The sequence below is a fragment of the Pseudomonas sp. KCJK9000 genome, assembly GCF_046230725.1.
Lineage (GTDB): Bacteria > Pseudomonadota > Gammaproteobacteria > Pseudomonadales > Pseudomonadaceae > Aquipseudomonas > Aquipseudomonas promysalinigenes.
On sequence record NZ_JBJJLN010000005.1, the window covers coordinates 1 to 115,343 of the forward strand.

Consider the following 115,343-nt stretch of genomic DNA (forward strand, 5'->3'; position numbering starts at 1 on the left):
CAGACATGTTCTCACCATTTCCGCCAGTACATAGCCGCGTATGTCGTATCGCTCATCCATGGCGCAAAGGATGGTTCGATAGCATAAGTGATAGTTCGGTTTCTGGCCGGTCTGTAGGTAGGCGTCGTTACTCATCCTTGGCTCCCGGCCTGCCAGGAGGCCAGAAATTGCAGCACCTGCTCAGCTTGGCCCTGACTGACCAGTTGTTCCGCAGTTCGCCCTTCGAAAGTTAACAATTGATCTTGGCGGAACCAGCCAATGGCTTGCTCGACAGTAACTCCGGTCTCAGTCACCGTCAGAACCACCCGTAGGACATCTGTTATGAAGCGTAGCGCTGCTTCGGAGTCAGGCATGGTTGCACCATCTGACTGGCTTTGGCGATAAGTAGTGAGGTAAACGTCAAACTCAGCTGGGTTGAGGCCAAAGACCCTGGCGTAACGCTCCCCTGGAGAGGTTGTCCCTTTCGTGTTGCATAGGTAATCAGCCAGTTCTGCAGCCGACAGCGCGGTTAACTGAAATGCCTCTTGGTTCATGACTTGTTCCCCTCGCGACCTTTCGTTAACAGCATGCCCCCAAATCAACAGTAAGCAAAGCCATAGCTTTGTGGTTTTTATGGTCGACGTGGCAAGGGCGGTCGTTCAGCGGAATCGTATGTACGTCACGGATGTGGAGCTTTCAAGCAACGGTTTGGAATCCCCCAATGACACAGTAGACACAGAAAGGGCCAGGTTGAACGACTAAGGCCGCGTGATGGCGGTGGGCGGCCTGGAACTAATGTTTAGGGAATGTGCGGCAGGGTCGATTTGGGGGATTGACTTACCGCTTTTTGGTCTTTTCAGTTCTGATCACTCGAAGACGGCGACGAAGAGGTCTTTTCAGCGTTCGCCGAAAAGAGTACAAATGTGCTCCATGGACAATCTCACCCCAAAACGCCGTGCAATCCTCGAATACATCCGCGAGCGCATTGCCGACCACAGTCAACCACCAAGCCTGGCCGATATCGCCAGCCGCTTCGGTTTCGCTTCGCGCAGCGTGGCCCGCAAGCACATCACTGCGCTGTGCCAGGCCGGCTACATCGATGTCACGCCCAACCAGGCACGGGGCATTCGCCTGGCTGAGCCGCTTCGCCGGCCTGAACTCCTTGAGCTTCCAGTACTGGGTCAGGTGGCCGCTGGTGCGCCCATCGGCCCGGACCTGGGCATCCATGAGCAATTGCTTCTCGACCCCAGCCTGTTTCGTCGCACCCCAGACTACCTGCTCAAGGTGCGCGGCGATTCGATGATCGGCGATGGCATTTTCGATGGCGATTTGGTCGGCATCCTTCAGCAGAGCGAAGCACGTGATGGCCAGATCGTGGTCGCCCGCCTGGACGGCGAGGTCACCATCAAGCGGCTGCAGCGCCAACCCGGTGGTTATCGGCTGTTACCGCGCAACCCGGCGTACGCGCCGATCGAAGTAGGCCCAGAGCGCGAATTCTTCATCGAAGGCGTGTTCTGTGGCCTGTTGAGGCGCGACTGATGGGCGCGGTGGTCGATCTTGATCGGCTGCTCGATCAACGCCAGATCTGGCGGGGGCGCCAGGGCCAGGTACGCCCGGCAGGGCTGCAGCCTACCGGGCACGCAGCGCTCGACCAGCACTTGCCAGATGGCGGCTGGCCTGCGGCGGCCCTCAGTGAGCTGCTGCTGGCCAGCCCAGGGTGTGGCGAGTTGCAGCTGCTTTGGCCATCGCTGGCCCGTCTGACCGCACAAGGCGGCCGAGTAGTGCTGATAGCTCCGCCATTCATCCCCTATGCCCCCGCTTGGCAGGCCGCAGGTGTGGACCTGCGCTGGTTGATCCAGGTCCAAGCCCCCCAGGCCGATGTGCTTTGGGCAGCTGAACAATGCTTGCGCTCGGCCAGCTGCGCCGCTGTGCTGTGCTGGCCGGAGCGTGCCGATGACCGTGCCTTGCGGCGTTTGCAGGTGGCCGCCGAAACCGGGCAGGCGCTGGCCTTCGCCTGTCGCCCACAACAGGCCGCGAACAACCCGTCACCGGCGGCGCTGCGTATAGCCGTGGATACGCGGCCGGCGCAATGGCGCGTACTCAAGTGCCGTGGCGGTATGCCGCCGGCCCTGCCAATCGCCTGTCCTGGGCGAGGCTGATGTTGCATGCTCTGGGCCTGTATCCTCTTGCCCCAGCTGGCGCTGGACTCGATCCTGCGCGAGCGTGACGATCCCGATAGCCCACTGGTGCTAATCGGCGGCCCTGCCCAGCGTCGCGTGTTGCAAGCTGTGAACCCAGCAGCGGCGGCGCTTGGCTTGCGCGCGGGGCTGACACTGACGGCAGCACGGGCCTTGGCTGATGGTTTTCACTGCGTCGAGGCCGACCCGGCGCGTATCGATCAGCTGCAACAGTTGCTGGCAGCCTGGGCTTACCGGTTCAGTGCCCAGGTCAGTCTTCACTATCCGCGCGCCTTGTTGCTTGAGGTCGGCTCCAGCCTGCAGTTGTTCGGCCCCTGGCCTGAATTCCAGGCCCGCCTGCGTGAAGAGCTCGCTGAATTGGGTTTGCGCCAGCGCATCGTCCTGGCGACCAACCCGGTCGCCGCACGCATGCTCGCCAACGGCCATGACGGCCTGGCCCTGACCTGCGCTGAGCAGACCCGAACGGCGCTTGCGCGAATGCCTGTCGAGCGGGTCGGGTTACCAGCAGACGCTGCCCAAGCCTTTGTTCGCATGGGCCTGCGCCAGTTGGGGCAGGTTCTGGAATTGCCCCGTGATGCGTTGGCCCGGCGTTTTTCTTCCCAGGTCCAGCTGCATCTTGACCAACTGCTTGGCCTGCGTACCTTCGGGCTGGATTTCTACCAGCCACCAGATCGCTTCGAGTCACGTCTTGAGCTCAACTTCGATGTCGAATCGCACCAGGCCTTGCTGTTCCCGTTGCGGCGCATGTTGAATGACCTGGGGGTTTTTCTTGCTGGGCGCGATTGCGGTGTCCAGCGGTTCTATCTGTATCTGGAGCATGCCCAAGGCGCGGATACACAACTGCACGTGGGCTTGCTGGCCGCAGAGCGTGACCCTGCCATGCTCTTGGAACTGGCGCGCGGTCGTTTGGAAGCGCTGCGCATTCGCGCACCTGTACGCAACCTGCGCCTGGTCGCAGATGATCTGCCGGCCTTCGTGCCCCAGCACCAGGCGCTGTTCGACCCACGAGCCCAGCAGGCCCAGCCTTGGGAGCAACTGCGCGAACGCTTGCGTGCGCGGTTAGGGGACGACGCCGTCAAGGGGTTGCGTGCAGGGGCCGACCATCGCCCCGAATGTGCCTGGCAGCTGGCCGAACAGGGTGCTCAGGGAGGCCTGCCAGCCTTGCCCGGAAGCCGCCCCGGCTGGTTACTGCCCATACCCCAGGCGTTGGATGCGACACAGCACACCGTGCTCGGGCAAGCAGAGCGCATCGAGTCGGGCTGGTGGGATGGTGGTGATGTACGCCGCGACTATTACCGCATCGAAACCCGTGATGGCCTGCGTGGTTGGGCCTATCAAGACCTCGTTCAACCTGGCCCGCTGTGGCTGCAGGGCTGGTTCGCATGAACACGTGCGGTTACGCTGAGCTGCATTGCCTGTCCAATTTCAGCTTTCAGCGCGGGGCATCCAGTGCCGAGGAGTTATTCGTCCGCGCCCGCGAACAAGGCTACCAAGCCCTGGCGATCACTGACGAATGCACCTTGGCAGGTATCGTGCGTGCCTGGCAGGCTGCCAAGGCGCAGCAGCTGCGCTTGATCGTCGGTAGCGAAATGCGTTTGCAGGACGGCCCCAAACTGGTTTTGCTGGTGCAGGACCTGGCCGGCTATCAAAACCTCTGCGCCCTGATCACGCGCGCTCGGCGCCGGGCCGAGAAGGGTGATTATCAAGTGTTCGCCGATGACCTTCGGCAACATCACACAGGCTTGCTGGCGCTGTGGGTAGCCGACGATCCTGATGACCAGGCGACTGGCCAATGGCTACACGAGCTGTTTGCCGAGCGCCTGTGGCTGGCCGTTCACCTGCATCGCGCCAGTGATGACGAACTGCGCCTGGCCCGTTTGCGAGTTCTGGCAGCGCAGCTTGGCATTCGGGCGGTGGCCTGCGGTGACGTGCATATGCATGTGCGCGGCCGGCGTGCGCTTCAAGATTGCATGACCGCCATCGGCCAGCACTGCACGGTGGCCGAGGCGGGCCGCCATCTGTTCGCCAATGGTGAGCGCCACCTGCGGCCAATAGCGCAACTGGCAGCGCTTTACCCAGCCGATTTGCTGGCCGAGACCCTGCTCATTGCCGAGCGTTGCCAGTTCGACCTGGCGCAATTGCGCTATCAGTACCCGCGCGAACTGGTACCCGAGGGGCACACACCTGCCAGTTGGCTGCGCCAGCTGTGCGAGCGTGGCTTGCCACAGCGTTGGCCAACCGGGCCAAGCAGCAAGGTACGGGCGGTGCTGGACAAAGAGTTGGCGCTGATCCAGGAACTGGGCTACGAGAGCTATTTTCTCACCGTGCACGACATCGTCGCCTTTGCCCGCAGCCAGCACATCCTATGCCAAGGCCGGGGCTCTGCGGCCAATTCGGTGGTGTGTTTCGTGCTGGGCATCACTGAGCTGGACCCGATGGAGCATCGCTTGCTGTTCGAGCGCTTCCTGTCACGCGAGCGCAATGAACCGCCCGATATCGACGTGGACTTCGAGCACGACCGGCGCGAAGAGGTGATCCAATATGTGTTTCGCCGCTATGGCCGCCATCGCGCTGCACTCACCGCAGTGGTCAACACCTACCACGCAGCCGGTGCCGTGCGCGATGTCGCCAGGGTGTTGGGCCTGCCGGCCGATCAGGTCGATGCCTTGGCCAAATGCTGCGGTCGCTGGAGCGACCGTATTCCTGACTCGCAGCGTCTGGCCGAGGCCGGTTTCGAACCGGGCAGCCCTTCGCTGCGGCGCATTCTGGTTCTGGCCGGTGAGCTGATCGGTTTCCCTCGTCATTTGTCTCAGCACCCCGGGGGGTTCGTCATCTCCGAGCAGCCGCTGGACCACTTGGTGCCGGTAGAAAACGCCGCCATGGCCGAGCGTACGGTGATCCAGTGGGATAAAGACGACCTGGACATGGTCGGCCTGCTGAAGGTCGATGTGTTGGCCCTGGGCATGCTTAGCGCTTTGCGCCGCTGCTTTGACCTGGTGCAACGCCATCGTGGTCGGCAACTGACCCTGGCGACGATCCCCAGCGAAGACCCCGCAACCTACGCGATGATCAGCCGTGCCGAAACCATGGGTGTGTTCCAGATCGAATCACGGGCACAGATGGCCATGTTGCCCAGGCTCAAACCCAGCACGTTCTATGACCTGGTGATCGAAGTCGCCATCGTGCGCCCCGGGCCGATCCAGGGTGATATGGTTCACCCTTACTTGCGCCGGCGTTTGAAGCAGGAGCCGGTGACATACCCCTCGCAGAAGCTCAAGGAAGTATTCGCCCGTACACTCGGCGTGCCGCTGTTTCAGGAGCAGGTCATGGAGCTGGCCATGGTCGCCGCCGACTATACCCCGGGTGAGGCCGACCAGCTGCGCCGCAGCATGGCCGCCTGGAAGCGCCATGGTGGGCTGGAGCCCCACCGTCAGCGGCTGGTCGAAGGCATGCTGCGCAACGGTTACGACGTGGCATTCGCCGAACGTATATTCGAGCAGATCAAGGGGTTTGGCAGCTACGGTTTCCCCGAGTCTCACGCCGCCAGCTTTGCCTTGTTGTGCTACGCCAGCAGTTGGCTCAAATGCCATGAACCGGCGATCTTCACCTGCGCACTGATCAACAGCTGGCCCATGGGCTTCTACAGCCCGGACCAGTTGCTGCAGGAGGCTCGGCGGCAGGGTATCGAGGTGCGTCCAGTGGATGTGTTCCATAGCCAATGGGACTGCACCCTGGAGCCTGATGGCCAAGGCATCTTGGCCCTGCGCCTGGGCCTGCGCCAGGTGCGTGGCTTCAATGAAGTGGATGCTCGCCGCTTGGAGCAGGCGAGGGCGCAGCGCCCCTGGCGTGATATCGAAGACCTGTGCCTGCGTGCAGGGCTGGACAGCCGTGCACGTGCCCGGCTTGCCGATGCCGGGGCTCTGCGTGCACTGGCGCGGGACCGGCACCAGGCGCGCTGGCAAGTCGCGGCAGTGCAGCCACAGTTGCCGCTGTTCGCCGAGGTTCAGGCGTTGCCGGAGGCCGAGGTGATGTTGCCAGCGCCTACTGTGGGTGAAGACCTGGTTGCCGACTACGACACCGTGGGCACAACCCTTGGCCCGCACCCGCTCAGGCTATTGCGTCCACGCTTGCGGGCGCTGGGCTGCCGCAGCTCTGCTGAACTCGCCGGGCTGGAACATGGCGATGCGATAGCCGTCACCGGCCTGGTTGTAGGGCGCCAACGGCCCCAGACTGCCAGTGGTGTGACCTTCGTGACACTCGAAGATGAGTTCGGCATGGTCAATGTGGTGGTGTGGCGGGACCTGGCCGAACGGCAGCGGCGGGCGTTGGTGGGGGCCCAGTTGCTTAAGGTCAGCGGGCGCCTCGAGCAGGAAAATGGCGTGCGCCATCTGATTGCCCGGCGCCTTGAAGACATCAGCCCTTTGCTAAAAGGGCTGGATGTGAAAAGCCGAGATTTTCACTGACTTCCCGAGCCTGTCAAACCATCGCCAAATGTTGCTTGCGCTGCGGCGCAGGGAATGCCCGGTCGATTGCCCGCAAGTCCTCTTGGGTGAGGGTCAACGCCCCGGCAGCCGCATTCAACCGCACATGCTCCGCTGACACCGCTTTAGGGATGCCAATCACATCATGTTTGCGGGTAACCCAGGCCAGGCTGACCTGGGCAGGGGTCGCGCCGTGGCGCTCACCGATTTCTCTCAACACTGGATGATCGAGCAACTGCCCAGCTTGTGCCAGCGGGCAGTAGGCCATGGTCGGCAAGCCTCGCTGGCGGCTCCACGGCAACAAGTCGAACTCGATGCCACGCTGCGCAGGGTTGTACAGCACTTGATTGGTCGCGCATCGAGGGTCGTGCAGCTCGCGCAGGTCGTCCACATCGAAGTTCGATACGCCCCAATGGCCGATTTTTCCCTGTTCGCGCAAGCGCTCGAAGGCCTCAACCGTCTCTTGCAGGGGATACTGACCACGCCAATGCAGCAGGTACAGGTCGATCATTTCGGTGCCCAGGCGCTTGAGGCTTCGCTCACAGGCCTGAGCAACGCCTTGGCGGCTGGCATTATGCGGGTACACCTTACTGACGAGAAACACCTTGTCGCGGCGCCCGGCAATGGCTTGGCCGACCACGGCTTCGGCACCGCCTTCGGCATACATCTCGGCACTGTCGATCAGGGTCATGCCCTGTTCGATCCCTTGTTGCAGGGCCGCCACTTCAGCGGCCTTGCGAGCAGGATCCTCGCCCATGTACCAGGTGCCCTGGCCAATGGCCGGCACCTTGCAACCTGCCAGTTCTACGTAACGCATGTCACCTCCGGAGTGTGGGTGTGGGAAAGCACCACTTCGAGCAGCGCTTGGGCTGCCGTTGACAGTTTGTGGTCGGCCAGCGCGATCACGCCAATTCGCCGCTCAACGGCAGGCTCTATCAAGGTCACGCATCGCGCACCGAGTTCCTGCATCTGGTTGATACATAGCGCCGGCACTGCGCTGACGCCAAGGCCGCTGGCGACCATGCGGCCAATGGTGGACAACTGATGGCTTTCGAACGCCACCGCCAGCCTGCCATGCTGGACAGCGATGTTCTGTTCAAGCAACAGCCGCACCGCCGATGGCCGTTGCAGGGCAATGAAGTCCTGGGCCAGCAGCTGTGCCCAAGTCACCTGGGTGTGCAGCGCCAGCGGTGAATCGGCCGGCACCACGGCAACGAAACGGTCAAGGTACAGCGGGTGAAAGTGCAGGCCATCGGTGTTTTCCGGCTCGAAACCGATGCCCAGTTCGACGCGGCGGTGGCGCACCAGTTCCAGCACTTGTTCGTTGATCACGTCATGCACCGTAACGTTGACCTTGGGGTAGCGCTGGCGGAACACTTTAAGCGAATGCGGCAGCAGGTTGCCGGCAAAGGCGGGCATGGCAGCCACCGAGACGCGGCCCAATTGCAGCGTGAAACGCTGGCGCAGCATTTCTTCGGTGTCGTCCCAGTCGGCCAACAGGCGTCGGGCCAGCGGCAGCAACACCTCACCTTCGGCTGTGAGGCTGACGCTGCGGGTCGTGCGGGTGAGCAGTGCGCCGCCCAGGTTTTCCTCCAAGGCCTTGATGGTCAGGCTCAAGGCAGGTTGCGACACATGCAGGTGTTCGCCGGCCTGGGCGAAGCTCTGGTATTTGGCTACGGCGGCGAAGGCACGTAGCTGCTTGACGTTCATGGTGGCCTCAGCGTTGTTTTGCAAAAGTTATCAATCAATGATGAAAACAAAATTAACAAATCAGTCGCCAGCGGTGAAGATGTCGTTACACGCTCACCGACAGCCTCGTCGGTTCAACAACTACAAAGGCGGATCAACATGGCCGGACTGGACAAGCGCGTTGCAACCTATGAAGAGGCCCTGGCAGGCCTGACCGACAACATGACGGTACTGGCCGGTGGGTTCGGCCTGTGTGGTATCCCTGAAAACCTCATCGCCGAGATCAAGCGCCGGGGCGTGAAGGGGCTGACCGTGGTTTCCAACAACTGCGGCGTCGATGGTTTCGGCCTGGGCGTGCTGCTTGAAGACCGGCAGATCCGAAAGATGATCGCCTCCTATGTGGGCGAGAACGCTGAATTCGAACGGCAGTTGCTCAGTGGTGAGCTGGACGTCGAGTTGACCCCGCAAGGTACGCTGGCCGAGAAAATGCGTGCCGGGGGCGCTGGTATTCCGGCGTTCTACACCGCCACCGGCTATGGCACCCCGGTTGCCGAGGGCAAGGAGGTGCGTGAGTTCAAAGGCCGCAAGTACATCCTCGAAGAAGCCATTACCGGTGACTTCGCCATCGTCAAGGGCTGGAAGGCCGACCACTACGGCAACGTGGTTTATCGCCACACCGCGCAGAACTTCAACCCGCTGGCCGCCACCGCCGGCAAGATCACCGTGGTCGAAGTGGAGGAGATCGTCGAGCCTGGGGTGCTGTTGCCCAGCGAGATCCACACCCCTGGTATCTATGTCGACAGAGTGATCCTCGGTACCTTCGAAAAACGTATCGAAAAGCGCACCGTCAAGGCCTGAGCGCCGCCCATCAGAACAACAAAGAGATCCTGACCATGGCACTGACCCGCGAACAGATGGCACAACGCGTCGCCCGTGAATTGAAGGACGGCTACTACGTCAACCTTGGCATCGGCATCCCGACCTTGGTGGCCAATTATGTCCCGGCGGACATGGACGTCATGCTGCAGTCCGAGAACGGCCTGCTCGGCATGGGCGAATTCCCTACCGAAGCCAGCATCGATGCCGACATGATCAACGCCGGCAAACAGACCGTGACCGCCCGGCGCGGCGCATCGATCTTCGACTCGGCGCAATCGTTCGCCATGATCCGTGGCGGTCATGTCGACCTCACCGTGCTGGGAGCGTTCGAGGTTGACGTGGAGGGCAACATCGCTTCGTGGATGATCCCCGGCAAGCTGGTCAAAGGCATGGGCGGCGCGATGGATTTGGTGGCCGGTGCAGATAACATCATCGTCACCATGACCCACGCTTCGAAGGATGGCGAGTCCAAGTTGCTGCCGCGCTGCAGCTTGCCGCTGACCGGCGCGGGTTGCATCCGCAAGGTGCTGACGGACCTGGCCTACCTTGAGATCGAGGACGGCGCGTTCATCCTGCGCGAAACCGCGCCCGGTGTAAGCATCGACGAGATCGTCGAGAAAACCGCCGGCAAGTTGATCGTGCCGGACGATGTGAAAGAAATGACCTTCTGACGCTTCGTATTGCACCTGTGGCAGTGGGTTCACCCGCCAAGGCTTCGGTTACTGCACCGTTGCTCTTGCAGGTGAACCCGCTGCCACAGGTTTTGTCGTTTTGCGTGAAAAACTTCATAAAATCAATAAAAGGAAGTAACCGTGGCCGCTGAAATTCAAGACAGCCGCTCCGCCCGCTTTGCCCTGCGCTGTTCCAATTGGGCCGAACGCTGGTTCCCTGACTCCTGGGTGTTCGCTGCCCTTGCTGTGCTGCTGGTGTGCATTGCAGCCCTGGCCATGGGCGCCAAGCCGACCGAGACCGCCAAGGCCTTTGGCGATGGCTTCTGGAGCCTGATCCCTTTCACCATGCAAATGGCCTTTGTGGTCATCGGTGGTTATGTCGTGGCCAGCTCGCCCCCGGCCGCCCGCTTGATCGACCGTCTTGCGCGCATTCCCAGCAATGGCCGCTCTGCAGTGTGTTGGGTAGCATTGATCTCGATGCTGGCTTCGCTGCTCAACTGGGGCCTGTCGCTGGTGTTCGGCGGCTTGCTGGTACGTGCCCTGGCTCGGCGCACTGAGCTTAAAATGGACTATCGCGCCGCCGGTGCCGCCGCCTATCTGGGCCTGGGCGCGGTGTGGGCGCTGGGCTTGTCATCCTCGGCCGCGCAGTTGCAAGCCAACCCGGCCAGCCTGCCGCCTTCGATTCTGTCGATCACCGGTGTGATCCCGTTCACCGAGACCATCTTCCTCTGGCAGTCGGGGGTCATGTTGGCGGCCCTGGTCATCGTCTCGCTGCTGATCGCCTATGCCACCGCACCCGGTCCAAACAGTGCGCGCAGCGCCGAAGATTGCGGCGTCGACCCCAGCTTCACCGCCCCGCCGGCGGCCAAGCGCACACGCCCAGGCGAGTGGTTGGAACATAGCCCGATTCTGATCATCATGCTGGTGGCCCTGGCTGGCGGCTGGCTGTATCAGGAGTTCGCCAGCAAACCTGCAATCACTGCCATTTCCGGGCTCAACACCTACAACTTGCTGTTCATCATGCTCGGTGCCTTGTTGCACTGGCGGCCGCGCAGTTTCCTCGACGCGGTTGCGCGGGCCGTGCCGACCACCACCGGTGTACTGATCCAGTTCCCCCTGTATGGCTCGATCGCCGCGATTCTCACCCAGGTCAAAGGCGTGGATGAACAGACGCTGGCTCACCACATTTCGTTGTTCTTCACCCAGATCGCCACCCATGATACTTATGCACTGCTGATGGGGGTGTACTCGGCGGTGCTGGGCTTCTTCATCCCATCCGGCGGCGGCAAGTGGATCATCGAAGCGCCCTACGTGATGCTGGTGGCCAACGACCTGCAGTACCATCTGGGTTGGGCGGTGCAGATCTACAACGCTGCCGAGGCGCTGCCGAACCTGATCAACCCGTTCTACATGTTGCCGCTGCTCGGTGTGTTGGGGCTCAAGGCGCGCGACTTGATCGGTTTCTCGTTCGTGCAGTTATTGGTGCATGTGCCCTTGGTGCTGTTGCTGCTATGGGCGCTGGGCACTACGTTGCAATACATGCCGCCCGTTATGCCTTGAGGGCAGTCCGGATGCAGCAAGGGGCAGGGTGATGATCGAGGTTTCACGGTTCTGGCGCGATCCTGCATTGCCCTTCGTCGAAGCCAGGCGCGTGGGGGATGGGTGCAAGGTCTGCTATGCGCCCCATTCCCATGAAAGCTTCTCCATCGGTGTGATCACTGGAGGGCGCAGCACTTATCACAGCGGTGCGAGCCAGATAGAAGTTCAGGCAGGTACCACCGTGCTGATGAACCCTGGCGTGGTGCACAGCTGCAACCCGATCGCCGGGCAGCCTTGGTCTTACCTGATGCTATTTGTCGACATGCCGTGGTTGCAGCAGCATGGGTTTGTTCTGCCTGCGCAAACCTTCAGCACATCAGCGCGCCTTTACAGCCGGCTCCTGCAGCTGTTCGCCGATCTGTTCGATGCCCAAACTACCGACCGCCAAGCTCGGCTAGCCATTTTTTTCAAGGAGCTGCCCACTTACCTGCACAGCCCGGTGCAAACGCTGCGCGCCGACCACCCACAACTGGATGCGGCGGCGGCTTTCATGCGCGCCCACCGCAGTGATCCTTTGACCCTGGCGGACGTATGCGCTGCTTGCGGCCTGTCGCGCTCTTACCTGATCCGTGCATTCGAGCAGCGCTTTGGCCTGACACCTCATGGCTACCTGCTTGACCTGCGGATACAGCAGGCACGTGCGCAGTTGCGCCAGGGCCGAGCGATCGCCGAGGTGGCGGTGGAGGCTGGGTTTGCCGATCAGTCGCATTTGCAGCGTGCTTTCAAGCGACATCTGGCGGCTACGCCCGGGCATTACCGCGATGCGCCGCCTCTACCCGCATCAGTGGCTTCTCTGGGTTGCGAAGAGGCCGGCACTGGCAGCTTCAAACCAGCAGGTACACAGCGCTGCCCACCAATAGCACTGCCAGGCCGCGATTGAATAATTGCAGGTAACGGGGTTGGCGCAGGTACTGGCCGATCACACTCCCTGCCCAGGCCCAGCAGGCTACCGAGACGAAACAGATCGGCCCATAGATCCAGGTGAACAGCCACAACAATTGATGTTCGCCGCCGGTGTAGGCGCCCACTCCCGCGACTGCCGCCAGCCAGGCTTTGGGGTTGAGCCATTGCATCGCCGCACCCTGCCAGGCCGTTGGGGCGTCGTGCTGATCGGGGCTGCCCAGTTGCCCATCGTCGCTGGCCAACTTCCATGCCATGTAAAGCAAGAACCCCACGCCCCCCAGGTGCAGCGCCTGGCCTAGTAGCGGCCAGCGCAACAGCAGTTCGTGCAATCCGAGGCCAACCAGCAGCAACAACAGGCAAAAGCCCAGTGTTGCGCCGGTCACATGCCTGAGGCTGGCGCGCAGCCCATGGCGGGCACCGCTGCCGAGCGCGACGATGTTGACCGGCCCGGGCGAGATCGATGCTGCAAGGGCGAATGCGGCCATTGAAATGGACAGGGTCATGGGGTGGCTCCGATTGATGGACAATGCCGCAATCCTGCGCCCCTTCAATGGCCAGGTATTGAAGAATAATCCCCTGTGAAAGCCGTTAAGGTTTTGAAATAGTTTCGCGCTATGCGAAAAAGCTACCTCACTTGTAGGATCGTGTTCCCTCTTCTGTTTTCAGGTCTATATGAGCACCTTCGCGGAGCCCCCCAGTTTTCGGCCTTCCTGGCCATCCTCCCCCCGTCCATGTGACGCCTTCAACGTGAGCACCCGCTAATGGAATGGCTAGCCGATCCAACGGCCTGGCTAGGCCTGTTGACGCTTATCGTCCTCGAGCTGGTGCTAGGTATCGACAACCTGGTGTTCATCGCCATCCTTGCCGACAAACTGCCGCCGCATCAGCGTGACCGTGCGCGAGTGATCGGCCTGAGCCTGGCGCTGATCATGCGTCTGGGCCTGCTGGCCAGCATCTCGTGGATGGTCACCCTTACCGCGCCGTTGTTCGAAGTCATGGGCAAGAGTTTCTCCGGCCGTGACCTGATCATGTTGTTCGGCGGTGTGTTCCTGCTGTTCAAAGCCACTATGGAACTGCATGAGAGGCTGGAAGGGCATGTGACACAGGCCAGTGGCGTGCTGCGCCATGCTGCGTTCTGGCCGATCGTGGCGCAGATCGTCGTGCTCGATGCGGTGTTTTCGCTGGACGCGGTAATTACCGCGGTGGGTATGGTCGAACACCTTTCGGTGATGATGATCGCGGTCATCTTCTCGATCGGTATCATGATCGTGGCCAGTAAGCCGCTGACCCGCTTCGTCAATGCTCACCCGACGGTGATCATGCTGTGTCTGGGCTTCTTGATGATGATCGGATTCAGCCTCACCGCCGAAGGCCTTGGGTTCCACATTCCCAAGGGCTACCTTTATGCGGCCATTGGTTTCTCGATCCTTATCGAGCTGTTCAATCAGTTGGCTCGCGCCCGTCGCAAACGCAGCCTGCAACAGCATCGTCCGCTGCGTGAGCGCACGGCTCACGCCGTTTTGCGCCTGCTGGGCGGGCGCCGGGTGGAAGCGGACGAGGTCGGTGAAGAAATTGCCGACCTGGTCGAAGGTGGCGGTGAGCAGGTGTTGTTCGACCGCCGTGAACGCGTGATGATCAGTGGTGTGTTGAACCTGGCTGAGCGACCGATCCGCACGGTGATGACCCCGCGGGCGCAGGTCGATGTCATTGACCTTGCGCAACCTGCGCAGGCCATCAGCCAAGCGCTGGTCAACTCGCCCTATTCGCGTCTGCCGTTGATTCGAAATGGCCATATCGAAGAGCCGTTGGGCTTCGTACACAAGAAGGAATTGCTCAAGGAAATGCTCGGCGGCAGCCAGCCCAACCTCGAAGGCATGGCCCGAGCCCCGCTGAACCTGCTGGAGAGCTTCAGTATCCTTAATGCCTTGGAGCAGATGCGCAGCCAGTCGACCCACATCGCTTTCGTGATCAATGAGTTTGGTGATTTCACCGGGCTGTTGACCATGACCGACATCCTCGAGTCGATCGCTGGCGAATTGCCTGATGCCAGCGAGGTCGAGGGCCCAGCGATCGTCGAGGAGGGTGATGGCTTCATCGTCAATGGCGCCATGAACCTCAGCCAGGTCCAGGCCCGCACAGGCTTCAGCGCCCGTGCCACTGAGGACTACCAGACCCTTGCAGGCCTGGTCATGAGCCTGCTGGACCGTCTGCCAGTGGTAGGTGACCGGTTAGCCTACGGTGGCTGGAGCATGACGGTGGTGGCGGTCGAGGAGCGGCGGGTACGCCAGGTGCGCCTCACACAGAGCGCCGACGCTGACGCAGCAGGTGCTTGAAGCCTTCAAGCACCAGCACCAGTACAGCGGCCCAGATCGGTAGGTAAGTCAGCCACTGATCCGGGCCGATCGTCTCCCCCAGCAGCAGGGCGACGCCGACCAGCAAGACGGGTTCGACATAGCTCAGCAGGCCGAACAGGCTAAAGGGCAACAGGCGGCTTGCCAGCACATACGCGATCAGTGCGCAGGCGCTGATCGCCCCCAGCAGCGGGATCAAGCCATAGAGGCCAGGGTGTTGCTGCATGTCTGTCGCCGACAGTGCACCTTGGGTGACGAAGTACAACGCCCAGGGCAGCAATAGGCACATGTCGCACCACAGGCCGCCTAGGTGATCGGTGCGACAGCGTCGCCTCAGCACGAAGTAGATCGGGTAGCCGATCATCACCACCAGGGTTTCCCAGGCGAAGCTGCCATGCTGGTAAAGCTCGTGCCCCACCCCCACAGCTGCGCAACAAACCGCCACAGCCTGCAGGCGTGACAGCCGCTCGCCATAGACCAGCCGCCCGGTGAGCACCATCGCCAGCGGCAGCAGGAAGTACCCCATCGACACCTCCAGGCTGCGCCCGTGCAGGGGAGCCCAAAGAAATAGCCACAACTGCACACCCATCAGCCAGGAAGTACCCACCATACCCAGCAGCAGCGCCGGCGTCTGCCGAACCCGAGCGAGCAGCTCGCCGACGCGCTTCCAGTCTTTGCTAGCCAGCATGAACAGCGTCAGGCAAGGTAAGGTCAGCAATGTGCGCCAGCCAAAGATCTCCTCGCCATCGAGCGGCGAAAGCAGGGAGGAATAGAAATACATCACGGCGAACAGACAGGACGCCATGACCGATGAAATAATGCCTTTTGACACGAATGCCTCGGATAGGAGAGTGGACCGGTGGATCAGCCGGGCATGATCTCAGGGGGCGCGTCCTGCGGCAACCTTGGGCCGCCAGGTCGCGCCGCGAGTGCCCGAAGAAAATCGGCTGCTGGCATTGGCCGAGCGAACAGGTAACCCTGCTGGAAGTCCACGCCGCTGCGCGCCAGGTAGTCCCGCTGAACCTCGGTTTCCACCCCTTCGGCAACGATGCCCAAGCTCAATTTGGCGCAAAGCTCGATGATGCTGTCCAGGATATGTTGCGACAACGCATCGCCCCCGATCATGGCCACGAAGCTCTGGTCGATCTTCAGGTAATCGACCTTGAACTGGCGCAGGTAGTTGAGGCTTGATTGGCCGGTGCCAAAATCATCGAGGGCGATCATCACCCCCATCTCATGCAGTTTGGCGAACAATTCCAATGCGACCGGCGTGGCCTCGAGCAGTTTGCGCTCGGTCAGCTCCAGTGTCAGCCGTATCCGTCCTTCGGGAAAATGCTCAAGGAAGGTTCGGCAGTCGTCGAGCAGGCTCAAGTCTCTACAGTGATCGGCAGTGATATTGATGCCGATATGAAAGCCGTCTTCCAACAACGCCGCGTAAGGGGCGAGGTTCTGCGCAGTGTGCAGCATCAGCGCCCGGGTCATCTCGACGATCTGGCCGCTGTGTTCGGCGTAGGGGATGAACAGGTCCGGGCGGACCAGGCCTTCGCGGGGATGGTTCCAGCGCATCAGCACTTCGGCCCCCGCCCAGCGGTAGTCCCCTCTGCGCACAACCGGTTGGAAGTAGGGTACGAACTCATCGGCTTGCAACGCCCGCTGCAGTTCCGCACGGGGGGAGCTGGCGCGGCGCAGTTGCCAGTGGCAGACACTGCCGGCGGCCACCCCGAGTACCAACAACAGGCTGAGCAGGGCAGGGTAGTGACTGCGCAGCATCTGGGCAGGTTTGTCGGCCCCGTAGCCACCGTGCACGCTGAAAGGGTAGCGAGCCGAGCCTAGGGTTACATCGGCGGTGGCGGCAACCGGTGGAACGCCGCTATGCACCACGCCGTCCTTGCCCATCCAGGCGTTGCCGACACGGATCTGTAGTGCCTCCTGCGAGCCGATCAAACGCAAAGCCGAGAGCAGATGGTCGCCGTCCAGCGTGGTAATCGCCCCGCGATCGCCATCGATGGCGCGATACACCAGCAGGGGGTGGCCAGGCGTTACCGAGTTGCCATTCATCAGCCAGAGCTGCCCGTCAGTGTAATCACTCGCGTGAACGGGCTCGTGGTAATCGCCAAACAGTGAGGTGCAATACAGGTTGTTCTGGCGAAACAGGTTGGTTGACCTGACAAAAGCATTGCGCGTGACCTGAGTGCGCAGCGCCAGCTCCACCTCGCTGCACGGGCTTCCTGCCAGCGGCAGCAGCGCCTGCGCGGCCTTGGCCAGATTGTCTAGAATGTGATCGACATGCTCGACCACCTGCTGTGTAGTCGCCTGGCTGCTGGCACGCAATTCGCGCTCGATTTGCCAGTTCATCACCGCCAGGCCGCAGGCCAGCGGCAGCACGCCGACCGCCCACGGCAGCAGAGAGCGCCAACTGCACCGAGCGGGGCGTTTGGAGGTGAGAGGCATGCGCTGTCGATCTTCCTGAATGCTGACAAGCTGAGGATAGCCTTTTGCTGGGTAGCGTGACTAACTAATGCGCGACAAAGCCATTTACGCCATGTAGAATTCATTTACGAATACAACAATAAGGTCCTTCCAGCGTGAAGGGTCAACCCCGCCGAGAATGGGTCCATATGACATACCATGGGTTCAAGCTGATCATTGGTGACTTCCTCGCGCGTAGCGTGCGCGGTATCCCGTGCTCTCCGCCACTGTCGTTCCACATCCTACGCATTCTTTAATTTTCGCTGCAGATGAGGGTACGAACATGGCTGATATCTTTGACAATCCAATGGGCCTGATGGGCTTCGAATTCATTGAGCTCGCCTCGCCGACGCCAGGGGTGCTGGAGCCGGTATTCCAGACACTGGGCTTCACCAAGGTGGCCACCCACCGTTCCAAGGATGTGCACCTGTATCGCCAGGGCGGTATCAACCTTATTTTGAACAACGAACCCAAGAGCATTGCCTCGTATTTCGCTGCCGAGCATGGGCCGTCCGTGTGCGGCATGGCGTTCCGCGTGCGCAACGCGCATGAAGCCTATGCCCGGGCTCTGGAGCTGGGGGCTCAGCCGGTCGAGATAGAAACTGGCCCGATGGAGTTGCGCCTGCCCGCTATCAAAGGCATTGGTGGTGCTCCGCTCTATTTGATCGACCGTTTCGAAGAAGGCAGTTCGATCTATGACATCGACTTCAATTTCATCGAGGGTGTCGATCGCAACCCGGTTGGCGCGGGCCTGAAGATCATCGACCACCTGACCCACAACGTTTACCGCGGGCGCATGGCTTATTGGGCCGGGTTCTACGAAAAGCTGTTCAACTTCCGTGAAATCCGTTACTTCGACATCAAAGGCGAATATACCGGCCTCACGTCCAAGGCCATGACCGCACCTGACGGCATGATCCGCATTCCGCTCAACGAAGAGTCGTCCAAGGGGGCGGGGCAGATCGAAGAGTTCCTCATGCAGTTCAACGGTGAAGGCATCCAGCATGTGGCCTTCTTGACCGATGACCTGCTCAAGACCTGGGATGCCCTCAAGGGCCTTGGCATGCGCTTCATGACCGCGCCGCCGCAAACTTACTACGAAATGCTCGAGGAACGCCTGCCTGGCCACGGCGAGCCAGTGGGCCAACTGCAAGCGCGCGGCATCCTGCTCGATGGCGCTTCCGAGTCAGGCGACAAACGCCTTCTGCTGCAGATTTTCTCGGAAACGCTACTTGGCCCGGTCTTCTTCGAGTTCATCCAGCGTAAAGGGGATGACGGGTTCGGTGAAGGCAATTTCAAGGCATTGTTCGAGTCCATCGAGCGCGATCAAGTGCGCCGTGGCGTGCTCAGTGCCGACTGAATGCATACCGCGTTGCGCCGTCAGCCCTGGCTGACGGCGCCCCTCACGCGGCGGCTACGCTGCCGGAACAAGCCCCAGTAGGCAATTGCGCCGGTGATGATGCCCACCAGCGCCAGGGATGGGAATAGTTGTTTCATGGTCTGGCGAGTTTCCCGGGCCGAGTAGCCTGACGGGTACCCCGCTTTGACGGTGTACCCGTACTTTTTCGAAACACCCTCTTGGAAAAACTCGGCTTGTGAGGGCCTGGACGCGTCGCGACTGTCGCCGTCGCTCCAGATATACAGGTCTTCGAACTCCAGCAACAATGTCAGGCCAGTTTGAAAAGCGCGCAGTTCATTTTGAAGCAGGATGCCATAAGACGTGGCGATGACTCCTCTGTTCTCTTGCGTGGTCTGATAGACCAAGAGCATGTCGTGAGGTGTTACAGGAGGGTCCAGCATCAAACGAAACTGCGAGCTGACATCGGCGAAGCTTTGATCCGGTGCAGACGGCGCCTTCATGCTGTTGCAGTAGGGTCGCCCGTTGGAAGTCAAAGCTAGCGAGCGTAGGTGAGGTGCTTGGGTTACCAGGTCGATCAATTGTGGCTCGGCGTTCTCGCAGTGGGTTCCTGCCAGTGTCATTGCAGCAGTGGCCGATGCCTTGATGCGATCCAGTGCCAAGTCCACCGAATAGATGGCTTCGCCAACCGAGATTCTTGCCGTCTCCTCGAGCTTCTTGTCTTGTTGATAGAACATGATCATCAGCCCAGTGCCCACCGGCAGCAAACTTATCGCCAATGTCAGTAAAAGTTCGATCAAACTCTGCCCTGTAGTTTTGATTCTTGACATGAATGTCCAGCCCCATTTCCCAGCAGCTCGAGATGAGCCGCCCAACGGCAAGCCTAAGAATCAATCGATGCGTGGGATGTAGTCCAACGCCTTTGCCGCTTCGTGAACTACGCCGCTCGCCTGTAGGACTCACTGCGCCTGCAGTGCAGTAATCACCTTTTGCGCCAGCAGCGCCGTTGAGGCAGGGTTCTGCCCGGTGAGTAACCTCCCGTCGCCAACCACGAACGGTTGCCAGGGGTCATCGCCTTTGTGATAGAGGCCGCCGCGTGCGATCAACTCATTTTCAGTGAGAAAAGGCACGACCGTGTCCAACGCTGCCAATTTCTCTTCTGTATTGGAAAAACCGGTTACCTGCCGGTCCTTGAGCAGCAGGCTGTTGTCGCTGAGCTTGATGTTCAGTAAGCCGACCACGCCGTGACAAACTGCGGCAATGATGCCATTGCTTTCATAGACCTTGCGCGCCACGCCTTGAAGCGGTTGATTGTTGGGGAAATCGAACATCACCCCGTGACCACCGGTGTAATACATGGCGCAATAATCCTCAGCCTTGAGCTGGTCCGGGCTTGAGGTTGAGCCTAGAAGATTCAAGAACGACTTGTCTTCTAACCATTGCCAGTCCAGGTCCGGCGCCATCTGCAAGCTATGGGGGTCGATAGGCACATAACCCCCGCCAGGGCTCACGTAATCAACTTGGTATCCAGCCTTGAGTACGGCATCGACAAAATGCACGGCCTCACCCAACCACAGGCCAGTAGCTCGTTTGATGGCGGGATATTTAGGCGTATTGGTCAGTACCACGAGAATTTTCTTGCTCATCGCCACGCTCTCTGATCATTCTTTCGAGGCTATGCGTTGCTTGGCGCGGGTAAACCTTTTGAGCATAGCTTGCGTTGTACCAAGCGCCATTGCGCAACGGCTTCTATGCTCAAGGCAGCACCTGCTGCATGCGCCACTCGCGCGCAGTGAATGCGCTGACGGATTTTCCAGCAGATGCGTAAAACGGACTTTCAACCAGCAGTGGTGGAATCACAGCGATGTTCGCAAAAGACAGGCCGCACAATGCGTCGGGGCAGGGCAGGGGGCAGGCCACTGGGGGGCAATCGCCATCGGGCATGGCTGCACAGATTGCCCAATTCGACTGGCATAACACTCCACTTGGGGCGCTGCCGCACTGGCAGGCACCTTTGCGCACAGCCGTAGATATGATGCTGCTCTCGCCGTTTCCCAGCGCGGTGGTCTGGGGCGCCGAGATGACAGTGGTGCATAACGACCCTTACCTGGCATTGATCGAGGGTGATGGCCATGGGCTGGGCCAAGCCTTTGACACGCTCTGGGCCACAGCCTGGGAGAACATCGGGCCTTGGGTGTTCGAGGCATTCAATGGGGGGGCGAACTTTGTCGAGAATCAACCTGTGCGGCTCGTTCGCAAGCGCATGGGCGGTCATGCCTGTTTCGTTTTTAGCTACACCCCGCTACGCGACGAAGACCATGAGGTGACAGGTTTCATGCACACGGTGATCGATACCAGCGCCGGTGTCGATGCACATGATAAATGGCGTGAACAAGCGCTGGCGTTCGAGCGCCAGATCGAGCGCGTTCTGGCCGACCGCGATCAGATCTGGCAGCTTTCCCGGGACGCCATGATCGTGGTGACCCGCGACTTGCTGTTGCAAGCGGTCAATCCAACTTGGCAGCGTGTGCTTGGCTGGACCGAGGATGAAGTGCGGGGTACGGCGATATTGGAGTTGGTCCATCCTGCCGACAGGGCCGAGGTTGAGGTGGCGGTGATGGAATTCGTTCATCACCGCGGGCTCGAGCAACTGGAAACACGCTTGCGCCATAAGGACGGGCACTACCATACGTTCCGCTGGACCGCTACTTTCGACGGCACCTTGCTGACTGCCGTGGGCCGCGACGTGTCACAGGATCAAGACGATGCCTTGCGTCAACTCGACAACCTGGTCAGGGCCAGTCAGCGTCTGGATGCCGTCAGCCACGTAGCTGGGGGCATGGCCCACGAGCTTAATAACCTGCTTTCGGGCATCAGTGGCACCCTGGAATTGATGCAGCGACGGATGGAACAAGGCCGTCTCGAGCAGATCGATCGTTACGTGTCGATGGCCAACGATTCGGTGAGCAAGGCTATGTCGCTCACCCACCATTTGCTGGCATTTTCCCGCCATCAGCCGTTGTCACCCAAACCCTTGGACATCAATCGCGAACTCAATGCGATGGAGCCGCTGCTACGCCAGGTGCTGGGCGCTGAAATGCGAGTGAACTGGGAACTGGATGTCTTACCATGGACCGTCTGCCTGGATGTCGCGCAGCTGGAGAATGCTCTGCTGAACCTCCTAGCCAATGCGCGCGAAGCTTGCCTGGGGCGAGGCCTGGTCACGTTACGCACGATCAACACGCGCGTGCAGGCATCTTCTTCCGATAAGCGTGGCGTTGCCCCAGGTGACTATGTCGCACTCTACGTGTGCGACGATGGCCACGGTATGCCTGAGATTGACCTGGCGCGCGCGTTTGAACCCTTCTTCACCACCAAGCCAATGGGCCATGGCGCCGGATTGGGGCTGGCGATGGTCTATGGGTTCGTCGGCCAGTCAGGTGGCCATGTCTGGCTTGAGGCCGAGCCTGATCAGGGTATGAAAGTCTGTATGTTGTTCCCACGTTGCCTCGAACACATTCCCCAGCCCCCTCAGCAGCCTGTACCTAGCGTTTCAAGGGCCAATGGGCAGCGCGTGTTGCTGGTGGACGATGAAGAAAACCTGCGCCTGGTGATGAAGGAGTACCTTCAGGAGCGTGGCTTTGATGTCTGCGATGCGGACGATGCCAGGTCTGCGCTCGAGCGCTTCCGCCACCACGGCCCATTCGATCTGGTGATCACCGATATCGGCTTGCCCGGCGGTTTCAGCGGGCGGCAGGTGGCCCGGGCGATGCGCATGGCTAGGCCTGAGCAAAAGATCCTGTTGATTACCGGCTTCAATGACCAACCACTGGAACCGCAATTGGCCAACGCACCGGGTACCGCTTTACTGCTCAAGCCGTTCGCGTTGTCCAGCCTGATGAACCAAGCGCTGCTTATGTTGGGCGAATGAACGCGCTCAGGGTTTGCCCAATATATTTGCCACTCGAGCCTGCAACTGCTTGAGTTCGAAAGGTTTGCTCACCAATTGCATGCCGGGGGCGAGAAACCCTTCACGTGCCATGGCCGTCTCGGCATAGCCGGTGATGAACAGTATTGGCAGATGCGGGCGCAGGGTTCGCGCGATCTCTGCAAGTTGTCGCCCACTCATGCCGGGTAACCCGACGTCGCTTAGCAGCAGGTCGACCGCCAGCCCTGAACGCAGCAGCTGCAGGGCTTCGGTGGCGTTGCCCACACTCTGGCAAGGGAAGCCCTCATCTTCAAGCGCCTGGCACAGCAGTTGGCGTACATGGGGGTCATCTTCGACCACCAGCACATATCGACCTTCACGGGGCTGTGGTGAAGGTTCAGGTGTAGTGCAAGGTTGTTGCTGGTCGAGGTAGCGAGGTAGATAAAGATCGACCCGAGTACCATGGCCGATCTCACTCCACAGTTTGACTTGGCCATGGGACTGCTTGCTGAAGCCGTAGACCATCGACAGGCCAAGGCCTATACCTCGGCCCACGGGCTTGGTACTGAAGAAAGGCTCGAAGGCGTGTTCCAATGTGCTTTGCGACATGCCGTGACCATCATCAATGATGCTCAGCCGAGTAAATTCGCCGGGTTCCAGGGCGATGATGGCAGCGCCATGGGAATCCATACGCTGGTTGCTGGCCTGGATCCTAACCGTGCCACCATTGGGCATGGCTTCGCAGGCATTGATCAGAAGATTGGTGATTGCCTCCAGCAGTTGCTCACTATCGGCCTGAACCGGCCACAGATCTTGCGGCAATTCTACCTGCAGGCTTACGCCAGGATCGATACAGGCCTGAAGCCGCTGTGGTTCGAGCAGGGCATGCAAATCTATGTGCTGGCTTTGCAGCGACTGCCTGGACGAAAACGCCAACAACCGATGGGTGAGTGCTGCTGCGCGGGACACGGCTTCCTGGCCCATCTGCAGGATTGTTTGCAAGCCATCGCTGCGATGTTGCTTCAAGCGCCGTTCGATCAGCTCGAAACTACCCCCGATGCTGGTCAGTAGGTTATTGAAATCGTGCGCAACACCCCCAGCTAACTGGCCTATGGCTTCCATTTTACGGGTCTGTTGCCGGGCCTGTTCGGCCGCCCGCTGCTCGTCGCGGCGCGCGTCAAGACACTGCTGTAGCTCATTGATATGGTCCCGGGCCAGGTACTGCCGGCTTCGGTTTCGCAAGGCTGTGCGGATCAGGTGAAGCAGGTGTTGTTCATCGTACGGCACGGCCAGCAGTATGAGGTTGCCAAGTGCTAGCACCGAGCTTGAGCGAGTTACCTCCGGCGTAGGGGTCAAAAGCACGATGGTCAGGTCCGACCAGAGCGGCTGCTGGTCGACAAAGCTTTTGAGGAGCAACGCTGCTTCGCTGTCCAGCGCCTGTTCGGCAATGATTGCCACGCCTGCACCCTCGAACAGGCAGCTGTGCAATTTGGCGACATCCTTTGCACACAAACATTGCACCCCAGCAGCGGCCAGCAATTTCGAAGCATTACTGGCAAGCCGCCGCGGAGCCAGGATCAGAGCACGTTCGTCCATCGACAGCGGACTGGCCAATGCGATTCTCCTGATGATGTCGACAAGGTCGATTGGGGACCTCGTCACCTTCAATGATCCGATAATCACTCGACCATGGGTATTCTCTGAGGGTTCAACGCAATCTAGAGGCCTTTTTGCAGGAAGGGGTCGTCAGGGTTCTGGCGCTCCAGCTCAGCCAGTAAGACTTGAACGTTCTGTAACTGGCCGGTCTCCTTCCAGTACTGGATCAGCAGCACCCGTGCTCGGCGATTGGCCGGTTGGCGGCTGAGCACGGTTTCCAGCTGCTTTTGCGCGGCGTCTGGTTGTTCCAGGTCGTGCAGGGTGACCGCCAGGGTGTAGCGGTAGTCGGTGTTTTCAGGCTCCAGTTCCACTGCCCGCGACAGCGCGAGCAGGGCGTACTCCCGCTGATTATGGCGAATCAGCCACAGCCCGAGTTCATACTGCAGAAATGCTGAGTTCGGGCGCAGGGCCAAGGCTTTGGCAAGCACCTGGCGGGATTGGTCATGCAGGCCCTGGCGTTCGAGCAAACGTACCTGTGTGGCGAGGGCGTCGAGGTTCTCGGGGTCAACGGCAAGGCTGCGCTGCACGGCCGCGGCAGCCTGGTCGTAATCATTTTCGTGCAGATAAAGGCGTGCCAGGTGCACCTGGGCTTGCGCATCGTCGGGCTGGGTTTCCAGCACCTGCTGGTACTGCTCCAGTGCGCTCTGCAACGGCCCGAAATAAAGGCCAATGGCGTCCGGGTCGAGGCCGAGCAAGGCGTCAACCGCCGCAAAGCGCACGCTCTGATCATCATCGTCCAGCAAAGGGCCTAGTACCAAGCTGCGTTGGGAAGGCTGCAAGAGCCTTCGAACACTGGCGATGGCAGCTCGGCGCACCAAGGGTTCATCGTTCTCCAAGCCAAGGCGGGCCAGCTGCAGGGCCTGGGGCGAGGGATAATTGGGCAACTCGGCGTAAAGCGCCGCGCGGCGGATCGGCGTCAGATCATCGCGTCGCAGCTGTTGATACAGCACTCGGGCTGCACCTGGCAGGCCATCATGTGCCTGGCGCAGCGCCTTGCTGTAGCTGTAGGGCGGTTGCGCTGGCGCAGAGGGCTCATCGCCCCGGCGCAGTAAAACGATGGCGATGGACACCAGAATCAGCAGCAGGATGGCGATCAGGTAGCTGTGGCGTCTGGGCATCGGGCACTGCGGTCCATGGCCGTGAAAACGCAAAGCTTGGGGCAGAATGCCTTGAGCTGCAAGTTGCAGGGTGGCTGGGCGAGACAAAAAAAGCCCCGCTGACCTAAGCCGGCGGGGCAAACGGTTGGGAAAACCAACCAAAGGAGTCGTTGAAGCTGCAGGGGTCAGCGCACGCTGGCAACCGTCTCTGGTTGCCAGCCGCCACCCAGGGCCTTGTAGATCGCGACGATGCCGCGGTACAGCTCTACTTCGCCCTGGGCCTGAGCATCTTCGGCGCTCAGGCGCTCGCGCTCGGCATCGAGCAATACCAGGTAGTCCACGGTGCCCTCGCGGTAACGCACCGACGCAAGGTCTGCGGCCTTGCGGCTAGCTTCGCTCTGGCGCATCAGCGACATCAGCCGCTGCTGGGTCTTGTCGTAGTCGCTGAAGGCGTTGGCCGACTCTTCCAAGGCCAGCAGTACCTGTTGCTCATAATTGGCCAGGGCGCCCTCGGCATCTGCCTTGGCGCCACGCAGACGGGCCCTTACACTGCCCAGATCGAACGCCGCCCAGGTGATGCTTGGCCCTAATGCCCATGCATTGGCGGCCGAAGCGCCGATCTGCGAGCCACGGGCAGCGGTAAAGCCCAGGAAGCCGCTGAGGCTCACCCGAGGGAACAGGTCGGCGGTGGCTACACCCACGTTGGCGGTGGCCGCAGCCAGCTGGCGCTCGGCGCTGCGCACATCCGGACGGCGGCGCAGCAGCTCGCCGGGGTCACCCACCGGCAGGGCCTTGGCGATAGCCGGCAAGGCTTTGGGCGACAGGTCAACGCTCAGCGCCTCGGGGCGCTGGCCCAGCAGGGTGGCGATACGGTGACGCGCCCTGGCCTGTTCGGCCTGCAACTGCGGTATCGTGGCTTGCACACCTGCCAGGCGCGCATCGGCACGCACCACGTCAAGCTCGTTGCCAACCCCCGCGTCGCGCAGGGTCACGGTGATGGTGCGCGATTGCTGTTGAGTCTTGAGGTTGGCCTGGGCGATGCTTTCGCGCAGTTGCGCGCCCCGCAGTTGGCCGTAGGCATCGACCAGCTCGGCGATCAGGCTGACCTGCAGCTGTTGCAAGTCGGCCTGGGCCGCCGCCGCCTGGGCTTCGCTGGCTTCGATTTGGCGCTGGATGCGGCCGAACAAATCAAGCTCCCAGGCCATGTCTAGGCCTAGGTCGTAGCGCTCGCTATTGACCCGTTGATCGGTCTGGCCAGGAATCTGGCCTTTGCCGATTTCGCTGCTGGCGCGGCTTGTGACGACCGGAAGCTGATCGTTGGCAGCGTCATCGCGGATCGCTCGGGCCGACTTGAACCGCGCGAACGCCACACGCAGGTCGCGGTTGCCCTGCAGCGATGCCTGCACCAACTGGTTCAGCACAGGGTCGTCGAACTGCTTCCACCACAGGCTTTCGAAGCGGCTGCGATCCAGGGCCGTGGCTTGCATGTTGCTGTTGTCCAAGCGCGCAGGCTCGGTGTCGGGGGTCTTGTAGTCCGGCCCGACCGCGCAGGCGGCCAGGGCCAGCGCCAGCAGGCTGGGCGTCAGGGGTTTGAGCAGGTTCATGCGTGGTTCTCCAGCACGTGCGCGTGCTCGGCCTTGCGGGCCTGGCGACGCTCGACGAAGCGGCGGATCAGGAAGAAGAACACCGGTGTCAGGAACAGGCCGAATACGGTCACACCGATCATCCCCGAGAACACCGCCACACCCATGGCATGGCGCATCTCTGAGCCTGCACCGGAGCTGAACACCAACGGCACCACGCCCATGATGAAGGCGATCGAGGTCATCAGGATCGGCCGCAGGCGCAGGCGGCAGGCTTCCAGCACCGCAGCGAGGGGATCGAGGCCCTTGGCTTGTTCATCCTTGGCGAACTCGACGATCAGGATGGCGTTCTTGCACGCAAGCCCCACCAGCACGATCAGGCCGATCTGGGTGAAGATGTTGTTGTCCCCACCCGATACGATCACCCCGGTGATAGCCGACAGCAAGGTCATCGGCACGATCAGGATCACCGCCAGCGGCAGGCTCCAGCTTTCGTATTGGGCGGCCAGCACCAGGAAGGCCAGCAGCACGCACAGTGGGAATACGAACAGCGCCGTATTGCCCGAGAGAATCTGCTGGTAGGTCAGGTCGGTCCACTCGAAGGTCATGCCGTTGGGCAGCTCTTGTTTGAGCAGCTTTTCCATCGCCGCTTCGGCTTGGCCTGAGCTATAGCCTGGTGCTGCAGCACCGTTGATCTCGGCGGTGATGAAGCCGTTATAGTGCATCACCCGGTCTGGGCCGGAGGTGTCACTGACCTTGAGGAAGGTCGCCAAGGGGATCATCTCGCCCAGGTTGTTGCGCACCTTGAGCTGGCCGATCTGCTCAGCGTCGAGGCGGAACTGCTGTTCGGCCTGGACGTTGACTTGGTAGGTGCGGCCGAACCGGTTGAAGTCGTTGGTGTACAGCGAGCCCAGATAGACCTGCAGGGTGTCGAAGATATCGGTGATCGCCACGCCGTGGGTCTTGGCCTTTTCCCGGTCGATGGCGGCATCGACTTGGGGCACGTTGACCTGGTAGCTGGTGAACAGGCCCGCCAGTTCCGGCACCTCATGGCTCTTGGCGATGATGTTCTGGGTTTCTTTGTACAGCGCTTCGTAGCCCAGGTTGCCGCGGTCCTCGATCTGCAGGCGGAAGCCGCCGATGGTGCCCAGCCCTTGTACCGGTGGTGGCGGGAAAATCGCGATGTAGGCGTCCTGGATATCTGCGAACTTGGCGTTCAGTGCAGCGGCGATCGCAGCAGCCGATTGGCTCGGGTCTTTACGCTCGTCGAAGGGTTTGAGCGGAGTGAACACGATGCCGCTGTTGGGGCTGTTGGTGAAACCGTTGATCGAAAGGCCAGGGAAGGCGACCGAATCGGCCACGCCCGGTTGCTCAAGGGCAATTTCGCTCATGCGCTTGATGACCGCTTCGGTGCGGTCGAGGCTGGCGGCGTCAGGCAACTGAGCGAAGGCCACCAGGTACTGTTTGTCCTGGGCCGGCACAAAACCGGTTGGCGTGCTGGAGAACCCCAGGTAGGTCAGGCCCATGAGCCCTGCATATACGAACAATGCGATGCCGCTGGAACGGATGACCCGGCGTACGCCGCCCACGTAGCGGTGGCTGGCGCGGTCGAAGAAGCGGTTGAACGGGGCGAACAGCCAGCTACCCAGCAGCCGCTCGAGCAAGCGCGAGAAACGGTCCTTGGGCGCGTGATGGTCCTTGAGCAGCACCGCGGCCAGCGCAGGCGACAGGGTCAGCGAGTTGAACGCCGAGATCACGGTGGAAATCGCGATAGTCAGGGCAAACTGCTTGTAGAACTGCCCGGTAAGGCCGGAAATGAACGCCGCAGGCACGAACACAGCGCACAGTACCAGGGCGGTGGCGATGATCGGCCCGGTGACTTCACTCATGGCCTTTTGCGTGGCTTCGAGGGGTTTGAGGCCCAGCCCGATGTTGCGCTCGACGTTCTCTACCACCACGATGGCGTCGTCCACCACGATGCCGATGGCCAACACTAGGCCGAACAACGACAAGGCGTTGAGTGAGAAGCCGAACAGGTGCATGACCGCGAAGGTGCCGATCAGCGAAACCGGTACTGCCATCAACGGGATGATCGAGGCGCGCCAGGTCTGCAGGAACAGAATCACGACCAGCACCACCAGCACCAAGGCTTCGAACAGTGTGTGCACCACCGCTTCGATGGAGCCACGCACGAACACGGTGGGGTCATAGACGATGCTGTAGTCCATCCCCTCGGGGAAGTCCTTTTTCAGTTCGGCCATCTTCGCCCGCACTTCGTCGGAGATATCAATGGCGTTGGAGCCGGGGCGCTGGAAGATTGGAATGGCCACAGCCGGCTGATTGTTCAGCAGCGAGCGCAAGGCGTACTGGCTGGAGCCCAACTCGACCCGGGCGATATCCTTCAGGCGAGTGATTTCGCCATCGGCGCCAGCGCGAACGATGATGTTTTCGAACTCTTCCTCGTTGACCAGGCGGCCTTGGGTGTTGATCGACAGCTGAAAGCTGGTAGAGCCAGGGGCGGGCGGGGCACCAAGCTGGCCGGCAGCGACCTGACGGTTCTGCTCGCGGATGGCGGCGACCACATCGCTGGCGGTGAGGTTGCGCGAAGCGGTCTTGTTAGGGTCCAGCCATACGCGTAGCGAGTAGTCGCCCATACCGAACAGTTGCACGTCGCCGACCCCACCAAGGCGTGCCAGTTCGTCCTTGATGTTGAGAATGGCGTAGTTGGACAGGTACAGCATGTCGTAGCGGTTGTCCGGCGAGGTCAGGTGCACGACCATGGTCAGGTCGGGGGACGCCTTGTCCACGGTGATACCGATCCGTGTCACTTCCTCTGGCAGCTTGGGCTGGGTCCGGGTGACGCGGTTCTGCACCTGCACCTGGGCATTGTCCAGGTCAGTGCCAAGGGCGAAGGTAATGGTCAGGGTCAGCTTGCCGTCGGCAGTGGACTGCGAAGACATGTACAGCATGTTCTCGACGCCGGTTATGGCTTGCTCCAGTGGCGCGGCAACGGTCTCACCGATCACCTTGGGGTTGGCGCCGGGGAAGTTGGCGCGCACGACCACCGTTGGCGGCACCACTTCAGGGTATTCACTGATCGGCAACTGGAACAACGAGATCGAGCCTGCGATCAACAGCACCAGCGATAGCACCGCGGCGAAGATAGGCCGGGTAATGAAGAATTTCGAAAAGTTCATCGGTGTGGTCCTTTAACCGCGTGGCGCCTGGGCGCTGGCGACTTTATCGGTTGAGCCCGCTACCTTCTGCACCGGGTTACTGGCTTGCAGGGCCTGGCGCTGCTGGGCCAGAGCAGCCAGGGTCTGCTCACTGGCCATAGGCGTTTCTTCCGGGGTCACCGGCGAGCCAGGGCGCACCCGCTGCAGGCCCTTGACCACGATGCGGTCGTCCTTGGCCAGGCCGCTGCGCACGATGCGTAAACCCTCAAGCTTTGGCCCCAGCTCAACGGCGCGGTAGGCGGCCTTGTTGTCTTTGTCCATGACCAGCACGAACTTCTTGCCAAGGTCGGTGCCCACAGCTTCGTCGTTGATCAGCACGGCGTCATATTGGGCACTGCCCACCAGCTTCAGGCGGGCATACAAGCCGGGGGTGAACTGGCCGTCGCGGTTGTCGAACACAGCGCGACCACGGATGGTGCCTGTGCGCGGGTTGACTTGGTTGTCGACGAAGTTCATGTGGCCCAGGTGCGGGTTGCCGTTTTCGTTGGTCAGGCCCAAGTACACCGGGGTGCTCTGACCACGTTGGCCTTCACGCGCCAGCTGGGTGTACTTGAGGTACACGCGCTCGTCGGCGTCGAAGTAGGCGTACACCTTGTCGGTGGAAACCACGCTGGTCAGCGGCGTCACATCGGCGGTGACGATGTTGCCGGCAGTGAATTCAGCACGGCTGACCCGGCCGCTGATCGGCGCAGTGACACGGGTGAAACTGAGGTTAAGGCGTGCCAGGTCGAGCTGCGCCTGGATCGCATCGACCCCAGCGCGTGCTTCGGCAGCGGCGCTGCTGCGCGATTCGGCCAGCTCGGCGGAAATGGCATTGCTGTCACGCAGGCGTTCGCCACGGCGGGCTTCGTTGGCGCTGCGGATGGCGGTCGCCTTGGCCTGTTGCAATTGCGCTTCGAGGCGGCGGACTTCGGCCTGGAACGGACGAGGGTCGATCTGGAACAACAGATCGCCTTTCTTCACCTGGGCACCTTCGGTGAAACCCACGGAGTCGATCTGGCCCGATACGCGTGGCCGCACTTCGACGGTTTCCGGGGCCTCCAGGCGGCCGGTGAATTCGTCCCACTCGTTGATCGGCTGCTCGATGACCTTGGCAACGCTGACCTTGGGCGCGGCGGGAGCCTGCACGGCGTCAGGGGTGCGGCCACAAGCGCTGATCACCACCACTGCCAGGGCAGCGAGGGGAAAGCGCAAGGGTTTGATTGAGTGATCCATGGAGAACTCCGCCAATGTATTAGTAGTGGGCGGAGTGTGAGTGTCTTGCGCGCAACGCACGAATCGAACGCAGCGAAGGTCATTATCACGGGCAATGATATCTACACGACTACTATCGATGCCAGGCATGCGACCGTGCTTGCAGTTAAGCTCTGCAATGATATTGCCGCCGCACAGACCTTCGCACCCTCATTTGACATAGGCTTACCTTGCAGACTCATTCGCGCTTACCCGGCCCCTTTGGCATCGTTCTGCTCGGCATGCTGCAGATTCTGGTCTGGGGCGGCTCGTTCTTTCTCATGGCCGTGATGGCCGACCCGATCAGCCGCGATACTGGCTGGCCCAGCCAATGGGTCTACGGTGCGCTGTCCCTGAGCCTGATGGTTTCAGCGCTGGTCGCCCCTTGGTCCAGCCGGCTGATCGCCCGCTACGGCGGGCGCCCACAAATGGCGGCCAGCGGCGCGGTGGTGGCGTTGGGATTGTTGATCATGGGCGCCAGTCACGCCTTGGCGTGGTTCATGATGGCCTGGGCCGTAATAGGCATTGGCATGGCCATGGGTTTGTACGAAGCACTGTTCGCCACCCTCGGTGGGCTGTATGGCGAAGGCGCGGGCAAGGCCATCACTGGCATCACGCTGATTGCCGGCTTCGCTTCGACGCTGTCGTGGCCAGCGGTGGCATTGGGCATCGAGCACATCGGCTGGCGAGCGACGTGCGTCTGCTATGCACTGCTGCTGCTCGTCGTGGTCGCGCCGCTGTATTGGCGGGTGCTACCAGAGGGAGGGCGGGTCGAACTGCCGGCCAGATCGCAAGCCCAGGCGAGCACAATGGGGGTGGAGCGCAGCCTGTACCTGATGCTGACAAGTATGTTCGCCATCGGCGCGATCATCATGACCGCTATCGCTGTACAACTGGTGGCGGTATTGCAGGGGTTGGGGCACTCGTTGCCGATGGCCATCGGCCTGGCGGCCATGCTCGGCCCCAGCCAGGTGGCATCGCGGGTATTGCAGATCCTGGCGGGCAAACGTCACCCGATATGGACCGCGCTGGCCTGGGTCAGCCTGGTGCTGGCCGGGCTGCTGATGGTGGCGTTCGTGCCTGCAGCCACGGCCGTGGGTTTGCTGATATTTGGCTGTGGCAATGGCCTGCGAGCGATCGTGCGGGGGCTGCTACCGCTGGCGTTGATGCCGCCAGACCAGTACGTGCTGCTGATGGGGCGGATGTCTCGGCCGGCGTTGATCGGGCAGGCCGTGACACCAGTGGTAGGAGGCTTTCTGTTCGAGCATTACGGCGCCATCGGCGTGCTGTTGGCTCTCATCCTGCTGGCGCTTGCCAATGTGCTGTTGGTGGTGATGGTGATGCGCCGTGTGAGACACCAGGCCAACGGAGTGTGAAGGTCACCCTTGTGCAAATGCCAACAGTTTGTCGCCGGCGAGCCGGTAGCGTACCCACTCGGCCTGGGGCTCGGCCCCCAGAGATTGATAGAACTCGAGCGCCGGGGTGTTCCAGTCCAGCACGCTCCACTCGAAACGCCCGCATCCTTTGGCCACCGCTTCTCGGGCAATGTGCCGCAATACCTCACGACCAGCACCACCACCCCGTTGCTGGGGAGTGATGTAAAGGTCTTCCAGGTAGATGCCATTACGACCTTGCCAGGTCGAATAGCTGTAAAAGTACACGGCAAAACCGATGGCTTGACCGTCACGCTCACAAATAAGGCTGTGTACGTTGCTCCCCTCGTCGAACAGGGTTCTCTCGATGTCGGCCACAGTGGCGACCACCTCGTGACGCGCGCGTTCGTACTCGGCCAATTCGGTGATATACGCAAGGATCTGCGCGGCATCGTTACGAACGGCGGGGCGAATGCTCAAGCTCATGAAAGGCTTCCTTGGCTCCGAATGGGTACAGTGAGGTGTGTCTATATAATTTAAGTTAACTGTATCGGTCGCCGATCAGGCGACTGCACTAGTGTGACAGCACCCGCCATCATTCTGGAATATCTGCAATGTTTGCGTCTTTGGATCTACTCGGCGCCTTTATGCTGTTCGCCTTCGTCTCTTCCATCACTCCTGGGCCCAATAACACCATGTTGTTGGCATCGGGGGTGAATTTCGGAGTGCGGCGTTCGATCCCCCATGCCATGGGGATCAGCGTGGGTTTCATGGTGATGGTACTGGCGGTTGGGCTAGGGCTGGGCGAGGTATTCAAGGCCTGGCCGCCGCTATACAGCGTATTGCGCTATACCGGGGCGGCGTACCTGCTGTATTTGGCCTGGAAAATCGCAACCTCAGGTCCGCTCGCAACCGACTCGCCCAGTGCCCGTAAACCCTTGAGCTTCTGGGGCGCGGCGGCGTTTCAGTGGGTCAACCCAAAGGCCTGGGTCATGGCGGTAGGGGCGATCACAACCTATACGCCGGCTCAGGGCTACGTCACGAACGTGCTGGTGATTGCTGCGCTGTTCGCCTTGGTCAACCTACCCAGCGTAGGCGTTTGGGTGATGTTCGGCAGCGCGCTGCGCACTCTGCTGCACAACCCTCGCTGGCTGATGCTGTTCAATGTCCTGATGGCCGTGCTGCTGGTGATTTCGCTTTATCCCCTGCTATTTGTAGAATCGGCCTTTTCATGAACCATCGGGTGCAGTAAACCATGCAGTTGATCCCCTGGTCCTTCGAGGCCCGTGAAGGCTTTACCTTGCGTGGATGGCGTTCACCCGCCAGCGGCAAGCCGCTGCTGCACTTTCTGCACGGTAATGGCTTTTGTTGCCTGGCCTATCAGCCTTTGCTCATGACCCTGAGCGACCACTTCGATTTGTGGCTCAGTGATGTCCAGGGCCATGGTGACAGTGACCATGGTGGCGATTTTCTAGGCTGGAACCGCAGCGCAGCGTTGGCTATCGAGGCGTTCGAGGCTGGCCGCAGGGAGTATGGCGAAGTTGCTCGTTACGCCGTGGGGCATAGCTTTGGCGGGGTGTTGACCGGTTTGATGCTGGCCAGTGAACCGGGTCTGTTCGCGCGCGCGGTATTGCTCGACCCAGTGTTGTTCAGCCGGCGCATGCTGGGCGTGATGGGGGCGGCAGCGTGGGTTGGCCTGCACCGGCATCACGCCTTGGCTCGCAAAGCGGGCAGCCGACGCAGCCATTGGCCGAACCGGGAGTCGGCACGCGTATCGCTACAGGGGCGGGGCATTTTCAAGGGGTGGAGCGACGCCGCACTTGAGGCCTATGTCGAGCATGCCATCGGCGATTGTGGCGAGGGCGTGGTACTGAAGTGTCGACCCAGCCGGGAGGTGGAAATCTTCAGCTCGTTCCCTTCACGCATGTGGGCGCAAATGGGTTCGATCCAAGTGCCTACGCGGGTGCTCTATGGCGGGCAAACCTATCCGTTCGTGCCCCGCTCGGTGCAGCGCTTGTCAAGCCTCAACCCGCTGGTGAGCGCTCTTCAAGTTCCTGGCGGGCACTGCTTCATGCAAGAAGACCCAGCTATGGCCGGGCGCAAGGTGCTTGAGCATTTACTTGATTAAAGGATTGTTCTACTGGTGGAACAATCAATGCCAATATGCCTGGCTACCGGTCGATTAGTAGCGTTGCTAAGGTCTACCCAGTTTGAAGAGGAGGTTTCTCGTGAAAAAAATTCTGGGTATACACCGCAGCCCCCACGCTCATTGGGTGGGCGATGGTTTCCCGGTGCGCAGCCTGTTCACCTACGACGACCTGGCGAGCAAGATCAGCCCATTCCTGTTGCTCGATTATGCTGGCCCTCATGACTTCACCTCCACTAATGACCGGCGAGGTGTAGGCCAACACCCGCATCGAGGTTTCGAAACCGTCACCATCGTCTATCAGGGTGAACTGGAGCACCGCGATTCCACAGGAGCCGGTGGTTTGATCGGCCCCGGTGACGTGCAGTGGATGACGGCAGCCAACGGCATCATCCATGAGGAGTTTCACTCCCCGGCGTTCGCCCGCAGCGGCGGTACGCTGGAAATGGTCCAACTGTGGGTCAATCTGCCAGCACGGGACAAGCGCGCAGCCGCTGGCTACCAGACGCTGTTGTCAGCCGATATTCCAGTGCTGCAACTGCCAGGCAATGTTGGGAGCTTGCGTGTGATCGCTGGCGCTTATCAAGGCCTTAGCGGCCCTGCGAAGACCTTCACTGCGATGGACGTTTGGGACATGCAGTTGAATGCCGGCAGCACGCTGCAATTACCCATTGCGGCTGGGCGTAACGCCGCGTTGGTGGTGCTGCGGGGCACTGTGCGCGTCAACGGTGAGCGTGACGCAGGCCCGGCTAGCCTTGTGCTACTTGAGCGCGAGGGCGAGGACGTGGCCATTGAGGCGCTTGAGGGGGCCAGCTTGTTGTTGCTCAGTGGCGAACCCATCGATGAGCCGATTGTGGGGTATGGCCCCTTCGTGATGAACACCCAAGCAGAGATCGCGGAGTCTTTCGACGACTTTCACGCCGGACGCTTCGGGCATATGGCAGGGAATGCCGCTGATACTTCCCGTTGATCGATGCCCTTGGGCGACGCCGCGCCAATAAGCTTTTGTCCCAAGTGCCCGCCCACGCTTACCGCCTGTCGCGAAGTGCCAGCATTCGATCGAACAGTCGAAGGCGCCGGGCGTTCTTCCACTAAGGTGCTTAAGGATTCTTAGGCATCACCATTGCCAAAGACCATGGAAGGCCGCTTTGGCATGCTCATTCTCAATTGGCATCCTGCCCCTATGAGGCGTAATCACACAACAGGCCATCCACTCAAGAGAGGGTCGGACAATGTCGTTAATTGGCGTTTCAATGCTGGAAATGCGGCAAATCATCGAACAGGCCTGCCTGCCTGACCGTTGCGAAATCAGCTGCCCTGATGGTACTACTTTGACTATTCGGTTGGGGCAGGGCCAGAGCCTGGAGCAAGCCGTGACCCTGTCGGGTATCTCATTACAGAGCCTGAACAACTGCCGCGACCTGGTAAACCTCGTCGGTCAACTTCACACGCTGCGCGGCAAGCAGCCTAAGGTGATCAAGGCCATTGCCTGATGGCGAGTGTGGGCCGGTCAGTCAGTTGGCCGGCCCTGGTGTAGGGGCGGCGATCGCTAGTTCGAATACTACGCTGGCTATCTACCGCTCATTGCAGCTCAAGCAGCAAATTCAAGCCGCCGTCACCGCATTTTCCGTGGTGACGCACAAGCCCGTGATAACTGCGGCCATCCCAGATGAAAGCCACGCTATGAGCCCGCTCGACTTTGTGCGGCAAAGGTGGACATATGTGCAGCCGCAGCGCAGGGCGACCTTGCAGCGTCAGTGCTGCCATCTGACACTGGCATTCCACGGTTTGAGCGACTGGCCCGAACAGCGTGTCACGGACGTAGTCCAGGTGCAGGTTGGAGTTGGGTGCGCGGCCTGGCATTTTCATAGCTGCAGGCTGCCTTGAGCAGGGTAATTGAACGTGCAAAGAGTAGGCATTCGCAGCTGGCTCCTGGCTAAACGATGGCATATATCGTCTTTTTGAAGCTTAGCGGTGACGGATGTTCAATTAGTTTCAGGTTTTTTGCCAAGTGGCAGTCTTCAGGGAGTGTCGGTGGCTTGCAACTGCCACGTAGCTCATGGGTTACCTAGCCCCAATCAACCGGCTTTGCGCAGGGTGAGGTTGATCCGCCGCTCGCCCATTCGCGAATGCAGCCCTGGCTTGATCGGTAGCACACCATGGAAGCGCAGCCTGTCTTCGCCGCCCCACACCAGCACATCACCGTGACTCAGCGGTACCCGCACAGTGCGATCCGAGCGCTGCAACCCACCGAGCAGGAAAACCGCAGGCAGCCCCAGCGAAATTGACACGATCGGTTGCCCGAAGTCCCGTTCGTTGCGGTCCTGATGCAAGCTCAGCCGAGTGCCTGGCAGGTATTGATTGATCAGGCAGGCGTCCGGCACGAACCCTTCAAAGCCTGCTGCCAATGCTGCGCGGCCTGCCAGTTCAAGCAGCACCTGGGGTAGGGCAGGCCAGGCTTGGCCGCTGATTGGATCACTGGTTGTGTAGCGATAGCCCTTGGCATCACTGACCCAGCCCAGTGCCCCGCAGTTGGTCAATGCCACGGCCATGTTCAGCCCACCGGGTGTTTGCATATGCCGCAACGGCGCGGCCCGCAGCACCGGGCGTAGTGCATCGAGCAGTGGCTCAAGCACGCTCAGGGCGAAACCTGGCAATAGCACGGTCTGGCTGGCCAGGTGTTGCGGCTCAGGGCCGAACAAGTCGAGGTCGGACTGGATCACGGAGCGTATGCCTGGTTTGGGTTTAATACAGGAACGGCCTCTGGTTCACCCCTATGCAGACGAAGTCAGTGAACTCGGCGGGCAGGCTGGACGTTCATACAGGCATACTATGCGGGATATGGGGCGGCACGTGAAGACATCTGCTCAGCGGTCAGGGGAGCAAGACTCAGCTGAGTGCCCGTGCCACAACCGGCGGCGCTCAGCGTCATCCCAGTAGCCAATCAGGGCTGTTGAAATTACTCAATCGCCGATCGTCATCCGCGCATTCCAGAGCTTGTAGCCGCTCGCGCAGCAAGGCCTTCTGCAAACTGCGCTCACCCCCTGCCCAAGCCTGTTCAAGTACCACCAGTACCCTGCGTGGCAGGACACAAAACATCGGCTGCCAGTACCCACCCTGGCGCACCATTGCGGCACCATCGCCTGCTGCCGCGATCTGCCGCAGGTCATCGAGCAGCGGCCGGTCAACCAATGGCGCATCACAGGCCAGCAGCACCACCCAGTTATGCCTGGCTATCTTCAGCCCAGCTATCACCCCGGCCAGCGGCCCGGGAAAATCCGGGTCGCTATCGCTGACCAATTGGTCGGCATAAAGCCCGTATGCGTGCTGGTTGCGGTTGCAGGAAACCACCAGGTCATCGGTCAGTGGCCGAACGGTACGATGCAGATGCGCGATCAAAGGCTCGCCGCGCCAGTCCAGCAAGCCTTTGTCACGCCCGCCCATGCGGTGACCGCGGCCACCAGCGAGGATCAGTACGGAGCAGGGGGGCAGTGCAGCAGCCATGAAAAAAGGTCCCGGGCAGTCGATCCCCGGAACCCTCTCATTCAACGCCCGGCTTGTCCAGTCAGCCTTCGTCGGTCTGTACGCGTTCGGTTCTGGCACGGGCGCGACCGGCCAACCTCATCACCACCACGAAGAACACCGGCACGAATACCACCGCCAGCGTAGCGCTGAGCATCCCACCAATCACCCCGGTGCCAATGGCCTGTTGGCTCGCGGAGCTCGCGCCGGTAGCGATAGCCAGCGGTACCACACCGAGGATGAACGCCAGGGAGGTCATCACGATCGGCCGCAGCCGCAACCGTGCAGCCTGTACCGCTGCTTGAGTAGCGTCCATGCCTTGATCGACCAGGTGCTTGGCGAACTCGATGATCAAGATCGCGTTTTTGGCCGATAGCCCGATCAAGGTAATCAGGCCGACCTTGAAGAACACATCGTTGGGCATGCCGCGCAAGGTTACGGCCACTACCGCACCGAGCACCCCAAGCGGTACCACCAACAGTACCGCGGTAGGGATGGACCAGCTTTCATACAGGGCGGCGAGGCACAGAAACACCACCAACAGCGACAACCCCATCAGCAAAGGGGCCTGGCTGCCGGACAGCCGCTCCTGCAGCGAAAGGCCAGTCCATTCCAGGCCCGTACCGGCCGGCAACTGCGCCACCAGCCGCTCGATTTCAGCCATGGCCTCACCCGAGCTGTAACCGGCTGCCGGCTCACCGGAAATCGCCACCGCGGGGTAACCGTTGTAACGGGTCAACTGAACTGGCCCGCTGACCCACTTGGCCTGAACGAAGGCACTGAGCGGCACCATCTTGCCACTGCTATTGCGTACATGGATGCGCAACAGATCCTCGACTTGGCTACGTTGATCACCCTCGGCCTGGACCACCACTCGCTGCATGCGGCCTTGGTTGGGGAAGTCGTTCACATAACTGGAACCCACCGCCACATCCAGCACCGAGCCGATATCGTCGAACGAGACCCCCAGGGCGTTGGCCTGGCGACGATCGATTTCCAGTTGTACCTGCGGGCTCTCGGCCAGCGCGGCCTCGCGAACATTGGCCAGAACCTTGCTTTTGTTTGCATTGGCCAGCAGCTCGTCGCGAGCGGCCATCAGCGCCTCATGGCCCATACCGCCGCGATCTTGCAGGCGCAGCTCGAAGCCGGTCGACTCACCCAGCCCGTCGATGGGCGGTGGCAGCACGGAGTAGGCAATGGCGTCCTTGAGCTGGGTGAAAGCCTGCGTAGCTCGGTCGGCGATCGCCTGGGCACTGTCACCGGCGCCGCGTTCGGACCAGTCTTTCAGGGTAGTGAAGGCCAGGGCTGCATTCTGGCCGCTGCCTGAGAAGCTGAAGCCCAGAATCATGGTGGTGTTGCCCACGCCCGGCTCTTGGGCATTGTGCGCTTCGATCTGGGCCGCCACCTGCTCGGTACGCATGCGACTGGCGCCGGGCGGCAGCTGGATGTCCGTGATGGTATAACCCTGGTCTTCGGTGGGCAGGAACGCCGTGGGCAACTGGCTGAAGCCGTAACCGAGCACCGCCAGCAGCACGCCGTACAGCAACAGATAACGGCCGCTGCGTTTGATCGCCTGGATGACCCAGCCCTGGTAGCCGTCGCTGAGCTTTTCGAAGCGGCGGTTGAACCAGCCGAAGAAGCCTTTGCGTGCATGGTGCTCACCCTTGGCCAGCGGCTTGAGCAGGGTGGCGCACAGTGCCGGTGTCAGGCTCAGGGCAAGGAACGCCGAAAACAGGATCGACACGGCCATGGATACCGAGAACTGCTGGTAGATCACCCCCACCGAGCCTTTCATGAAGGCCATGGGCAGGAACACGGCGACCAGCACCAGGGTGATGCCGACGATGGCACCGCTGATCTGGCCCATGGCCTTGCGCGTGGCCTGTTTGGGCGTCAAGCCTTCTTCGGCCATGATCCGTTCAACGTTCTCCACCACCACAATGGCGTCGTCCACCAGAATGCCGATGGCTAAGACCATGCCGAACAAGGTCAGCACGTTGACCGAAAAGCCCAGCGCCAGCATCACGGTGAAGGTGCCCATCAGCGCCACCGGAACCACCAGCGTCGGGATCAGGGTGTAGCGCAGGTTCTGCAGGAACAGGAACATCACCGCGAACACCAGCAGCATGGCCTCGAACAGGGTAGTGATGACCTGCTGGATCGACACTTTGACGAACGGCGAAGTGTCGTAGGGGATGTCGTACTTCACCCCTTCAGGGAAATAGCGTGCAAGCTCCTGCATTTTCGCCCGGACCAAGGTGGCGGTTTCCATGGCGTTCGCCCCAGGCGCCAGCTGCACGCTGAAAGCGGTAGCGGGTTTACCGTTCAGGCGAGTGCCGTACTGGTAATCCTGGGCGCCGATCTGAACCCGTGCGACATCGCCAATGGTCACGCTGGAGCCGTCGGGCTTTGCCCGCAGGACGATGGCGGCGAATTCTTCTGGGCTGCTCAGTTGGCCTTTAACCACCACGTTGGCCGTGATTTCCTGAGTAGGGCGGGCTGGAAGATCGCCGATGCTGCCAGGGGCGACCTGAGCATTCTGCGCGGCGATGGCTTGCACCACATCATTGGGCGTGAGATCGAAACCGATCAGCTTACGGGGGTCGATCCAGATACGCATGGCGCGTTCGGAGCCATACAGCTGCGCCTTACCGACACCCTTGAGGCGGCGGATTTCGTTCATCACGTTGCGCGCCAGTAGGTCGGAAAGCGCAGTTTCATCCAGGCTGCCGTCCTCTGAGGTGAGGGTGCCGAGCAGCAGAAAACCGGTGGACACCTTCTCCACCTGCAGGCCTTGCTGGGTCACCTGACGCGGCAGGCGCGACTCGACCACCTTGAGGCGGTTCTGCACATCGACCTGGGCCAGGTCCGGGTGCGTGCCCGGCTCGAAGGTTGCAGTGATGGTGGCGCTGCCCAGGCTGCTTTGTGATGAGAAATACAGCAGGTTGTCGGCACCGTTGAGTTCCTGTTCGATCAAGCTCACTACGCTTTCATCCAGGGTCGCCGCCGAGGCGCCTGGGTAAACGGCATAAATCTCCACTTGCGGCGGTGCTACGTTGGGGTACTGCGCCACCGGCAATTGAGGGATGGCCAGTGCGCCAGCGAGCAGGATGAACAGTGCGATTACCCAGGCGAAAATCGGGCGGTCGATGAAGAACTGCGGCATGGATCAGGCCCTCACTGGCCGTTGTGCTGGACGATGGGTTGCGCGCTGGGGGCAAGCTGAACTTGATCGCCCGCCTTGATGTGCTGCAAGCCTTCGACCACCACCTGTTCACCGGGCGCCAGGCCCTCGCTGACTTGCCAGCGGTCGCCCTGAGCGCTGCCCAGTACCACCTGGCGTTCGCTCACCCGGGCCTGGGCGTCCACCACCAGCACCTTCGGCACCCCGGCACTGTCGCGCACGACAGCCCGCTGCGGCACACTCAAGCCTTCGGGCTGGACGGCCTGCTCCAGGCGCACGCGCACATAGCTGCCCGGCAGCAGGTCAAGGTTAGGGTTGGGGAATTCACTGCGCAGTGTGATCTGATTGGTGCTGGGATCAACGCTGATGTCGGAGAACAGCAGCTTGCCGGCGAACGGGTAGGCACTGCCATCGTCCTGAATCAAGGTGGCACTGGCCTGGCCATCGCTGGCCTGCTGCAATTGACCGTCGCGCAGTGCACGGCGCAGCGCATTGAGTTCGCGGGTCGACTGCGTGACATCGGCATGAATCGGATCAAGCTGCTCGATGGTGGCAAGTGGTGTGGTTTCGTTCTGGCCGACCAGGGCACCTTCGGTCACCAGGGCACGGCCGATGCGCCCGGCGATCGGTGCAGTGACGGTGGCATACCCGAGGTTCAGCTTGGCGCGCTCCAGCGCTGCCTTGGCTTCGGCAACGGCGGCATCAGCCTGCAGAAACGCCGCCCGGGCATTGTCGTACTCCTGGCGGCTGACGGCGTTTTCATCGACCAGTTGACGGTAGCGTTGCTCTTGCAGGCGCGCCTGATACAGCGTGGCCTGGGCTCTGGCCAAGGCTGCGCGGGCGCTATCATGGTCGGCCTTCAAGGGCGCCGGGTCGATGAGAAACAGCACATCGCCTTGTTTGACGTCGCTGCCTTCGCGGTACACCCGCTTGAGCACCACGCCAGCGACGCGTGCGCGCACCTGTGCCGTGCGCGGTGCGAGGATGCGCCCGCTAAGCTCGGTGGTAATTGCCTGCGGCTGCAATTGCAGGGTCTCGACGCGAACCTGGGCAAGGGGCTGTTGTTCGTCAGGCTGGGTTGCGTCGTCGCAACCGGCCAGCATCAGCGTGAGCAGGGCCACCAGCGCCAACGGGCGCGGGAGGGGTGGGTAAGTGATAGGCATGCGGGTCTTCCAATGATGAGCTCGCCTATCCTAAGGCAACCGCTGCTGGGGTAGCTGTTAACAGCTGTAGAGGCTGTGTGAAAAAGTGTTAAGAACAGCCCTGCCTGTGACCAGGTTTCTATATTCTTCACGGACCTGCCCCGGCCTTGTTGCCGATCAACCCGTTCCCACAAGCTAACTTTCATGCCCAACATTCTTCTGGTCGAAGACGACAGCGCGTTGTCCGAGCTGATCGCAAGCTACCTGCAACGCAACGATTTCCACGTCCGGGTGATTGCCCGTGGCGACCATGTGCTGGAGGCTTTTCGGGAGGACAAGCCGGACCTGGTGATCCTCGACCTCATGCTGCCAGGCATCGATGGCTTGCAGTTGTGTCGCCTGTTGCGTCAGGAGTCGCTGAGCCTGCCGATCCTGATGCTGACCGCTCGCGACGACAGCCATGATCAGGTGCTCGGCCTGGAGATGGGCGCCGACGATTATGTGACCAAGCCCTGCGAGCCACGGGTATTGCTGGCTCGCGTGCGCACCTTGCTGCGTCGCAGCAGCGTCAATGAACCACGGCTGGACAACCATCAGATCGTCATCGGCGGCTTGGTCATCGACCTGGCCGAGCGCTTGGTCAGCTGGCGTGGCGAGGAAGTCGAGCTGTCCAGCGGCGAATACAACCTGTTGGTGGTGCTGGCGCGCAACGCCGGTGTGGTGCTCAGCCGCGACCGCATCCTTCAGCAACTGCGCGGTATCGAATTCAACGGCACCGACCGCTCAGTGGACGTGGCCATTTCTAAGCTGCGCCGCAAGTTCGACGACAGTGCCGGCGAAGCGCGCAAGATCAAGACCGTGTGGGGCAAAGGATATTTGTTCAGCCGCGTCGAGTGGGAGTGTTGAGCGAGCATGCTGAAGATTCTGGTGCGCCTTTATCTGTTGGTCATCGTGGCTTACGCCGGCGCACTGCTGTTGATACCGGACGCCATCGTCGGCCTGTTTCACGATCGCTTCATGGCCTACAACCTGGATCAGGCCAAAGGTGTGCAGTCGCTGATTGTCCGCCAGTTCCGTCAGGTGCCGCAGCAGCAATGGCCGGCGGTGGAGCAAGACCTTGCCAAAGTGTTCGCGCCCTTGCAGGTCCAGCTGTTGCGCCGTGATCAGGCCGAGCTCAGCGCTGCCGAGCAAGCGCGTCTTGAGCATGGCCTGTATGCCGTGCGCATTGGTGACTGGGGCTACTACGAGACCGTGTTGGCGCCCTTGGACGGGACTTGGCTGGTGAGCCTGCATTCACCCCCCGACCCGCTGGATATCAACGTCCTGTCCTGGGGTGTGACGGTGCTGATTGGTGCGGCGATGCTCGGCTGCCTGCTGCTTTGGGTATGGCCGCACTGGCGCGACCTTGAGCGCATGAAGGAAACCGCACGGCGCCTGGGCCAGGGGCAGATGTCCGAGCGCACGCATATTTCGCCGCACTCCAACATCGGCGAACTGGCCAGTGTTTTCGATACCATGGCCAGCGACCTCGAACGCCACGTCAACCAGCAGCGCGAGCTGCTCAATGCCGTCAGCCACGAGCTGCGAACCCCGCTGACCCGGCTGGATTTTGGCCTGGTGCTGCTGTTTGACGAAGTCCCTGCTGCCAGCCGCAAACGCCTGCTGGAATTGGTCGGGCATGTGCGTGAGCTGGATGAACTGGTGCTCGAACTGCTGTCTTACAGTCGCCTGTACAACGCCGATCAGGCTCGCGAGCGGGTCGAGGTATCGTTGCTGGAGCTGGTCGACAGTGTACTGGGCGGGTTTGCCGAAGAGCTCGATGCCCGGGGTATTCAATGGGAAGTGCAGGCCGAAGCCAGTCTGCCACGCTTTGTGCTCGACCCGCGCCTGACCGCCCGAGCGGTGCAGAACCTGGTGCGCAATGCCATGCGCTACTGCGACACGAGCATTTTGTTGCGCTTGCGCCTGGAACAAGACGGCGCCTGCCTGCTGACCGTGGAGGACGACGGCATAGGCATTCCGGTGCAGGAGCGTGAGCGGATATTCCAGCCCTTCTACCGGCTTGACCGCAGTCGTGACCGCAACACGGGCGGGTTTGGCCTGGGGTTGGCAATCAGTCGACGGGCGATCGAAGGGCAGGGTGGTCAGCTGAGCGTGACGCAATCGGCGTTGGGAGGGGCACAATTCACCATTCGCTTACCCGCAGGTTAGCCCCTGTGCTTTTGATCGCTCAGGCCTTGCGCGCAGTTGCACGGTGCGTTGGTTGAGGGCGCGGTCGAGCTTGCGCAGGCTTCAAACTGGGGCTTTCTATTGGCCCTTTCATCTTGTAGCTTGGTACGCCGATTCTTCAAGGAAGCTGAACATGCAAGGCAAGGCGCGCAAGATCGTCCAGGCCATTCTTTACGAAGCCATCGCCGTAGCCTGTGTGGCACCGGCGCTGGAGCTGGCGTTCGGTGCCGGTATGGCCCAGTCGGCGGTACTGTCGGTACTGATGTCGGGCATCGCCATGAGCTGGAACATGGCCTATAACTGGGCGTTCGAGCAGTGGGAGGCGCGACAGCAGCAACGCGATCGCACGTTCCTGCGGCGCCTGTTGCATGCGCTGGGCTTCGAGGGCGGACTGGTACTGATCCTGTTGCCGCTGGTAGCGTTCTGGTTGCAAGTAAGTCTGTGGGCTGCGCTGCTGACCAACCTTGCACTGTTCGTGTTCTTCTTCGTTTACGCCTTCGTCTTCCAATGGGGCTTTGACAAGGTCTTCGACGTACCGCTGTCGGCTCAGCAAGGCAAATGTTGACTTCGCGGGGGCCGGCAGGCTAACGTCCTTTGCCATGAACACCTTCCAGCACGTGAACGCCATTATTATTACCGCCATCATCAGTTTGGCGGGCTAGCGCTTACGTGCACCGAACCCGCCCTGGAGGCGGGTTTTTTCTCTCTGACTCCTGGGCACCGAACAAGCCAAGGAGTTGCCCTCGATGACCAGCCTCAACCTAAACCCTCGTACGTCCTCTTCAGCGCAGCATTTGCTGTCGGAGCAGGTACGCCGCATCCTGTCTGCGCCGGTATACGACCTGGCAGTCGAGACGCCTCTGCAAGCGGCGCCAGCGCTGTCCGAGCGCCTTGGCAATCACGTGCTGCTCAAGCGTGAAGACTTGCAGCCAACCTTCTCGTTCAAGATCCGCGGCGCCTACACCCGGCTGTCGCGCCTGACCCAGGCCCAGCGCGAACGTGGCGTCATCACGGCTTCTGCAGGTAACCATGCCCAGGGCGTTGCCCTGGCGGCGGCGCACCTTGGCATGAAAGCCACCATCGTCATGCCGACCACCACGCCCTCACTCAAAGTCGAAGGGGTACGCTCGCGCGGCGGCCATGTGGTGCTGCATGGCGAGAGCTTTCCCCATGCGCTGGCTCACGCTTTGAAACTGGCCGACAGTGAACAAGCGACCTTCGTACCACCGTTCGACGACCCAGATGTGATCGCCGGCCAAGGCACCGTGGGCATGGAGATCCTGCGCCAGCAGCCCGGCGCCCTGGACGCGATCTTCGTGCCGGTTGGCGGCGGCGGCCTGATTGCCGGCATCGCCGCCTACGTCAAATACCTGCGGCCTGAGGTCAAGGTCATTGGCGTCGAACCCGAAGACTCCAACTGCCTGCAGGCGGCCATGACGGCCGGCGAGCGAGTGATCCTGCCGCAGGTCGGTACCTTCGCCGACGGCGTGGCGGTGGCGCAGGTGGGCGCTCACTGCTTCGAACTGTGTCGGCATTTCGTCGATGAAGTGATCACGGTCAGCAGCGATGAGTTATGCGCGGCCATCAAGGACATCTACGACGATACTCGCTCGATCACCGAGCCTTCCGGCGCCCTGGCGGTAGCCGGGATCAAGCGCTACGTGGCCCGTGACGGTGTGCACGGCCAGACCCTGGTGGCCATCGATTCTGGTGCCAATGTCAACTTCGACCGCCTGCGGCACGTCGCTGAGCGGGCCGAGCTTGGCGAGCAGCGCGAAGCGATCATCGCCGTTACCATCCCTGAGCAGCCCGGCAGCTTCAGGGCCTTCTGCCAAGCGCTGGGCAAGCGGCAGATCACCGAGTTCAACTATCGCTTCTACCCCGGCAAGGAGGCTCGACTGTTCGTTGGCGTGCAGACCCACCCGCAACATGATCCGCGTGATCAACTGCTGGCCAGCCTGCAAGGGCAGGGGTACAGCGTGCTTGACCTGACCGATAACGAATTGGCCAAGTTACATGTGCGCCACACCGTGGGTGGGCATGCAGCACCCGGGGCAGATGAGCGGGTGCTGCGGTTCGAATTCCCCGAGCGACCGGGAGCGCTGCTGGGGTTCCTGGAGCGGCTGGGCAAGCGTTGGAACATCAGCTTGTTTCACTACCGTAACCACGGCGCAGCCGAGGCTCGGGTATTCGCGGCGCTTGAAATACCCGCCCAAGAGCAAGCAGGCTTGCCCCAGGCGCTGGATGAGATGGGCTACCGCTACTGGGACGAAACCGCCAATCCGGCCTATCGGCTGTTCCTTGGCTAACGTTGTCCTGGATCAACACCGTGTTTAGTGATCAGGCGGATCCTCCTGGGCAGACAGACCAGCCAGGAGGACCCGGTCATGAGCAGCACCTTTTTCATTCCGCCCGTCAACATCATGGGCATCGATTGCCTTGAAGAGGCCATGGTCGCGATCGCAGGCTACGGCCTGCGCAAGGCGCTGATCGTTACCGACCAGGGCTTGGCCAAGGCAGGCGTCGCCGCTCGCATCGGCCGTATGCTGGCCTTGCAGGACATCGATTCGGTGGTATTCGACGGCGCCAAGCCCAACCCCAGCATTGCCAATGTCGAGGCCGGCCTTGCCCTGTTGCAGCGCGAGCGCTGCGACTGCGTAGTATCGCTGGGCGGTGGCTCGCCCCACGACTGCGCCAAAGGGATTGCCCTGTGCGCCACCAACGGTGGGCATATCAGCGACTATGAGGGTGTCGACCGCTCCAGCAAGCCTCAGCTGCCGCTGATTGCCATCAACACCACGGCGGGCACGGCCAGCGAAATGACCCGCTTCTGCATCATCACCGACGAGCAGCGCCATGTGAAAATGGCTATCGTCGACCGAAATGTGACGCCCATTCTTTCGGTCAACGACCCCGCACTGATGGTGGCCATGCCAAAAGGGCTGACCGCTGCCACTGGCATGGATGCCTTGACCCATGCCATCGAGGCCTACGTTTCCACCGCTGCCACGCCAATCACCGATGCCTGCGCGCTCAAGGCAATCAGCCTGATCAGCCAGAATTTGCGCCAGGCCGTGCACGATGGCAGCGATCTGGTGGCGCGGGAGAATATGGCCTACGCGCAGTTTTTGGCCGGCATGGCGTTCAACAATGCATCGCTGGGCTACGTGCATGCCATGGCACACCAATTGGGTGGCTATTACGATCTACCGCACGGGGTGTGCAATGCCGTTCTGTTGCCGCATGTGCAGCGCTTCAACGCCACGGTCTGCGCCGCCCGCTTGCGCGATGTGGCCAAGGCCATGGACGTCAAAGTCTGTGCGCTGGATGAGGCGCAGGGCGCAGGCGCAGCGATTTCGGCCATCGAGCACTTGGCCGCCGCGGTAGGTATCCCGGCAGGCTTGGCTGAATTGGGCGCCAAGTTCGAAGATGTGGGCATTCTGGCGCACAACGCCCTGAAGGATGCCTGTGGGCTGACCAACCCGCGCCCAGCTAGCCAGGATGAGATCGAGGGAATCTTCCGAGCGGCGTTCTGACAGAGACACAGATGTGGCGGAGCCGGCCTCTTCGCGGCTGAAGCCGCGCCTACGCTAATTGCGCCAGCTTCAAGATCGGCGCGTCGCTGTTGGCGCGGCGGTCGTGACGAAGCTGGCGGCTTGGGCTCAGCGCTCGCGCATGAAGAACCCGGCCACGTACTTGCGAAATGTATCGAGGCTCTTGAAGTCGGCGTAGCGCTTGAAGTTTTCCGCATCGGGCTCTGGCCCGATCGGTTGCTCCAGCAACGACACCGACAACACCCGGTCCTGATCCGAGGTCAGCACCAGTTCATCCATCACCTGCCCGCCGATCACCGGCCGACGCATCTGGACTTTGACGCCTTTGCTGGCCATCCAGTCGATCAGCGACACCAGTGCCTTGAGCGGCTCTCGCTCCTCATCGCGGTAAACCGGAAACAGCTGGGCGCGCGAGAGCACGGGTACGCTGGCCACGTGAATCAGCTCGTAGAACTGGCTGCCCGCTGTGGCCGGCGAGTACAGTGCCAGGGCCAACAATGGGCCTGACGCCCGGCTGCCACCCCAGTACAGATGGTGCCCCTGAAAATCGAAGCCGTCCTCGCTACGGTTATTGAACAGCTTGCGCCCCCTGATCTGCTCCACACAGTCCAGCAACAGGCCATGGCGCCGGTGGCTGCCGAAGACCGTGGCTTCGCGCAGCCGCGCCTTGAGCATCATCATGTGCTTCATGTCCAGGCGGGTTTCCAGGTAGTTACTGGCCGGCACCCGCTCGAGCAGCGGGTACCGACTGGCGACACTGCGCAGTTCGGCAAATTGCCCGGTCAGGTCCTTTTTCAGGTGCGTAGCGTAAAGGTTAAGGCCGCTGGTCTCTATCCACGTCAGCAGCAACGACAAGAGGCGCTGCTGCTCTCGCCGCCCTGCGCCCTCAGCGGTGGATGCAGTAGGCTCGTTGTCCATGCGGTAATCACCGATCAGCCGTAGCGGTGTATCCGGTGCCAGCCAGGCGGCAGGGGCTAGGGGTTCATCCCCTCGGTCGTCGGCTTCGCGTTCGTCCTTGGTGAAGGGGCAGCCCGGCGCATGTTCGGCGGTGCCGGGGTTGTTCTTCAAGAACAGCGTGCCGGTGCTGCCGTTGAGGGTGACATTGAGCACCGGCAGGGCGTCCTTGCGGCAATCGCAGGCCAGCCACTGATTGGCGCTACGCACCTTCATCAGCAACTGATTGGCTTGCAACAGGCGTGGCCCGACGAGGTGGCCGGTGGCGAAAGCGACCAGCAGTTCCTCTTCAGCCGGGGTCAGGCTGCGCACCTGCGCGGCGGTTTTGTCGATGATTCGCATGAAGCAGCTCCAAGCTACGAGCCTCAAGCTTCAGGCAAACTCGCCGCGCTTTCAACTGATGGCTTAGTTATCGGCAAACATCTTTGCCGCGCGCGCACGGATCTCATCGGGGCTGAGGTCTTCCTTATGGGTGGCGACGAACCACTGGTGGCCGAACGGGTCTTTCAGTGAGCCGCTGCGATCCCCGTAGAACTGGTCCTGAACCGGATGCAGGGCAGTAGCACCAGCGGCAATGGCCTGGGCAAAGACACGGTCGCAGTCTTCGACATACAAGTGCAGGCCTACCCCAGCGCCGGCTAGTTTCTGGCTGGCAGTCAGGCCGCCTTCCATGTCGCAGGGGTCGGCCAGCATCAGCGAGGAGTCGCCGATGCGCAGTTCGGCGTGGCCGACACGGCCTTCAGGGCCTTCCAGGCGGAACATTTCGATGGCGCCAAAAGCTTGCTTGTAAAACTCGATAGCCTTGGCCGCGCCGTGGATGCAAAGGTAGGGGGTGAGGCTATGCTGGCCATCTGGGATGGGTTTGGCGGGCATGGTGGACGCTCCTTGACGAAGGGGCGCCGGGCGGCGCCCTGATGCTTAGAGTCGTCTGGAATGAGGGAAAATCGACCCTGACGCTAGATCGATTTTCCATAAGCGCAGCCGTTAGAAGATGTAATCGGTGGTCAGGAAGCTTGACTGGCGGTTGCGAATGATCTCGCTGATCAGTTCTTTATTGGCCGCTTGGAAGCGCGTTGCGACCAACGTCCGAATGGAGAAAACCCGCAAGGCATCGTCCACCGACAACGTACCTTCGGCGCTGTTTTTGCGACCGTTGAACGGGTAAGTGTCAGGGCCCCGCTGGCACTGCGCATTGAGATTGATACGGCCAACCTGGTTGGCGAATATATCGACCAGGTTGCCGATGGTGGCCGGGTCATTGCCGAACAGGCTGAGCTGTTGGCCGTAGTCGGAGTCCAGCACGTAGTCGATCACCGTCTGCAGGTCACGATACGGGACTACGGGTACCACCGGGCCGAACTGCTCTTCGTGGTACACGCGCATGTCGCTATTAACCGGGTAGAGCAGGGCGGGGTAGAAGAACGAACCGCGGCTCTGCCCGCCAGCTTCGTTGAGCACCTGGGCGCCTTTGGCCTTGGCATCGGCCACCAATTGATCGAGGTAATCGACTTTGCCTTGCTCCGGCAGCGGTGTCAGCGCCACGCCAGGCTCCCAGGGCATGCCGGGCTTTAGTGCGGCAAGCTTGCGCTTGAACTTGTCGAGGAACGGTTCGACCACATCTTCGTGCACGAACAGTATCTTCAGCGCCGTGCAACGTTGGCCATTGAATGAAAGCGCACCGGTCACGGCCTCTTCAACGGCATTGTCCAGGTCGACCTGGGGCAGGATGATGCCGGGGTTCTTCGCATCCAGGCCCAGGGCGGCCCGCAGACGGTGGGGCCGTGGGTGAAGTTTTTTCAGGTCGCTGGCAGCCTTGTGGGTGCCGATGAAGGCGAACACATCGACCTTGCCACTGGCCATCAGGGCACTGACCGTTTCCCGGCCACGGCCGTAAATCACATTGATCACCCCTGGCGGGAAACTGTCGCGGAACGCCTCCAGCAGAGGGCGGATCAGCAAAACGCCGAATTTCGCCGGTTTGAACACCACCGTGTTGCCCATTATCAGTGCAGGGATCAGCGTGGTGAAGGTTTCGTTGAGCGGGTAGTTGTAAGGGCCCATGCACAGCGCCACGCCCAGCGGTGCGCGACGGATCTGGCCCAACGTGCCTTGCTCAAGCTCGAAACGGCTGGAGCGCCGGTCGAGGTCCTTGAGCGCATTGATGGTATCGACGATGTAGTCACAGGTGCGGTCGAACTCCTTCTCGGAGTCCTTGAGGTTCTTGCCGATCTCCCACATCAACAATTTGACCACTGCAGTGCGTTGCTCGCGCATGCGCGCCAGAAAGGTCTCGACGTGTGCAATACGCTCGGCAACCCGCATGTTCGGCCAGGCACCACGGCCCTTGTCGTAGGCGTTCACGGCGGCGTCCAGGGCAGTGAGGGCGGTGTCGGCATCGAGCAATGGCGCACTGCCGAGCACCACTTGGCGCTCGCCGTCGGCATGCTTGAGCCACACTGGGCTGCGCACGGTGGCCAAAGGCCCGCTCCAATGGCGCAACTCGCCATTGACCAGATAGTCGCGTTGCTCCAACGGCCCTTCCAGGCGCCAGTTTTCAGGGATGTCGCCGGCGGCAGGAAATAGCGAATCGAGCAGATGATCCATGGTACTGCACCTCACATGTCCGGTTAGGTGAAACGCTTCAGCTTCGAGCATGCACCTTGCTCAAGAAAAACTCCAGTGTGGCTCAATAACGCGACAGTGGCGCCGATACAGGGGCAATCGCTTACACCAACAGGCCTATGACCTCGCACAATCGCTCAATCAAACACGAACGAACATCTGCCGCCGCCCGGTTGCGTCATGTGCTCAGTCCACTGACGCCAATCGGCCTATTGCTGACCGGTATCGGTGTGTCCATGGTACTTGGCCATGCAGATATCCAGCGCCAGAGCAGCCCCCAGGCTACTAGTCTGTTCCACTCACCGCTCTTCTGGTTCGCCATGATCTGCAGTGGCCTGCTCAGCCTGTTCGTTGCCCGGATCAACCGCAAGCAGCGCCAGCTCCACCGGCGTAATTGCCGACTGCAGCGCTCCCAGGCCCAGCTCGAACGCCTGGCGCACTACGACACCATCACCGGCTTGCCCAACCGGGTGCTGTTCCAGCGGCAATTGGCCCAGGCTACCGCTCAAGGCCATGGCCTGGCCGTGCTGCTGCTGGATATAGACGGTTTCAAACAGGTCAACGACAGCTTGGGGCATGCCATGGGCGATTTGCTCTTGCAGCAGGCCACCGCGCGTTTTGTGCAAGAGCTGGGCGGCGGCGACCGGGTTTGCCGTTTGGGTGGTGACGAATTCGTGTTCATGCTTCAAGGCACCCAGATACAGGTCAGCCAACAGCTACGCCAGCTGCTGCGGTGCCTGCAACGGCCATTTGACCTCAACGGCAATACCGCCCTGGTGACCGGCAGCATCGGCATAGCATGGTGCCCGCAGCATGGCGAAGATGTAGACAGCCTGCTGCGCCATGCCGACACCGCCATGTATGCCGCCAAGGAGGGCGGGCGCAACGCCTGGCGTGCTTACCACCCTGACATGACAGCGCGGCTGCACCAGCGCCTGGAACTGGAACGCAACTTGCGCCGGGCGTTGCAGGAGAATGAGTTCGAATTGTGGTACCAGCCCAAGATCGACCTTTTCAGTGGCCAGCTCGAAGGCGTCGAGGCCCTGCTGCGTTGGCGGGACCCAGAGCATGGGTTGATCCCGCCTGGGGAGTTCATTCCGCTGGCCGAGCGCAGTGGCCTGATCATCCCGCTGGGCGAGCGCGTCCTGGACCTGGCCTGTGCGCAGTTGGCCCAGTGGTGTGCCGCCGACTGCCTGCCCGGGCCCTTGGCGGTCAACGTGGCAGCGCTGCAGATCGAGCGAAGCGACTATGTTTCGAGCCTCGCCATGGCGCTTGAGCGTTATGGCCTGGCGCCACATCTGCTGGAAGTGGAGATCACCGAGAGCCTATTGATGGAAAGCCAACAGCAGGCCTGTGAGGCGTTGGCCCAGTTGCAAGCGATGGGCGTGGCCACGGCGGTGGACGACTTCGGTACAGGCTATTCGTCGTTGGCCTACCTGCGTGCCTTGCCTATCGATCACCTGAAGATAGACCGGGCATTCATCAAGGATTTGCCAGATGACGATGATGCAGTGGCCATAGCACGGGCTATCATCGATCTCGGCCATGCATTGGGGTACCGCATCACCGCCGAAGGTATCGAGACTCAGCAGCAGTATGACTTTCTGCGCAATGCCGGATGTGATCAAGGCCAGGGCTATTTGCTGGGTCGGCCGATGCCGGCCGCGCAGTTGCAGAGGTGGATGGCAGACAATCCTCGAACGGCGCGTGCGCCAAGTTGAGCGGGCCTGTGGGGGGTGGCCGCTCATATAGCAAAGTCGATGTCGGATAATCGAATGAGTGGGCTTTTTTGACGCCAAGAAATACCTTCAGATACTGTCAAAATGCCGCTTGCCAATACCTGATGGCGCACCTTAAATTGTTACTGGATGTAAGCTGACTAACCTTCATATAACACCTGTATATCAATGTTTTATATGAATATCAGCAAGTTTTCATGCTCTGTCCCGCTCAGTTTCATTGGCATCAGCGAAGGACGTTGAAAAAGACATGAATGCAAAACTCAAAGCTATGGCACGAAGCTTCATCTCGCCATCGATGCGTTATGAGCTGCGCACTGTCTCAGACAAATTACGCGAAACGCTGGCCCGCGCCTGTTTCTGGAAGTGGGAAATCGCACGGTTCAGCCTACGCCAGCAGAGCCCCTACGACATCCTCTATGTAGGCCGCAAACATCAACGGGAGATGGCTGCGCTGCTGATAGGAGGCAAGGACCCGTCGCCGGTAGAACGCATGGCCCGGGACGCAAAGCGCCCAGTGGTAGTGGTGAGTGAGTTGCCCACCGCAGGGGCATTGTCGGTTCCGCACTTTGTCAGTGCGGTGGTGCCCTTGGGGCGCCCGTTGGATGAGATCATCGCCCGCTACGACAGCGAACTGCGCCGCACTATCCGCAAGAACCGCCCGCTGTATCAGATGCGCCCGGTGGCGTCGGACGAGGAAATCGCCATGGCCGACCGCGATCTGTTGCGCCCGTACGCCACTGCACGCCAAGGCAGCAGGGCGGCGCAGTTTCCCACCGAGGAGGTGTTCCGCCTGGCCAAGGAGTACGGGCGTCTGGATCTGATTACCCTGAACGGCGAAGTGGTAGCCTGCCACCTTGGCTGTGAGGTCATCCGCGGTGGCAAACGCTATTGGAGCACGTTGCGCTTCGGCTACTGCGAAAGCGTCTTCAGCGATGCCAAAAAACTGCGAGAAGTCAATTCCATGACCACGTTCATGACGCTGGAATGGGCACTGGCCAACGGTTTCGATTACCACGATATCGGCTTATGCGTTGCGCGCCCGGACGACGGCTTGCTCAAGTGGAAGCGCAGGCGTGGCGGCGATGTGGACACGCTGAACAATCACGCCTGCCTTTTCGTGCGCTTGCCCGCTACCGGTAAGGCGGATTTTCTGTGGGAAACCCCGCTGTTTGCCATGGAAGGCAACAAAGTCACCTTACACTTGGGCCTGCCAGCTGAGGCCAGTGAGGAGGAAATTGCCAGCCGTTACCAGGAAATGGTGTTTGGCGGCTTGCATAAGATCTACCTCTACAGCGCCCCCCAGGCAGGGGAGGCTTTTCTGCAGACCCTGCGCAACCGTTATGCTGGCTTCCCCAGCCCTCCGATTCTTCAGCAGGTGGCCTGTCGCTGACCGGCGGCCTTACCTTCGCAAGTACTGACCTGGCCTTCAAAGGAGGGCGCGAATGGGTACTGATATTTCCAGGTTCGCTTCATCGAGCGCTCTGCGCCGGGATCGGTGGACGCTGGCGGCATACCGCGAGGTGCTGCGCAAGCGGCTGGGTCAGCAACCGGGCCTTGAACTCAAGAGCCTGGCCGAAAGAAGCTGGGATATCGCCCCTGGTGGCAGCACGGTTTCGCCTGCGGCCGTGTTCCTGCCCGGCCAGATGGAGCGTGTAACAGGCTGGCAGGAAAAAGAGTTCTTCCCCTATGTACACCCAGGGCCGACCATGCAAGGCGGGCTCACAGTCACCCATGGCCCTACACGCGGCTACTTGCTCAAGGATGTGTGGTTGATCGACGGGGCGCTTTACAAGGGCAAAGCCAGCCAGTGGTTGTCATTGCGCCAGGTCAGCGTCCCATCGGTCAGGGTCGAGCACGAGGTCGAGCGCGCGGCCATTTATTGCACCCACAACGGCAACAGTTGGTTCGGCACCTGGCTGATGGAGGACTGCCCGACCTATGCCTTGGCTTGCAATGAAGGTGTGCCGGTCACCATTGCACCGTCAGCGCGCTATCCGCTGTTCACCCAGGCCCCTGCCTATGAGGCTTGGCTAGGGATGCAACCGCTGCGGCTGCGTACGGCGTTTTTTCGTGAGCTGGTGGTGTTTGACGACATGAGCAACAACTTCAGCCGCTACCAGCGCTTTCGCGACATGGGCCACAAACTGCTGGCTCACGTGGCCCATGTGCCCCACCCAGGGGTCTTCATTCTGCGTGGGGGCGACGGCGAGCGACGCATGTTGCGCAACGAACTGGAAGTGGCTGAGCATCTGCGTAAGCTTCACGGTTTCAAGGTCGTGGACCCGCTTAAGATGCAGGTGCCGGACATCGTCGCAGCCTGTGCCGGCGCCCGCGTGGTGATGGGGGTAGAAGGTAGCCAGTTGGTGCATGGCGTCAATGTCCTGCAGCCAGGTGGCGTGGTGTTCACCTTGCAGCCGCCTAACCGTTTTGTCAGCTATTACAAATTCTTGACTGACCGTGATGGCCAACATTTCGCTTTCGTGGTCGGCAGCCCGGAAGGTGAGGGGTTCACCATCAGTATCGATGAAGTGGAGCGAACGCTCGACATGCTACCGGGTTGAACACAGGCCGAGCCCGACTTATGCAGCGGGTGATCTAACGCTTGCGTTATTCACGTTTGAACTCAATGTTATTGACGGATTAGTGGCGCTGTCGTTGTGACGGCGTCTCGCACATTTGTAGTGGGTCAGTCACTGCGCTGTAAATACATGAAATAGAGCCAACTTTTCGGATAATAAATAGCCAGAGAGGGCCTGCAATATCCGACGACGGCTTTCTGACGCAATGGCGGCATGGTGATTAATTTATATTATGGTGTCGGATCGTTGACGTAGTGTCACTCTGCCCATAAGCTCAAAACAGCTACCCACCACTGCCTCTGCCAACCTAAATAATAACTATCTTTCCTCTTCGCAGGAGGGGATTATGCGCTCGACTCTGTTCATCAAATCGATTTTTCTCTTGGTGTTAATGAGTGGTGCAGCGCGAGCCGCAGACTCATATATGAGCCAAACCAATATCGTACCGCTTGCCACAGCAGCCTGGCTATTCGGGGTCGCCATCGTCGGTTTCGTGGCTGTGGCAAACCGACGGAAAGTCTAGATTAGAGCCCATAATCTTAATGCCAATGTATTGACGCTTTAAATGTCGACATTTGAGTTTTCCAGCGTGCCGATGCTTGTGAATTTTACAGCCGTTGCTATATTCCACTAGTCAGTGCCGGTAACCTGGCAAAGCGGCAGAGTGAAATATCAAGATATTGGCGCCGGGCCTCCAGGAAGGCAGGCCAGCGCGGTGGCTCACGCCACCGCGAAGAGGAGCGAGAGGTTTGCTGTTGTTCTCATTCAGTGCTCTTAACCTGGGCCGTCAGGCCGGAGGGATCCCTCATGGTACGTTTGCTGATGTCTGTTCTCTGCGCCTTGGCGGTCTGTTCTGCAACCGCCGCCGATACTTCCTCTTCTGCCTACCTATTGAGCCCGGGCGATAAAGTCATGATCTCGGTCTGGCAGGAAGATACCCTGCGCCAGGAAACAGTTGTGCTGCCCGATGGCAGTATCACCTTCCCACTGGCCGGGCGCGTCGATGTCGCCGGCCTTGAAGCCACTGCAGTGGCAAGAAAGATCGAAACCGCATTGAAACCGTACCTGGCTCAGCCCAATGTCAGCGTGGTTGTCACAAGCACTGCTGGCAACCTTGTCTACGTTCAAGGCAAAGTAATCAAACCTGGCCCAGTGCCCATGGCAGGCCCTACGGCGGTGCTTCAGGCATTGAGCATGTCCGGTGGTATGGACAAATTCGCTGACGAAAGTGCCATTAAGGTCATCCGTGGCCAAAAGGTCATGCCGGTACGCTACAAGGACCTGGTTTCTGGGCGTGACATGTCCACCAACTTCCAACTTCAGGCTGGCGATACGCTGGTCGTACCCTGACTTTTCACATTATTAAGAACGTCTTGTGCCTATCAATAAAACGACGAGTGTTGTAACGGCAATCATGATGATGCCGTTTTCTGGAATGGTTGATGCCGCCAGCTGGCAATCTGCAGTCGAGCTTCCAACGACTGTGGAACATGACAGCAACCCATTGCTCCTGACGTCCAAGGAGAAAGGTGTGACGCGTACCATCATTGCGCCTGATTACACGTTGGTGGGTCAGTTCGATCGGGATCAGTTGCGTATGGGCCTAGGCATGCACGTGCTGCGCTCTTCCGACCGCTCGGTCATCAAGGACCGCGAAGACCCTAAGCTGAGCCTGGGCTGGCAGCGCGAGACCGAAAGCGGCGGGTTCGGCCTGCTGGCAAGTTACGAAGAAAGCTCGACGCTTTCTGGCGCGGTGCAGGATACCGGGGTCGTCACCACCATCGACGGTACCCAGAAGATGTCCATCGTCTCGGGCAACTGGAGCAGTGCGGTCACCGAGCGCAGCACCCTGGCTAACGAGCTTCGCTACGCACACGCCACCTATGACGTCAATTCACTGACCGGTTACGACGAGTACACCAACGATTTCACCTGGACCTACGCCTGGAGCGAGCGCACCGATATCATTACCGGCTTCCAAGCGCGGCGCTATGAGCCAGACAGCACCAGCATAGCGGTCGCCACCAACAGCTATGTGCCCAGCATCGGCATCAAGTATCAGATTTCCGACAGCCTGGTCGGCGCCATGCACGTCGGCGTCAACCAGACCAACGGCGACGGCACGCAGCGCCGGGGCGAAGGCGGTGCGTCGTTGACCTATCGTGGTTTACGCACCGAAGCGAGCATCAGTGCCGAGCGCAGCACGATGGCCAACGCCCAGGGCGGCGCGGCCGAGATGGACATGGTTCGTGCCAGCTGGAGCTATTTGCTCACCGAAACTACCCGGGTCGGCGCCGATGCCTGGTGGCAGGACAGCAAGGGGCTGAACCCCAACACCCTACAAACCTACAGCATCTGGGCCAGCCGGGCATTTTCGCCGGCCTGGGATTTGCGTGTTTCGTTGTTGTACAAGGAACGTCAACAGAATGGCCTGCCTGATGCCGACGCTACCATCGCTGGTTTGACGCTGACCTACAGATACCCCGACATCTGAATTTCGGATTGGTGGCCACTATGAAATCTGAGTACGAGCTTTCCATCAAAGATTACATTGCCATCATCAAGGATCGCGCCTTGCTGTTGGGGATCGTCATAGTGGTCGTGTTGGCGGCAACCGTGGGGGTTGCTATCAGCGTGCCGCCAATCTATCAGTCGACCGGGACCATTCTGGTGGAGTCGCAGCAGATTTCCCCAGACTTGGTCTCCGGTGGCAACAACACGTTCGCCGATGAGCGCATCGAGGTGATTCGCCAGCGGGTGATGACCCGCGAAAACCTTCTGAAGATCATCGACAAGTACAACCTGTTCGCCGACCGCGGCAGCCGTTTCAGCGAGACCGACAAGATCGAGCAGATGCGCAGCGCGATCGCGGTGGCGACGTTGAGCACCTTCGTCAAAGGGCGCGGTGAGGCCACCGTGGCCTTTACCGTGTCTTATGAAGACAAACGGGCGGATGTGGCCAAAGAAGTTGCCGATGAGCTGGTGTCGCTGTTTCTCAACGAAAACGTCAAGCAGCGCACCGAGCGCGCCACCGAAACTACCGAATTCCTGACCCAGGAAGCCAACAAGCTTGGCGCCGAGCTGGCCGATTTGGAAAACCAGCTGGCAGACTTCAAGCAGGCCCATTCCAATGCCTTGCCCGAGAACCAGCAGCTGCGAATGAGTATGTTGTCCCGCGCTGAGCTGGAATACCGGGAAGTCGACCGCGACTACAAGGCTGCCCAGGAAGAAGTGCGCTATCTGGAGCTTGAATTGGCTGCTGCCAACTCAGGCGTCTCTACCCAAACCGCCAACGGCAGGGCGGTTGCACCTGACCCGCAAGATCTGCCGAGCCTCAAGGCCGAATACGCAAGGCTGTTGAGCAAGTACACCGAGGCGCACCCGGATGTGGTCGCCATCAAGCACAAGATCGACCTGCTCAAGGCCTCGGGCGATAAAGGCATCGCAGCCGCCGGCGCGATGAACCTGGATGCCGCCAGAGTACGCACCAAAATGGCTGCTGCGCAGTCGCGCATCGCCTCGCTGGCCGAACAGAAGCGCCAGCTGACCAGCAAGATGGAGGCCTACGAGGCCGATATCCTGGAAGCGCCGCAAGTGGAGCGTGGCTTGGTGACGCTGATGCGCGATCACGATAACGCTCGCAAGAAGTACGAAGAAATCCGCAACAAGGAAATGGGTGCCAAGATCACCGAAAGCCTGGAGCAGGAAAACAAGGCAGAGCGTTTCGTGCTGCTTGAGCCGCCCTTGATGCCGGAAAAACCGATCAAGCCCAACCGCAAGAAAATTGTCGCCCTTGGCTTGGTGCTGGCGCCGGCCGCAGGGGGTGGGCTGGTGATGTTGCTGGAGATGCTCAACCAGCGCGTGCGCGGTGTCGGCGCCCTTGAAAGCGTGCTGGGCCGGCGCGTGCTGGTAGCGGTACCTTACATCTCCACCAAGGCAGACAAGGCCAGGCGCAAGAAACTGATCACGATGATGGTCGTTGCCGGGGTGCTGCTGGTGGCTATCCTGTTGGTGGTCGTGCACATGTTCTACATGCCGTTGGACCTCCTGCTTTTCAAAGCTATGGGTCGGTTTGAATAGGGAGCGCAGCGATGGACAGAAGTACGCCGGCTGTTGGCAAGAACATTCATCAGGTCTCGCCTGGCACCTGCGACACGGCACAAGTGCCCTCGGTCAGGGAAAGGCCGGGTGAACTTGGCCAGTTCGACTATGTGCAAACCAAGGTGGTGCCGCTGGATGCGCAGCATCTGGAGCGCAATCGCATCGTCTCGTTCAACAAGAATTCGAACATGAGCGGTGCCATCGACCTGCTGCGCACCCAAGTGCTGCAGGCCATGGAAGACAATGGTTGGAGGACGCTGGCCATCACTTCGCCCACTCCTGAGGCGGGCAAGACTGTGCTGGCGGTCAACCTGGCCATGAGTATCGCCCATCACACCAACAAGACCGCGTTGCTGGCCGACTTCGACCTGCGCCGCCCGCGGGTAGGCAGCAGCTTGGGGTTGCCGATGGAAAAAGCACTCAACGACGTGCTCGAAGGCAAGGCCTGGCTTGAAGAGGCATTGGTCAATCCGACATTGCCACGCTTTGTAGTTCTGCCTACACGCGAGCCGGTACCGATGTCGACCGAGGTGCTGTCATCGGCGAAGGTCGATACGCTGATCAGTGAGCTGCGCGATCGCTACGACTCTCGCATTTGCATTTTCGACTTGCCGCCTTTACTGAGTTCGGATGACGCAATCACCGTGCTGCCGAAATTTGACTGCGTGCTGCTGGTCGTGGCCAACGGCATGAACAGCAAGAAGGATATCGAGGATTGCCTGTACCACCTGGCTGGGTCGAACCTGGTGGGGGCAGTACTGAACAAGGCAGATGAGCAGTTACGAACTTACTATTGAGCGGTGGATGGGCATCTGGAGCTGAATGCCAAGGGGGTGTTCATCTCCAGGGATATTTCAGCTCCCACGCCCAGGCATGGCGCACAATGTCCTGAAGTGAGGTAAAGCCAGGCTGCCACCCCAGTATGGACCTGGCCTTCTGTGCATCCGCTACCAACCGAGGCGGGTCGCCGGCCCGCCGCGGCGCCTGGTTGACCTTGATGGTTCGCCCGGTAACCTCGCGTGCCGTCTCGATCACCTGCTGTACGGAAAACCCCAGCCCATTGCCTAGGTTGAACGCCGTCGTCGCGCCGCCGGCCAGCAGGTACTCCACAGCCAGCGCATGCGCCGAAGCCAGGTCCGCCACATGGATATAGTCACGGACACAGGTTCCGTCGGCGGTGTCGTAATCGTGGCCGAACACGGTCACGGATTCACGACGGCCAGCGGCCGCCTGCAGGATCAGCGGGATGAGATGAGTTTCTGGCAGGTGACACTCGCCCAATTGGCCGTCCGGATCAGCGCCGGCTGCGTTGAAGTAGCGCAAGCTCACCGAACGCAGGCCATAGGCCCGGTCGAAATCTTCGAGCATTTGTTCAACCATCCATTTGCTGCGCCCGTAGGGGTTGATCGGCACCTTGGGGTGTTGCTCATCGATGGGCACATATTCAGGGTCGCCATACACTGCGGCGCTCGAGGAAAAGATCAGCCGTTTCACCCCCGCCCGCACCATGGCCTCGAGCAGGCTGAGGGTTGCACAAACATTGTTCAGGTAATACTTGTCGGGGTCGGCCACCGACTCGCCGACCTGGATGAATGAGGCGAAGTGAAACACAGCATCGAAGTGATAGTCGCTGAACAGCGTATCGAGCCCATGGCCGTCGGCGATGTCCAGGCATACCCACTGCAAGCCCGGCACCGGCGCTTCAAGGTCTGCCACAACCACCTCATGGCCTGCGTGCAGCAGGTGCTTGACCATGTGTGAGCCGATATAACCTGCACCACCGACAACCAAGTACTTCATCCAATCCTCCTGGAGCAGACGTAGCGTCGAATGCCTGTCATGCAGGGCTTCAATGACTGTAGATGGCGATATGCCCTATTTCAAGAACAGCCAATTGGCCATGTGCTGGCCATCGAACGTGATCAGGTAGTGGCCGTCTTTGTAATCTACGGGCTGGTTTTTTTCCTCGCCGTCACTGCTGCGGCTGTAGAGTTTCAGCCCTGCTGGCGCCTTGATGCTCAGGCTCCCCTGCAGCGGTTCGACATGGAAAGGCGTGACATCCTCAGCCCTGGGTACGGCCCGGCTGCCGAGTGAAATCAGCAGCCTGCGCGACTGGCTCAAGGGCTTGTCGTCAAGGCTCTGGACCGCCACGCTGGCATAGGGGGTCTTCAGCTGCAGGGCGATGTCGCCCAGGGCCAGCGACTGGCTTCCCAGCCAACCGGTTGCCGCCTGGGTCATTGGCGTGTCGATGGTGTAAAGGCCCTGCTGCCAGTTGTGTCGCAACTGGCCAGTATCGCTCAGCGCTTCGCTGGCACCGGGGTCGATCAGTGAGCGCCCTGGGTCGTTGAACACTTGCGCATCGGCAGGGATTTTGCTGGGCTGCAGCCAGGGTAGCTCGGAGGCTGATGGCAGGGCGATCTGCAGCCGGCCTTTTTCCATGGCGGTGCGTAGCAGTACCGAGTTGGCCGGCGAAATATCCTGGTTGAACAGGGCTTGAGCAGTGGGTGCGAAGACGTAACGGGTCGACGCCGGCTGCACATCCTGGCGCCGGTAGAGCAGGGCGGCTGCCGGCAGGGTGGCGATGAGCCCAGGGTCATTGTAGGCATTCCAATTGTCGGCACGGCGCCACTGCTCGACCAAGGCTTGCTGGCTGTAGGCGTATTGCATGATCGCGTCCCAGCCCTGGTGACTAGCAGTCCCTGCGACATAAAGGGGCAGGGAGTGGCGGTCGGGCAGAGGGAAGGGTTCGGCGTTCCATTCTGTGACGGTCATCGGCTTGCCCAGCACCTGGGCAGCCCCCAGCCAATTGATCATGCCGTCGCTGGTCAGTGGGTTCTTCTCCAGTTGGCCCAGCCCGCCATAGCTATGCGCGTCGACAACATCCCCAGCGGTAAGCGCTGGCAGCGAGGACAAACCGTTCAGGCCCCAGGTGCTGGTGGTGGCGATGGGCACCTTGACCCCTAGCGTGCGCAAGTAGCTGATCATGTCGGCGTAGAAGCGTTGCTCCAGGTCGTTGAGAAACAGCTTCGAAGGGCCATACTCCCAGGCACGCCAGGTCTTGTCCGCAGGCAGGTCGTGGGCCTGGGCAAAGGCCTTGGCCTGATCCATGTACAGGCGGCTGTGCTTGGGTACCTGCTTGTCCGGTAGCAGGGCATTGCCGAAGTGGTGGGTGATGTCGTTTTCGTTGGTGATCAGTACCGCAGCGATGGCGGGGTCATCCTTGTAGGCAAGGCCGGTGTAACTGTTGACGTGGGTCAGGTACTGCTCGGCGAAGCGCTTGAGTGCCTGCTGCAAAGTGACGTTGACGAACAAGTAGCCTTTGAGCTCTGCGACGCCGTGCTCTTTGGGCAGTTCATCGAAGCCATAAATGTTGTCCGCCGCAGTCACCGGGCGCGACACATGCAGGTCGAGCCACACGTAGATCCCTTCGTCCTTCAGGCTTTTGATCCACAGGTCGAGTTTTTTCAGCGAGTCAGCGCTCAGCTGTTGGGTGTTTTTGAGCTGCTGCAGATCGCCGAACACGTTGGGCGTCACCCACGGGGAGTCGTGGTGATGCACGCGCACCAGGTTGAAACCCAAGGCGGACAAGCGTTTGGCCTGCTGCTTGATGTCCTCGTCAGGGGTGCGGAACAACGAATAGGCTGCCATGTTGGTGCCCCAGAAACGCGCGGGGGTGCCATCGGCGAACAGCAGCCGTTCACCCTCGGCCTTGACGAACCCTCGTTTGCCAGCAGGTTTCTCGGCGGCGTTGAGGAACGACAGGTCAACTGGCGACGTACGCCAGTCGACCTGATCATCTGGCCACGTGTTGGGGTCGCTCATGCCGAAACGTTCGCTGGCGGTCTGGCCGATGCTGATATCACCGGTGACACTCATCTGCGCCTTGATCAGCTGTTGGCCAGGCTTGATCGGGTCGGTGTAGAAAAAGGTGCGTATCTGGTCGGTGTTGCCGCGTTCGAAATACACCTTGGCCAGGGGTGGGTCAAAACGCATTTCCACATGCGGCCCTTCAGGGTTCTTGCCCCAAGCCCAGCCGCGGTTCTCGGGCAGTAGCACCGGGTCGCCCATTTGACCGGCGATCAACCCGGGGTCGAAACGCCAGACGATGCCGCCGCCCATGACATCGCTTTGCCGGCTGTGGGCCTGCAAATCGAAGTCCCAGGTCAGGGTTTGCGGCTCGGGTTTGCGGATGTCCGCCTTGAGGTCGAAGTCCAAGTCCTTGTTATTGCCGGTGAGTGTATAGCGGTAAGGCCCATCGACTTTGAGGGTTGGATAGAACCCGGTCCAGCCCCAGTTCGCGCCCCAGAAGTCGAAGCTGGGTACGAACGCTGGGCCTCCTCCATACGTCAGTGTCGGCAGGCCGTTCTGTTCGTCTACACGTACCGTCCATGCCGACGCCCAGCTATTGACGGGCACCGCCAGCAGGCTGATGAGCAACGATGTGCGGGTCCATCTGGACAGGGCGAGCGTGAGCATCGAACTACCTCGGTTGAAGGCTGATGGTGGTCACTGGGCTGTCTTGGGTCACGGCCTGACGGCGCATCATGTGGATATAGGCGACGCTGACCCCGGCAATCGACCAGTAAATGATCGGGATGACGGTGATGCTGCTCACGGTGAAAATAGTCACCAGAATGCCCATCAATGTGGCCAGCAGAACACGCCCCAGCAGCCGATAGGGGTCGGCGTTGTCAGGCACCGCCCGCATTGCCTTGCGCAACCCCAGCAGGATGTAAGCAAAAAAGCCCAGGAACAGCCCAAGCCCAACCAGGCCAACGCGCAGCGCCAGGCCGACGTAGGTGTTGACGATGTCGATGATGCCTTCGCCCTGGATCATCGATTGCATCTCCGGGGTGCTGCGAAAATCGAATGAGCCGAACAGCGGATTACGCTGGATGACGATCCACGAGTTGTCGAGCAGGCGCTGGCGGTAGGTGATGTTTTCGGTGTCCACCTTGCCAATGAACGGCAGCAGGTCGAGTATCTTGTCCCCGCCAGGCATCACGGCCAGCAATGGGATGCTCAGCACCCCGGCCAGGGTAAGCAGTGCCAAACGCGAGGCCGCATGCCTGCCCATCGCGATGAACACCACCACGATCACCCCAGCGCCGATCCACGGGCCCCGCGAAAGCGGTGCGAACAGCCCTGCGGCAAGCAGCAATGCGCCCAGGTAGCGGTGCACAGGTTTCTGCACGAAGTGCTGCACGAACAGAAACAAGCCAATCGCCACGGCCATCACGTAACCGAGCACGATGGCCTGCCCGGTGGTGACACTGGCGCGCAGTGCCCCCCCTCGGCTCAGGTAGGCCTTCATGTCCCACTGCAGGCCCAAGGCGTCGATCAGCGCGTTGTAGAGCAGCCAATGGCGCACATATTCGGCCACGCCCAGCAGTGCCAAGAGGAAGGCCACGATAACGAATGCCAGCAGCGCGTCCTTGAAGTCGCTCAGCTCACGCAGGCCGCGGCTGGCCACGTAGTAGGGCAGGAACACGTCGATGTACAGGCTCAGCATTTGGCGCAGGGTATCGGTGACGGTGGTCTCGCGCAGCGCCAAGGCGCTGGTCAACGCCAGGCTTGCCAGCAGTAGCTTGTCGGGCAATAGCCGGCCGAACCGGATGCTCGTGCTTTGCTTTCGCAGTACCCACGCGGCAGGCAGCAGCACGCACAAGGTCAGCACGCGTTGATGGTTGATGTCGAACAGGTAGTTGACGATGCCAAAGCCCGGTATCTCAGTAGCGGCCGGCGGGATGAGAAACAGCAGCATGAAAAACAGCGCAAGCGGGTTGTGCTCGCGGCGCTGGGCAACCAGCAGAATGACCGTGGCCGCGCCTGCATACACCCAGAAGCTTTGGGCGAAGAATGCAACCAAGGTCAGCACGAACCACAAATTGCGACGCCGTTTGAAGTCCGCTGGGGGGATCAGGTCCGTTGCCGGACGCCGGGCCATGAAGAAAACCACGCTGGCCACAAACACAATGACGACCAGGGCTCTTAGATGTTCAGGCATGGGTTATAGGCACCTATCCCTCGATGGGCTGGATGGAGGCTAGCATCGTGGCTAAATGAAACTATAGTGACTTCTAGGCGCCGCGTGGAAAGTCTTGAGGCGATGAGAAAGCCAGGCAAAAACAGCCTAGCAAGCACAGTTTCAGTTTTGCGCTTGACCTGCGAGGTCGCTTGTCGGTTGCGGCAACACAGTGTGGGGCGACAATAAAAACCAATGGTATGGGGCGGGGATCATGGGGAAGCTGCAGTTTTGTACCCCATTGCTGGGGCGCAGAGGCTTTATACGCAATTGTGTGTTGTTCAGTGCCGGGGTCGCCATGTTTGGGGGAAGTGCGCAGGCAGCGAGCAAGCCTGAGCCAACCGGCAGGTTCGTCATCATCAACGGTTGGGTGTTGCCGGTGGGGTATTTTCAGGACGAACGCTCATGATCAAGGACTACGATGCCGACAAGCGCCTGCGCGAGGCATACGACTTCTGCATCGTCGGCGCAGGCCCTGCGGGGATCACCCTGGCGTTGCGCCTGGCAGGTGCCGGCTGGAGTGTGGCTCTGCTCGAAGGAGGGGGCCGTGAGTACACGCCGCGGTCCCAAGCGCTGTACAAGTGCACGTCCACAGGCCTTGAGGTGTTCGCCGCCGAAGACCGCCTGCGTTACCTGGGCGGCACCTCCAATCACTGGGCAGGGCGCTGCCGCCCCTTCACCTCTGCGGATTTTGCGGTTCCACCACCGGTGGAGATGCCCGGCTGGCCTATCCCATACGCTGAAATCGAGCGGTACCTACCGGGTGCCATGGAAATCGTCGATCTGCCTCAGGGGGCCGAATTCAAAGCCGTGAACCCCGGCCTGAACGGCGGTGAGTTCGAGGCTGACCGCTTTCTGCTCAGCCCGCCAACGCGCTTTGCCCAAAAGTACGCCAGCGCGCTGGACGAGACCCCGGGTTTGGACGTTTTCATCAACTGCAACTGCGTCGACTTGTTGTTCGACCCAGACGCTGGAAAATTGAAGGCTGTGCAGGTGTCCGACTACGAGGGCAAGCGCCAGCCTGTGGCGGCACGCAACTTCATCCTGGCCACCGGCGCCATCGAAAATGCCAGGCAGTTATTGAACAGCAAATCGCTGGCCCAGGCGGGCGTGGTGACCACGGACGGCCTGGTTGGCCGATGCTTCATGGAGCACCTGAACATCGACATGGGGACGTTCATCCTGCGCAGTGGCGAAGGCACCGATCCTCGGCAGTATTTCACCACCGATGCTTTCGTCGCCCAGTACCAGGCGGGCAGAGGCAATGTTCTGGCGTCGGTTTTGGCCGATGTGCAGACCTATGGCCGTACGGCCGAGGTCAAGCATTTTCTGGAAAACCTGGCGTGCGACATGGGCGTGGCTAGCAAGATCGAGTTCGTCGCCAAGTTCAGTTGCCCGGGCGACGGGGTGATCAGCACTTTGATTGAGCAGTTCCCCAATGTGCACAGCCGTATCTCGCTGCTGGACGAGCAGGACGAACTGGGTGTGGCCAAGGTCAACGTCAACTGGGTACTCAGCGACAGCGACCGGCACACCATCAAATGCATCGGCAGCGAACTGGCCAAGCAGTTCGCTGAAATGGGCCTGGGTTTCGTCAAGCTCAACGACTTCGTCTACGACACCAGCTTGCCGCTGAAGATGTCCCCCCATGCCCATCACATGGGCACTACGCGCATGGCGGCCTCAGCCAAGGATGGGGTGGTCGATACCAACTGCAAGGTGTTTGGCACCGAAAACCTGTATGTCGCCGGCAGCAGTGTATTCGCAACCGGCGGGGCGTCGAACCCGACGATGCCGCTGCTGCAGTTCGCCTTGAGGTTGGCCGACCATCTCAACCAGAAGATGCACTCGGCTACGGGGGCGGCAGCCTGAATACATTCAACTGAAGTAGCGCTGTGAAGGGGTGGAGTGCAACAGGGTCAGCACCCAGAAGAACGAGACCGTGTTTGCCTCAGGGACAGTCCAGGATCGCTCGAATCGCGAGGCTTGCCATATGTTGGGATGGATACGCAGTGCTGTGGCGCATTACGCCAATACGACCGGACGCGGCGTTGCGGCCTATAAAAAACTCTGCAACCCCACACCCAGGCAGTGGGGGGAGTACCAGTGCCGATGGGGCAAGTTCTATTCGGTAGGCACCAACTTTCACATGAATGTCGGCTGTAACGTCACCGACCCGGCGTTGGTGCGCATCGGCAACAACGTCGGCCTGTCCGATTGCACGCTGATAGGCCACGACGGTGTGGTGGCGCTGATCGAGCTCTGCTACGGCATGAAGCTCGACTCGGTCGGAGTCATCGATGTCAAGGACAACAGTTTCGTCGGCCATGGTGCGATCGTCATGCCGAGGGTGACCATCGGCCCGGATTCGGTTGTGGCCGCCGGCGCCGTGGTAACCAAGGACGTGCCACCCGGCACGGTCGTCGGTGGTAATCCTGCCAAGTTCATCTGCACCACGGCAGATTTGATCAAGCGGGTCGAAGAACGCTGCAATGCCTACCCTTGGATGGAGCTGATAAAAGAACGCAAAGGCTCGTATGACCCGGCGCTGGAGCCTACCTTGGCCATGCACCGGCGCCGTTATTTCTTCGGAGACGGCAGCAATGGATAACAAGCCTGTCGATGTGATGGTGGTCAATTTCAACACGGCCGGGTTGCTGCAGCCGATGTTCGATTCACTGCGGGCGGCCGGCGGCGAAACCTTGGCCAGTTACCTGGTGGTAGACAATGCCTCGGTCGACGACTCGGTCGAACGCCTGGGCCAGGTCTGCCCGCAAGCGCTTTTGTTGAGCAACAAACACAATGTCGGCTTTGGCCGGGCCAATAATCAGCTGCTGGCGCACCTACGCGGCAGGTACGCGCTACTGCTCAACACTGACGCCTTCGTGGCCGCCGACAGCCTGCAGAAAACCCTCGACTACATGGACGCGCACCCCGAATGCGGCATTCTTGGGGTGCGCCTGGTGGGCCGCGATGGCGAACTGCAACCCAGCTGCCGCTATTTCCCAACCCCGTTGAACCTCTTTGCAGCACGAACTGGGCTAGGGCGTTTCATGCCAGGGCTGAAAATGGTCGACGAAATGGACTGGGATCATGCCTCGGTGCGTGAGTGCGACTGGCTACCGGGTTGCTTCTACCTGGTACGCCGCGAAGTGCTCGACCAGGTAGGGCTGTTCGACCCTCGCTATTTTCTCTATTACGAAGAAGTGGACCATTGCAAGCGGGTCAAGGCCGCGGGTTGGAAAGTGGTGTATTTCCCTGATACCACCGTGGTGCATATCGGTGGCGAGAGCTCCAAGTCGGTGGCCGAGCTCGAGGCGGCCAGCCGACAGATATCGGCTTACCAGATCGAAAGCGAACTGCTGTACATGCGCAAGCACCATGGCGCGGGGGGGCTGGCCTTGCACATGCTGCTGGTGAGCCTGGGCGACCTGGTGCTGGCACTCAAGGCGCTGCTCAAAGGCCGCGGCATGGAGGCGATCAAGGCGTGTTGGCGGCATACCCGCGCCACGTGGTCGCTGCTGCTCAAGACCCAGTTTGCCAACCAACCCACACGGTAGGTGAAACCATGTTCGATAACATCCGCGCAGACTTGCGCGCCCATGGCGGTGATTGGGGCGCCCAGGGGTTTTGGGTTCTGGTGGTCTATCGCTTCGGGCGCTGGCGCTATGGTGTGCGTCCGGCGTTGCTGCGCAAGCTCTGCTCTTTGGTCTACAAGGTATTGTTCAAGTTCGTGCAGATCATCACCGGCGTCGAGTTGCCTTGCGAGGTGGTGATTGGCCGCAACTTTGTCATCGATCACTTTGGCGGCATCGTGATCAGCGGCTACGCGCGGTTTGGCGATGACTGCCGGATTCGCAACGGCGTGGTGGTGGGGTTGAAGAATGTCGATGAACCCATCGCGCCAGTGTTCGGCAACAACGTCGACATCGGCGCCGGCGCCAAGGTGCTGGGCAATATACGCATCGGTAACAACGTCGCGATAGGCTCCAACGCAGTGGTGTTGACCGATGTACCGGACAACTCGCTGGCGGTTGGGGTGCCCGCTAGCATCAAGGCGCGCAAGCACAGCGATACCCTGCAATACACGTGAGCCGGCCCGAAACTGACGAGTGAACGCCATGGTGACAGGGATTGGAGTGGTGGTGATCGGCCGCAACGAGGGCCAGCGCCTGGAGCGCTGCCTGTTGTCCTTGATTGGGCAGGCGGACCAACTGGTGTACGTGGACTCCGGCTCCTGCGATGGCTCGGTGGAATTTGCCGCTGAGCTGGGGGTGCAGGTAGTGGCCCTGGACATGACCCAACCCTTCACAGCGGCGCGTGCACGCAATGAAGGTTTCACCTGCCTGATGGGTATCGTGCCGAGCATTAGCTATGTGCAATTCGTCGATGGTGACTGTGAAGTCGATGGCGGTTGGTTGAGCAAGGGCCAGGCCTTTCTCGATCAGCACCCGGATGTAGCGGTGGTGTGCGGACGGCGCCGTGAGCGCTTTCCCCAGCGCTCGGTTTACAACCTGCTCTGCGACCTGGAATGGGACACGCCGGTGGGGCAAACCAAGGCGTGTGGCGGGGATGCACTGATGCGCGTCGATGCGTTCATGGCCGTGTCCGGTTTTCGCCCAGAACTGATTGCCGGCGAAGAGCCGGAGCTGTGCCTGCGGTTGCGCGCAGCCGGCTGGAAAATCTGGCGCTTGCCCGAAGAGATGACCCTGCACGATGCCGCCATGACCCGGTTCGGGCAGTGGTGGCGGCGCAGTCTGCGGGCCGGCTATGCCTATGCCGAAGGCGCCTACTTGCATGGGCTCAAGCCCGAGCGTCATTGGTTGCGTGAATCGCGACGGGCCTGGTTCTGGGGCCTGATCCTGCCGTTGACGATCCTATTTGTGAGCCTTTTTTCGGGCGGCTGGGGGCTGTGGCTGTTACTGATCTATCCATTGCAAACCGTACGTCTGGCCCGCCGGGGCAGCCGCTCACGCCGGGAAAACTGGTGGCAGGCAGTGTTCCTGGTGCTGGGCAAGTTCCCTGAAATGCTCGGCCAGGCCAAGTTCCTGCTGAACAGGTTTGCGGCCGGTAAGGCGCTGTTGATCGAGTACAAATGACATGTCGATGACCTTCAGATCGTTAGCCAAGAGTGTGCTCACGCTGCAGCCAGGCTATTCGCTGCGAGCGCTCAACAACAAATACAAGTTGACGGTTTCGATGGCCCGCGAGTGGTCGGGGTTGCAGGCTTTCACTCAGCGCATGTCCAAGGCCTTGGGCCAGGAGCGCTTCGAGCAGTTGGGTGTGGACTGCATCGGTGTGGTGCAGTGGCCCTACATCAGCAAGCGCTGGAACGCTGCGCAGCGGCTTGCAGCAGTGGCCTCGCATTATGAAGTGGTGACCGCCCAGTGTGCGCCTTTGCTGCTGTTGCAGCGCGATGAGCAGCGCCAGCTATGCGACCTGTCACGCTACTCAAGCGGGTGCCGGCTGGTGCTGGACCGGCCGATCTGGTTCAAGCGCGAAGGGGAGCTGGTGATCAACCTGTTCCAGGGCGACCTGCGTGTGGCCTCGCTGGCCTTCACTTTGTGCCACGAGGCCCAGGGTGTGTGCCTGTATATCGGCGCAGTGCAAGGCATTCACAAAGGTGTGGGCAGCGACACGTCCCTGACCATCTACCGCGACTTGACCAAGGACTTCGAAGGCCTACGCCCCAGAAGCCTGCTGATCGAGGCCATCAAGTGCGTCGCCAGAACCTTGGCCGCCCAGCGTATCTATGCCGTCGCGGACGAGTATCGCCACCATCGACACCCGTATTTCGGCGCCGAGAAGCACCAGGAACTGGCGGCCAATTACGACGTGATCTGGCAGGAGAACGGCGCCGAGCCCTGCGAGTGGGTGGATTTCTTCAGCATCCCCCTGGCCCCCGCCCAGCGCCCGGTAGAGGAGATCGCGGCGAAGAAGCGGGCGATGTACCGCCGGCGCCATGCCTTGCTCGATGACGTGTTTGCCCAGATCCAAGCTGCCATGGTGGGCAGCACGGTGCAGCACAGTGCGGCCGACCTGGCCATTCGATGAACGGACACAGATTTGGGGCCTTATGCGAATTGCTTACTTCATCAATCAGTACCCCAAGGTCAGCCATACCTTCATCCGCCGCGAGATACTGGCGCTGGAGCGCCAAGGCGTCGAGGTGCAGCGCATCGCCCTGCGTGGCTGGGATGCTGAACTGCACGACGCTGAAGACTTGGCGGAACGGGGCAAAACCCGCTATGTGCTGCAGGATGGGCTGAGTGGGTTGCTCAAACCCCTGATGCAGGTGCTACGGGCACGGCCAAAAGCGTTCCTGACGGCCCTGCGCCTGGCGCTTGGCCAGGGTTGGCGTGCCGACCGCCCGTGGCCATACCACCTGGTTTATCTCGCCGAGGCATGCCGGCTGCTGCAATGGTTGCAAGACGCTGCGGCAGAACATGTGCACGCACATTTCGGCACCAACTCCACGGAGGTGGTCATGCTGGCCAACGTGCTCGGCGGCCCGCCTTACAGCTTCACCGTGCATGGGCCGGAAGAGTTCGACAAGGCTCAGCTTCTGCATTTGGGCGAAAAGGTGCGGCGGGCATCATTCGTTGTCGCCGTCAGCGCCTTCGGGCGTAGCCAGCTATGGCGCTGGGTGGCCCATGAGCAGTGGGGCAAGGTCAAGGTGGTGCATTGCGGCCTGGAACGCAGTTTTCACCAGGTGGCACCGCAAGCAATCACCGCCACGCCTCGGCTGGTTTGCGTTGGGCGCTTGTGTGAGCAGAAGGGCCAGTTGCTGCTGATCGAAGCTGCACGTGGCCTGGTCAGTCAGGGCGTGCAATTGGAACTGGTATTGGCTGGCGATGGTGAATTGCGAGGCCCGATTGAAGCACTCATCGTGCGCTACGGTTTGCAAGCGCAGGTGCGCATCACCGGCTGGATCAGCAGCGCGCAGGTGCGCGACGAGATTCTGGCCGCGCGGGCCATGGTACTGCCAAGCTTTGCCGAAGGTTTGCCGGTGGTCATTATGGAGGCGATGGCACTGCGCCGACCTGTTCTTACCACTTACGTGGCCGGTATCCCTGAACTGGTCCGCCACGGCGAGAACGGCTGGCTGTTCCCGGCTGGTAGCGTCGAAGCCTTGACCGAAGCGATGCGCCAATGCCTGGAGCAGCCCGTGCAGGTGTTGCAGCGCATGGGCGATGCGGCCTATGAGCGGGTATTGCAACGCCACGACATCGATACCGAGGCAGCCAAGCTGCTCAGCCATTTCAAGGTGCCGGCATGATGACCTTGCTGGCTTGGATGCTGGGTGGCGTGGCGCTGTTGCTATTGGTACCGGCATTGCTGCTGTTCATCCAGGTAGTGCTGGCCTGCCTACCTGCTCGGGTGCAACAGAGGCCTCACCTGCCGCGGCCGCGGTTGGCAGTGCTGGTACCTGCGCACAACGAGGCGTCGCTGATCGTTTCGACGCTGGCCAGCATCCGGCCGCAGCTGCGCGAAGGTGACCAACTGCTGGTGGTGGCCGACAACTGCAGCGACCAGACCGCAAGCCTTGCCCGCGCGGCGGGAGCGCAAGTGGTCGAGCGCGAGGACCTGCTGCGCCGAGGCAAGGGTTATGCATTGGATTTCGGGGTGCAGCACCTGCGCCTGTCGCCACCGCAGGTGGTGATCATCATCGATGCAGACTGCCAGGTAGGGGCCGGTGCGCTCGAGCACCTGGCTTGTAGTTGTATAGACCGCGGCCGGCCTGCACAGGCGTTGTACCTGATGCATGCGCCGCCTGGGGCGGGGCTGAAGGTGCAGGTTGCAGCTTTCGCCTGGCGGGTGAAGAACCTGGTTCGGCCGCAGGGTTGGGCACGGGCGGGCCTGCCATGCCAGTTGATGGGGGCAGGCATGGCGTTCAGCTGGCAAGACCTGTCGGCCGTCAACCTGGCTACCGGTCACCTGGTCGAAGATCTGAAGCTTGGCCTTGAGTGTGCCGCGCACGGTAAGGCGCCGGTATTCTGCCCGCAGGCTGTGGTGAACAGCCATTTTCCCACTAGCCAGGAAGGCCTGAGTATTCAGCGCAAGCGCTGGGAGCATGGGCATTTGGGGGTGGTCTTGGCCGATGGGCCCAGGCTGCTCGCCGCTGCGCTGCTCAAGCGTAATTGGCCACTGTTGGGCATGGCAGTTGACTTACTGGTGCCGCCCCTGGCCTTGCTGTCGTTGCTGTTGATGGTGGTCTTCGCTCTGACCTGGCTCATGTTCGGCGTAGGGGGGGCGCTGCTGCCTGCACTGCTCGCCAGCTTGGCGTTGGCCTTGCTTGGCGTTGCCATCCTGTTGGCGTGGGCCTGTTTTGCACGGGAGCTGATTCCGTTTTCGGTACTGCTGTACGCACCGTTCTACGCGGCGCGGAAAATCCCTTTGTATCTGGGGTTCCTGTTCAAGCGCCAGGTCGACTGGGTGCGTTCCAAACGGGATGACAACTGATGACAGAGCAGGGTTGGCTGCAGCGCTGGAAGATGGTCATGGGCAAGCTGTGCCTGGTGGAGGATGCGGCACACGAGCAGCGGCTGCTGCAGTCACTGTGTTCGGCGCAGCGGCCAACGGTACTGGGCTTCGTCAATGCCCACGCGATGAACCTGGTGGCTGGCAACGCCGATTATTGCCATGCGCTGGCTGCTGCCGATGTGCTGCTGCGCGACGGTGCTGGCATGGCAGTGTTGCTGCGTCGCCTGGGGCTTGCGCCGGGCCTGAACATGAACGGCACCGATTTGATTCCCAAGCTCCTTACGGGGTTTGAAGGCCGCAACGTGGCTTTCTGGGGAACGCAGGATCCGTTCCTGACCGAAGCCGCGCGGCGTTGCGAGGCAGAGTTCGGCCTGCAGGTGGTGTCGCGACACCACGGTTTTGCCGATACCGATACTTACCTGGGCCTGGCTGAGCGACATCGCCCTGGGTTGATCGTGCTTGGCATGGGGATGCCCAAGCAGGAGCAGTTGGCCGCACGCTTGGCCGTTCTCGATTACCCCTGCCTGATCGTCTGCGGTGGGGCGATCCTGGACTTTCTCGGTGGCAAGGTCGCGCGGGCGCCTCGCTGGGTAAGGCGGATGAACGCCGAATGGGTGTTCAGGTTACTCAGAGAGCCCAAACGCCTGTTCAAGCGTTACGTGCTAGGCAACCCATTGTTCCTGTTGCGTGCTTGGTTTTATGCCCGCTCGCCGATGCATCGCCGTTAGCGACCATGCTCAACGCTATCTGTCGAACAGTGGTGGATCTTCACCGCAGCATGACCACGGTGCTGCTACAGTGATATCAAACAGACCGGCGCGGTTTGCAGGAGATTTCACAGATTTTTCAGGTACCTGAGTTGAATCTCCATCCCTTCGTTGTGATGGTCAGGCAGTTGCCACGCACGATTCAGTGAGGCCTTACGATGGTTTTTGAACCCAGAAGCAGTCGTTCGTTGCTCCAGCGTAGAAGTAGCGTCAGCAACGCCATTCAGGCGGGGCTCGACGGTATCGCCGTAACCAGTGTGGCGTGGTACCTGATTTACGACCAGTTTGGGTACATCACTTCCGACTACGTGATCATGCTGTTGCTGCTGATCGGGGCGCTGGCGGTCATCTATGACCATTACGCCATCTATCGCAGCAATGTTGGGCTGTCGGTTAAGGCTTTCAGGCTGTTCAAGGCCTGGTCGGCGACGTTCTGTTTCCTGGTGGTGATCGCCTTCCTGACCAAACAGAGCGAAACTTATTCACGGCTGCTGGTGGTCCAGTTGTTCGTCATTGGGTACTTCGTGCAGCTATTTCTGCATGTGGCGATGCGTGAGCTGCAAAAACGCTTCACCGCCCATGCTCGGCTGGACAATGCCTTGATCATCGGCGACGGTGACCTGGCCAATTTCCTTTATCAGAAAATCAGCAACAACCCGTGGTTCGGGGAGCGGGTGATGGGCTGCATCTGGGTCGATCAGGACGACGATCAGGCGCGCCAATCGCAAGAAGGCAAGCAGCGCCTGCCGGTGCTGGGCAGCATCGCCGACCTGGACCAGATCATCGCTCAGCACAACATTCGCACGGTTTACCTGGTGACGCCGTTAGGCGGCTCTGCAGTCATCCAGGATGTGTATCTGAAGTTGCTCGACAAGTGCATTGCAGTCAATTGGGTGCCCGATATCTTCTCGCTGCGCCTGATCAACCACAGCGTCCGGGAAATCGCCGGAATCCCGGTACTGACCCTGTCGGAAACACCGCTGACCGGCACCAGCCTGTTCTTGAAAAACCTCGAAGACCGTGTGCTGGCCGCGCTTATCTTGCTGTGCGCCTCGCCTGTGTTGCTGGCACTGGCGGTGATCATCAAGCTCGACAGCCCAGGGCCTGTGTTCTTCCGCCAAGACCGCACCGGCTGGACCGGAGAGTCGTTCCGGATCTGGAAATTCCGCAGCATGCATGTGCATCAGCCGGAAAACGGCGTGGTCCAGCAAGCGCAGCGCAACGACCCCAGGTTGACGCGAGTCGGCGCATTCATTCGGCGCACCAGCCTCGATGAATTGCCCCAGCTATTCAACGTGCTGACCGGCGACATGTCTTTGGTCGGCCCACGGCCCCACGCCTTGCAACACGACACGCTGTATTCCCAGGACATCGTCGACTACTTCGCTCGCCACAACATCAAGCCTGGCATGACCGGCCTTGCGCAAGTGCGCGGATACCGCGGCGAAACAAAGGATATCGAGCAGATGATTCAACGGGTCAATTCCGACATCGAATACATCAACAATTGGTCCTTGTGGCTCGACTTCGTGATCCTGGTGCGCACGGTCAATGCCTTCACCGGCAAGCAGGCTTATTGACGCCGCAATTGAATAGCGTGCAGGGGAGGGATCGATGAGCATCTGGTCAGCAGGTGGGAGCGCTGGCGCGCAGCTGTTGAGGGCCCAGTGGCCTTCGCTGCTGCTGTGGGCTTATCTGCTGTCGCCGTTGTTTGCCAGACTGCTGTCCGATTGCCAATGCGCCAAGATCGATGGCTTGGTGCTCTACACCTTCCTCATCTCAGTGCTGTGGCTGCTGGTGCTGCGCTGCGGCTGGGCCAACCAGTTCAAAGTGCATCTGTGGCTGTTGCCCTTTTATCTGCTGGCCAGTATCGATTTGTTCCTGGTGCTGAATTTCGGCTCCCGACTGACCGCGGCCTACCTGCTCATCGGGCTGACCAACTACAAGGAGGCAACGGATTTCCTCGCCACCTACTGGCGCTCGATGGCGGGCATCGTGGTGGTGTTCGTTGGCTGTTACGGGGTGGGCCTGGCCGGCCTGTATGGGCGGCGCCTGGGCCGTAGCAAAGCCATGTGCCAATTGGCATTGGCCGGCTTGGTGCTCGGTTATGGCGCCTACTTCGTTAAAACCGTCAGCATCAACGCGTTGAACAAGGACGCCGTACTCGATCTGGTGGCCAAGGACCAGAGCACCCCAGTGGGCTACCTGTCGCAGCTTGCACTGACAGTGGTGTTGTACGAAGAGTCCAAAGGGTACATCAGGCAGCGCCAGCAATCGCAGGTGCAGCTCACGGGTGTTTCCGACCAAGCCGGCATTCAGACACTGGTGTTTGTGATAGGCGAATCTTCGCGCCCGCACAACTGGTCCCTTTACGGCTACCCAAACAAGACCACGCCCAACCTTGAGCGCCAGCCAGGGCTGTTCAAGTTCAACCGCATGTGCACCACCGCGCCTTATACCTCCGTGGCCGTGCCTTCATTGCTCAGCCTGGAGCCGATCAGCGACTGGAACTTGATCGCATCCAACAAATCGTTGGTGGGGATCCTGCGGGCCGCCGGGTTCGACACTTACTGGTTGTCGTCGCAAGAGGTCGACAGCTTTGGTGGGATCATCCCGCAAATTGCTGCAGAAGCGCAGTACCGCCAGTACCTGGAGCGCAGCTATGACGGCGCACTGCTGCCGGTGTTGCAAAACGTGCTGAGCAAAGCCAACGGGCGCAGACAGGCGATATTCCTGCATATCAAAGGTAGCCACTTCGAATACGCCAGGCGCTTTCCAAGCGACTTCGCCCGGTTCAAACCCGCCAGCGGATCCCAGAAGGATCGGATTACGGCCGACTACGACAATTCTGTCCTGTACACAGACTGGATACTGTCCTCGATCATGCATCAGCTCACAGCCAGTCAGAGCAAAGCGCTGCTGGTATACGCCTCGGACCATGGCGAAAATCTGCTCGATGACGACCGCAAGCTGTTGGGGCACGGCATGGGTAACGCGTATGACCTGGCGACCACGGCGTTTGTCTGGTCCACTGGCAACCTGTCGGCGGCGCAGATGCGCAAGTTGCAGAAGTTGAAAACTCGGCAGGACCAGCAGGTCAGCATCGCCTCATTGCCCCATACGCTGCTCAACATCGCCGGCATTACGATGCCCGGCTACGACAGCACCCAGGACTTGCTCAGCGACGATTTCAAGGCCTCGCTTTGCCCACACCTGCTGGGCACAGGCTATGTACCGACGTTCGACTTCAGCATCAAGCACATTGCGGCTGAGTGATCAGCTTGCAAGTACCAATGGATGCAAGGCTCGGAAGTTGTGCGCTTCTTCTACCAGCCAGTCATGCACCGCGCGGGCGCCCGGCTGGTTCAAACCTCCTGGCGGATAGTGCACTACATAGCGTTTGTGATTGGCGATCGGGTGGCCGAACGGCACGATCAAAGCCCCTCGTTCCAGTTCGTCATTGAGCAGCGTGCGCCGGGCAATGGCTACGCCGATGCCGGCGATCGCCGCTTCGATGGTCAGGTGATTACGGTTGAAGGTGTGCCCGCGGCGCACGTCCAGGCCAGTGGCGCCGATACCTTCCAGGTAGAACTCCCATTCGGCGTATTCGGAACTGCCTCGCCACGCGGTGATGTCGTGCAGCAGCGGGTAGTGAGCCAGATCTGCCGGGGCGTGCAGTGGCGGCCGGGCACGCAGCAGCGCGGGTGAGCACACCGGGAAGATCTGCTCATCCAGCAACGGTGTCGACAGCATTCCGGGATAACTGCCGTCGTTGAGGTCAATGGCCAGGTCGAAATCGCCAGGGTGCAAAGCCTGGGCGCTGTCTTCGGCGACCAGGCGTAGCTCGATGTCCGGATAGCGCTGTTGAAACCTCGGCAACCTGGGGGTCAGCCATTTCGCCAGAAACGACGGGATCGAGCGCAGGCGCAGGGTGCCGCGTATTTCACCGGCATCCAAGCGCAACAGCTCAGCCTCGATAGCGCCGTAGGCGTCGGTCACCGTCTGCGCCAGCCGCTGGCCTTCGGCGCTCAGCTCCACACCCCGAGCCCGACGCAGAAACAGTCTGTAGCCCAGCCGCTGCTCGAGCTGACGCATTTGCTGGCTAACCGCGCCAGGGGTGATGTGCAGTTCCTCTGCACAGCGGGTGAACGACAGATGCCGTGCTGCGCAGGAAAATACATGCAGCCAGACGAACATCTGACCATTGAGTTGGCGTCGCATCTTTTAGTACCGCTAAAAGCTGGCTTAGGAAGTTTCGTTGGTCATCCTTGCGTGAGCGCGGCAGTATCGCGCAACTTTGCAGTACCGTTCAATTTTCTCAGACATCCGTGGCGCCGCTCTGACCGCCGGCACGGTTCAGGCATTAGTATGGCTATCAGTGTTTTCGACCTTTTCAAGATTGGTATCGGCCCCTCCAGCTCACACACGGTAGGGCCTATGCGAGCAGCGGCAAGCTTCGCCCAGACCTTGCGTGAGCATGGCTTGTTGCCGCAGGTGCAGCGGGTGGAGGTGCGCCTGTATGGCTCGCTGTCGGCTACCGGAGTGGGTCATGCCACCGACCGTGCCTGCCTGCTCGGCCTGATGGGCCAGTGGCCCGATCGCATCGACCCGGCCACCATCGAGTCGCGTATCCAGCAGCTGCTGCAGGAACGCTGCTTGTTGCTCGATGGCAGCCACTCTGTGGTGTTCGACTACCCGCGCGACATGCTGTTGCTGGACGAAAGCCTGCCTTACCACCCCAATGCCATGAGCCTGCAGGCTTTGGGCGGGCAGGGCAGCCTGTTGCAGCAGACCTACTATTCCATCGGTGGCGGCTTCATCGTCGAGCAGGGCGAGGTCGATGCGCCGCAGGGCCAGGCACAAGCGGTCGAGCTGCCGTACGCGTTTTCCAGCGGCGCCCAACTGCTTGCCCTGTGCAAGGCCAACCAGCTGAGCGTGGCACAACTGATGATGGCCAACGAGTGCGCCTGGCGCCCAGAGGCCGAGGTTCGCCAAGGGCTGCTGCAAATTTGGGCAGCCATGCGCCAGTGCGTCGACAACGGCCTGCGCAACGAAGGCGTGCTACCCGGCGGGCTCAATGTCAAGCGCCGCGCCGCGCGGCTGCATCGCAGCTTGCAGGTGGCCGGGCAGCCCAACGTGATTGGCTCGACCTTGAGCGCCATGGAGTGGGTCAACCTGTTCGCCCTGGCGGTCAATGAAGAAAATGCCGCTGGCGGACGCATGGTCACCGCACCTACCAATGGCGCTGCCGGGATCATCCCGGCGGTATTGCACTACTACATGAAGTTCAACCCCACTGCCTGTGACGACGATGTGGTGGCGTTTCTACTGGCCGCTGCAGCGGTCGGCATCTTGTGCAAGATGAATGCGTCGATCTCAGGTGCCGAAGTTGGTTGCCAAGGGGAGGTCGGCTCGGCCTGCTCGATGGCTGCCGCCGGCCTTGCACAATTGCTTGGGGCAACCCCGGCGCAGCTGGAAAACGCCGCCGAGATTGCGCTGGAGCATAACCTTGGGCTGACCTGCGACCCGGTCGGTGGGCTGGTGCAGGTGCCGTGCATCGAACGCAACGCCATTGCCGCGGTGAAAGCGATCAATGCCGTGCAGATGGCGCTGCGTGGTGACGGTGAGCATTTCATCTCGCTCGACCGGGTAATCCGAACCATGCGCGATACCGGTGCCGACATGCATGCCAACTATAAGGAAACCTCCCGCGGTGGTCTGGCCGTGGCCTTCCCCGAGTGCTGAGCGTAGCACCGCCTGGTGCTAGCCCAATGCCTCGCGTAGTCGATACCACAACATCCCCAGGGCAAGCAGCGGCGAGCGCAGAGCCTTGCCCCCCGGAAAGGTCAAATGAGGCACCGCACTGAACACATCCAGCCCCTGACTCTGACCCTGCGCGATGCCCTCGGCCAGTAGCTTGGCCGTCCAGTGCGTCACGTTCAGGCCATGCCCGGAGTAGCCCTGGGCGTAGAACACGTTCGGGTGCTGGCGCAGGCGCCCGACCTGGGGGAAGCGGTTGGCGGTGATGCCGATCATGCCGCCCCACTGGTAGTCGATCTGCACATCGGCCAACTGCGGGAACACCTTGAGCACCTTCGGGCGCATGTAGGCTGCGATGTCTTTGGGATCGCGCCCGGAGTAATGGCAGGCGCCGCCGAAGAGCAGACGACGATCGGCGGTGAGCCGGTAGTAGTCCAGACCGACCTTCTGATCACACAGCGCCATGTTCTGCGGTATCAAGCGGCTGGCCAATGCTTCGGGCAGCGGCTCGGTTGCTACCACGTAGCTGCCGGCGGGCAGTACCTTGCCGCTCAGCCGGGGCTCCAGCTCGTCAAGGTGAGCATTGCAGCCCAGCACCAGGTTTTGCGCGCGCACCTTGCCGCTGGCAGTGTGCAAGATCGCCGTGGAGCCATGCTCGATGCGTAGCACCGGGCTCTGCTCGAAAATGCGCACACCCAGGCTTTGGGCGGCACGTGCCTCGCCTTGAACCAGGTCCAGAGGGTGCAGGTGGCCCGAACCCATGTCTACCAGCCCGCCTGCGTACTGGTCGCTGGCGACGATGGTGTGCAGGTCCTGCGGCCCGACCAGGCGTGTTTCATGACGGTAGCCAAGGTGTGCCAGTTCTTCCTGCTCAGCCTTGAAAGCAGCGAACTGCGCTGGGGTATTGGCCAGTTCGCAGAAGCCCCAGCGCAGGTCGCAGGCGATTGCGTACTGTTCGATGCGCCGTGCCACCAGGGCCACCGATTCAATGCCCGCATGCTGCAGGTAGCGCACGCCTTCCTGCCCGACATAACGGGCAAAGCCGCTGACGTCGTGTCCGATCCCGCGTATCAGCTGCCCGCCGTTGCGCCCGCTGGCGCCCCAGCCAATGCGCCGGCCCTCCAGCAGCACCACGCTAAGGCCGCGCTCGGCCAGTTCCAGCGCGGTGTTGACCCCAGTCAGGCCGCCGCCGACCACGCACACATCTGCCGTAAGCTCGCCCTGAAGGCTGGGGTAGGGCGCCGCATCGCGCGCAGTGGCGGCGTAGTAAGACGCGGTATGTTGATTTTCGAAAGGCATGGTGCGTTCTCGGCTCAGCGGTTGGACTTGATCTTGCTCCAGGAGCGGGTCATGACACGCATGATCTTCGGGCTGGGGGTACTTGAGATGTACAGCTTGTCGAGCACTTCTTGGGGGGGATAGATCTCGGGGTTCTCGACCAGGGATTTGTCCATGTAGGCCTTGGCGTCAAGGTTGGCGTTGGCGTAGCCGACCGTGGCGCTGATTTTGGCGATGACTTTGGGGTCGAGCAGGTAGTTGATGAAGGCCAGCGCCTGCTCGGGGTTGCTGGCGTCCTTGGGGATGGCCAGCAGGTCGAACCACAAGTTGCTGCCTTCCTTGGGAATGCTGTAGGCGATCTTGACGCCGTTCTTGGCCTCCACGGCGCGATTGGCGGCCTGGAACACGTCGCCGGAGTAACCGAAGGCGATGCAGATATTACCGTTGGCCAAGTCCGAGACGTACTTGGAGGAATGGAAGTAGGTGATGTAGGGGCGCAACTCCAGCAGGCGCGCTTCGGCCTTGGCATAGTCGCCGGGTTTCTCGCTGCGAGGGTCCAGGCCGAGGTAATTGAGCACCGCTGGGAACAGTTCGTCGGGCGAGTCCATGAAGGCCACGCCACATTGCTTGAGCTTCTTCAGGTTCTCTGGCTCGAACAGGGCTGCCCATGAGTCGATGTGATCAACGCCCAGCGCTGCTTTGACCTTTTCAACGTTGTAGCCGATGCCGTTGGTGCCCCATAGGTACGGCACCGCGTATTTGTTGCCTGGGTCGTTCTGCTCCAGCTGCTTGAGCAGTTTGGGGTCCAAATGCTGCCAGTTCGGCAGCTTGCTGCGGTCCAGCGGCAGAAACGCACCGGCCTGGGCCTGGCGAGCGAGGAAATGGTTGGACGGCACGACTACGTCGTAGCCAGTGCGGCCGGCCAGCAGTTTGCCTTCCAGGGTTTCATTGGAGTCGAACACGTCATAGACGACGTTGATCCCGGTACTGGCCGTGAAGTCGGCTAGGGTCGTGTCACCGATGTAGTCGGTCCAGTTATACACGCTGACGCTCGGCGCTGCCTGGGCGGCGGCGCCGAACAACAGGGCGAATGTGGCGGGGATCAGGGCTTGCAGATGACGCATGTCGACACCTCGTTGGTTTTGTTCTTCACGTTCGGTGCAAGGGGGGCGCTGGCGCCCCCGGCGGCAATCACACGCTCAGCAGCAGGAACTCGCGCTCCCAGGAGCTGATGACGCGCTTGAAGTTTTCATGCTCGGCGCGCTTGACCGCGACGTAGCCTTGGACGAACTGCTGGCCCAGGTACTGCTGCACGGTCTGGCAGTCCTCCATGTGCTGCAGGGCATCCTCGATGGTGATCGGCAAGCGCAGGTTGCGCCGCTCGTAGGCCCGGCCTTGTACAGGCGCACTCGGCTCGACCCCTTCGATCATGCCCAAGTAGCCGCACAACAAGCTGGCGGCGATCGCCAGGTACGGGTTGGCGTCGGCCCCAGGCAGGCGGTTTTCCACACGCATCGCCTCGGGGCTGGAGGTAGGTACCCGCAGGCCGGCCGTGCGGTTTTCCTCACCCCACTCGACGTTCACCGGCGCCGAAGTGTCGGGCAGGAAGCGGCGGAACGAGTTGACGTTCGGCGCGAACATCGGCAGCAGCTTGGGGATGTACTTCTGCAGGCCACCGATGTGGTGCAGGAACAACTCGCTCATGCTGCCATCGTCATTGGCGAACACCGGTTTGCCCGTGGCAATGTCGACCACGCTCTGGTGCAGGTGCATGGCACTGCCCGGTTCGTCGGTGATCGGCTTGGCCATGAAGGTGGCGGTGACGTTATGCTTGAGCGCTGCCTCGCGCATCGTGCGTTTGAACACGGTGATCTGGTCGGCCAGGTCCAGTGCGTCACCATGGCGGAAGTTGATCTCCATCTGCGCGGGGCCGTCTTCGTGGATCAAGGTGTCCAGGTCCAGGCCTTGCAGTTCGCACCAGTCGTACACATCTTCGAACAGCGGGTCGAATTCGTTGGCGGCATCGATGGAGAACGACTGGCGTCCACTCTCTGCCCGGCCCGAACGGCCCAGCGGCACTTGCAAGGGCAAGTCTGGGTCTTCGCAGCGCTGGGTCAGGTAGAACTCCATTTCCGGGGCGACGATCGGCTGCCAGCCTTTGTCGGCGTACAGCTTGAGCACCTTCTTAAGCACGTTGCGCGGCGACAGCTCAATGGGGTTGCCCTGCTTGTCGAAGGTGTCGTGGATCACGATGGCGGTCGGTTCGATGGCCCAGGGGATCTGGTAAACGGCGCTGGGGTCGGGGCGGCAGACCATGTCGATGTCAGCGGCATCGAGCAGGCTGTAGTAGATGTCATCATCGACGTAATCGCCGGTGACGGTCTGCAGCAGCACGCTTTCAGGCAGGCGCATGCCACGCTCATGCAGGAACTTGGCAGTCGGTGCGATCTTGCCGCGGGCGATGCCGGTCAGGTCGCTGATCACGCATTCGACTTCGGTGATGCGGTGTTCTTTCAGCCAGGCGGACAGCTGATCGAAAGGGGCGTTCATACAGACCTCTTGGTTGGGTTTTTTTATGGGAGCCGCGTTGCCCTTGAAAGCCGTTGCGCGGTTTCTATGGGTTCACGCTTCCCAGGTGACACGCTGAGGACTATCTTGGCGGCAGGCCGGCAACGGCATCTATCCACTTTCTTCGTCAAGCAATGCACCAAAAGAGTGCAAATAGGACTAAGCGTGACAACGCCCAACGCCTTGCAGGTTCAAGCTTTTCACACCACCGACGTCACCGAGCAAGTGCGGGCCACCCCTGGTTGGCAACAGCAGTATCGGCAGATGTCACCGGGGCATTTCAGCGGCCAGCTGCGCTGCCTGGAACTCGACGGTGTAGAGGTCTACGAAGAGCGTCTGAATACCCGGGTCGAGCAATTTTTCCGTGCCCCCAGCGGTTCGCTGGCGTTCTGTTTCGACCAAAGCGAGAACAGCCTGTACCTGCTCAACGAGCAGAGCCGCAATATCTGGATCACGCCAGAGAACTACCAGGAAGTGGCAGTGGTGTTCGATCAGGCGTTTCTAGCCCGTCATGGCCTGAACCCGGGGCGTATGGAGGGCTTGTTCATGGTGCCCCTTGGCAGCGGGCAGAATGCATTGTTTGGCAGTTGGCTCAGCGCTACCTTGACGCGTCTCGGGCAGGCCGACTGCACGTTACAGGGGCAGGCACTGGCCGAGCAGCTGCTCGAGGACTGCCTGTTCATCCTCGACAATGCCTGCCAGCGCCTGCAAGGCGGCGCTCTGGGGCGTCGCGGCGAGGAGCGGGCGATCATGCAACGAGTTAGCGAATGGGCGGCCGATTGCCCCGAAGAAAGCTTGAATTTGATGGAGCTGGCGGAAGTGGCTGGGGTTTCGCTGCGTCAGCTGCAGCAAGCGTTCAAGGCCTTCACCGGGATGCCCCCGGCCCATTGGCTGCGCTTGCGTCGGCTCAACGGTGCGCGGCGAGACCTGCTGTGCGGCTGTGAGGTTACCGTGGCAGAGGTTGCTATGCGCTGGTCTTTCTGGCATTTGGGAAGGTTTTCAGAGAGTTACCGGCAATTGTTCAAGGAATTTCCAAGCGAGACACTCAAGCGCTGCAGGGCTTGAGACAGATGGGTGACTGCATAAGCCTGAATGGCGCACGGTAGGTTCTTCTCACTAAAGAATTATCAGTTTTATCAGTTGCTTGATAGCAATTGTTAAAGTCCTTTCTATCGATACGCCAGCGAACAGTGCCAGCGATATGTCGCGCCCATGCTGACCACTGGGCCAGTGGTAATAGCCGATGACTCAAGGCCTGCGTTGACTGCGCGTGAGCGAGTGCACCCGCGAAGAGGCCAGCACAGACAACCCAGCATTGACGGCGGAAAATTGCTATCGTGCGCGGCAGTTTCCACCCGAGGTTTCGATGTTCTACCTGCCATTGCCCAGCGACCAGGCTGACCGCCTGGCGAGCGAGCCCACCGCCACCGACTTCTTCACGACCGCCAGCCTGCTGGAGGCCGCTGCTGTGCTGTTCGTGCAGAACCTGCCGCGGCAACCGGCAAACGCCTCGGCAGAGGCACAGGAGCGCCGGTTTGCCGAGATCGTTCGCATCGCCCATGACGTTGAACGTGCGGCCGCTGGCCGCTTTCAGGGCCAGGTAGCGCAGCGTTTCGACCGTGAAGCGTTCGCCATGGGGCTGGGAATGCTGGGGGATAACGGCGCTGCCCTGGTGTCTGCCGAAGCCCAGTACCAGGCCGATGAGTTCTTGGACGGCGAAGGCCAGTGGAATTTTCAATTCGCCGAGCGTTACCGGCAACGCGTCACCCCACTGCATCCGGTGCACTTGCCCTCGCTGGCCAGTGACCTGGAACTCAGCGACCAGCAGAACCGCCTGCTGCGCGAGTTTCTCAGCGGCGTCGACGAGTCGGTCGCGGTGCAAGGGTTTGCCGGTACCGGTAAGACATTCCTGATCCATCAGTTCGCCCGGTTGCTCGACCCTCAGCGCACCCTGCTGCTGGCCCTCACCGAGGGCCAATTGCGAGCGTTGAAGGGGCGGGTGAAAGATGCCCAGGCTTACGCAGCCCTGACCCTCGGCCAGTTGGCCGATGAAATGCTCAACCGCGACATGACCAGCAATGGCTGGCGCCTGCGCGACCCGTACCGCACCAAACTGTCCTGGCGCCCGCAGGAAGCGCAGGTGGTGCGCTGGCTGAGCATCCCCGATATCGGCCCGCTGGCGGCGCGCGACGTGGTTGCCCTTTGCATCAAGGCGGTGCGCAATTTCTGTCGCGGCGCTGACAGCCAGTTGCAGTTGCATCATTTGCCATCGGCAGGGCCAGGCACCACACCACTGGATCAGCAGGTACTGCTGGAAAAGGCTCGCTTGTACTGGCAGGAGTTGATTCGCCCCTCGGCGCGCGAGATTCAGCTGCCGGTGCGCGATTATCACAGGGTCAAGCTACTGTCGTTGACAGCCCACGCGATCGACAGCCGGTACACCCATGTCATCGTGGACGAAGCCCATGAGCTGTCCGCGCCGATGCTTGCGGTGCTTGACCGCAGCCCGCAAGCGGTCATTGCCCTAGGCGACGATCTGCAGAACCTCAATGGCCTCAGCCCGCACCACAGCAACTTCATTCGCCAACGTTACATCGACCATTCGCTGCGCGCCGGCCCCTCCATGGACGCGGTGCTCAACCCGTTGATCCAGGCGCACCCGGCGGCGATTCAGGCCGCATTCACCGGCAGTGCCGAGCATTACACGCGGGTAAGCTTCTTCGACACGGTGACGTTGCCCGAGCAGCCCACTGCGTTGATCGTCGACGATGAATGGGGCTTGTTTGGCTGGTTCCAGCGCCTGACCCACCAAGGGGTGCCGTTCGTGCTGCTGCACGGCGCGCGCAAGGATTTCGAGCTGTTCGTCGAAGATTGCATCGAGCTTTACCGCTACGGCACCCGCGCCCGTCACCCAATGCTGTTCCGTTACCCTAGCTGGCAGGCGCTGGAGCAGGACAAAGGTGACGACAAGGCATTTGTCGCCGTGGCTGGCATGCTGCGCAAAGGTTACACCCCCGAGCACTTTGCCAAAGCCAAGAGCCGTTACCGCTGGGACAAGGCGCCGAAGCTGTTCCTGGGCCGGGTGAGTGATGTGAAGAACATGGAATTCGCCAGGGTAATGGTGTCACCCGAGCTGATGGTCGCACCCACTGCGGCGGGCAACCGCAATGAGCGAGCAAGAATGCTGGCGGGGTTGTATACCGCCTGTTCGCGGGCGCGGCATGAACTTATCGTGCCCGGAGCAATGCTGGACTGGGTCAAGGACCAGCTCAGAGGTTGAGGGCCGGGGCCGCAGAGCGGCCCCGGCAGCGCTGAATCAGTTGCGATCCAACCACACGGTCTGGGCGTTGGTGAACTCGCGTACACCAAAGTGCGACAGCTCGCGCCCAAAGCCGCTCTTCTTCACCCCGCCAAACGCAACCCGGGGGTCGGAGGCGCAGTAGCCGTTGATGAACACGCCACCGGTATCCAGTGCTGCCGTCATGCGCTCAGCCAATGCGTAGTCAGCGGTATAGATGGTTGCCGCCAGGCCGAATTCGCTGTCGTTGGCCAGCTCCACCGCATGCTCGGCATCCCGAGCGGTAATGATCGCCGCCACCGGGCCGAACAGCTCCTGCTTGAAGGCGGTCATGTCCGGGGTGACATTGGCGAACACGGTCGGTGCGTAGAAGTTGCCCACGCCTTCGACCTTGTTACCGCCCAGCAGTAGGGTGGCTCCTTCGCCAAGCGTTGCCTGCACCTGGCCATCCAGTTCGTCACGCAGGTCGTAACGGGCCATTGGGCCGATATAGGTGTCGTCTTCCAGCGGGTTGCCAAGCTTGAGCTTGCGTGTTGCCTCGACGAACTTTTCAGTGAATGCCTCAACGATGCTTTGTTCGATGATCAAGCGCTTGGCCGCCGCGCATACCTGGCCTGTGTTCTGGTAGCGACCGATGACAGCGGCCTGCACGGCTGCGTCGAGGTCGGCATCGGCCAGCACGATGAAGGGGTCCGAGCCGCCCAGTTCCAGCACGCACTTCTTCAGCGCGGCACCGGCTTGGGCGCCGATGGCCATGCCGGCGCGCACGCTGCCGGTCAGTGTCACCGCGGCGATGCGCACGTCATTGATGGCGCGGGTGACACCCTCCGGGGTCACGTTCAGCACCTCGAAAACCCCCTCAGGCAGGCCTGCGCCCTTGAACAGTTCACCCAGAAGGTACGCGCTGCCCATCACGTTCGGCGCGTGCTTGAGTACGTAGGTGTTGCCTGCCAGGATCGCGGGCACCGCACCGCGCAGCACTTGCCAGATCGGGAAGTTCCACGGCATCACAGCGAGGATCGGGCCCAGCGGGCGGTACTCGATGCGTGCTTTCTGGACCTGGGTGGGCTCAGGCGCCAGCATCGCCGGGCCGTGCTCGGCATACCAGCGGCACAAACCCACGCACTTGCTGACTTCGCCACGGGCTTGGCTGATCGGCTTGCCGATTTCGCGGCTGATCATCTGGGAGAAGGCTTCGGCTTTGGCTTCCAGGGTATTGGCCAGGGCGAGCAGGTACTCGCTGCGCTGACCCAGCGACACCTGACGCCACTGGCCGTAACCTGCCTTGGCGCGTTGCAGCGCCGCTTCCAGTGCGGCGTCGGTGTCGTAAGGGTAGGCGCCAATCTGCTCACCGGTGAACGGGTCGAGGGAGATGGCGTGGGTCAGGCTGCTGATTGCACTCATGGCTGGACACTCTCGTCGTCGTTATTCAGTGACGCCAGACTAGTGGGCTATAGCTTTAATGAAAACTGAATAATAATGAGCGAAACATTCACGATTGGAGAATGACTGTGGACCTGGTGCAACTGGAAATCTTCAAGGCCGTGGCCGAGCAGGGCAGCATCAGCGCCGCCGCCCAGCATATCCACCGTGTACCGTCGAACCTGACCACGCGCATCAAGCAGTTGGAAGAGGATTTGGGGGTCGAGTTGTTCATTCGCGAGAAGAGCCGCTTGCGCCTGTCGCCGGCCGGCTGGAATTTTCTTGAGTATGCTCGCCGCATTCTTGATCTGGTACATGAGGCGCGGCTGACCGTTGCTGGCGAAGACCCCCAAGGCACATTCGCCCTCGGGTCGCTGGAAAGCACCGCCGCAGTGCGTATTCCGGCACTGCTGGCGCTTTATAACCAGCGTTACCCCAAGGTCGACCTGGATTTGTCCACCGGCCCCTCCGGGACCATGCTCGAGGGCGTGTTGTCAGGGCGCCTGGTGGCGGCCTTCGTCGACGGCCCGGTGCTGCACCCAAGCCTTGAAGGCATACCGGTGTTCGAAGAGGAGATGGTGATCATTTCGCCACTTAACCACGCCCCGGTCACTCGCGCCCAGGATGTAAACGGCGCGAGCATCTACGCCTTTCGCGCCAACTGCTCCTACCGACACCACTTCGAAAGCTGGTTTGTTCAGGACCAGGCCGTACCCGGCAAAATCCACGAAATGGAGTCGTACCACGGCATGCTCGCCTGTGTCAGTGCCGGTGCCGGGCTTGCCATGCTGCCGCGCAGCATGCTCGACAACATGCCTGGCTGCAGCACGGTCAGTGCCTGGCCGATGCAAGAGCAGTTTCGCTATCTCAAGACCTGGCTGGTCTGGCGCCGGGGCACGGTGTCGCGCAGTTTGAGCATGTTCGTCAAGTTACTGGAAGAACGCCGTGCGGGGTCACAGGGCTGGCCTTAGCTGCCATAGCCACAGCGGCGATACCGCCGTAAGCCCCGTGACAGAGGCATACTGGCAATTAAATACGCCAATACTGGCAATTCACTTTCATCTTTCTGATTAGCTGGACAATAATCAACAAAGTATTACCTCGTGTGACCGGCTGTAACGTCGCTCACCGTCAAATCGAGGGGTTCAAGCCCCCAACTTGCCAGCAACCGTTGTCCAATGGCAGCGGTTCGCCTGTATGAACATCAGGAGTAGTCATTGATGAAAAGCCGTCTTGCCAGCACGCTGGCTGTCGCTGTACTCGCCCTAGCTGGCAGCCAACTGGCCCAGGCCGCGCAGGTTTCTGGTGCGGTCGGGGTCACCAGCCAGGGCGACATGACTTACCGTCTGGGCATGTCGTTCGACTGGGACAAAAAGTGGCTGCAAAGCGACATCGGCTACGTGACTGGCTATTGGGATGCCGGTTACACCTACTGGGAAGGTGGCGAGGCCAGTGGCGCACACTCGCTGTCGTTCAGCCCAGTGTTCACCTATGAGTTCAGCGGCTTCACCTATACCCCTTACATCGAGGCCGGCATTGGTTTGGCGGCTTTCTCCAAAACTGACGTGGGTGATCAGCGCCTGGGTTCTTCGTTCAACTTCGAAGACCGTATCGGCTTGGGTCTGAAACTGCCGGGCGAGCAAAAGGTGGGTGTGCGGGCGATTCACTATTCCAACGCCGGCATCAAACAGCCCAACGATGGCATCGAGTCGTACTCGCTTTTCTACAGCAAAGGGTTCTAAAAGCTGGGGCCGCTTAGCGGCCCCGGTTTTCTCAGAAGGTGTAGGCAACCCCCGCCTGCACCGTGCGCGGTGCGCCGGGATACACGTAGGTGTTGAACGCCCCCTCGTCGTAGCCTTTGTTGAATAGGTTTTTCACATCCAGGTTCAAGCGCACGTGCTCGTTGACCTGGTAGAAGCTCAACAGATCCACCACGCTATAGCGCTGCATGGTGTAGGTGGTCGCTGCCGTTTGCCCGGCGCGGTCATCCACATACTTCACACCAACGCCCAACCCCAAGCCTTTGGCCAGCCCGTCCTGAAACTCATAGGTGTTGAGCAGGCTGAAGCTGTTGCGCGGGATGTTCGCAAGGCGCGTACCGAGAGGAAGGCTGTTGTCCTTGGTGACCTCGGCGTCGACGTAGGCATAGCCGCCGATCATTCGCCACTCGGGCGTCAGGTTGCCCGCCACGTTGATGTCCACGCCGCGGCTGCGTACTTCACCCGCTGCCACGCTGTAAGTGCCGGTGGGGTCGTTCGGGTCGCGTGTCAGCACGTTTTCTTTGACGATGTGGTAGATCGCGGCATCGACGCTCAGCTGACGGTCCAGCGCCTCCCACTTGACGCCCAGTTCGTAGGCTTTGCCTTTTTCAGGGTCGAAGCCTGTGCCTTGCAGGCTGGCACCGCTGTTGGGCTTGAACGAGCGCGAGGTAGTGGCGTAAACAGCCAGCGTATCGGTCAGGTCGTAGATCAGGCCCAGACGGGGCGTTACGCCGTTCTCAGCTTTGCTGAAGTCCCCAGTATTGTTGAGCTTGGTGTCGTAGTCATGTTCGAAGCGTTCCAAGCGTACCCCGGCCAAGGCTTTCAGGCGTTCGGTGAGGGCCACCTGGTCCTGGACGAATGCCGCCCAGGTTTTGAGGTTTTCCCGGTCATGGGTGGTGGTACGGGTGAGGGCAGGGCGCGGCTGGCCCAGGACTGGGTCGTAAATGTCGACCGGATAAGCGCCGGCGCCTGCCGCCGAACGCTGAATGATCGAGTTGTAGTCGTAATCTTCGTACTCGATACCCGTGAGCAGCGTATGGGCGAAACCGCCGGTGTCGAAGTGGCCCGTCAGGTTGAGCTGGTAGTCGCGATCGCGCCATTGCAACTTGCGGTAGTTGAAGTTGCGCCCCAGCGTGCGGCCGTCGGCCTGAAGGCCGTTTGCCTCCACCGCATTGCCTTGCAGCGAGCCGTCCAGCCACTGCAGCCCGCCAGCCAGGGTCCAGTCGTCGTTAAGCCAGTGCTCGAAGCGCAGCTGGGCCATGTTGTTGTCGTTATGCAGCAGGTTGTCGCTGCCTTTTTCCCAGATATTGGTATCGCGCGAGGCGCTGCCGCGTTGGCCGGGCAGGCGGGTCAAACCTCGATCGAGGGGGTGGTTGTTGCGCATGAAGTCACCCTCGAAGATGACCTTGGTGGATTCGTTGAGCTGCCAACTGATGACCGGCGCTATGCCATAGCGCTCGCTTTGCACATCGTCGCGAAAACTTTCTGCGTCTTCGCCCACCACATTCAGGCGGTAAGCCAATGCGCCATCGGCATTCAACGGCCCGCTGGCGTCCAGGGTCGCGCGGCGCATTCCTTGGTCGTCGACCTGGCTGCCTAGCGTGACTTTAGGTGCGCTCAATGGCTGCTTGCTGACCACGTTGAAGGTGCCGCCAGGGTCGCCCCGCCCGTACAGGCTGGTGGCCGGGCCGCGGATCACCTCGAGGCGCTCGACGCTATTGGCGTCCGGGGCATTGGGGTAGCCGCGGTTGATCGGGAAGCCGTTACGGTAGAACTCACCGGTGGTGAAGCCGCGCACGGTGAAAGTGGTCAGGCCCTGGCCACCGAAGTTGTTGGCACGGCCAACACCGCCGGCGTAATCCAGGCCCTCTTGCAGGCGAGTGGCGCCGGTATCTTGAAGCACGTCTTTAGGCACCACGCTGATCGATTGGGGTATCTCGTGCAGTGCTGTATCGGTACGTGTGGCGCTGGCAGAACGGCTGGCTTTGTAGCCTTGCACCGGCCCATCGGCCCGCTCGGTGTCGGCACTGCTGGTTATGCTCAGAGCCTGAAGTTCGATCTGGCCACCGTCGGCCAGCGGCTCAGGCTCGGCGAAGGCCCAAGGGGACATAGCTTGAAGAACACATAGCGAAACGAACGTGCGACGCATCGACGGTACGATCCTGGAAGAAAGCGCTGAGGGAGAATGGTTTTAGCAGCGGGAAGCTACTACGAATCATTATCAAATGCATTAGTTATAATTTGCACGGAGGTACCACTTTCGGCAGCAAAGACGAGGCTTCATGTTTTTTTCACCTTGCGCTGTTATGATCGCGCCACTCTTTGGGGAGTAGCCTGCCTTCGCGCCTTGCGGCGGCGCTCTGGTCAACATATTTGGCAACCTGCCATGGCCAGCGCATCCATTCGGATTGGCGAGACCAACGACCTTCCTGCAGCCAAGCCGGGCCTGCAGGTCGGCTGTCGTTGACTCGTTGCCCGGTTGGAGCTTGAACCTTGAACCCCATTTCCCTGATCTTTCTCGCCTTCGCCATGTCCACCGATGCCTTCGCAGCCGCAATCGGCAAGGGCTCGAGCCTGCACAAGCCACGCTTGGCCGAGGCCCTGCGCACGGGTCTGATCTTCGGCATCATCGAAGCCATCACCCCGGTGATCGGCTGGCTCTTGGGTCAAGCCGCCAGCCAGTATGTCGAACAGTGGGACCACTGGATCGCCTTTACCCTGTTGCTACTGCTAGGCGCGCACATGGTGCATGCCGGGCTCAAGCCCGATGAACAGGAGCAGGAAAAACAAAGCCAGCATTCGTTCTGGATTCTGGCGGTCACGGCGGTGGCAACCAGCATCGACGCCCTGGCGGTGGGCATCGGCCTGGCTTTCGTTGACGTGAATATCTGGGTGGCCGCTGCGGCGATCGGCCTGGCGACCATGACCATGGTGACCATCGGCACCATGCTCGGGCGGGCGTTGGGCTCTGTGGTGGGCAAGCGCGCCGAGATCATTGGTGGGATCGTGCTGATGCTGGTGGGCACCACCATTCTTTACGAGCACCTGAGCGCGGTGTGAATCGCGGATTGTCGGGTATGATGCAGCCCCCGATATTCCCAAGAGGCCATGCCATGACCCTGAGCGCTGAACAGATCGGCGAATTCCAAGCCTTTGCCGAACAGCTGGCCGATGCCGCTGCGCAGGCGATCCAGCCGTATTTTCGTGCCAGCCTCGAGGTCGAGGACAAGGGCGGGCGCCTGTATGACCCGGTGACCGTGGCGGACAAGGCCGCCGAGGACGCCATGCGGGCATTGATCCAGGCGCATTACCCCGAACACGGCATTCTTGGTGAAGAAGCCGGTGTGGCGGTGGGCAGCAGCCCCCTGACCTGGGTGCTTGACCCCATCGATGGCACTCGCGCCTTTATCACCGGCCTGCCGCTGTGGGGGACCTTGATCGCCCTCAATGACGGCACCAAACCCGTGCTCGGTGTCATGAACCAACCCTTCACCGGTGAGCGTTTCGTAGGGACACCGGCGGGTGCCTGGCGCAGTGGCACACCCTTGAAAACCCGCGCATGCCGTGAATTGGCTACTGCCACCCTGATGTGCACCACGCCGGACATGTTCGACACCGCCGAGCGTAAGGCGGCGTTCGAAAACGTGGCTGGCCAGGCGCGGTTGATGCGTTATGGCGGTGATTGCTATGCCTACTGCATGTTGGCATCGGGCTTTGTCGATGTAATCGTCGAGGCCAGCCTACAGCCGTATGACGTGCAGGCGCTGATGCCCATCATCGAGGGGGCCGGCGGGGTGATCAGCGCGTGGGACGGCAGCAGCGCGCAGAACGGCGGTTGTGTAGTCGCCTGTGGTGACCCGGTTTTGCATGCGCAGGTGGTGCAGTTGTTGCGTCACGCCATGTAATTGGCCAGCGGCTTGGTGCTGAGCCGCACTTTTTGCGTTTTCCGGGCTCTATCCTTGGCCAGGCCGCACCGACACCCGATGCGGCCGCCGATTTCGACCCGGTGCCGATGGTTGCGAGCTATCCCAGAATTCTCCCACGCCTGCTGCTGGCAGGCGCCCTGATTGGCCTGGCCGGCTGCAGCGAGCGGCAAGGGCACGACATTGTCAGCCAGTTGGGTGAAGGCAAGCCCAGTGAGCTGTTCCAGACCAGCGTCGACCGCATGGCGACGTTGGCCATGCGCGACAACCTACAAAGCTTGTATCTGCTGATGAACAAGCTCTACCTGCGCAACCCCAACCAGTGGAAGCTTTCAGGCTACCTGGACGCGACCACTGCCGAGCGGCAGATCCGCGTGGCCATCGAGCAGCGCAAGCCGCTGCCGCAGCTAGGCAATCGACGTGACCTCGCGGCCTTGAGCTATGCGTTGGACCCTGATTTTCGGGGTGACCGGGTGGGTGCTTTCATCTATGCCATCGGCAGCATGCTGATCACCGCCCACGGTGGGCGTAGCGAGTTCTATATGACCGATACGCTCGACCCGCTGTTCATCAACAACGCCGCGCGCAACATCGAAAAGGCCACCTGGATGCTCAGCCAACGCCAGGATGCCAACGGGGTGCTGTTGCTGTTCTCCAATGAAATATCCGAGCAGGGCAGTAATCTGAGTTTCGCCGTTGAATTCGGCAAGATCGTTGCCCGGCTGGATTTGCTGGCAGAGCTGCTGGATGAGCGCTACCGGCGGATCGGGCTCAATTATGCGCAGAGCCTGTTGTTGATGAACTTTCTGCCTGTGCAATGAGCCGGCCATCGTCACCGATGGCCGAGTGCCCACTATTGCCAGCAACGCTTCGGCGAGCTGACTGCGCGGACCTTCAGGCCGCGCCCTTGACCGGGCTTATAACGGGTAATGCTTGAGTTCGCGCGCGATCAGCATGCGCTGAATCTCGCTCGAACCCTCGTAGATTTGCGTGATACGCGCATCGCGGTAATAACGCTCTACCGGGTAGTCCTCCAGGTAGCCATAGCCGCCGTGTACCTGCATCGCCATCGAACATACCCGTTCGGCCATTTCCGAAGCGAACAGCTTGGCCTGAGAGGCCTCCGACAAGCATGGCTTGCCAGCGCTACGCAGGCGCGCGGCATGCAGTATCAATAAGCGTGCGGCATTCACTTGCACCTGCATGTCCGCCAACAGGTTGGCGATGCTCTGGTGCTCGTTGATCGGTTTGCCAAACTGGATACGGTCGCGCGAATAAGCCAACGCTGCCTCGAACGCGGCGCGGGCGATTCCCAGGGCCTGGGCGGCGATGCCGATGCGGCCGCCTTCAAGGTTGGACAGCGCGATGGCCAAACCCTTGCCACGCTCGCCGAGCAGGTTGGCTGCCGGCACGCGGCAGTTGTCGAACGTGACCGCGCAGGTGTCCGAGGCACGAATGCCCATCTTGTGCTCGCTGCGCTCGACCTTGAACCCTGGGTTGTCGGTCGGCACCAGAAACGCGGACAGGCCCTTCTTGCCCAGGTCCGGGTCAGTCACGGCAAAAACGATGGCAAGGCCTGCGCGGCGGGCGTTGCTGACGAACTGCTTGGCCCCATTGATCACCCAATGGCCATCGACCAGCTCGGCGCGGGTACGCAGGTTGTGCGCTTCGGAGCCTGCCTGGGGTTCGGTCAGGCAGAAGCAGCCGATGGTTTGCCCTGCCGCAAGGCCTGGCAACCAGGCCTGTTGTTGCTCGGGGCTACCATAGGCCAGCAGCGGGCCGCAGCCGACCGAATTGTGGATGCTCATCATCGCCCCCGTGGCGCCGCATCCGGCGGAGATTTCCTCCACCGCCAGGGCGTAGGCCACGTAGTCGGTGTAGCTGCCGCCGAAGGTATCCGGCACGACCATGCCCAGCAGGCCGAGCTCGCCCATCTTGCGGACCACGCCATCGTCGATCCAGCCGGCCTTTTCCCAGGCTTGCGCGTGAGGGGCAATTTCGCCGCGGGCGAAGTCACGGGCCATGTCGCGGATCATGATTTGTTCTTCGCTCAGTTCCAGGTCTTGCATGCTGTACTCCCGGCTCACAGGCCTTCGAAGAATTGATCGACCCGCTGGCGCGTCAGCCCGGCGAGGGTTGGCGGGTTCCAGCGCGGCTGCTTGTCCTTGTCGATGATTAGCGCGCGTACGCCCTCGATGATGTCGCCATACTCGAACCACTGGCGGTCGATGTGCAGCTCCATGGCGAAGCATTCCTCCAAGGCCATGTGGCGGCCCCGGCGCAGCATCTCCAGGGTAACTGCCATGGCTAATGGCGAGCGGCTTTCCAGCTGGTCGGCAGTGGCCACAGCCCAATCGTGGCTGTCGCCGATGCGCACTGTACGCAGTTGTTCGACGATCGCTGCCACGTCGGCTTGGGCGAAGAAATGGTCGATGACCGGACGCAACTTTTGCAGGGGCGCTTCGTCCAGTACCTGGCTACCCAGCTTGGCCAGCAAGTTCTGCAGGTCCTTGAGTGGGTGGTCGCCAAAGCGCAGTTGGTCCAGGCCCTCATCCAGGGCTGCCAGCTTGTCGCTGGCCAGGTACCAGTCGGCAAGCCCGCAGTACAACGCATCCGCTGCCTGGATCTGGGCGCCGCTGACACCCAGGTAAGTGCCTAGCTCACCGGGGATGCGCGACAGGAAGTAGCTACCCCCCACATCGGGAAAATAGCCGATGCCGACTTCGGGCATGCCCAGGCGGCTGCGCTCGGTCACGATACGCAGGTCGCAGCCCTGGGCCAGGCCCATGCCGCCGCCAAGGGTGAAGCCGTCCATCAGCACCAGCACCGGCTTGCGGTAGCGGTGGATGGCAAGGTCCAGGGCATATTCCTCGACGAAAAACGCTTCGTGCAGGGTTTCGCCCGCCTTGTAGCTGTCGTGTAACGAACGGATATCGCCGCCTGCGCAAAAGCCCTTGGGCCCTTCGCCGCGCAGCACCACGGCTTGCACCTGCGGATCCTTCGCCCAGCAGTCCAGTTGCTGGTGCAGGCAGCGCACCATGTCCAGCGTCAGGGCATTGAGGCCGGCAGGGCGGTTGAGGGTGATGTGGCCAATCTGGTTGCGAACCTCGGCCAGTACATGGGTGGTTACCGAGGTAGTAGCGTACGCGGTCATCGCGTTCTCCCTGCTTTGTTATTGATTTTCCAATGAAGTTTGCAGCGCGCTGGAGGATCGCAGGATCCTGTCATGCAAAATTGCGCTGCACAATGGACAATTGTGCAGCGCCATCGTGCATTTATGCCCGGCCTACACCCAAGTGATGCAGTGGGGGCGTTCATTACTCTAAGCGTAACGATCAGCCGCCTAGCTTGATTGATCCGATTAGCGCCAGCGCCCTAATGTGCCTCCACGACAGCGAACCTGTGGAGTCACTCAATGACCATAACAAAGAATCCACCGCCGCAATGGTCCAGGCGGCGCGCAGAGAAGCAGCGCCGCCTGGACCGTGTACGTCACCTGGCCGACGGCGTGGTGCTGCCCACCGAGCGGATCACCGAAGCCTTGGAATTGTTGATCGCACCAGGCGACCGCGTGGTGCTGGAGGGCAACAACCAGAAGCAGGCCGATTTTCTTTCCCGTTCGCTGGCCAAGGCAGACCCTGAGCGCCTGCACGGCCTGCACATGATCATGCCTAGCGTCAGCCGTGCCGAGCACCTTGACCTGTTCGAGCGCGGCATCGCCCGCAAGCTCGATTTCTCCTTTGCAGGCCCACAGAGCCTGCGCATTGGCCAATTGCTGGAAGACGGCCTGCTCGAAGTGGGCGCTATCCACACCTACATCGAGTTGTACTCGCGGTTGCTGGTCGACCTTATTCCCAATGTCACGCTGGTGGCAGGCTTCATGGCTGACCGCCAGGGCAACCTATATACCGGCCCTAGCACCGAAGATACCCCGGCACTGGTCGAGCCGGCTGCTTTCAGTGACGGTTTGGTGATCGCCCAGGTCAACCAGTTGGTCGAGCGCGTGGACGATCTGCCGCGCGTGGACATTCCGGCGTCCTGGGTAGACTTCGTGGTGGTGGCGGACCAGCCGTTCTACATAGAGCCGCTGTTCACTCGCGACCCGCGTCATATCAAGCCGGTCCACGTGCTGATGGCGATGATGGCCATCCGCGGAATCTACGAAAAGCATCAGGTCCAGTCGCTGAACCACGGCATCGGCTTCAACACTGCTGCCATCGAATTGATCCTGCCGACCTACGGCGAGTCGCTGGGGCTAAAAGGCAAGATCTGCCGCAACTGGACCCTCAACCCGCACCCGACCCTGATTCCGGCCATCGAAAGCGGGTGGGTCCAGAGCGTGCACTGCTTCGGCACGGAACTTGGGATGGAAGACTACATTGCCCAACGCCCGGATGTGTTCTTCACCGGCCGCGACGGCTCCATGCGCTCGAACCGGATGATGTGCCAGCTGGCCGGGCAATACGCAGTGGACCTGTTCATCGGCGCCACCCTGCAGGTCGATGGCGATGGCCACTCCTCGACCGTCACCCGCGGCCGCCTGGCAGGCTTCGGCGGTGCGCCGAACATGGGCCACGACCCCCGTGGCCGGCGCCATGCGACACCCGCCTGGTTGGACATGACAGTGCCTGACACCCTGCTCGAACGGGGCCGCAAGCTGGTGGTGCAGATGGTCGAAACCTACCAGGAGGGGGGCAAACCTACTTTCGTCGAAACCCTCGACGCGGTGCAAGTCGCGAAAAAGGCTGGCATGCCTCTGGCGCCGGTCATGATCTACGGCGACGACGTCACCCACTTGCTCACCGAGGAGGGCATCGCCTACCTGTACAAGGCGCGCAGCCTGGAGGAGCGCCAGCAGATGATCGCGGCCGTGGCCGGGGTCACTGCCATCGGCTTGCGCCACGACCCCAAAGACACCTTGCGTATGCGCCAGCAGGGCCTGATCGCGCTGCCCGAGGACCTTGGCATCCGCCGTACCGATGCCAGCCGCGAACTGCTCGCGGCGCGCAGTATTGCCGACCTGGTCGAGTGGTCTGGGGGCCTCTATAACCCGCCAGCACGTTTCAGGAGCTGGTGAATGAGCGCATACCCGAATCTCTCAGCAGCGGCTTGCGCCGCGATCAGGCCGCTACGCCGCCCCCAGCTCTGCCTGGCTGACCAACTGGCCGACCTGGCGGTGGAAGCCCTGATAGATGAAGCCGAGCTGTCGCCCAAACCAGGCCTGGTCGACCGTCGCAGCAGTGGCGCCCACAGTGACATGACGCTGGCCCTGATGCACGCCTCGGCGCTGGCCCTGTGGCCTTGCCTGCGACAAATGGCCGAGGCCGCCGAATATCACAGCGAAATCGGCTTGCCGCTGCGCGCTGAATTGGGCCGCCTGGGCCGCGAGGGCGAAGCGGCCATGCTCGCCACCACTGGGGGTGTCAATACCCACCGCGGCGCAATCTGGGCGCTGGGGCTGCTGGTCGCAGCCCAAGCGCTACAGCCCCAGGCCGATGCCATGGGAGTGGCGGCTCGCGCCGGGCGCATCGCCCTGATCGATGACCCGGCGGCGCCGCGTCAGAGCAGCCACGGTGCCCAGGTACGCCAACGCTATGGCGCCAGCGGCGCCCGCGAGCAGGCCCAACAAGGTTTCCCGGCTGCCCTCGAACATGGCCTGCCGCAACTGCGCCGCAGTCGCGCCAGCGGGGCCAGTGAAAGCCAGGCCCGGGTCGATGCCTTGCTGGCGATCATGGCCGCGCTCAGTGATACCTGCGTGCTCTGGCGCGCCGGCCCGCAAGGCCTGCACCAGGTGCAAAGCGGTGCCCGTGCGGTGCTCGAAGCTGGGGGCAGCGCCACGCTGCAAGGCCGGCGCAGGTTGCGCCAACTGGACGCGCAACTGTTGCAACTCAACGCCTCACCGGGCGGCGCCGCCGATCTGCTAGCGGCCTGCCTGTTTCTCGACAAAGCCGGGAGCCTGTGACATGGAAACATTGAATTTTCAATTCCCCGCCGCCGAACCCGGTCGCGGTCGGACGCTGGTCGGCTGTGTCAGCTCGGGCGACCTCGAAGTGCTGATCGAGCCTGGCCAGGCTGGCAGTCTGGACATCCAGGTGGTGACGTCGGTGAACGGCAGCGCTGCGCGCTGGCAGCAGTTGTTCGACCGCCTGTTCCAAGGCCGCGCATTACCGGCGGTGAAAATCGATATCCATGATTTCGGCGCCACGCCTGGGGTTGTGCGCCTGCGCCTGGAGCAAGGCTTGGAGGAGATAGCCCATGACTGACAACGCCCGTCTGCTGCAAAGCCGCAGCTTCGTCGAACTCGGTGCCCGCCAGCGTGCCCGCGCGTTGCTGGATGCGGGCAGTTTCCGAGAGTTGCTTGGGCCATTCGAGCGCCTGATGTCCCCCTGGCTGCCACGTCAGGGCATCGTGCCCCAGGCCGACGACGGCGTAGTGATTGCCAAGGGCCTGCTCGCAGGTCGGCCTGCCGTGGTGGCGGCCATCGAGGGCGCGTTCCAGGGTGGCAGTATGGGGGAGGTCGGTGGCGCCAAAATCGCAGGCGCCTTGGAACTGGCTATCGAAGACAATCGTAACGGCATCCCTACCTGCGCCGTGCTGTTACTGGAAACCGGCGGGGTAAGGCTGCAGGAAGCCAATCTTGGCCTGGCAGCCATTGCCGAAATTCAGGCAGCGATCGTCGAACTACGGGGCTATCAACCGGTGATTGGCCTGGTAGCCGGCGCGGTGGGGTGCTTCGGCGGTATGTCCATCGCGGCGGGGTTGTGCAGCCATCTGTTGGTCACCCGCGAGGCTCGCTTGGGGCTCAACGGCCCACAGGTGATCGAGCAGGAAGCCGGCATTGTCGAGTACGACGCCAAAGACCGGCCGTTCATCTGGAGCCTGACCGGAGGCGAGCAGCGTTACGCCAGCGGTTTGGTGGATGCCTATGTGGCCGATGACGTCGAGCGCATCCGCGAGCAGCTGCTGCAACTGCTGGATACGCCATCGGTCGATCGCGCTGGCCGCCATGCCTGGTTCCTGGAGCGCTTGGCCAGCCTAGGCGGCAACTGCCCTCAGCTGGACGCGGCTGCCGTCCGTGCCCTTTACCAAGGAGAAGCCCAATGAACCGTGCCTTGAATTGGCTGCCAGGCCTTGCTGGTGGTGAGCCGCTGGCAGGTTACCCACCGTCAGTGCAGGTGATCGATGGCGAGTTGGATAACCGCCTGGCGCGCTTCATTGCTGTGGTCCCCGATGCCCACAACCCATTTGCGCGGGCGCGTGCCGGTGAAGTCGGCCTGCTCGAAGGTTGGGGCTTGGCCAAGGCTGTGGCCGATGCCGTCGTACAAGACCGCGCAGGCCAGAAGCGGGCCATCGTTGCAGTCATCGATGTCCCCAGCCAGGCCTACGGCCGCCGTGAGGAGGCTCTGGGTATTCACCAGGCTTTGGCCGGGGCGGTGCAGGCCTATGCGCAGGCTCGTCTGGCCGGGCATCCGGTGATCGGCTTGCTGGTCGGCAAGGCCATGTCAGGTGCCTTCCTGGCCCATGGCTACCAAGCGCAACGGCTGATCGCACTGGATGATAGCGGGGTCATGGTGCATGCCATGGGTAAGGCCGCGGCGGCGCGCATTACCCTGCGCAGTGTCGAACAGCTCGAGGCGCTGGCCGCCGAGGTACCGCCGATGGCGTATGACCTGGCCAGTTATGCCTCCTTGGGCTTGCTCTGGCGGCGCCTGCAAGTCGAGCGTGCCGACGCACCCACTGCCGCTGACATTGCCCAGGTGCGCGCTTGCCTGAGCGAGGCTGTGCGCGACATTGGCCAGTCGACTGATCTCACATCCAGGCTCGCCGGCGAACACCGCAAAGCTTCCCGTGAAGTGCGGGCACGCCTGCGCAGCCAGTGGCAGGAGGCCTGAGATGAACCTGCCACAACCACATGACCTGCTCTGGGGCATGCCGGCGGCCGGCCTGCCTGACGATGCCCCAGCCTGGGCGGTGCAGGCACTGACCGCCGGGCAGCCAGTGGTAGTCAGGCGTGCCAGCTGCGACGCGGGTTGGGTGGCTGTGGGCGTACGCGGGCAGGGGCGCGCGCAGCGCTTGGGCGTGGTGATGCGCTTGGGTGATATCCAGCGGCAAGTGCGGCCAGAGGCACTGCGCTGGTCGGCGCCAAGCCCCTGGCCTGCGCTTGAGGCGCTGCCCTCGGTGGCAGCCGTGCTGGATGCCAGCGGGCTGGCCTGGGGGCCAACCGGCGGCGTCGGCTACCAACTGGCGACCGGTTGCCCGGTCGTGCATCTGGCCAGCGACCTCGACCTGTTGGTACGTACCCCGCAATCGATGACCCGTGCCAAGGCGCGTCAGCTGCTTGATACCTTCGCCTGCGGCCCATGCCGTATCGATGTGCAATTAGAGACCCCGGCAGGGGCCGTCGCCCTGCGTGAGTGGGCCGGCCAGGCGCGCCGAGTGTTGCTCAAGTCAGCCCTGGGCCCGCGCCTTGTGCAAAATCCTTGGCACCCTATGGAGTGCGCAGCGTGAGCAGCCTTTGGGCGTTCCCCGGCCAGGGCGCGCAGCAGCCCGGCATGCTGCAGCGTCTGCCGGAGGGCGGCGCAGCGGTACTGGAAGAGGCCAGCGATGTGCTAGGCGAGGCTGTTTCGACGCTCGATAGCGCTCAGGCTTTGCAGTCTACCCGCGCCGTGCAGCTCTGCCTGCTGCTGGCCGGGGTTGCCTGGGCGCGGTGGCTGCTGCAGCGCAGCCCCGCCGCGGACTATGTTGCCGGGTTATCCATCGGTGCGTACCCGGCCGCGGTAACGGCCGGGGCGCTGGCATTGGCCGATGCGGTACGCCTGGTCGCCCTGCGCGGTGAACTGATGCAACGTGCCTACCCGCAAGGCTATGGCATGACTGCACTGAGCGGCCTTGACCAGGCATCGGCCGAACGCCTGCTGGCCGAAGTCGGCGGTGAGGTGTACCTGGCCAACCTCAATAGCGACAACCAGATCGTCATAGCCGGCAGTGACACCGCCATGGCCGAGGTCGCGGCCCGGGCCCGCGCGCGCGGGCAGGGCGTGGCCCGGCGCCTGGCGGTGAGCGTGCCCTCACACTGCGCCTTGCTCGACGGCCCAGCCCAACAACTGGCGACGGCCTTTGCCGGTATCGAGTTACGCCGCCCGCGCATCAGCTACCTGAGCGGTAGCACTGCGCGCCCTATCCACGACCCGCAACGCCTGCGCGATGACCTGGCTGGCAACATGGCCCGGCTGGTCGACTGGCGTGCTACGTTGCGCAACGCCTATGAACGCGGTGTGCGCCTGCACCTGGAAATGCCACCGGGCAGCGTGCTCAGCGGCCTGGCCCGGCCGGTGTTCGAGCAAGGCAGGGTGTTGGCGCTTGACGCCACGCGCTGGGACACCGTCGATGCGCTGATGCGCCAGGAGGTGGGCCGATACTGAGCGGTGCCGTGTTTTTCGAAGGACAACAACAAGCAACTTCGACCCAACGCGAGGACAATAACAATGATTATCTACGGTGTAGCTTTCCTGGCCTTGTGCACCTTGGTCGGCCTGTTCATCGGCGAGCTGCTGGGCAAGCTTTTGGGCGTGCCTGCCAATGTCGGCGGTGTGGGCATCGCCATGCTGCTGCTGATCTTCATCGGCAGTTACCTCAACAAACGGGGCCTGATAACGGCCAAATCCGAACAAGGCGTGGAGTTCTGGAGCGCCATCTACATCCCCATCGTGGTGGCCATGGCCGCGCAGCAGAACGTATTCGGTGCCCTGGCGGGTGGGCCGATGGCAGTGCTTGCCGGCACCGCCGCCGTGGTGGCCAGTTTCGCCATGGTGCCGTTGCTGGACCGCCTGGGCCAAAAAAAGCCTGAGCCGGTTGCCGACAAACCTCTGACCACGCCACAACGGTGACCGCCATGTACGAATCGATGATGAAAGTGATCAGTGGCTACGGCCTGGTGAGCGGCTTTGCAGTGATTGGCGTGACCATGTGGCTGTCTTACTGGCTGTCGGCAAAGCTGACCCATGGCCGCCTGCACGGCTCGGCCATCGCTATCTTTCTGGGCCTTGTGCTCAGTTACTTTGGCGGCGCAATAACAGGTGGCCACAAAGGCCTGGTGGATATTCCGCTGCTTTCGGGTATCGGCTTATTGGGCGGTGCGATGTTGCGAGACTTCGCAATCGTTGCCACGGCCTTTGGTGTGAACATCGAAGAGCTCAAGCGTGCCGGTGTTTCTGGCGTCATTTCGTTGTTCTTCGGCATCGGGGTGTCATTCGTGGCGGGCGTGGGGGTTGCGCTGGCCTTCGGTTACACCGATGCGGTCAGCCTGACCACCATCGGCACGGGCGCAGTGACCTATATCGTTGGCCCGGTAACCGGTGCGGCCATCGGCGCCAGTTCCGAAGTCATGGCCTTGTCGATTGCCGCAGGGCTGGTCAAAGCCATCCTGGTGATGATAGCCACACCCTTCGTGGCGCCGATGATCGGCTTGAACAACCCGCGCACCGCCGTGATTTTCGGCGGCTTGATGGGCACCTCCAGTGGTGTGGCTGGTGGGCTGGCCGCCACCGACCCGAAACTGGTGCCTTACGGTTGCCTGACCGCAGCGTTCTACACGGCGTTGGGTTGCCTGCTTGGGCCTTCGTTGTTGTTCTTCATCATGCGTGCGGTAGCTGCATGAACCCAGCGCCGCTGCGGCTCAGCCCAAGGCGGCGCTGTACATCCGGCACTCGGCCAGCAAGGCCAGCAGGTTCGGTTCGCGCTCGCGCGCCTTGAGGAACACCACGCCGATATGCTGCTGCAGGCGGTAGCGCGCCTGCAGGGCTATCAGCTTGACCCGGTTTTCGTACACGGCTGCGATACGCCCCGGTAACAATGCAAAGCCTACGCCTGAGCTGACCATGCTCAGCAGGGTGAAGATGTCGTTCACCTGCATCGCCACCTTCGGTTCGAAACCTGCTTGCTGGAACACCCGCGCACCGTCGCGATGGGTGGCGAAGCCGGGTGTCAGGGTGATGAAGGTGGAGTCGGCCAGGTCCGCCAGGTCCACCTCTTGTTGCTCGGCGAACGGCGAGTCGGTAGGCACCGCGAGGAAGATATCGTCGCAGAACAGCGCCAGCTGTTCGCAGGCCGGATCTGCCGCGCCGTCGTCCAGCGATACCAGAATGGCTTCCAGTTCGTGGTTTTTCAGGCGCTGCAACAGGTCGACATTCGAGCCCAGGGTCAGGTCGATGTTCAGCTCGCTGCGCCGAAGCTTCAAGCCCATCACCAGCTTCGGTACGGTCTTGACGGTCAGCGAGTACAGCGCGCCAAGACGAAAACGCTCGGCATAGAAACCAGCCGCCTCGCGGGTGTGGCGCACCATCTGTTCGGCGTCCTGAATCAGCTGCCGGGCTTTTTTCTCCAGCACGTAGGCGCTTTCCAAGGGGATCAACTGGCGGCCTTCGTGCTTGAACAGCGGGCAGCGCAGTGCACTTTCCAGGGAGTGAATGGCCCGGTGTACGCTGACCGCACTGGTCGACAGGTCGGCGGCCGCCCGGCCGAGGTTGCCGCTGCGCATGAAGGCCAGAAAGGTCTCGAGCTTTTTCAGAGTCAGTTCTTCGTCGATCAGCATGCCGATTGGGCCAGCGCGGTTAGGGGGCCTTGATCATGCCACAGGCGTAAGCCTGACAGCGTCATCGAAATCAGCCATGTGCCCGTCGGGACTTGCATGGCGAACTGGCCCACCGTCGCCCTCGCCGGATGCCAGGCGGGCGATTCAATGACGTCAAATAATAATCCGCCCCGTTACCATTCAGGCGCGCGATGGCGCGCCGATAGCAAGTTACGTCGAATCCCTTGACGGTTACTCCGAGGTCACTCCATGTTCAATAAATCACTCAAAGATGAACTAGAGGCCAGGAAGGCTGAAGTCCAGAGTTACAAGGGATTGTTCGAAGCGCTGGGTCGCTCCATGGCGGTTGTGGAGTTTGGCCTGGATGGGAAGGTGCTGCGAGCCAATGACAATTTTCTCGCCACCATGGGCTATGCCGCCGAGCAATTGCTCGGCAAATCGCATCGAGACTTCTGCACGCCTGCGCTGGTTGGCAGTGCCGATTACAGCCAGTTCTGGTCTGAGCTGCGCGCTGGTAAGTTCGTGTCGGGGACGTTCCAGCGTGTCAACGCGTCGGGGAAGAACGTCTGGCTGGAAGCCAGTTACAACCCTGTGCTGGACGAGCGCGGCCAGGTGAGCAAGATCGTCAAATATGCCTTGGACGTCACCGAGAACGTGGGTCAGCAAGCGCTGACTCGCGGTAAGCTTGCGGCGCTCGACCGCGCCATGGCCGTGATCGAGTTCGACCTCGATGGCAATATCCTTTGGGCCAACGACAATTTCCTGAGGACCATGGGCTTTGGCCTGAACGAGCTCAAAGGCAAGCATCACCGCCTGTTCTGTGAAGCCAGCCTGGTCGATAGCAGCGAATACAGCGACTTCTGGCGTCGGTTGAACACGGGTGAGTTCTTCAGTGGTCAGTTCAAACGCCTTGGTAAGCACGGTCGAGTGGTTTGGCTGGAAGCGACCTACAACCCGGTGTACGACGCCGCTGGCAAGTTGTCGAAAATCGTCAAGTTCGCCAGTGATATCACCGAGCGCGTCGAGCGCTTCGAAGAAGATTCTCGCAGTGCTTCCCGGGCGTACCATATTTCCGCTGAAACCGAGAGGGTGGCCGAACACGGTGCTCAAGTCATTGGCGATACAGCCAAGGAGATGCGTCAGATCGCTGAAAAAATCGGCGCTTCCGCCAGGCTGGTTGGGCAACTGGGGGACCGCTCCGAACAGATCACGGCCATCGTCAATACCATTCGTGGCATTGCCGACCAGACAAACCTGCTCGCACTCAATGCGGCGATCGAAGCGGCGCGGGCAGGCGACCAAGGCCGAGGCTTTGCGGTCGTAGCCGATGAGGTCCGGCAACTGGCCGGACGTACCAGCCGCTCCACGGCAGAAATTGCCGAAATGATCGGCAAGATCCTTGCTGAAACCCGTGATGCCGTCGCTAGCATGAACGCCACCCAGGAAGGCGCCCAACGCGGCGTGATGCTGGCCGATCAGGCAGGCGCTGTGATCGTGCAGATTCGTAGTGGCACCAGCGATGCCGTAGAAGCGGTAAGTATGTTCGCCTCCAAGCTCGATGAGTCAGACGTGATCCCCAAAACAGCGGTTGGCTGGGTCGGGTAAACGGCGGTTGCGGGTGCGCACTGCATGCTTTCAGCGCGCACTCGACTGCCCCCTGAAGCTGCTGGCTGTAGCTCACCCCGAAGGGTGATGGTCGGCATCTGCGGCCCCATGCAAGAATGCCAACCATAACAACCCCGGCATGGGACCACGACAATGAGCAAAGACCGGCTGAAATCGCCCGACTGGTACGCGCAAATGGCCCGTGTCGTCGACGCTCAGGGCTCTGCGGGGTTCGTCGAGGCGTTGTTCGCCGCCCTCAAGCTCATCGCGCCGTGCCAGGCCATTACCGTATTTCTCTACCCCCGCAAAGGCTTGCCCTCGGCATTGTTCGAAAAGGACGAGGAGGGCCCTTGGCTGCCGGAAGGCAACATTCACAAGTACCTCGAAGGTTACTACCTGCTGTGCCCGTTCTACCGCGCGTGCATGGAGGGCATCGCCCCTGGCTGCTACCGCCTGAGCGATGTCGCCCCTGACCACTTCAAGCGCAGCGAGTACTACCTGGCGTTCTATCAGCACGCGCACCTGGAAGACGAGCTCAATTTCATCGTGCCACTCGACGAGCACCTGACCATCGCCGTCGCCCTGGGCAGCACCGGCCGGTTGGATCGCCAGCAGGTCAATGACTTGAAGTGCGTGGCACCGTGGGTGGTCGCGACGGTGCGCCGGCAGTGGAGCCACCTGGACGCCGACGCCCTGGGCGGGCGTTTCGAAAGCGCGCTTGGCCGCCAAATCAGCGCCGCCCTGAACAATTTCGGCTCCTCGGTGCTCACCGAGCGCGAGTGCCATATCGCCCAGTATCTGCTACGCGGCCACTCGACCCGCTCGTTGGCCGAACGCCTGGGCATCAGTGAAGACACGGTGAAAACTCACCGCAAGAACCTTTACACCAAGCTCGATATCGCCAAGCAATCCGAACTGTTTTCACTGTTCATCGACTCACTTGCCCAAGCGCAGGAAGGGCTGAGCAAAGACCCACTGGAAAGCTACCTGCGCAGGCGCTGAGGGCGCCATTTCAGCCAACTCGTTTTTACTGTCAGCGGCCTGGCAGGGCCAACTGCACGCCGCGTTTTACCCCGGAGAACAACAATGAACGCACCGTTTCAAGCCAAGCTGCATACCCTGCGTGAAACCCGTGATTATCAGGCGGGCGACGCTGCGCACCACATCCACGCTTTCCTCGATCAAAAAGCGCTGAACGCCGAGGGCCCGCGAGTGATGGTTGGTGGCGAACGTCTGCATTTGTGGGACAGCGACGGCAAGCGTTACCTGGATGGTATGTCTGGCCTGTGGTGCACCCAGCTCGGCTATGGCCGCAAGGACCTGACGGCAGCGGCCGCTGCGCAGATGGACCAACTGGCCTACTACAACATGTTCTTCCACACCACCCACCCGGCGGTGATCGAACTGTCCGAGCTGTTGTTCAGCCTGCTGCCAGGCCACTACAGCCACGCCATCTATACCAACTCAGGCTCCGAAGCCAACGAAGTGCTGATCCGCACCGTGCGGCGTTATTGGCAGGTGGTCGGGCAGCCCAGCAAGAAGATCATGATCGGCCGCTGGAACGGCTACCACGGCTCCACCTTGGCCGCCACTGCGCTGGGCGGCATGAAGTTCATGCACGAGATGGGCGGCTTGATCCCGGATGTGGCGCATATCGATGAGCCTTACTGGTATGCCGCAGGGGGGGATTTGACCCCGGCCGAGTTCGGCCGCCGCTGCGCCCTGCAACTGGAGGAGAAAATCCTTGAGCTGGGTGCCGAGAACGTTGCCGGCTTCATCGCCGAGCCGTTCCAGGGCGCGGGCGGCATGATTTTCCCGCCAGAAAGCTACTGGCCCGAGATCCAACGGATCTGCCGCCAATACGATGTGCTGCTGTGTGCCGATGAGGTCATCGGCGGTTTTGGCCGCACTGGCGAGTGGTTCGCCCACGAATACTTTGGCTTCGAGCCGGACACCTTGTCGATCGCCAAAGGCCTGACTTCAGGTTACGTGCCAATGGGCGGCCTGGTGCTGAGCAAGCGTATTGCCCAGGCCCTGGTGGAGCGCGGCGGCGTGTTCGCCCATGGCCTGACCTATTCCGGGCACCCGGTGGCGGCTGCGGTGGCCATCGCCAACCTCAAGGCCCTGCGCGATGAAGGCATCGTGCGCCAGGTCAAGGAAGACACAGGCCCGTACCTGCAGCGCATTCTGCGCGAAGTGTTCGCCAACCATCCGCTGATCGGTCAGGTACAGGGCGCAGGCCTGGTGGCGGCGCTGCAGTTTACCGAGGACAAGGGCAGCCGGAAACGTTACGCCAATGAAAACGATTTGGCCTGGCAGTGCCGCACCTATGGCTTCGAGGAGGGGGTGATCATCCGTTCCACCCTGGGGCGGATGATCATGGCGCCGGCCTTGGTGGCCAACCACAGTGAGCTGGATGAACTAGTGGAAAAAACCCGCCTTGCAGTGGATCGCACCGCCCGAGGGTTGGGGGTTCTCTGAGGTCGAAGCGGGCCGCCGCGGGGCCCATTCGCGGCTCAAGCCGCTCCTAAAAGAAGCGTTTCAAGGTGCGAATGGGCCTGAAGGGCGGTGATCAATGCGGTGCGCGCGGTATGGTCTTGAGCAGGTCTTCGGGGCTGATGTGCCCGACAACCTGCGCCACCGCGCTGCCTGGTGTCGGCAGGTCGATGATATGGCTCTTCATCTTGCCGATGACATGCATTTCGCACGGCTTGCAGTCGAACTTCAACGTCAGCACTTCGTCGCCCTGGATCAGCTGCATAGGCGCCACCTTGGTACGTACACCGGTCACACCCTTGGCCTGTTTGGGGCACAGGTTGAACGAGAAGCGCAGGCAGTGCTTGGTGATCATCACCGGCACTTCGCCGTGTTCTTCGTGGGCTTCATAGGCGGCGTCGATCAACTGCACACCATGGCGGTGGTAGAAGTCGCGGGCTTTCTGGTTGTAGACGTTGGCCAGGAACGACAGGTGCGACTCCGGGTACACCGGAGGCGGCGAGGTTTCGGCCTTGCGCCCGCCACGGGGGTGGGCCTGCACGCGGGCGTCGGTCAGCGCTTCGATGGCTTCACGGCGCAGGGCCTTGAGCTGCGAGTTAGGGATGAAGAATGCCTGCGGCGCGTCCAGCTCGATAGCGGTAGCGTGGTACATCGTGGTGCCCAGCTGGCCCAGCAGGTCGTGCAACTGCTCCAGTGCCTGCTGTGGCTTGTTGGCAACGCCGAACGGGCCATCCAGGGCCACCTGCACGCTGACGCCTTCTTCGCTGCTGACGCTCAGCATCAGCCGTTGCTCGCGCAGTACTGCATGCCATTGCACGCCAACCCGGCGCTCGGACGAGGTGCGTTGCAGCGCCTGCTGCCAGTTGTGGTCGAGGTTGCGTGAAAGCGGGTGGTTCGGTCGCAGCTTGTGCAGGCCTTCGGGCATCTCATTAGGTTCGACGCGGTAGCGGTAGCGCTTCTGGCCGTCTTCCTCGAACTCGCCACGGGGCTCGGCGATGTTGGCGCGAAACCCCACCACTTCACGCTTGACCAACACATTGAGGCCGTCACCGTTGGTCAACGGCACTTGGGTGACCACGTGCAAGTCACGCTTGCCGACTTTTTCCACCACGCCAACTTCAAGGCCGGTGAAGGTCGGCGAGTCGAAGGCGCCGATGTCGACTTTGCGGTCAGTGACGAAATAATCGGTGCTGCCACGGTGGAAGGTCTTGTCCGGGTCGGGCAGGAAAAAATGCTCGGTACGGCCGCTGGAAGCGCGGGCCAGTTCTGGTCGCCCTTCGAGAATGGCATCGAGCTCTTTACGGTAATGGGCAGTGATGTTTTTCACATACCCCATGTCCTTGTACCGACCCTCGATCTTGAACGAACGCACGCCTGCATCCACCAGGTCCGCCAGGTTGGCGGTCTGGTTGTTGTCTTTCATCGACAGCAGGTGCTTCTCGAACGCCACGACGCGGCCTTGGTCGTCCTTGAGGGTATACGGCAGGCGGCAAGCCTGGGAGCAGTCACCGCGGTTGGCGCTGCGCCCGGTCTGGGCATGGGAGATGTTGCACTGGCCCGAGAACGCCACGCACAACGCACCGTGGATGAAGAATTCGATGGCCGCGTCGGTTTCGCTGGCGATGGCGCGAATCTGTTGCAGGTTCAGCTCGCGGGCCAGCACCAGTTGGGAGAACCCGGCCTGGTCGAGGAACTTGGCCCGCTCCAGGGTGCGAATGTCGGTCTGGGTGCTGGCATGCAGTTCGATCGGCGGGATATCCAGCTCCATCACCCCCAGGTCCTGCACGATCAGGGCGTCGACGCCAGCGTCGTAGAGCTGGTGGATCAGCTTGCGCGCCGGCTCCAGCTCGTTGTCGTGCAGGATGGTGTTGATGGTGGTGAACACCCGGGCGTGGTAGCGATGAGCGAACTCGACCAGTTCGGCGATATCACCGACTTCATTGCAGGCATTGTGGCGAGCACCGAAGCTCGGGCCACCGATGTAGATGGCATCAGCACCGTGCAGGATCGCCTCGCGGGCGATGGCGACGTCACGGGCGGGGCTGAGCAGTTCCAGGTGATTCTTTGGCAGGGACATGGCGTTATAGGTTCGGGCTGTCACGGTTTAGGGCGGCATTGTAGCGGTGAAATGCCTGCCTGACACCTTCGGGTGCCGGGAGGTGCATTGGCCGTTGTGACGCATTTAGCGGGTACAGGCGCTGGCGGCCAGCTCGAAGTCGGCGCAGGCCCGCTGGGAGCGGGTTCATCCGAAGGGCTCTTGAACCTAGAACTGATATTCCATTCCAGCCCCGGCGTACCACGACCGGCCCGGCGCTGCCTCGTAGTAGCGGCCATTGCCATCGCCGACGATTACCGACCCGACGTACTGACGGTCCAGCAGGTTATCCAGGCGCACCACTTGGTGGAATGTCCAAGGCCCGACTTGCTGCTGCAAGCGCGTGCGCCAGTTGAACACCGCGTATCCCGGCGCCGCATGCTGGTCATTGGTGTCTTCGACATACACCTTGCTCCGGTATTGCCCTTCAAGGCCCATGCTGACGCCCTCGCGAGGCTTCCACACCAGCTCCCCGAACAGGCTGCTGCGCGGCACGCCAGGCAGCTGATTGCCTTTGTCGATGGTCGTGCTGCCTTGGGTAAAGGCCTGATCATAAGTGGCATCGAGCAAGGTGAAGGCCAGGTTGGCCTGCCACTGCTCATTCAGTTCGCGTTCAACGCCAAGCTCCAGGCCCCGGCGCAGGGTTTTGCCGGCGTTGCGGTAGCTGGTGCGGCCATCGGTGGAGGCGGCTACCACGATCTCGTCCTTGGTGCGGATCTCGAATATGGCGGCGTTGACCCGCGTGCGTTGATCCGGCCGCATCTTCAAGCCCAGCTCGTACTGAACACTGGTGGCCGGCTCAAGGCCGAAGTTGAAGCCCTCCAGTGCACCAGGGGCATAGGCCATCTCGGCCTGGGTGGGGGTTTCGAAGGCCTTGCCAGCGCTGATATAGCCGTGCAGGTCCGGGGTAAAGGCATACATCACCGACAGCGTCGGCGTGGTGCGCTGGTATTTCTTCGAACCGCTGGCGTCGCCGTTGGCCAGGAAGCGGTCGTCTACCTGCAGGCGCATGCTGCTGTGGCGCAGGCCGGCATCGACGGTCCAGCGCTCCAGTTCCCAATGCGCTTGTACGTAAGGGTCCAGGCTGGTGGCGGTGTCCTGTTCATTACGGCGCAGCTCGCCCTTCACGCCCAAGGTGTCGCCGCTGAAGTTCTGAAAGCCGCGGCGGTCGTCCCGGCTGCGGTCGTAGTCGGCACCCACCGTCAGCCTCAGGTTGCCGGGCGCTGCGCTGATCGGCTGGATCCAGCGCAGGGTGCCACCATGGAACTCACGGTCGAAATCCACCACGCCGCCGCCACGGTTGTTGGCAGCCGTGCCCTTTGGGATCGACAGGTACTGAATGACGCTACGTTTGCCGCCATACAGGTTGAACTGCAAAGTGGCATCGCCAATGTAGCGCTCATAGTTCATGCCCAGCTGCTGCTGGTGGATGCTCTTGCGGGTGTTGTACTGCTCGGCGCGCGCAGCGACCGAGCGCGGCGCGTGCTGGTAGGCCTCCCAGGTCTGCCCCAAAGGGTCCTGAGTGCCATTTTGCTCCAAGGTGCTGACAACCAACGCCAGACGGCTGTCCTCGTCGGGTTTGACATGCACCTTGGCGAAGGTCTGGTCGCGGTGCGCTGCACTGTGGTCGCGGTAGCCATCGGTGTCCATGCGCGAGGCATCGAGCACGAAGCCTGCCTGCTCGGTGCCGCCTTCACTGTAGAGGTGGTTCTTGTTGTAGCCATCGCTGCCGACGGTGGTTTCGGCGCCAACCTTGGGCGGGCCTGAGCCGTCGCGGGTGAACATCTGGATCACGCCGCCGGCATTGCTGCCATA

Annotated in this window: 96 protein-coding genes (1 of these 96 running past the window's edge); 60 read left to right on the forward strand and 36 right to left on the reverse strand. The window is 61.3% G+C overall.

The features are described from left to right. Window positions 1-131: 131 nt before the first annotated feature. Window positions 132-533, reverse strand: coding sequence for a hypothetical protein (locus ACK59H_RS03620; protein ID WP_213660818.1), 402 nt, complete (start codon window positions 531-533; stop codon window positions 132-134). Between the two features lie 367 nt (window positions 534-900). Between ACK59H_RS03620 and lexA the strand changes: the two genes are divergently transcribed. Genes lexA through ACK59H_RS03640 form a run of 4 tightly spaced genes read left to right on the forward strand, consistent with a single transcriptional unit; the run spans window position 901 to window position 6,640 of the window. Beyond that, window positions 901-1,518, forward strand: coding sequence for a transcriptional repressor LexA (lexA, locus tag ACK59H_RS03625; RefSeq protein ID WP_060476541.1), 618 nt, complete (start codon window positions 901-903; stop codon window positions 1,516-1,518). Then, window positions 1,518-2,138, forward strand: a complete 621-nt coding sequence (gene imuA, locus ACK59H_RS03630; protein ID WP_060476540.1) for a translesion DNA synthesis-associated protein ImuA — start codon at window positions 1,518-1,520, stop codon at window positions 2,136-2,138. Before lexA ends, imuA begins: the two co-directional genes overlap by 1 nt. 6 nt (window positions 2,139-2,144) lie before the next feature. Continuing rightward, on the forward strand, window positions 2,145-3,563 hold the full coding sequence (locus ACK59H_RS03635) for a DNA polymerase Y family protein (RefSeq protein WP_060476539.1): 1,419 nt from the start codon (window positions 2,145-2,147) through the stop codon (window positions 3,561-3,563). After that, the gene (locus ACK59H_RS03640; RefSeq protein WP_060476538.1) at window positions 3,560-6,640 is read left to right on the forward strand and encodes an error-prone DNA polymerase; all 3,081 of its coding nucleotides are present in this window, start codon (window positions 3,560-3,562) and stop codon (window positions 6,638-6,640) included. Before ACK59H_RS03635 ends, ACK59H_RS03640 begins: the two co-directional genes overlap by 4 nt. A gap of 13 nt (window positions 6,641-6,653) precedes the next feature. Here the strand turns inward: ACK59H_RS03640 and ACK59H_RS03645 are convergent, their stop codons facing one another. Together ACK59H_RS03645 and ACK59H_RS03650 are read right to left on the reverse strand one after the other, a co-directional pair. Further along, window positions 6,654-7,475, reverse strand: a complete 822-nt coding sequence (locus ACK59H_RS03645; RefSeq protein WP_060476537.1) for an aldo/keto reductase — start codon at window positions 7,473-7,475, stop codon at window positions 6,654-6,656. Beyond that, window positions 7,463-8,368, reverse strand: a complete 906-nt coding sequence (locus ACK59H_RS03650) for a LysR family transcriptional regulator (RefSeq protein WP_060476626.1) — start codon at window positions 8,366-8,368, stop codon at window positions 7,463-7,465. Before ACK59H_RS03650 ends, ACK59H_RS03645 begins: the two co-directional genes overlap by 13 nt. A 138-nt stretch (window positions 8,369-8,506) precedes the next feature. On the opposite strand from ACK59H_RS03650, the gene ACK59H_RS03655 reads away from it, so the two are divergent. The 4 genes from ACK59H_RS03655 (at window position 8,507) to ACK59H_RS03670 (ending at window position 12,376) form a co-directional block, all read left to right on the forward strand. Then, complete coding sequence (locus tag ACK59H_RS03655; RefSeq protein ID WP_060476536.1) at window positions 8,507-9,205, forward strand: CoA transferase subunit A; 699 nt, start codon at window positions 8,507-8,509, stop codon at window positions 9,203-9,205. Window positions 9,206-9,240: 35 nt separating this feature from the next. Then, window positions 9,241-9,897, forward strand: a complete 657-nt coding sequence (locus ACK59H_RS03660; protein ID WP_060476535.1) for a CoA transferase subunit B — start codon at window positions 9,241-9,243, stop codon at window positions 9,895-9,897. 141 nt (window positions 9,898-10,038) lie between these two features. Further along, window positions 10,039-11,457 carry a short-chain fatty acid transporter gene (locus ACK59H_RS03665; RefSeq protein WP_060476534.1) on the forward strand — a complete coding sequence of 473 codons (1,419 nt, stop codon included), beginning with the start codon at window positions 10,039-10,041 and terminating at the stop codon, window positions 11,455-11,457. A 31-nt stretch (window positions 11,458-11,488) separates the two neighbouring features. After that, complete coding sequence (locus ACK59H_RS03670) at window positions 11,489-12,376, forward strand: AraC family transcriptional regulator (protein ID WP_081016572.1); 888 nt, start codon at window positions 11,489-11,491, stop codon at window positions 12,374-12,376. On the opposite strand, the gene ACK59H_RS03675 is transcribed toward ACK59H_RS03670, so the two are convergent. Next, window positions 12,321-12,902 carry a LysE family translocator gene (locus ACK59H_RS03675; RefSeq protein WP_060476533.1) on the reverse strand — a complete coding sequence of 194 codons (582 nt, stop codon included), beginning with the start codon at window positions 12,900-12,902 and terminating at the stop codon, window positions 12,321-12,323. The genes ACK59H_RS03670 and ACK59H_RS03675 overlap by 56 nt on opposite strands. Window positions 12,903-13,160: 258 nt before the next feature. Between ACK59H_RS03675 and ACK59H_RS03680 the strand changes: the two genes are divergently transcribed. Next, the gene (locus ACK59H_RS03680; protein ID WP_060476532.1) at window positions 13,161-14,732 is read left to right on the forward strand and encodes a TerC family protein; all 1,572 of its coding nucleotides are present in this window, start codon (window positions 13,161-13,163) and stop codon (window positions 14,730-14,732) included. Here the strand turns inward: ACK59H_RS03680 and rarD are convergent. Beyond that, complete coding sequence (gene rarD / locus ACK59H_RS03685; RefSeq protein ID WP_060476531.1) at window positions 14,695-15,582, reverse strand: EamA family transporter RarD; 888 nt, start codon at window positions 15,580-15,582, stop codon at window positions 14,695-14,697. The two genes, ACK59H_RS03680 and rarD, sit on opposite strands and share 38 nt — an antisense overlap. Before the next feature lie 32 nt (window positions 15,583-15,614). After that, a complete protein-coding gene (locus tag ACK59H_RS03690; protein ID WP_060476530.1) occupies window positions 15,615-17,201 on the reverse strand; it encodes a cyclic diguanylate phosphodiesterase in 1,587 nt (528 codons plus the stop codon). A 301-nt stretch (window positions 17,202-17,502) separates the two neighbouring features. Here ACK59H_RS03690 and hppD point away from each other — a divergent pair, with 301 nt between their 5' ends. After that, entirely contained in the window at window positions 17,503-18,579 is a 1,077-nt protein-coding gene (hppD, locus tag ACK59H_RS03695; RefSeq protein WP_060476529.1) for a 4-hydroxyphenylpyruvate dioxygenase, read from the forward strand. Between the two features lie 20 nt (window positions 18,580-18,599). On the opposite strand, the gene ACK59H_RS03700 is transcribed toward hppD, so the two are convergent. Together ACK59H_RS03700 and ACK59H_RS03705 are read right to left on the reverse strand one after the other, a co-directional pair. Then, window positions 18,600-19,406 (reverse strand): CSS-motif domain-containing protein, encoded by an 807-nt coding sequence (locus ACK59H_RS03700; protein ID WP_060476528.1) that lies wholly within the window; start codon window positions 19,404-19,406, stop codon window positions 18,600-18,602. A gap of 129 nt (window positions 19,407-19,535) precedes the next feature. Beyond that, window positions 19,536-20,222 (reverse strand): type 1 glutamine amidotransferase domain-containing protein, encoded by a 687-nt coding sequence (locus tag ACK59H_RS03705; protein ID WP_060476527.1) that lies wholly within the window; start codon window positions 20,220-20,222, stop codon window positions 19,536-19,538. Window positions 20,223-20,440: 218 nt separating this feature from the next. Between ACK59H_RS03705 and ACK59H_RS03710 the strand changes: the two genes are divergently transcribed. Beyond that, window positions 20,441-22,507, forward strand: a complete 2,067-nt coding sequence (locus tag ACK59H_RS03710; protein ID WP_409264255.1) for a response regulator — start codon at window positions 20,441-20,443, stop codon at window positions 22,505-22,507. Window positions 22,508-22,513: 6 nt separating this feature from the next. Here the strand turns inward: ACK59H_RS03710 and ACK59H_RS03715 are convergent, their stop codons facing one another. From ACK59H_RS03715 to mexE, 5 genes are all read right to left on the reverse strand, one after another. Then, window positions 22,514-24,118: a response regulator gene (locus ACK59H_RS03715; protein WP_060476525.1), complete on the reverse strand. Its 1,605-nt coding sequence runs from the start codon at window positions 24,116-24,118 to the stop codon at window positions 22,514-22,516. A gap of 104 nt (window positions 24,119-24,222) precedes the next feature. Further along, on the reverse strand, window positions 24,223-25,278 hold the full coding sequence (locus tag ACK59H_RS03720) for a HEAT repeat domain-containing protein (protein ID WP_060476524.1): 1,056 nt from the start codon (window positions 25,276-25,278) through the stop codon (window positions 24,223-24,225). A 164-nt stretch (window positions 25,279-25,442) separates the two neighbouring features. Next, entirely contained in the window at window positions 25,443-26,861 is a 1,419-nt protein-coding gene (locus ACK59H_RS03725; protein WP_409264256.1) for an efflux transporter outer membrane subunit, read from the reverse strand. Continuing rightward, complete coding sequence (locus tag ACK59H_RS03730; protein ID WP_060476522.1) at window positions 26,858-30,037, reverse strand: efflux RND transporter permease subunit; 3,180 nt, start codon at window positions 30,035-30,037, stop codon at window positions 26,858-26,860. Before ACK59H_RS03730 ends, ACK59H_RS03725 begins: the two co-directional genes overlap by 4 nt. Window positions 30,038-30,049: 12 nt before the next feature. Continuing rightward, complete coding sequence (gene mexE, locus ACK59H_RS03735) at window positions 30,050-31,291, reverse strand: multidrug efflux RND transporter periplasmic adaptor subunit MexE (protein ID WP_060476521.1); 1,242 nt, start codon at window positions 31,289-31,291, stop codon at window positions 30,050-30,052. A gap of 260 nt (window positions 31,292-31,551) precedes the next feature. Between mexE and ACK59H_RS03740 the strand changes: the two genes are divergently transcribed. Further along, window positions 31,552-32,685, forward strand: coding sequence for an MFS transporter (locus ACK59H_RS03740; protein WP_060476520.1), 1,134 nt, complete (start codon window positions 31,552-31,554; stop codon window positions 32,683-32,685). Window positions 32,686-32,688: 3 nt separating this feature from the next. On the opposite strand, the gene ACK59H_RS03745 is transcribed toward ACK59H_RS03740, so the two are convergent. Then, complete coding sequence (locus tag ACK59H_RS03745; protein WP_186477134.1) at window positions 32,689-33,168, reverse strand: GNAT family N-acetyltransferase; 480 nt, start codon at window positions 33,166-33,168, stop codon at window positions 32,689-32,691. 128 nt (window positions 33,169-33,296) lie between these two features. Between ACK59H_RS03745 and ACK59H_RS03750 the strand changes: the two genes are divergently transcribed. The 4 genes from ACK59H_RS03750 (at window position 33,297) to ACK59H_RS03765 (ending at window position 36,321) form a co-directional block, all read left to right on the forward strand. Continuing rightward, on the forward strand, window positions 33,297-33,917 hold the full coding sequence (locus ACK59H_RS03750) for a LysE family translocator (protein WP_060476518.1): 621 nt from the start codon (window positions 33,297-33,299) through the stop codon (window positions 33,915-33,917). A gap of 20 nt (window positions 33,918-33,937) precedes the next feature. Next, window positions 33,938-34,810 (forward strand): alpha/beta fold hydrolase, encoded by an 873-nt coding sequence (locus ACK59H_RS03755; RefSeq protein WP_060476517.1) that lies wholly within the window; start codon window positions 33,938-33,940, stop codon window positions 34,808-34,810. Between the two features lie 100 nt (window positions 34,811-34,910). After that, window positions 34,911-35,798: a pirin family protein gene (locus ACK59H_RS03760; RefSeq protein WP_060476516.1), complete on the forward strand. Its 888-nt coding sequence runs from the start codon at window positions 34,911-34,913 to the stop codon at window positions 35,796-35,798. A 262-nt stretch (window positions 35,799-36,060) separates the two neighbouring features. After that, window positions 36,061-36,321 (forward strand): DUF1652 domain-containing protein, encoded by a 261-nt coding sequence (locus ACK59H_RS03765; RefSeq protein WP_060476515.1) that lies wholly within the window; start codon window positions 36,061-36,063, stop codon window positions 36,319-36,321. 88 nt (window positions 36,322-36,409) lie between these two features. Here ACK59H_RS03765 and ACK59H_RS03770 read toward each other — a convergent pair whose 3' ends face one another. From ACK59H_RS03770 to ACK59H_RS03790, 5 genes are all read right to left on the reverse strand, one after another. Then, window positions 36,410-36,697 carry a hypothetical protein gene (locus ACK59H_RS03770; RefSeq protein WP_060476514.1) on the reverse strand — a complete coding sequence of 96 codons (288 nt, stop codon included), beginning with the start codon at window positions 36,695-36,697 and terminating at the stop codon, window positions 36,410-36,412. A 209-nt stretch (window positions 36,698-36,906) separates the two neighbouring features. Continuing rightward, entirely contained in the window at window positions 36,907-37,551 is a 645-nt protein-coding gene (gene alkB / locus ACK59H_RS03775) for a DNA oxidative demethylase AlkB (RefSeq protein WP_060476513.1), read from the reverse strand. Window positions 37,552-37,756: 205 nt separating this feature from the next. Further along, window positions 37,757-38,332: a molybdenum cofactor guanylyltransferase MobA gene (mobA, locus tag ACK59H_RS03780; RefSeq protein WP_060476512.1), complete on the reverse strand. Its 576-nt coding sequence runs from the start codon at window positions 38,330-38,332 to the stop codon at window positions 37,757-37,759. Between the two features lie 61 nt (window positions 38,333-38,393). Further along, the gene (locus ACK59H_RS03785; RefSeq protein WP_409264257.1) at window positions 38,394-41,516 is read right to left on the reverse strand and encodes a multidrug efflux RND transporter permease subunit; all 3,123 of its coding nucleotides are present in this window, start codon (window positions 41,514-41,516) and stop codon (window positions 38,394-38,396) included. A gap of 11 nt (window positions 41,517-41,527) precedes the next feature. Continuing rightward, window positions 41,528-42,697, reverse strand: a complete 1,170-nt coding sequence (locus tag ACK59H_RS03790) for an efflux RND transporter periplasmic adaptor subunit (RefSeq protein ID WP_409264258.1) — start codon at window positions 42,695-42,697, stop codon at window positions 41,528-41,530. Between the two features lie 183 nt (window positions 42,698-42,880). Here ACK59H_RS03790 and ACK59H_RS03795 point away from each other — a divergent pair, with 183 nt between their 5' ends. The 5 genes from ACK59H_RS03795 to yiaY all read left to right on the forward strand — a co-directional run bounded on the left by ACK59H_RS03795 (window position 42,881) and on the right by yiaY (window position 48,441). Continuing rightward, the gene (locus ACK59H_RS03795) at window positions 42,881-43,582 is read left to right on the forward strand and encodes a response regulator transcription factor (protein WP_060476509.1); all 702 of its coding nucleotides are present in this window, start codon (window positions 42,881-42,883) and stop codon (window positions 43,580-43,582) included. Window positions 43,583-43,588: 6 nt separating this feature from the next. Next, a complete protein-coding gene (locus tag ACK59H_RS03800) occupies window positions 43,589-44,887 on the forward strand; it encodes an ATP-binding protein (protein WP_207937408.1) in 1,299 nt (432 codons plus the stop codon). A 151-nt stretch (window positions 44,888-45,038) separates the two neighbouring features. Beyond that, window positions 45,039-45,470: a PACE efflux transporter gene (locus ACK59H_RS03805; protein WP_060476508.1), complete on the forward strand. Its 432-nt coding sequence runs from the start codon at window positions 45,039-45,041 to the stop codon at window positions 45,468-45,470. A 181-nt stretch (window positions 45,471-45,651) separates the two neighbouring features. Next, entirely contained in the window at window positions 45,652-47,214 is a 1,563-nt protein-coding gene (gene ilvA, locus ACK59H_RS03810) for a threonine ammonia-lyase, biosynthetic (protein WP_081016571.1), read from the forward strand. Between the two features lie 78 nt (window positions 47,215-47,292). Continuing rightward, on the forward strand, window positions 47,293-48,441 hold the full coding sequence (gene yiaY, locus ACK59H_RS03815) for an L-threonine dehydrogenase (protein ID WP_060476507.1): 1,149 nt from the start codon (window positions 47,293-47,295) through the stop codon (window positions 48,439-48,441). Between the two features lie 126 nt (window positions 48,442-48,567). Here the strand turns inward: yiaY and ACK59H_RS03820 are convergent, their stop codons facing one another. From ACK59H_RS03820 to ACK59H_RS03830, 3 genes are all read right to left on the reverse strand, one after another. Then, on the reverse strand, window positions 48,568-49,755 hold the full coding sequence (locus ACK59H_RS03820) for a hypothetical protein (protein ID WP_060476506.1): 1,188 nt from the start codon (window positions 49,753-49,755) through the stop codon (window positions 48,568-48,570). 63 nt (window positions 49,756-49,818) lie between these two features. Further along, the gene (locus tag ACK59H_RS03825; protein WP_060476505.1) at window positions 49,819-50,286 is read right to left on the reverse strand and encodes a VOC family protein; all 468 of its coding nucleotides are present in this window, start codon (window positions 50,284-50,286) and stop codon (window positions 49,819-49,821) included. Window positions 50,287-50,397: 111 nt separating this feature from the next. After that, window positions 50,398-52,017: an NADP-dependent glyceraldehyde-3-phosphate dehydrogenase gene (locus tag ACK59H_RS03830; protein ID WP_060476504.1), complete on the reverse strand. Its 1,620-nt coding sequence runs from the start codon at window positions 52,015-52,017 to the stop codon at window positions 50,398-50,400. Between the two features lie 200 nt (window positions 52,018-52,217). Here ACK59H_RS03830 and ACK59H_RS03835 point away from each other — a divergent pair, with 200 nt between their 5' ends. From ACK59H_RS03835 to ACK59H_RS03870, 8 genes are all read left to right on the forward strand, one after another. Beyond that, window positions 52,218-53,756: an EAL domain-containing protein gene (locus ACK59H_RS03835; RefSeq protein WP_230849720.1), complete on the forward strand. Its 1,539-nt coding sequence runs from the start codon at window positions 52,218-52,220 to the stop codon at window positions 53,754-53,756. Between the two features lie 268 nt (window positions 53,757-54,024). After that, window positions 54,025-55,167: a hypothetical protein gene (locus tag ACK59H_RS03840; protein WP_409264259.1), complete on the forward strand. Its 1,143-nt coding sequence runs from the start codon at window positions 54,025-54,027 to the stop codon at window positions 55,165-55,167. A gap of 52 nt (window positions 55,168-55,219) precedes the next feature. Beyond that, window positions 55,220-56,338, forward strand: a complete 1,119-nt coding sequence (locus ACK59H_RS03845; protein ID WP_060476502.1) for a glycosyltransferase family 61 protein — start codon at window positions 55,220-55,222, stop codon at window positions 56,336-56,338. A gap of 364 nt (window positions 56,339-56,702) precedes the next feature. After that, on the forward strand, window positions 56,703-56,879 hold the full coding sequence (gene eppA, locus ACK59H_RS03850; protein ID WP_353844294.1) for an EPS-associated small membrane protein EppA: 177 nt from the start codon (window positions 56,703-56,705) through the stop codon (window positions 56,877-56,879). 284 nt (window positions 56,880-57,163) lie between these two features. Continuing rightward, window positions 57,164-57,706 carry a polysaccharide biosynthesis/export family protein gene (locus ACK59H_RS03855; RefSeq protein ID WP_060476501.1) on the forward strand — a complete coding sequence of 181 codons (543 nt, stop codon included), beginning with the start codon at window positions 57,164-57,166 and terminating at the stop codon, window positions 57,704-57,706. Window positions 57,707-57,776: 70 nt separating this feature from the next. After that, on the forward strand, window positions 57,777-58,850 hold the full coding sequence (locus tag ACK59H_RS03860) for a hypothetical protein (RefSeq protein WP_081016577.1): 1,074 nt from the start codon (window positions 57,777-57,779) through the stop codon (window positions 58,848-58,850). Window positions 58,851-58,870: 20 nt separating this feature from the next. Further along, on the forward strand, window positions 58,871-60,436 hold the full coding sequence (locus tag ACK59H_RS03865) for a Wzz/FepE/Etk N-terminal domain-containing protein (protein WP_060476499.1): 1,566 nt from the start codon (window positions 58,871-58,873) through the stop codon (window positions 60,434-60,436). 11 nt (window positions 60,437-60,447) lie between these two features. Further along, a complete protein-coding gene (locus ACK59H_RS03870; RefSeq protein ID WP_060476498.1) occupies window positions 60,448-61,254 on the forward strand; it encodes a CpsD/CapB family tyrosine-protein kinase in 807 nt (268 codons plus the stop codon). Window positions 61,255-61,294: 40 nt separating this feature from the next. Here the strand turns inward: ACK59H_RS03870 and galE are convergent, their stop codons facing one another. The 3 genes from galE to ACK59H_RS03885 form a co-directional block, all read right to left on the reverse strand. Further along, complete coding sequence (gene galE / locus ACK59H_RS03875; RefSeq protein ID WP_060476497.1) at window positions 61,295-62,257, reverse strand: UDP-glucose 4-epimerase GalE; 963 nt, start codon at window positions 62,255-62,257, stop codon at window positions 61,295-61,297. 75 nt (window positions 62,258-62,332) lie between these two features. Then, window positions 62,333-64,933, reverse strand: a complete 2,601-nt coding sequence (locus ACK59H_RS03880) for a cellulase family glycosylhydrolase (protein ID WP_060476496.1) — start codon at window positions 64,931-64,933, stop codon at window positions 62,333-62,335. Between the two features lie 4 nt (window positions 64,934-64,937). Beyond that, on the reverse strand, window positions 64,938-66,464 hold the full coding sequence (locus ACK59H_RS03885) for an O-antigen ligase family protein (protein ID WP_060476495.1): 1,527 nt from the start codon (window positions 66,462-66,464) through the stop codon (window positions 64,938-64,940). A 423-nt stretch (window positions 66,465-66,887) separates the two neighbouring features. Between ACK59H_RS03885 and ACK59H_RS03890 the strand changes: the two genes are divergently transcribed. The 11 genes from ACK59H_RS03890 (at window position 66,888) to ACK59H_RS03940 (ending at window position 79,009) form a co-directional block, all read left to right on the forward strand. Next, window positions 66,888-68,354 (forward strand): GMC family oxidoreductase, encoded by a 1,467-nt coding sequence (locus ACK59H_RS03890; RefSeq protein ID WP_060476493.1) that lies wholly within the window; start codon window positions 66,888-66,890, stop codon window positions 68,352-68,354. A gap of 121 nt (window positions 68,355-68,475) precedes the next feature. Further along, window positions 68,476-69,093, forward strand: a complete 618-nt coding sequence (locus tag ACK59H_RS03895) for an acyltransferase (protein WP_060476492.1) — start codon at window positions 68,476-68,478, stop codon at window positions 69,091-69,093. Next, window positions 69,086-70,042, forward strand: coding sequence for a glycosyltransferase family 2 protein (locus ACK59H_RS03900; protein ID WP_060476491.1), 957 nt, complete (start codon window positions 69,086-69,088; stop codon window positions 70,040-70,042). The genes ACK59H_RS03895 and ACK59H_RS03900 overlap by 8 nt, the downstream gene beginning before the upstream one ends. Window positions 70,043-70,050: 8 nt before the next feature. Continuing rightward, complete coding sequence (locus tag ACK59H_RS03905; protein ID WP_060476490.1) at window positions 70,051-70,575, forward strand: serine O-acetyltransferase; 525 nt, start codon at window positions 70,051-70,053, stop codon at window positions 70,573-70,575. A gap of 28 nt (window positions 70,576-70,603) precedes the next feature. Beyond that, a complete protein-coding gene (locus ACK59H_RS03910) occupies window positions 70,604-71,581 on the forward strand; it encodes a glycosyltransferase (RefSeq protein ID WP_060476489.1) in 978 nt (325 codons plus the stop codon). Between the two features lie 7 nt (window positions 71,582-71,588). Next, window positions 71,589-72,536, forward strand: coding sequence for a DUF535 family protein (locus ACK59H_RS03915; protein ID WP_081016576.1), 948 nt, complete (start codon window positions 71,589-71,591; stop codon window positions 72,534-72,536). 22 nt (window positions 72,537-72,558) lie between these two features. Further along, window positions 72,559-73,761: a glycosyltransferase gene (locus tag ACK59H_RS03920; protein WP_060476487.1), complete on the forward strand. Its 1,203-nt coding sequence runs from the start codon at window positions 72,559-72,561 to the stop codon at window positions 73,759-73,761. After that, entirely contained in the window at window positions 73,758-74,945 is a 1,188-nt protein-coding gene (locus ACK59H_RS03925) for a glycosyltransferase family 2 protein (protein WP_409264262.1), read from the forward strand. Before ACK59H_RS03920 ends, ACK59H_RS03925 begins: the two co-directional genes overlap by 4 nt. After that, window positions 74,945-75,694: a WecB/TagA/CpsF family glycosyltransferase gene (locus ACK59H_RS03930; RefSeq protein ID WP_060476486.1), complete on the forward strand. Its 750-nt coding sequence runs from the start codon at window positions 74,945-74,947 to the stop codon at window positions 75,692-75,694. Before ACK59H_RS03925 ends, ACK59H_RS03930 begins: the two co-directional genes overlap by 1 nt. A 197-nt stretch (window positions 75,695-75,891) precedes the next feature. Then, on the forward strand, window positions 75,892-77,313 hold the full coding sequence (locus ACK59H_RS03935; protein ID WP_060476485.1) for an undecaprenyl-phosphate glucose phosphotransferase: 1,422 nt from the start codon (window positions 75,892-75,894) through the stop codon (window positions 77,311-77,313). A gap of 34 nt (window positions 77,314-77,347) precedes the next feature. Continuing rightward, window positions 77,348-79,009: a phosphoethanolamine transferase gene (locus ACK59H_RS03940; RefSeq protein ID WP_060476484.1), complete on the forward strand. Its 1,662-nt coding sequence runs from the start codon at window positions 77,348-77,350 to the stop codon at window positions 79,007-79,009. On the opposite strand, the gene ACK59H_RS03945 is transcribed toward ACK59H_RS03940, so the two are convergent. Continuing rightward, window positions 79,010-79,954 carry a LysR substrate-binding domain-containing protein gene (locus tag ACK59H_RS03945; RefSeq protein WP_060476483.1) on the reverse strand — a complete coding sequence of 315 codons (945 nt, stop codon included), beginning with the start codon at window positions 79,952-79,954 and terminating at the stop codon, window positions 79,010-79,012. A 147-nt stretch (window positions 79,955-80,101) separates the two neighbouring features. Between ACK59H_RS03945 and ACK59H_RS03950 the strand changes: the two genes are divergently transcribed. Continuing rightward, window positions 80,102-81,478: an L-serine ammonia-lyase gene (locus ACK59H_RS03950; protein WP_409264263.1), complete on the forward strand. Its 1,377-nt coding sequence runs from the start codon at window positions 80,102-80,104 to the stop codon at window positions 81,476-81,478. 18 nt (window positions 81,479-81,496) lie between these two features. Here ACK59H_RS03950 and ACK59H_RS03955 read toward each other — a convergent pair whose 3' ends face one another. The 3 genes from ACK59H_RS03955 to ACK59H_RS03965 all read right to left on the reverse strand — a co-directional run bounded on the left by ACK59H_RS03955 (window position 81,497) and on the right by ACK59H_RS03965 (window position 85,321). After that, complete coding sequence (locus tag ACK59H_RS03955; RefSeq protein WP_261745501.1) at window positions 81,497-82,792, reverse strand: FAD-binding oxidoreductase; 1,296 nt, start codon at window positions 82,790-82,792, stop codon at window positions 81,497-81,499. Between the two features lie 14 nt (window positions 82,793-82,806). Next, window positions 82,807-83,895, reverse strand: a complete 1,089-nt coding sequence (locus ACK59H_RS03960) for a polyamine ABC transporter substrate-binding protein (protein ID WP_060476480.1) — start codon at window positions 83,893-83,895, stop codon at window positions 82,807-82,809. Between the two features lie 67 nt (window positions 83,896-83,962). After that, window positions 83,963-85,321, reverse strand: coding sequence for a glutamine synthetase family protein (locus tag ACK59H_RS03965; RefSeq protein ID WP_186477165.1), 1,359 nt, complete (start codon window positions 85,319-85,321; stop codon window positions 83,963-83,965). 183 nt (window positions 85,322-85,504) lie between these two features. On the opposite strand from ACK59H_RS03965, the gene ACK59H_RS03970 reads away from it, so the two are divergent. After that, complete coding sequence (locus ACK59H_RS03970; RefSeq protein WP_060476478.1) at window positions 85,505-86,404, forward strand: helix-turn-helix domain-containing protein; 900 nt, start codon at window positions 85,505-85,507, stop codon at window positions 86,402-86,404. A gap of 301 nt (window positions 86,405-86,705) precedes the next feature. Continuing rightward, entirely contained in the window at window positions 86,706-88,619 is a 1,914-nt protein-coding gene (locus ACK59H_RS03975; protein WP_060476477.1) for an AAA family ATPase, read from the forward strand. Between the two features lie 36 nt (window positions 88,620-88,655). On the opposite strand, the gene ACK59H_RS03980 is transcribed toward ACK59H_RS03975, so the two are convergent. Beyond that, window positions 88,656-90,041 (reverse strand): aldehyde dehydrogenase family protein, encoded by a 1,386-nt coding sequence (locus tag ACK59H_RS03980; protein WP_060476476.1) that lies wholly within the window; start codon window positions 90,039-90,041, stop codon window positions 88,656-88,658. Window positions 90,042-90,148: 107 nt separating this feature from the next. Here ACK59H_RS03980 and ptrR point away from each other — a divergent pair, with 107 nt between their 5' ends. Both ptrR and ACK59H_RS03990 read left to right on the forward strand, forming a co-directional pair. After that, window positions 90,149-91,030, forward strand: coding sequence for a putrescine utilization regulator PtrR (gene ptrR / locus ACK59H_RS03985; protein ID WP_060476623.1), 882 nt, complete (start codon window positions 90,149-90,151; stop codon window positions 91,028-91,030). A 249-nt stretch (window positions 91,031-91,279) separates the two neighbouring features. Next, window positions 91,280-91,801: an acyloxyacyl hydrolase gene (locus ACK59H_RS03990; protein WP_060476475.1), complete on the forward strand. Its 522-nt coding sequence runs from the start codon at window positions 91,280-91,282 to the stop codon at window positions 91,799-91,801. 31 nt (window positions 91,802-91,832) lie between these two features. Here the strand turns inward: ACK59H_RS03990 and ACK59H_RS03995 are convergent, their stop codons facing one another. Further along, complete coding sequence (locus ACK59H_RS03995; protein ID WP_409264264.1) at window positions 91,833-93,968, reverse strand: TonB-dependent siderophore receptor; 2,136 nt, start codon at window positions 93,966-93,968, stop codon at window positions 91,833-91,835. A gap of 344 nt (window positions 93,969-94,312) precedes the next feature. Between ACK59H_RS03995 and mntP the strand changes: the two genes are divergently transcribed. The 3 genes from mntP to ACK59H_RS04010 all read left to right on the forward strand — a co-directional run bounded on the left by mntP (window position 94,313) and on the right by ACK59H_RS04010 (window position 96,563). After that, window positions 94,313-94,879 carry a manganese efflux pump MntP gene (gene mntP, locus ACK59H_RS04000; RefSeq protein WP_060476473.1) on the forward strand — a complete coding sequence of 189 codons (567 nt, stop codon included), beginning with the start codon at window positions 94,313-94,315 and terminating at the stop codon, window positions 94,877-94,879. A gap of 53 nt (window positions 94,880-94,932) precedes the next feature. Then, a complete protein-coding gene (gene hisN / locus ACK59H_RS04005; RefSeq protein WP_060476472.1) occupies window positions 94,933-95,724 on the forward strand; it encodes a histidinol-phosphatase in 792 nt (263 codons plus the stop codon). Window positions 95,725-95,831: 107 nt separating this feature from the next. Next, entirely contained in the window at window positions 95,832-96,563 is a 732-nt protein-coding gene (locus ACK59H_RS04010; RefSeq protein ID WP_060476622.1) for a hypothetical protein, read from the forward strand. A gap of 96 nt (window positions 96,564-96,659) precedes the next feature. On the opposite strand, the gene ACK59H_RS04015 is transcribed toward ACK59H_RS04010, so the two are convergent. Together ACK59H_RS04015 and ACK59H_RS04020 are read right to left on the reverse strand one after the other, a co-directional pair. Further along, window positions 96,660-97,811, reverse strand: a complete 1,152-nt coding sequence (locus tag ACK59H_RS04015) for an acyl-CoA dehydrogenase family protein (protein WP_060476471.1) — start codon at window positions 97,809-97,811, stop codon at window positions 96,660-96,662. A gap of 14 nt (window positions 97,812-97,825) precedes the next feature. Next, the gene (locus tag ACK59H_RS04020) at window positions 97,826-98,896 is read right to left on the reverse strand and encodes an enoyl-CoA hydratase/isomerase family protein (RefSeq protein WP_060476470.1); all 1,071 of its coding nucleotides are present in this window, start codon (window positions 98,894-98,896) and stop codon (window positions 97,826-97,828) included. A gap of 261 nt (window positions 98,897-99,157) precedes the next feature. Between ACK59H_RS04020 and mdcA the strand changes: the two genes are divergently transcribed. From mdcA to madM, 9 genes are all read left to right on the forward strand, one after another. Beyond that, the gene (gene mdcA, locus ACK59H_RS04025; RefSeq protein WP_060476469.1) at window positions 99,158-100,819 is read left to right on the forward strand and encodes a malonate decarboxylase subunit alpha; all 1,662 of its coding nucleotides are present in this window, start codon (window positions 99,158-99,160) and stop codon (window positions 100,817-100,819) included. Continuing rightward, window positions 100,820-101,704, forward strand: a complete 885-nt coding sequence (locus ACK59H_RS04030) for a triphosphoribosyl-dephospho-CoA synthase (RefSeq protein ID WP_060476468.1) — start codon at window positions 100,820-100,822, stop codon at window positions 101,702-101,704. A 1-nt stretch (window position 101,705) separates the two neighbouring features. Further along, window positions 101,706-102,005, forward strand: a complete 300-nt coding sequence (locus tag ACK59H_RS04035; RefSeq protein ID WP_060476467.1) for a malonate decarboxylase subunit delta — start codon at window positions 101,706-101,708, stop codon at window positions 102,003-102,005. Further along, a complete protein-coding gene (locus ACK59H_RS04040) occupies window positions 101,998-102,846 on the forward strand; it encodes a biotin-independent malonate decarboxylase subunit beta (protein ID WP_060476466.1) in 849 nt (282 codons plus the stop codon). Before ACK59H_RS04035 ends, ACK59H_RS04040 begins: the two co-directional genes overlap by 8 nt. Beyond that, window positions 102,843-103,634 (forward strand): biotin-independent malonate decarboxylase subunit gamma, encoded by a 792-nt coding sequence (gene mdcE / locus ACK59H_RS04045; protein WP_060476465.1) that lies wholly within the window; start codon window positions 102,843-102,845, stop codon window positions 103,632-103,634. The genes ACK59H_RS04040 and mdcE overlap by 4 nt, the downstream gene beginning before the upstream one ends. 1 nt (window position 103,635) lies before the next feature. Further along, window positions 103,636-104,250 (forward strand): malonate decarboxylase holo-ACP synthase, encoded by a 615-nt coding sequence (locus tag ACK59H_RS04050; RefSeq protein WP_060476464.1) that lies wholly within the window; start codon window positions 103,636-103,638, stop codon window positions 104,248-104,250. After that, window positions 104,247-105,164, forward strand: coding sequence for a malonate decarboxylase subunit epsilon (gene mdcH / locus ACK59H_RS04055; protein ID WP_060476463.1), 918 nt, complete (start codon window positions 104,247-104,249; stop codon window positions 105,162-105,164). Before ACK59H_RS04050 ends, mdcH begins: the two co-directional genes overlap by 4 nt. A 63-nt stretch (window positions 105,165-105,227) precedes the next feature. Then, on the forward strand, window positions 105,228-105,629 hold the full coding sequence (gene madL, locus ACK59H_RS04060; protein ID WP_060476462.1) for a malonate transporter subunit MadL: 402 nt from the start codon (window positions 105,228-105,230) through the stop codon (window positions 105,627-105,629). 5 nt (window positions 105,630-105,634) lie between these two features. Next, entirely contained in the window at window positions 105,635-106,399 is a 765-nt protein-coding gene (gene madM / locus ACK59H_RS04065; RefSeq protein WP_060476461.1) for a malonate transporter subunit MadM, read from the forward strand. Window positions 106,400-106,417: 18 nt separating this feature from the next. On the opposite strand, the gene ACK59H_RS04070 is transcribed toward madM, so the two are convergent. Next, window positions 106,418-107,332: a LysR family transcriptional regulator gene (locus tag ACK59H_RS04070; protein ID WP_060476460.1), complete on the reverse strand. Its 915-nt coding sequence runs from the start codon at window positions 107,330-107,332 to the stop codon at window positions 106,418-106,420. A 249-nt stretch (window positions 107,333-107,581) separates the two neighbouring features. Here ACK59H_RS04070 and ACK59H_RS04075 point away from each other — a divergent pair, with 249 nt between their 5' ends. From ACK59H_RS04075 to ACK59H_RS04085, 3 genes are all read left to right on the forward strand, one after another. Continuing rightward, a complete protein-coding gene (locus ACK59H_RS04075) occupies window positions 107,582-108,937 on the forward strand; it encodes a PAS domain-containing methyl-accepting chemotaxis protein (protein ID WP_060476459.1) in 1,356 nt (451 codons plus the stop codon). A 153-nt stretch (window positions 108,938-109,090) separates the two neighbouring features. Then, on the forward strand, window positions 109,091-109,939 hold the full coding sequence (locus ACK59H_RS04080; RefSeq protein WP_409264265.1) for a LuxR C-terminal-related transcriptional regulator: 849 nt from the start codon (window positions 109,091-109,093) through the stop codon (window positions 109,937-109,939). An 84-nt stretch (window positions 109,940-110,023) separates the two neighbouring features. Next, window positions 110,024-111,418: an aspartate aminotransferase family protein gene (locus ACK59H_RS04085; RefSeq protein WP_186477183.1), complete on the forward strand. Its 1,395-nt coding sequence runs from the start codon at window positions 110,024-110,026 to the stop codon at window positions 111,416-111,418. 91 nt (window positions 111,419-111,509) lie between these two features. Here the strand turns inward: ACK59H_RS04085 and ACK59H_RS04090 are convergent, their stop codons facing one another. Both ACK59H_RS04090 and ACK59H_RS04095 read right to left on the reverse strand, forming a co-directional pair. Then, the gene (locus ACK59H_RS04090) at window positions 111,510-113,510 is read right to left on the reverse strand and encodes a U32 family peptidase (protein WP_060476457.1); all 2,001 of its coding nucleotides are present in this window, start codon (window positions 113,508-113,510) and stop codon (window positions 111,510-111,512) included. A 186-nt stretch (window positions 113,511-113,696) separates the two neighbouring features. Continuing rightward, window positions 113,697-115,343: the 3' portion of a TonB-dependent receptor family protein gene (locus ACK59H_RS04095; protein ID WP_409264266.1), read on the reverse strand. It continues 450 nt past the right edge of the window; the window shows 1,647 of its 2,097 coding nt (coding positions 451-2,097); the start codon falls outside the window, past its right edge — the gene reads right to left on this strand; the stop codon is at window positions 113,697-113,699.

Coding starts and splice junctions, on each gene's coding strand:
- ACK59H_RS04040 (WP_060476466.1), top strand. CDS start 101,998: ATGACTGACAACGCCCGTCTGCTGCAAAGCCGCAGCTTCGTCGAACTC.
- ACK59H_RS03770 (WP_060476514.1), bottom strand. CDS start 36,697: ATGAAAATGCCAGGCCGCGCACCCAACTCCAACCTGCACCTGGACTAC.
- ACK59H_RS04050 (WP_060476464.1), top strand. CDS start 103,636: ATGAACCTGCCACAACCACATGACCTGCTCTGGGGCATGCCGGCGGCC.
- ACK59H_RS03830 (WP_060476504.1), bottom strand. CDS start 52,017: ATGGATCATCTGCTCGATTCGCTATTTCCTGCCGCCGGCGACATCCCT.
- mdcE (WP_060476465.1), top strand. CDS start 102,843: ATGAACCGTGCCTTGAATTGGCTGCCAGGCCTTGCTGGTGGTGAGCCG.
- ACK59H_RS03890 (WP_060476493.1), top strand. CDS start 66,888: ATGATCAAGGACTACGATGCCGACAAGCGCCTGCGCGAGGCATACGAC.
- ACK59H_RS03765 (WP_060476515.1), top strand. CDS start 36,061: ATGTCGTTAATTGGCGTTTCAATGCTGGAAATGCGGCAAATCATCGAA.
- ACK59H_RS03825 (WP_060476505.1), bottom strand. CDS start 50,286: ATGCCCGCCAAACCCATCCCAGATGGCCAGCATAGCCTCACCCCCTAC.
- ACK59H_RS03745 (WP_186477134.1), bottom strand. CDS start 33,168: ATGAGCTTGAGCATTCGCCCCGCCGTTCGTAACGATGCCGCGCAGATC.
- ACK59H_RS04070 (WP_060476460.1), bottom strand. CDS start 107,332: ATGCTGATCGACGAAGAACTGACTCTGAAAAAGCTCGAGACCTTTCTG.
- ACK59H_RS03910 (WP_060476489.1), top strand. CDS start 70,604: ATGGTGACAGGGATTGGAGTGGTGGTGATCGGCCGCAACGAGGGCCAG.
- ACK59H_RS03690 (WP_060476530.1), bottom strand. CDS start 17,201: ATGCCTCTCACCTCCAAACGCCCCGCTCGGTGCAGTTGGCGCTCTCTG.
- ACK59H_RS03790 (WP_409264258.1), bottom strand. CDS start 42,697: ATGCCTATCACTTACCCACCCCTCCCGCGCCCGTTGGCGCTGGTGGCC.
- ACK59H_RS03655 (WP_060476536.1), top strand. CDS start 8,507: ATGGCCGGACTGGACAAGCGCGTTGCAACCTATGAAGAGGCCCTGGCA.
- ACK59H_RS03635 (WP_060476539.1), top strand. CDS start 2,145: ATGCTCTGGGCCTGTATCCTCTTGCCCCAGCTGGCGCTGGACTCGATC.
- yiaY (WP_060476507.1), top strand. CDS start 47,293: ATGAGCAGCACCTTTTTCATTCCGCCCGTCAACATCATGGGCATCGAT.
- ACK59H_RS03955 (WP_261745501.1), bottom strand. CDS start 82,792: ATGCCTTTCGAAAATCAACATACCGCGTCTTACTACGCCGCCACTGCG.
- ACK59H_RS04085 (WP_186477183.1), top strand. CDS start 110,024: ATGAACGCACCGTTTCAAGCCAAGCTGCATACCCTGCGTGAAACCCGT.
- ACK59H_RS03880 (WP_060476496.1), bottom strand. CDS start 64,933: ATGCTCACGCTCGCCCTGTCCAGATGGACCCGCACATCGTTGCTCATC.
- ACK59H_RS03980 (WP_060476476.1), bottom strand. CDS start 90,041: ATGAGTGCAATCAGCAGCCTGACCCACGCCATCTCCCTCGACCCGTTC.
- ACK59H_RS03805 (WP_060476508.1), top strand. CDS start 45,039: ATGCAAGGCAAGGCGCGCAAGATCGTCCAGGCCATTCTTTACGAAGCC.
- galE (WP_060476497.1), bottom strand. CDS start 62,257: ATGAAGTACTTGGTTGTCGGTGGTGCAGGTTATATCGGCTCACACATG.
- ACK59H_RS03845 (WP_060476502.1), top strand. CDS start 55,220: ATGGGTACTGATATTTCCAGGTTCGCTTCATCGAGCGCTCTGCGCCGG.
- ACK59H_RS03660 (WP_060476535.1), top strand. CDS start 9,241: ATGGCACTGACCCGCGAACAGATGGCACAACGCGTCGCCCGTGAATTG.
- ACK59H_RS04080 (WP_409264265.1), top strand. CDS start 109,091: ATGAGCAAAGACCGGCTGAAATCGCCCGACTGGTACGCGCAAATGGCC.
- ACK59H_RS04030 (WP_060476468.1), top strand. CDS start 100,820: ATGAGCGCATACCCGAATCTCTCAGCAGCGGCTTGCGCCGCGATCAGG.
- ACK59H_RS03640 (WP_060476538.1), top strand. CDS start 3,560: ATGAACACGTGCGGTTACGCTGAGCTGCATTGCCTGTCCAATTTCAGC.
- ACK59H_RS03930 (WP_060476486.1), top strand. CDS start 74,945: ATGACAGAGCAGGGTTGGCTGCAGCGCTGGAAGATGGTCATGGGCAAG.
- ACK59H_RS03820 (WP_060476506.1), bottom strand. CDS start 49,755: ATGCGAATCATCGACAAAACCGCCGCGCAGGTGCGCAGCCTGACCCCG.
- ACK59H_RS03740 (WP_060476520.1), top strand. CDS start 31,552: ATGCTGCAGATTCTGGTCTGGGGCGGCTCGTTCTTTCTCATGGCCGTG.
- ACK59H_RS03720 (WP_060476524.1), bottom strand. CDS start 25,278: ATGCCCAGACGCCACAGCTACCTGATCGCCATCCTGCTGCTGATTCTG.
- mobA (WP_060476512.1), bottom strand. CDS start 38,332: ATGGCTGCTGCACTGCCCCCCTGCTCCGTACTGATCCTCGCTGGTGGC.
- ACK59H_RS03935 (WP_060476485.1), top strand. CDS start 75,892: ATGGTTTTTGAACCCAGAAGCAGTCGTTCGTTGCTCCAGCGTAGAAGT.
- ACK59H_RS03870 (WP_060476498.1), top strand. CDS start 60,448: ATGGACAGAAGTACGCCGGCTGTTGGCAAGAACATTCATCAGGTCTCG.
- ACK59H_RS03645 (WP_060476537.1), bottom strand. CDS start 7,475: ATGCGTTACGTAGAACTGGCAGGTTGCAAGGTGCCGGCCATTGGCCAG.
- ACK59H_RS04075 (WP_060476459.1), top strand. CDS start 107,582: ATGTTCAATAAATCACTCAAAGATGAACTAGAGGCCAGGAAGGCTGAA.
- madM (WP_060476461.1), top strand. CDS start 105,635: ATGTACGAATCGATGATGAAAGTGATCAGTGGCTACGGCCTGGTGAGC.
- ACK59H_RS03750 (WP_060476518.1), top strand. CDS start 33,297: ATGTTTGCGTCTTTGGATCTACTCGGCGCCTTTATGCTGTTCGCCTTC.
- ACK59H_RS04090 (WP_060476457.1), bottom strand. CDS start 113,510: ATGTCCCTGCCAAAGAATCACCTGGAACTGCTCAGCCCCGCCCGTGAC.
- ACK59H_RS03710 (WP_409264255.1), top strand. CDS start 20,441: ATGTTCGCAAAAGACAGGCCGCACAATGCGTCGGGGCAGGGCAGGGGG.
- ACK59H_RS03960 (WP_060476480.1), bottom strand. CDS start 83,895: ATGCGTCATCTGCAAGCCCTGATCCCCGCCACATTCGCCCTGTTGTTC.
- ACK59H_RS03945 (WP_060476483.1), bottom strand. CDS start 79,954: ATGCGACGCCAACTCAATGGTCAGATGTTCGTCTGGCTGCATGTATTT.
- ACK59H_RS03650 (WP_060476626.1), bottom strand. CDS start 8,368: ATGAACGTCAAGCAGCTACGTGCCTTCGCCGCCGTAGCCAAATACCAG.
- mexE (WP_060476521.1), bottom strand. CDS start 31,291: ATGGATCACTCAATCAAACCCTTGCGCTTTCCCCTCGCTGCCCTGGCA.
- ACK59H_RS03895 (WP_060476492.1), top strand. CDS start 68,476: ATGTTGGGATGGATACGCAGTGCTGTGGCGCATTACGCCAATACGACC.
- mdcA (WP_060476469.1), top strand. CDS start 99,158: ATGACCATAACAAAGAATCCACCGCCGCAATGGTCCAGGCGGCGCGCA.
- ACK59H_RS03950 (WP_409264263.1), top strand. CDS start 80,102: ATGGCTATCAGTGTTTTCGACCTTTTCAAGATTGGTATCGGCCCCTCC.
- ACK59H_RS04020 (WP_060476470.1), bottom strand. CDS start 98,896: ATGACCGCGTACGCTACTACCTCGGTAACCACCCATGTACTGGCCGAG.
- ilvA (WP_081016571.1), top strand. CDS start 45,652: ATGACCAGCCTCAACCTAAACCCTCGTACGTCCTCTTCAGCGCAGCAT.
- ACK59H_RS03785 (WP_409264257.1), bottom strand. CDS start 41,516: ATGCCGCAGTTCTTCATCGACCGCCCGATTTTCGCCTGGGTAATCGCA.
- ACK59H_RS03965 (WP_186477165.1), bottom strand. CDS start 85,321: ATGAACGCCCCTTTCGATCAGCTGTCCGCCTGGCTGAAAGAACACCGC.
- eppA (WP_353844294.1), top strand. CDS start 56,703: ATGCGCTCGACTCTGTTCATCAAATCGATTTTTCTCTTGGTGTTAATG.
- ACK59H_RS03920 (WP_060476487.1), top strand. CDS start 72,559: ATGCGAATTGCTTACTTCATCAATCAGTACCCCAAGGTCAGCCATACC.
- ACK59H_RS03730 (WP_060476522.1), bottom strand. CDS start 30,037: ATGAACTTTTCGAAATTCTTCATTACCCGGCCTATCTTCGCCGCGGTG.
- ACK59H_RS03995 (WP_409264264.1), bottom strand. CDS start 93,968: ATGCGTCGCACGTTCGTTTCGCTATGTGTTCTTCAAGCTATGTCCCCT.
- lexA (WP_060476541.1), top strand. CDS start 901: ATGTGCTCCATGGACAATCTCACCCCAAAACGCCGTGCAATCCTCGAA.
- ACK59H_RS03940 (WP_060476484.1), top strand. CDS start 77,348: ATGAGCATCTGGTCAGCAGGTGGGAGCGCTGGCGCGCAGCTGTTGAGG.
- imuA (WP_060476540.1), top strand. CDS start 1,518: ATGGGCGCGGTGGTCGATCTTGATCGGCTGCTCGATCAACGCCAGATC.
- ACK59H_RS03840 (WP_409264259.1), top strand. CDS start 54,025: ATGAATGCAAAACTCAAAGCTATGGCACGAAGCTTCATCTCGCCATCG.
- ACK59H_RS03725 (WP_409264256.1), bottom strand. CDS start 26,861: ATGAACCTGCTCAAACCCCTGACGCCCAGCCTGCTGGCGCTGGCCCTG.
- ACK59H_RS03885 (WP_060476495.1), bottom strand. CDS start 66,464: ATGCCTGAACATCTAAGAGCCCTGGTCGTCATTGTGTTTGTGGCCAGC.
- ACK59H_RS03755 (WP_060476517.1), top strand. CDS start 33,938: ATGCAGTTGATCCCCTGGTCCTTCGAGGCCCGTGAAGGCTTTACCTTG.
- ACK59H_RS03865 (WP_060476499.1), top strand. CDS start 58,871: ATGAAATCTGAGTACGAGCTTTCCATCAAAGATTACATTGCCATCATC.
- ACK59H_RS03620 (WP_213660818.1), bottom strand. CDS start 533: ATGAACCAAGAGGCATTTCAGTTAACCGCGCTGTCGGCTGCAGAACTG.
- ACK59H_RS03975 (WP_060476477.1), top strand. CDS start 86,706: ATGTTCTACCTGCCATTGCCCAGCGACCAGGCTGACCGCCTGGCGAGC.
- ACK59H_RS03905 (WP_060476490.1), top strand. CDS start 70,051: ATGTTCGATAACATCCGCGCAGACTTGCGCGCCCATGGCGGTGATTGG.
- ACK59H_RS04010 (WP_060476622.1), top strand. CDS start 95,832: ATGGTTGCGAGCTATCCCAGAATTCTCCCACGCCTGCTGCTGGCAGGC.
- ACK59H_RS04035 (WP_060476467.1), top strand. CDS start 101,706: ATGGAAACATTGAATTTTCAATTCCCCGCCGCCGAACCCGGTCGCGGT.
- ACK59H_RS03675 (WP_060476533.1), bottom strand. CDS start 12,902: ATGACCCTGTCCATTTCAATGGCCGCATTCGCCCTTGCAGCATCGATC.
- ACK59H_RS03925 (WP_409264262.1), top strand. CDS start 73,758: ATGATGACCTTGCTGGCTTGGATGCTGGGTGGCGTGGCGCTGTTGCTA.
- ACK59H_RS03670 (WP_081016572.1), top strand. CDS start 11,489: ATGATCGAGGTTTCACGGTTCTGGCGCGATCCTGCATTGCCCTTCGTC.
- hisN (WP_060476472.1), top strand. CDS start 94,933: ATGACCCTGAGCGCTGAACAGATCGGCGAATTCCAAGCCTTTGCCGAA.
- ACK59H_RS03915 (WP_081016576.1), top strand. CDS start 71,589: ATGACCTTCAGATCGTTAGCCAAGAGTGTGCTCACGCTGCAGCCAGGC.
- ACK59H_RS03860 (WP_081016577.1), top strand. CDS start 57,777: ATGCCGTTTTCTGGAATGGTTGATGCCGCCAGCTGGCAATCTGCAGTC.
- ACK59H_RS03855 (WP_060476501.1), top strand. CDS start 57,164: ATGGTACGTTTGCTGATGTCTGTTCTCTGCGCCTTGGCGGTCTGTTCT.
- hppD (WP_060476529.1), top strand. CDS start 17,503: ATGGCTGATATCTTTGACAATCCAATGGGCCTGATGGGCTTCGAATTC.
- ACK59H_RS03705 (WP_060476527.1), bottom strand. CDS start 20,222: ATGAGCAAGAAAATTCTCGTGGTACTGACCAATACGCCTAAATATCCC.
- ACK59H_RS03990 (WP_060476475.1), top strand. CDS start 91,280: ATGAAAAGCCGTCTTGCCAGCACGCTGGCTGTCGCTGTACTCGCCCTA.
- ACK59H_RS03900 (WP_060476491.1), top strand. CDS start 69,086: ATGGATAACAAGCCTGTCGATGTGATGGTGGTCAATTTCAACACGGCC.
- ACK59H_RS04015 (WP_060476471.1), bottom strand. CDS start 97,811: ATGCAAGACCTGGAACTGAGCGAAGAACAAATCATGATCCGCGACATG.
- madL (WP_060476462.1), top strand. CDS start 105,228: ATGATTATCTACGGTGTAGCTTTCCTGGCCTTGTGCACCTTGGTCGGC.
- ACK59H_RS03795 (WP_060476509.1), top strand. CDS start 42,881: ATGCCCAACATTCTTCTGGTCGAAGACGACAGCGCGTTGTCCGAGCTG.
- ACK59H_RS03680 (WP_060476532.1), top strand. CDS start 13,161: ATGGAATGGCTAGCCGATCCAACGGCCTGGCTAGGCCTGTTGACGCTT.
- ACK59H_RS03700 (WP_060476528.1), bottom strand. CDS start 19,406: ATGTCAAGAATCAAAACTACAGGGCAGAGTTTGATCGAACTTTTACTG.
- ACK59H_RS03800 (WP_207937408.1), top strand. CDS start 43,589: ATGCTGAAGATTCTGGTGCGCCTTTATCTGTTGGTCATCGTGGCTTAC.